The sequence below is a fragment of the Azoarcus olearius genome (genome assembly GCF_001682385.1).
GTDB lineage: Bacteria > Pseudomonadota > Gammaproteobacteria > Burkholderiales > Rhodocyclaceae > Azoarcus > Azoarcus olearius.
Genome location: NZ_CP016210.1, coordinates 3,964,044 through 4,076,466, shown reverse-complemented (window position 1 = coordinate 4,076,466; position 112,423 = coordinate 3,964,044). Strand labels below are relative to the sequence as shown.

107 protein-coding genes and 1 riboswitch (2 of these 108 only partly in view) are annotated in these 112,423 nt (G+C 68.1%); of the genes, 55 read left to right on the top strand and 52 right to left on the bottom strand.

Translation table 11 applies throughout. The features are described 5' to 3' along the window. Positions 1–242, bottom strand: the 5' portion of a protein-coding gene (locus dqs_RS18645; RefSeq protein WP_041644034.1) for a GNAT family N-acetyltransferase. It extends 199 nt beyond the left edge of the window; the window shows 242 of its 441 coding nt (coding positions 1–242); it begins with the start codon at positions 240–242; its stop codon lies beyond the left edge, outside the window. A gap of 451 nt (positions 243–693) precedes the next feature. Between dqs_RS18645 and dqs_RS18640 the strand changes: the two genes are divergently transcribed. Then, positions 694–2,793 carry a D-(-)-3-hydroxybutyrate oligomer hydrolase gene (locus tag dqs_RS18640; protein WP_065341384.1) on the top strand — a complete coding sequence of 700 codons (2,100 nt, stop codon included), beginning with the start codon at positions 694–696 and terminating at the stop codon, positions 2,791–2,793. A gap of 105 nt (positions 2,794–2,898) precedes the next feature. Here dqs_RS18640 and dqs_RS18635 read toward each other — a convergent pair whose 3' ends face one another. The 4 genes from dqs_RS18635 to dqs_RS18620 all read right to left on the bottom strand — a co-directional run bounded on the left by dqs_RS18635 (position 2,899) and on the right by dqs_RS18620 (position 7,956). Further along, positions 2,899–3,747, bottom strand: coding sequence for a flagellar filament capping protein FliD (locus dqs_RS18635; protein ID WP_065341383.1), 849 nt, complete (start codon positions 3,745–3,747; stop codon positions 2,899–2,901). Positions 3,748–4,063: 316 nt separating this feature from the next. After that, on the bottom strand, positions 4,064–5,866 hold the full coding sequence (locus tag dqs_RS18630) for an ABC transporter transmembrane domain-containing protein (RefSeq protein ID WP_065341382.1): 1,803 nt from the start codon (positions 5,864–5,866) through the stop codon (positions 4,064–4,066). Positions 5,867–5,918: 52 nt separating this feature from the next. After that, a complete protein-coding gene (gene dkgB, locus dqs_RS18625; protein WP_065341381.1) occupies positions 5,919–6,725 on the bottom strand; it encodes a 2,5-didehydrogluconate reductase DkgB in 807 nt (268 codons plus the stop codon). Between the two features lie 22 nt (positions 6,726–6,747). Then, positions 6,748–7,956 (bottom strand): MFS transporter, encoded by a 1,209-nt coding sequence (locus dqs_RS18620; protein ID WP_065341380.1) that lies wholly within the window; start codon positions 7,954–7,956, stop codon positions 6,748–6,750. A 100-nt stretch (positions 7,957–8,056) separates the two neighbouring features. On the opposite strand from dqs_RS18620, the gene dqs_RS18615 reads away from it, so the two are divergent. The 4 genes from dqs_RS18615 (at position 8,057) to dqs_RS18605 (ending at position 10,253) form a co-directional block, all read left to right on the top strand. Then, on the top strand, positions 8,057–8,944 hold the full coding sequence (locus dqs_RS18615; protein ID WP_065341379.1) for a LysR substrate-binding domain-containing protein: 888 nt from the start codon (positions 8,057–8,059) through the stop codon (positions 8,942–8,944). Between the two features lie 168 nt (positions 8,945–9,112). Next, a complete protein-coding gene (locus dqs_RS20870; RefSeq protein WP_157108219.1) occupies positions 9,113–9,274 on the top strand; it encodes a hypothetical protein in 162 nt (53 codons plus the stop codon). Between the two features lie 204 nt (positions 9,275–9,478). Continuing rightward, positions 9,479–9,775 carry a hypothetical protein gene (locus tag dqs_RS18610; protein ID WP_065341378.1) on the top strand — a complete coding sequence of 99 codons (297 nt, stop codon included), beginning with the start codon at positions 9,479–9,481 and terminating at the stop codon, positions 9,773–9,775. A gap of 109 nt (positions 9,776–9,884) precedes the next feature. Continuing rightward, the gene (locus dqs_RS18605; RefSeq protein ID WP_157108218.1) at positions 9,885–10,253 is read left to right on the top strand and encodes a hypothetical protein; all 369 of its coding nucleotides are present in this window, start codon (positions 9,885–9,887) and stop codon (positions 10,251–10,253) included. On the opposite strand, the gene dqs_RS18600 is transcribed toward dqs_RS18605, so the two are convergent. Continuing rightward, the gene (locus dqs_RS18600; protein WP_011767350.1) at positions 10,250–10,726 is read right to left on the bottom strand and encodes a hypothetical protein; all 477 of its coding nucleotides are present in this window, start codon (positions 10,724–10,726) and stop codon (positions 10,250–10,252) included. The two genes, dqs_RS18605 and dqs_RS18600, sit on opposite strands and share 4 nt — an antisense overlap. Positions 10,727–11,086: 360 nt before the next feature. Between dqs_RS18600 and dqs_RS18595 the strand changes: the two genes are divergently transcribed. After that, entirely contained in the window at positions 11,087–12,004 is a 918-nt protein-coding gene (locus dqs_RS18595) for a transglycosylase SLT domain-containing protein (RefSeq protein WP_050976157.1), read from the top strand. A 57-nt stretch (positions 12,005–12,061) separates the two neighbouring features. Here the strand turns inward: dqs_RS18595 and dqs_RS18590 are convergent, their stop codons facing one another. Further along, a complete protein-coding gene (locus dqs_RS18590) occupies positions 12,062–13,324 on the bottom strand; it encodes an Hsp70 family protein (RefSeq protein WP_065341376.1) in 1,263 nt (420 codons plus the stop codon). A gap of 189 nt (positions 13,325–13,513) precedes the next feature. Between dqs_RS18590 and dqs_RS18585 the strand changes: the two genes are divergently transcribed. Further along, positions 13,514–14,479: a toll/interleukin-1 receptor domain-containing protein gene (locus tag dqs_RS18585; protein WP_065341375.1), complete on the top strand. Its 966-nt coding sequence runs from the start codon at positions 13,514–13,516 to the stop codon at positions 14,477–14,479. On the opposite strand, the gene fghA is transcribed toward dqs_RS18585, so the two are convergent. Together fghA and dqs_RS18575 are read right to left on the bottom strand one after the other, a co-directional pair. Continuing rightward, complete coding sequence (fghA, locus tag dqs_RS18580) at positions 14,433–15,287, bottom strand: S-formylglutathione hydrolase (protein WP_065341374.1); 855 nt, start codon at positions 15,285–15,287, stop codon at positions 14,433–14,435. The two genes, dqs_RS18585 and fghA, sit on opposite strands and share 47 nt — an antisense overlap. Positions 15,288–15,327: 40 nt before the next feature. Next, positions 15,328–16,440, bottom strand: coding sequence for an S-(hydroxymethyl)glutathione dehydrogenase/class III alcohol dehydrogenase (locus dqs_RS18575; RefSeq protein WP_065341373.1), 1,113 nt, complete (start codon positions 16,438–16,440; stop codon positions 15,328–15,330). Between the two features lie 89 nt (positions 16,441–16,529). On the opposite strand from dqs_RS18575, the gene dqs_RS18570 reads away from it, so the two are divergent. The 3 genes from dqs_RS18570 to dqs_RS18560 all read left to right on the top strand — a co-directional run bounded on the left by dqs_RS18570 (position 16,530) and on the right by dqs_RS18560 (position 19,086). After that, positions 16,530–17,438: a LysR substrate-binding domain-containing protein gene (locus tag dqs_RS18570; RefSeq protein WP_011767344.1), complete on the top strand. Its 909-nt coding sequence runs from the start codon at positions 16,530–16,532 to the stop codon at positions 17,436–17,438. Between the two features lie 25 nt (positions 17,439–17,463). After that, complete coding sequence (locus dqs_RS18565) at positions 17,464–18,036, top strand: DNA-3-methyladenine glycosylase I (RefSeq protein ID WP_011767343.1); 573 nt, start codon at positions 17,464–17,466, stop codon at positions 18,034–18,036. Between the two features lie 141 nt (positions 18,037–18,177). After that, positions 18,178–19,086, top strand: a complete 909-nt coding sequence (locus tag dqs_RS18560; RefSeq protein ID WP_011767342.1) for an adenylate/guanylate cyclase domain-containing protein — start codon at positions 18,178–18,180, stop codon at positions 19,084–19,086. Positions 19,087–19,254: 168 nt separating this feature from the next. Here dqs_RS18560 and dqs_RS20865 read toward each other — a convergent pair whose 3' ends face one another. Further along, the gene (locus tag dqs_RS20865) at positions 19,255–19,428 is read right to left on the bottom strand and encodes a hypothetical protein (protein WP_157108217.1); all 174 of its coding nucleotides are present in this window, start codon (positions 19,426–19,428) and stop codon (positions 19,255–19,257) included. Positions 19,429–19,542: 114 nt separating this feature from the next. Here dqs_RS20865 and gcvA point away from each other — a divergent pair, with 114 nt between their 5' ends. Continuing rightward, entirely contained in the window at positions 19,543–20,511 is a 969-nt protein-coding gene (gcvA, locus tag dqs_RS18555; protein WP_011767340.1) for a transcriptional regulator GcvA, read from the top strand. 31 nt (positions 20,512–20,542) lie between these two features. Here gcvA and dqs_RS18550 read toward each other — a convergent pair whose 3' ends face one another. The 3 genes from dqs_RS18550 to dqs_RS18540 all read right to left on the bottom strand — a co-directional run bounded on the left by dqs_RS18550 (position 20,543) and on the right by dqs_RS18540 (position 23,145). Further along, positions 20,543–21,211 carry an EF-hand domain-containing protein gene (locus dqs_RS18550; RefSeq protein ID WP_084018680.1) on the bottom strand — a complete coding sequence of 223 codons (669 nt, stop codon included), beginning with the start codon at positions 21,209–21,211 and terminating at the stop codon, positions 20,543–20,545. 117 nt (positions 21,212–21,328) lie between these two features. Then, the gene (locus dqs_RS18545) at positions 21,329–22,429 is read right to left on the bottom strand and encodes an ATP-binding protein (protein WP_065341372.1); all 1,101 of its coding nucleotides are present in this window, start codon (positions 22,427–22,429) and stop codon (positions 21,329–21,331) included. Further along, positions 22,429–23,145 (bottom strand): response regulator, encoded by a 717-nt coding sequence (locus tag dqs_RS18540; RefSeq protein ID WP_065341371.1) that lies wholly within the window; start codon positions 23,143–23,145, stop codon positions 22,429–22,431. Before dqs_RS18540 ends, dqs_RS18545 begins: the two co-directional genes overlap by 1 nt. Positions 23,146–23,292: 147 nt before the next feature. Between dqs_RS18540 and dqs_RS18535 the strand changes: the two genes are divergently transcribed. Next, positions 23,293–23,658, top strand: a complete 366-nt coding sequence (locus tag dqs_RS18535) for a hypothetical protein (RefSeq protein WP_011767336.1) — start codon at positions 23,293–23,295, stop codon at positions 23,656–23,658. A 14-nt stretch (positions 23,659–23,672) separates the two neighbouring features. Here dqs_RS18535 and dqs_RS18530 read toward each other — a convergent pair whose 3' ends face one another. From dqs_RS18530 to dqs_RS18470, 13 genes are all read right to left on the bottom strand, one after another. Beyond that, positions 23,673–24,629: a prenyltransferase gene (locus dqs_RS18530; RefSeq protein ID WP_065341370.1), complete on the bottom strand. Its 957-nt coding sequence runs from the start codon at positions 24,627–24,629 to the stop codon at positions 23,673–23,675. A gap of 8 nt (positions 24,630–24,637) precedes the next feature. Beyond that, positions 24,638–26,092 (bottom strand): ribonuclease G, encoded by a 1,455-nt coding sequence (gene rng / locus dqs_RS18525; RefSeq protein WP_041642854.1) that lies wholly within the window; start codon positions 26,090–26,092, stop codon positions 24,638–24,640. A gap of 112 nt (positions 26,093–26,204) precedes the next feature. Next, complete coding sequence (locus dqs_RS18520) at positions 26,205–26,825, bottom strand: Maf family protein (RefSeq protein WP_065341369.1); 621 nt, start codon at positions 26,823–26,825, stop codon at positions 26,205–26,207. A gap of 66 nt (positions 26,826–26,891) precedes the next feature. After that, a complete protein-coding gene (def, locus tag dqs_RS18515) occupies positions 26,892–27,425 on the bottom strand; it encodes a peptide deformylase (RefSeq protein ID WP_065341368.1) in 534 nt (177 codons plus the stop codon). 2 nt (positions 27,426–27,427) lie between these two features. Further along, complete coding sequence (gene rlmH, locus dqs_RS18510) at positions 27,428–27,898, bottom strand: 23S rRNA (pseudouridine(1915)-N(3))-methyltransferase RlmH (RefSeq protein ID WP_065341367.1); 471 nt, start codon at positions 27,896–27,898, stop codon at positions 27,428–27,430. Further along, a complete protein-coding gene (gene rsfS, locus dqs_RS18505) occupies positions 27,895–28,260 on the bottom strand; it encodes a ribosome silencing factor (protein ID WP_011767330.1) in 366 nt (121 codons plus the stop codon). The genes rlmH and rsfS overlap by 4 nt, the downstream gene beginning before the upstream one ends. A 19-nt stretch (positions 28,261–28,279) precedes the next feature. Then, a complete protein-coding gene (gene nadD / locus dqs_RS18500) occupies positions 28,280–28,963 on the bottom strand; it encodes a nicotinate-nucleotide adenylyltransferase (protein ID WP_011767329.1) in 684 nt (227 codons plus the stop codon). Then, positions 28,944–29,714, bottom strand: coding sequence for a BPSS1780 family membrane protein (locus dqs_RS18495; protein WP_065341366.1), 771 nt, complete (start codon positions 29,712–29,714; stop codon positions 28,944–28,946). The genes nadD and dqs_RS18495 overlap by 20 nt, the downstream gene beginning before the upstream one ends. Positions 29,715–29,721: 7 nt before the next feature. Beyond that, positions 29,722–30,492, bottom strand: coding sequence for a BPSS1780 family membrane protein (locus tag dqs_RS18490; RefSeq protein ID WP_011767327.1), 771 nt, complete (start codon positions 30,490–30,492; stop codon positions 29,722–29,724). 94 nt (positions 30,493–30,586) lie between these two features. Further along, a complete protein-coding gene (locus dqs_RS18485) occupies positions 30,587–31,540 on the bottom strand; it encodes a homoserine kinase (protein WP_011767326.1) in 954 nt (317 codons plus the stop codon). Between the two features lie 20 nt (positions 31,541–31,560). After that, complete coding sequence (locus dqs_RS18480) at positions 31,561–32,121, bottom strand: DNA-deoxyinosine glycosylase (RefSeq protein ID WP_084018677.1); 561 nt, start codon at positions 32,119–32,121, stop codon at positions 31,561–31,563. Next, positions 32,100–32,423: a DUF2782 domain-containing protein gene (locus dqs_RS18475; RefSeq protein WP_011767324.1), complete on the bottom strand. Its 324-nt coding sequence runs from the start codon at positions 32,421–32,423 to the stop codon at positions 32,100–32,102. The genes dqs_RS18480 and dqs_RS18475 overlap by 22 nt, the downstream gene beginning before the upstream one ends. Positions 32,424–32,542: 119 nt before the next feature. Then, a complete protein-coding gene (locus dqs_RS18470) occupies positions 32,543–33,265 on the bottom strand; it encodes an LOG family protein (RefSeq protein ID WP_011767323.1) in 723 nt (240 codons plus the stop codon). An 81-nt stretch (positions 33,266–33,346) separates the two neighbouring features. Here dqs_RS18470 and polA point away from each other — a divergent pair, with 81 nt between their 5' ends. From polA to dqs_RS18335, 27 genes are all read left to right on the top strand, one after another. Then, complete coding sequence (gene polA, locus dqs_RS18465; RefSeq protein ID WP_011767322.1) at positions 33,347–36,103, top strand: DNA polymerase I; 2,757 nt, start codon at positions 33,347–33,349, stop codon at positions 36,101–36,103. 285 nt (positions 36,104–36,388) lie between these two features. Further along, entirely contained in the window at positions 36,389–37,384 is a 996-nt protein-coding gene (locus dqs_RS18460) for a GDP-L-fucose synthase family protein (protein ID WP_065341365.1), read from the top strand. Positions 37,385–37,461: 77 nt separating this feature from the next. After that, a complete protein-coding gene (locus tag dqs_RS18455; protein WP_065341364.1) occupies positions 37,462–39,441 on the top strand; it encodes a glycosyltransferase family protein in 1,980 nt (659 codons plus the stop codon). 105 nt (positions 39,442–39,546) lie between these two features. Beyond that, on the top strand, positions 39,547–40,335 hold the full coding sequence (locus tag dqs_RS18450; protein ID WP_065341363.1) for an ABC transporter permease: 789 nt from the start codon (positions 39,547–39,549) through the stop codon (positions 40,333–40,335). A 43-nt stretch (positions 40,336–40,378) separates the two neighbouring features. Beyond that, complete coding sequence (locus dqs_RS18445; protein WP_236778705.1) at positions 40,379–41,728, top strand: ABC transporter ATP-binding protein; 1,350 nt, start codon at positions 40,379–40,381, stop codon at positions 41,726–41,728. Between the two features lie 4 nt (positions 41,729–41,732). Beyond that, a complete protein-coding gene (locus tag dqs_RS18440; protein ID WP_065341362.1) occupies positions 41,733–44,222 on the top strand; it encodes a methyltransferase domain-containing protein in 2,490 nt (829 codons plus the stop codon). Between the two features lie 227 nt (positions 44,223–44,449). Then, on the top strand, positions 44,450–45,475 hold the full coding sequence (locus dqs_RS18435; protein ID WP_011767316.1) for a glycosyltransferase: 1,026 nt from the start codon (positions 44,450–44,452) through the stop codon (positions 45,473–45,475). Between the two features lie 17 nt (positions 45,476–45,492). Further along, the gene (locus dqs_RS18430) at positions 45,493–46,632 is read left to right on the top strand and encodes an FAD-dependent oxidoreductase (protein WP_157108216.1); all 1,140 of its coding nucleotides are present in this window, start codon (positions 45,493–45,495) and stop codon (positions 46,630–46,632) included. Then, positions 46,629–47,414, top strand: coding sequence for an NAD-dependent epimerase/dehydratase family protein (locus dqs_RS18425; protein WP_065341360.1), 786 nt, complete (start codon positions 46,629–46,631; stop codon positions 47,412–47,414). The genes dqs_RS18430 and dqs_RS18425 overlap by 4 nt, the downstream gene beginning before the upstream one ends. After that, the gene (locus dqs_RS18420; RefSeq protein ID WP_011767313.1) at positions 47,411–48,241 is read left to right on the top strand and encodes a sugar phosphate isomerase/epimerase family protein; all 831 of its coding nucleotides are present in this window, start codon (positions 47,411–47,413) and stop codon (positions 48,239–48,241) included. The genes dqs_RS18425 and dqs_RS18420 overlap by 4 nt, the downstream gene beginning before the upstream one ends. Beyond that, entirely contained in the window at positions 48,238–48,594 is a 357-nt protein-coding gene (locus dqs_RS18415; protein WP_011767312.1) for an SMR family transporter, read from the top strand. The genes dqs_RS18420 and dqs_RS18415 overlap by 4 nt, the downstream gene beginning before the upstream one ends. Positions 48,595–48,607: 13 nt before the next feature. Continuing rightward, positions 48,608–49,441, top strand: a complete 834-nt coding sequence (locus tag dqs_RS18410) for a glycosyltransferase family 2 protein (protein ID WP_011767311.1) — start codon at positions 48,608–48,610, stop codon at positions 49,439–49,441. Further along, positions 49,438–51,459, top strand: coding sequence for a hypothetical protein (locus tag dqs_RS18405; protein WP_065341359.1), 2,022 nt, complete (start codon positions 49,438–49,440; stop codon positions 51,457–51,459). The genes dqs_RS18410 and dqs_RS18405 overlap by 4 nt, the downstream gene beginning before the upstream one ends. Before the next feature lie 68 nt (positions 51,460–51,527). Then, positions 51,528–52,613: a GDP-mannose 4,6-dehydratase gene (gene gmd, locus dqs_RS18400; RefSeq protein WP_011767309.1), complete on the top strand. Its 1,086-nt coding sequence runs from the start codon at positions 51,528–51,530 to the stop codon at positions 52,611–52,613. Between the two features lie 7 nt (positions 52,614–52,620). Next, a complete protein-coding gene (locus dqs_RS18395; protein WP_065341358.1) occupies positions 52,621–53,559 on the top strand; it encodes a GDP-L-fucose synthase family protein in 939 nt (312 codons plus the stop codon). Positions 53,560–53,570: 11 nt separating this feature from the next. Beyond that, positions 53,571–54,299: a glycosyltransferase family 2 protein gene (locus dqs_RS18390; protein WP_198407897.1), complete on the top strand. Its 729-nt coding sequence runs from the start codon at positions 53,571–53,573 to the stop codon at positions 54,297–54,299. A 16-nt stretch (positions 54,300–54,315) separates the two neighbouring features. Next, entirely contained in the window at positions 54,316–55,449 is a 1,134-nt protein-coding gene (locus tag dqs_RS18385; protein WP_065341357.1) for a glycosyltransferase, read from the top strand. Beyond that, positions 55,446–56,429, top strand: coding sequence for a UDP-glucose 4-epimerase family protein (locus tag dqs_RS18380; RefSeq protein ID WP_084018671.1), 984 nt, complete (start codon positions 55,446–55,448; stop codon positions 56,427–56,429). The genes dqs_RS18385 and dqs_RS18380 overlap by 4 nt, the downstream gene beginning before the upstream one ends. Next, the gene (locus tag dqs_RS18375; protein WP_084018668.1) at positions 56,426–57,463 is read left to right on the top strand and encodes an MraY family glycosyltransferase; all 1,038 of its coding nucleotides are present in this window, start codon (positions 56,426–56,428) and stop codon (positions 57,461–57,463) included. The genes dqs_RS18380 and dqs_RS18375 overlap by 4 nt, the downstream gene beginning before the upstream one ends. A 335-nt stretch (positions 57,464–57,798) precedes the next feature. Beyond that, entirely contained in the window at positions 57,799–59,742 is a 1,944-nt protein-coding gene (locus dqs_RS18370; RefSeq protein WP_232502199.1) for a polysaccharide biosynthesis protein, read from the top strand. Between the two features lie 167 nt (positions 59,743–59,909). Further along, positions 59,910–61,973: an acyltransferase family protein gene (locus tag dqs_RS18365; protein WP_065341356.1), complete on the top strand. Its 2,064-nt coding sequence runs from the start codon at positions 59,910–59,912 to the stop codon at positions 61,971–61,973. A 63-nt stretch (positions 61,974–62,036) separates the two neighbouring features. Further along, on the top strand, positions 62,037–63,821 hold the full coding sequence (locus dqs_RS18360) for a carbamoyltransferase family protein (protein ID WP_065341355.1): 1,785 nt from the start codon (positions 62,037–62,039) through the stop codon (positions 63,819–63,821). Continuing rightward, positions 63,814–64,944, top strand: a complete 1,131-nt coding sequence (locus dqs_RS18355; RefSeq protein WP_065341354.1) for a glycosyltransferase — start codon at positions 63,814–63,816, stop codon at positions 64,942–64,944. The genes dqs_RS18360 and dqs_RS18355 overlap by 8 nt, the downstream gene beginning before the upstream one ends. Further along, on the top strand, positions 64,941–65,843 hold the full coding sequence (locus dqs_RS18350; RefSeq protein WP_011767299.1) for a DUF6625 family protein: 903 nt from the start codon (positions 64,941–64,943) through the stop codon (positions 65,841–65,843). The genes dqs_RS18355 and dqs_RS18350 overlap by 4 nt, the downstream gene beginning before the upstream one ends. Next, the gene (locus tag dqs_RS18345; protein WP_011767298.1) at positions 65,840–66,796 is read left to right on the top strand and encodes a glycosyltransferase family protein; all 957 of its coding nucleotides are present in this window, start codon (positions 65,840–65,842) and stop codon (positions 66,794–66,796) included. Before dqs_RS18350 ends, dqs_RS18345 begins: the two co-directional genes overlap by 4 nt. Before the next feature lie 52 nt (positions 66,797–66,848). Next, the gene (locus dqs_RS18340) at positions 66,849–67,649 is read left to right on the top strand and encodes a polysaccharide pyruvyl transferase family protein (protein WP_011767297.1); all 801 of its coding nucleotides are present in this window, start codon (positions 66,849–66,851) and stop codon (positions 67,647–67,649) included. 21 nt (positions 67,650–67,670) lie between these two features. After that, positions 67,671–68,810: a hypothetical protein gene (locus dqs_RS18335; RefSeq protein ID WP_065341353.1), complete on the top strand. Its 1,140-nt coding sequence runs from the start codon at positions 67,671–67,673 to the stop codon at positions 68,808–68,810. 7 nt (positions 68,811–68,817) lie between these two features. Here dqs_RS18335 and dqs_RS18330 read toward each other — a convergent pair whose 3' ends face one another. Next, a complete protein-coding gene (locus dqs_RS18330; RefSeq protein WP_157108215.1) occupies positions 68,818–69,459 on the bottom strand; it encodes a phosphotransferase in 642 nt (213 codons plus the stop codon). A gap of 175 nt (positions 69,460–69,634) precedes the next feature. Here dqs_RS18330 and msbA point away from each other — a divergent pair, with 175 nt between their 5' ends. Further along, positions 69,635–71,437, top strand: coding sequence for a lipid A export permease/ATP-binding protein MsbA (msbA, locus tag dqs_RS18325; RefSeq protein WP_011767294.1), 1,803 nt, complete (start codon positions 69,635–69,637; stop codon positions 71,435–71,437). Positions 71,438–71,494: 57 nt separating this feature from the next. On the opposite strand, the gene dqs_RS18320 is transcribed toward msbA, so the two are convergent. From dqs_RS18320 to cobT, 12 genes are all read right to left on the bottom strand, one after another. After that, on the bottom strand, positions 71,495–72,952 hold the full coding sequence (locus dqs_RS18320; RefSeq protein WP_065341352.1) for a lipopolysaccharide kinase InaA family protein: 1,458 nt from the start codon (positions 72,950–72,952) through the stop codon (positions 71,495–71,497). Beyond that, positions 72,949–73,722 (bottom strand): lipopolysaccharide kinase InaA family protein, encoded by a 774-nt coding sequence (locus tag dqs_RS18315; RefSeq protein WP_065341351.1) that lies wholly within the window; start codon positions 73,720–73,722, stop codon positions 72,949–72,951. The genes dqs_RS18320 and dqs_RS18315 overlap by 4 nt, the downstream gene beginning before the upstream one ends. A gap of 13 nt (positions 73,723–73,735) precedes the next feature. After that, entirely contained in the window at positions 73,736–74,485 is a 750-nt protein-coding gene (locus tag dqs_RS18310) for a lipopolysaccharide kinase InaA family protein (protein ID WP_065341350.1), read from the bottom strand. Next, entirely contained in the window at positions 74,482–75,318 is an 837-nt protein-coding gene (rfaP, locus tag dqs_RS18305; RefSeq protein WP_065341349.1) for a lipopolysaccharide core heptose(I) kinase RfaP, read from the bottom strand. Before rfaP ends, dqs_RS18310 begins: the two co-directional genes overlap by 4 nt. Continuing rightward, positions 75,315–76,448: a glycosyltransferase family 4 protein gene (locus dqs_RS18300; RefSeq protein WP_065341348.1), complete on the bottom strand. Its 1,134-nt coding sequence runs from the start codon at positions 76,446–76,448 to the stop codon at positions 75,315–75,317. The genes rfaP and dqs_RS18300 overlap by 4 nt, the downstream gene beginning before the upstream one ends. Beyond that, complete coding sequence (gene waaC, locus dqs_RS18295) at positions 76,448–77,539, bottom strand: lipopolysaccharide heptosyltransferase I (RefSeq protein ID WP_065341347.1); 1,092 nt, start codon at positions 77,537–77,539, stop codon at positions 76,448–76,450. The genes dqs_RS18300 and waaC overlap by 1 nt, the downstream gene beginning before the upstream one ends. Before the next feature lie 7 nt (positions 77,540–77,546). Continuing rightward, entirely contained in the window at positions 77,547–78,602 is a 1,056-nt protein-coding gene (gene waaF / locus dqs_RS18290; RefSeq protein WP_011767287.1) for a lipopolysaccharide heptosyltransferase II, read from the bottom strand. After that, on the bottom strand, positions 78,599–79,576 hold the full coding sequence (gene rfaD, locus dqs_RS18285; protein WP_011767286.1) for an ADP-glyceromanno-heptose 6-epimerase: 978 nt from the start codon (positions 79,574–79,576) through the stop codon (positions 78,599–78,601). Before rfaD ends, waaF begins: the two co-directional genes overlap by 4 nt. A 42-nt stretch (positions 79,577–79,618) precedes the next feature. Next, positions 79,619–80,578: a D-glycero-beta-D-manno-heptose-7-phosphate kinase gene (gene rfaE1, locus dqs_RS18280; protein ID WP_011767285.1), complete on the bottom strand. Its 960-nt coding sequence runs from the start codon at positions 80,576–80,578 to the stop codon at positions 79,619–79,621. 140 nt (positions 80,579–80,718) lie between these two features. Next, the gene (cobC, locus tag dqs_RS18275; protein ID WP_011767284.1) at positions 80,719–81,270 is read right to left on the bottom strand and encodes an alpha-ribazole phosphatase family protein; all 552 of its coding nucleotides are present in this window, start codon (positions 81,268–81,270) and stop codon (positions 80,719–80,721) included. After that, positions 81,255–82,025: an adenosylcobinamide-GDP ribazoletransferase gene (locus dqs_RS18270; protein ID WP_011767283.1), complete on the bottom strand. Its 771-nt coding sequence runs from the start codon at positions 82,023–82,025 to the stop codon at positions 81,255–81,257. Before dqs_RS18270 ends, cobC begins: the two co-directional genes overlap by 16 nt. Positions 82,026–82,036: 11 nt before the next feature. Next, positions 82,037–83,083, bottom strand: coding sequence for a nicotinate-nucleotide--dimethylbenzimidazole phosphoribosyltransferase (cobT, locus tag dqs_RS18265; RefSeq protein ID WP_065341345.1), 1,047 nt, complete (start codon positions 83,081–83,083; stop codon positions 82,037–82,039). A gap of 267 nt (positions 83,084–83,350) precedes the next feature. On the opposite strand from cobT, the gene dqs_RS20575 reads away from it, so the two are divergent. Then, entirely contained in the window at positions 83,351–84,913 is a 1,563-nt protein-coding gene (locus tag dqs_RS20575) for a YjgN family protein (RefSeq protein WP_084018665.1), read from the top strand. Beyond that, positions 84,910–85,971: a M48 family metallopeptidase gene (locus tag dqs_RS18255; RefSeq protein WP_065341344.1), complete on the top strand. Its 1,062-nt coding sequence runs from the start codon at positions 84,910–84,912 to the stop codon at positions 85,969–85,971. Before dqs_RS20575 ends, dqs_RS18255 begins: the two co-directional genes overlap by 4 nt. Here dqs_RS18255 and cobU read toward each other — a convergent pair whose 3' ends face one another. Continuing rightward, positions 85,972–86,517, bottom strand: coding sequence for a bifunctional adenosylcobinamide kinase/adenosylcobinamide-phosphate guanylyltransferase (gene cobU / locus dqs_RS18250; RefSeq protein WP_065341343.1), 546 nt, complete (start codon positions 86,515–86,517; stop codon positions 85,972–85,974). A gap of 79 nt (positions 86,518–86,596) precedes the next feature. Further along, positions 86,597–86,802, top strand: a riboswitch (cobalamin riboswitch). Positions 86,803–86,924: 122 nt separating this feature from the next. Here cobU and dqs_RS18245 point away from each other — a divergent pair. The 8 genes from dqs_RS18245 to asd all read left to right on the top strand — a co-directional run bounded on the left by dqs_RS18245 (position 86,925) and on the right by asd (position 96,465). After that, positions 86,925–88,865, top strand: coding sequence for a TonB-dependent receptor (locus tag dqs_RS18245; protein ID WP_065341342.1), 1,941 nt, complete (start codon positions 86,925–86,927; stop codon positions 88,863–88,865). Between the two features lie 78 nt (positions 88,866–88,943). Further along, positions 88,944–90,815, top strand: coding sequence for a TonB-dependent receptor domain-containing protein (locus tag dqs_RS18240; RefSeq protein ID WP_065341341.1), 1,872 nt, complete (start codon positions 88,944–88,946; stop codon positions 90,813–90,815). 51 nt (positions 90,816–90,866) lie between these two features. Beyond that, positions 90,867–91,847, top strand: coding sequence for a FecCD family ABC transporter permease (locus tag dqs_RS18235; RefSeq protein WP_011767276.1), 981 nt, complete (start codon positions 90,867–90,869; stop codon positions 91,845–91,847). Beyond that, positions 91,847–92,644 (top strand): ABC transporter ATP-binding protein, encoded by a 798-nt coding sequence (locus tag dqs_RS18230; RefSeq protein ID WP_065341340.1) that lies wholly within the window; start codon positions 91,847–91,849, stop codon positions 92,642–92,644. The genes dqs_RS18235 and dqs_RS18230 overlap by 1 nt, the downstream gene beginning before the upstream one ends. Before the next feature lie 43 nt (positions 92,645–92,687). Then, on the top strand, positions 92,688–93,293 hold the full coding sequence (gene cobO, locus dqs_RS18225) for a cob(I)yrinic acid a,c-diamide adenosyltransferase (protein ID WP_065341339.1): 606 nt from the start codon (positions 92,688–92,690) through the stop codon (positions 93,291–93,293). Between the two features lie 4 nt (positions 93,294–93,297). Continuing rightward, positions 93,298–94,191, top strand: coding sequence for a uroporphyrinogen-III C-methyltransferase (gene cobA / locus dqs_RS18220; RefSeq protein WP_065341338.1), 894 nt, complete (start codon positions 93,298–93,300; stop codon positions 94,189–94,191). Next, the gene (locus dqs_RS18215; protein WP_065341337.1) at positions 94,188–95,483 is read left to right on the top strand and encodes a cobyrinate a,c-diamide synthase; all 1,296 of its coding nucleotides are present in this window, start codon (positions 94,188–94,190) and stop codon (positions 95,481–95,483) included. The genes cobA and dqs_RS18215 overlap by 4 nt, the downstream gene beginning before the upstream one ends. A 115-nt stretch (positions 95,484–95,598) precedes the next feature. Then, positions 95,599–96,465 carry an archaetidylserine decarboxylase gene (gene asd / locus dqs_RS18210; RefSeq protein WP_011767271.1) on the top strand — a complete coding sequence of 289 codons (867 nt, stop codon included), beginning with the start codon at positions 95,599–95,601 and terminating at the stop codon, positions 96,463–96,465. On the opposite strand, the gene dqs_RS18205 is transcribed toward asd, so the two are convergent. Next, complete coding sequence (locus tag dqs_RS18205; protein WP_011767270.1) at positions 96,462–97,289, bottom strand: DUF2145 domain-containing protein; 828 nt, start codon at positions 97,287–97,289, stop codon at positions 96,462–96,464. The genes asd and dqs_RS18205 overlap by 4 nt on opposite strands. Then, positions 97,286–97,753, bottom strand: a complete 468-nt coding sequence (locus dqs_RS18200) for a hypothetical protein (RefSeq protein WP_041642834.1) — start codon at positions 97,751–97,753, stop codon at positions 97,286–97,288. Before dqs_RS18200 ends, dqs_RS18205 begins: the two co-directional genes overlap by 4 nt. Before the next feature lie 157 nt (positions 97,754–97,910). On the opposite strand from dqs_RS18200, the gene dqs_RS18195 reads away from it, so the two are divergent. Next, entirely contained in the window at positions 97,911–99,401 is a 1,491-nt protein-coding gene (locus tag dqs_RS18195) for a carboxypeptidase M32 (RefSeq protein ID WP_065341336.1), read from the top strand. Between the two features lie 3 nt (positions 99,402–99,404). Here the strand turns inward: dqs_RS18195 and leuE are convergent, their stop codons facing one another. Then, on the bottom strand, positions 99,405–100,061 hold the full coding sequence (leuE, locus tag dqs_RS18190) for a leucine efflux protein LeuE (protein ID WP_065341335.1): 657 nt from the start codon (positions 100,059–100,061) through the stop codon (positions 99,405–99,407). A 61-nt stretch (positions 100,062–100,122) separates the two neighbouring features. After that, complete coding sequence (locus dqs_RS18185; RefSeq protein WP_065341334.1) at positions 100,123–101,418, bottom strand: acetyl-CoA hydrolase/transferase family protein; 1,296 nt, start codon at positions 101,416–101,418, stop codon at positions 100,123–100,125. Positions 101,419–101,716: 298 nt separating this feature from the next. On the opposite strand from dqs_RS18185, the gene dqs_RS21045 reads away from it, so the two are divergent. From dqs_RS21045 to dqs_RS18170, 3 genes are all read left to right on the top strand, one after another. After that, on the top strand, positions 101,717–102,592 hold the full coding sequence (locus dqs_RS21045; RefSeq protein WP_065341333.1) for a PEP-CTERM sorting domain-containing protein: 876 nt from the start codon (positions 101,717–101,719) through the stop codon (positions 102,590–102,592). Between the two features lie 124 nt (positions 102,593–102,716). Beyond that, entirely contained in the window at positions 102,717–103,592 is an 876-nt protein-coding gene (gene yghU / locus dqs_RS18175) for a glutathione-dependent disulfide-bond oxidoreductase (RefSeq protein WP_065341332.1), read from the top strand. Positions 103,593–103,667: 75 nt separating this feature from the next. After that, positions 103,668–104,477 carry an SAM-dependent methyltransferase gene (locus dqs_RS18170; RefSeq protein ID WP_065341331.1) on the top strand — a complete coding sequence of 270 codons (810 nt, stop codon included), beginning with the start codon at positions 103,668–103,670 and terminating at the stop codon, positions 104,475–104,477. A gap of 106 nt (positions 104,478–104,583) precedes the next feature. Here the strand turns inward: dqs_RS18170 and dqs_RS18165 are convergent, their stop codons facing one another. Continuing rightward, positions 104,584–106,098 carry an aminotransferase-like domain-containing protein gene (locus dqs_RS18165; protein ID WP_065341330.1) on the bottom strand — a complete coding sequence of 505 codons (1,515 nt, stop codon included), beginning with the start codon at positions 106,096–106,098 and terminating at the stop codon, positions 104,584–104,586. Positions 106,099–106,282: 184 nt separating this feature from the next. Between dqs_RS18165 and dqs_RS18160 the strand changes: the two genes are divergently transcribed. Continuing rightward, entirely contained in the window at positions 106,283–106,792 is a 510-nt protein-coding gene (locus tag dqs_RS18160) for a hypothetical protein (RefSeq protein ID WP_065341329.1), read from the top strand. A 340-nt stretch (positions 106,793–107,132) separates the two neighbouring features. Here dqs_RS18160 and dqs_RS18155 read toward each other — a convergent pair whose 3' ends face one another. From dqs_RS18155 to dqs_RS18125, 7 genes are all read right to left on the bottom strand, one after another. Beyond that, positions 107,133–107,525 carry a (2Fe-2S) ferredoxin domain-containing protein gene (locus tag dqs_RS18155; RefSeq protein WP_065341328.1) on the bottom strand — a complete coding sequence of 131 codons (393 nt, stop codon included), beginning with the start codon at positions 107,523–107,525 and terminating at the stop codon, positions 107,133–107,135. Next, positions 107,522–108,490 carry a precorrin-3B C(17)-methyltransferase gene (gene cobJ, locus dqs_RS18150; protein ID WP_084018660.1) on the bottom strand — a complete coding sequence of 323 codons (969 nt, stop codon included), beginning with the start codon at positions 108,488–108,490 and terminating at the stop codon, positions 107,522–107,524. The genes dqs_RS18155 and cobJ overlap by 4 nt, the downstream gene beginning before the upstream one ends. Continuing rightward, positions 108,487–108,888, bottom strand: coding sequence for a cobalamin biosynthesis protein (locus dqs_RS20945; protein ID WP_065341781.1), 402 nt, complete (start codon positions 108,886–108,888; stop codon positions 108,487–108,489). Before dqs_RS20945 ends, cobJ begins: the two co-directional genes overlap by 4 nt. Before the next feature lie 8 nt (positions 108,889–108,896). Further along, the gene (locus dqs_RS18140) at positions 108,897–109,673 is read right to left on the bottom strand and encodes a cobalamin biosynthesis central domain-containing protein (RefSeq protein WP_065341327.1); all 777 of its coding nucleotides are present in this window, start codon (positions 109,671–109,673) and stop codon (positions 108,897–108,899) included. A gap of 289 nt (positions 109,674–109,962) precedes the next feature. Next, complete coding sequence (cobI, locus tag dqs_RS18135) at positions 109,963–110,922, bottom strand: precorrin-2 C(20)-methyltransferase (RefSeq protein ID WP_236778704.1); 960 nt, start codon at positions 110,920–110,922, stop codon at positions 109,963–109,965. Then, positions 110,912–112,222: a bifunctional cobalt-precorrin-7 (C(5))-methyltransferase/cobalt-precorrin-6B (C(15))-methyltransferase gene (locus dqs_RS18130; RefSeq protein WP_065341326.1), complete on the bottom strand. Its 1,311-nt coding sequence runs from the start codon at positions 112,220–112,222 to the stop codon at positions 110,912–110,914. The genes cobI and dqs_RS18130 overlap by 11 nt, the downstream gene beginning before the upstream one ends. Next, positions 112,212–112,423 carry the 3' end of a cobalt-precorrin-5B (C(1))-methyltransferase gene (locus dqs_RS18125; protein WP_065341325.1) on the bottom strand. 997 nt of this gene lie beyond the right edge of the window, so the window shows 212 of its 1,209 coding nt (coding positions 998–1,209); the start codon falls outside the window, past its right edge; its stop codon occupies positions 112,212–112,214. The genes dqs_RS18130 and dqs_RS18125 overlap by 11 nt, the downstream gene beginning before the upstream one ends.

Here is a 112,423-nt window from a genome sequence, read left to right as displayed (position 1 = left end):
GTGGTCAGGTCGTCGATATACAGCACCTTTCCCCACGCCAGGAACTCGCCGGTCCGGAAGCCCGCTGCGCTTTTGATCGTACCGGCCTCGCGGAGCGCGAGGATGCGGTAGGACTGGGCCTGCTGGCGGCGTACCTGGGCCAGAAAGCCCGCCTGTTCGAGGTGTGGGCGAAGCGCGCTGAAGGCCGGAAAGCAGGCTTCGATTTCGCTGTCGGTGTCGGCGATGAAAATTTCAGGAGTCATGGGCGGAGTCGGGAAGTCGGGCGGGTCGAAACCTGTGTCGGGGGCGTGAGGCCACAGCGGGTGAACGATATGCCAGCGAAGGCGCGTGGACCAGAAGTCCGTCCCGCCGGTCGCCTGCTGATTTCCATCTGCGTGGCGAGTTAAAAATATTGCAAAGGAATTTTCTGACGATGCCATCGGCGTTGATGAGACACGGCTGTACCCCGTCCTGTGTTCGACGGAAAGGGTGTCGCAATTAGCGCAAAATCCGCTTCACGACAAGGCTTTGGCTGCGCTTGATGTGTTTGAAAATGTCATTTTTATTACCGTTCTATTACGGCCGGAAATGACAAGGGTAAACCTTCATATCAATCCGCAAGGGCAGGGTCTTTAACGTACGGGAGTACCCGAACGACATCCATTGAAAAAGGTGTCGCGGGTGTGGCCAGCGAATCGACGAGGGAGACTTCCGATGAATCCCAGCTTGTGCATTGCCGTGGCGTTTGCATGTCCTTTATCTGCCCTGGCCGCCTCGGGCGCGCCCGGTGTCGGTTTCAACGAGAAGCCATCCTTCCTGGGCGAGATCGTCCAGCGCAGCGTGGACGGCGTGTCCGACGATCTGCTGACCGCGGGGCTCGGCCGCGACGGCATCCAGTCGGCGACGCCACCGCTGGTATCTGCATCGCCTACCGCCACCGAGCTGCGCCGGCTGGCGATCTACAACAACTACCGGGCGCTCGTGGATACCACCAGTGGCGGCGGCTTCGGTTCGCTTTTCGGCCCGCTGATCGCGGTGGATGCCGGCGGCAGGGTCAGCGCGCCGGGCGACGGCAAGATCGCCGGTACGGAGTATCTGGCCTATGCCATCGACCGCGGCGACGACAGCAAGGTGACGCTGATGGTCCAGGTGCCGGCGCACTTCAACCCGAAAGCACCCTGCATCGTCACCGGCACCTCGAGCGGCTCGCGCGGCATCTATGGCGCGATCGGCACTTCCGGTGAATGGGGGCTGCAGAAGGGGTGTGCGGTGGCCTATGCCGACAAGGGCACGGGCAACGGCATGCACGATCTGGACACCAACACTGTGGGATTGATCGACGGCACTCGGGCCGAAGCCGTCGCGGCCGGTGTGGCCTCGCATTTCACCGCCGACCTGACCGACGCCGAGCGCACGCAGTTTCTCGCCAGCTGGCCGCACCGCGTCGCGGTCAAGCACGCCCATTCGCGCGCCAACCCCGAGGCGCACTGGGGACAGGACACGCTCGACGCGGTGCGCTTCGCGTTCTTCGTGCTCAACGAAACCTATGGCCGCAGGACACCGCGCGGCATCGTCCGCACCATCCTGCCGCCGAACACCGTGGTGATCGCTTCCAGTGTGTCCAACGGCGGCGGCGCGGCGCTGGCAGCGGCCGAGCAGGACGATGAACGCCTGATCGATGGCGTCGCCGTCGGCGAACCGCAGATCCAGCTGCGCGAGAACGACGCGGTCCGCGTGGTGCGCGGCAGCCAGGTACGGACCGGGACCGGGCGTCCGCTCTACGACTACACCACCTTCGCCAACCTGCTGCAGCCCTGCGCGGTGCTGTCGCCGCGCGCGGCCGGCTCGCCCGGCGAGGCCTTCATCCCCGCGGCGCTGGCCGCCAACCGGTGCGAGGCGCTCGCGGCGCACGAGTTCATCACGGGCAACACCCCGGCGGAGCGCGGCGACAGTGCGCTCGACGCGCTGGTTGCCTATGGCTGGGAGCCGGAATCCACCCCGCTGACCGCATCGCATTACGCGTTTGCGGTGCCGCCGATCGCGCTGACCTACGCCAACGCCTACGGCCGCTTCGGCGTCGAGGAGCGGGTCTGCAACTACAGCTTTGCCGCGACCGATGCGGCCGGAACGCCGATCGCGTGGCCGGCGGCGAGCGCGGCCACCAGCTTCGGCACCGGCAACGGCATTCCGCCGGCTGCCGGGCTGCAGATCATCAACGATGCCTCGCTCGGCGGTCCCCGCCGCGACGGGGCGTCGATCTCGCCCTCCACCGGCAAGCTGGATTTCAACGTGGATGGCGCGCTGTGCCTGCGCCAGCTATGGACCGGCGGCGGCGCCAGTGCGCGCGAGGTGCATGAGAGCGTGGACGAGGTGCAGGTGTCGGCGCAGTTGCAGGGCCGGCCGGCGATCATCGTGCATGGGCGTGCCGATGCGCTGGTGCCCGTCGGCTTCACTTCGCGGCCCTATCTGGGCCTGAACAGTCTGGCCGAGCATGGCCGGAGCCGGCTGCGCTATGTGGAGGTGACCAACGCCCAGCACTTCGACGCCTTCATCGGCACTGCCACGCTGCCCGGCTACGACACCCGTTTCGTGCCGCTGCATGTGTATTTCCGTCAGGCGCTCGACCTCATGTACAGCCACCTGACCGCGCGCACGCCGCTGCCGCCCTCGCAACTGGTGCGGACCACTCCGCGGGCGGGAACGCCGGGCGCGGCGGTCGCGATCACTGCGGCCAACGTCCCGCCGATCAGGATGAAGCCGGCCGCGGCCGATCTGATCACGGTGCGGCGCGGGGAAGTGGTGGTGCCGGATTGATCGACGCGGGCTGAGGGCCGGCGTCCGCGGGGCGCCATTCTGCGCCCGACATGAAAACGCCCGACGGCAGGTCGGGCGTTTTCGTCTGCAGGAGCGGCTGCGGGATCAGATCGAACCGCGCACCCGGTTGCTGATCGCGCCCGGACCGAACTCCGCATCGACTTCGTCCTGCTTGTCGGCGGCCCAGGCCACGGCCCGTTCGGCGTTGTCGATGCGGCGGTCGAGCAGGTGGCCGTCGGCGGTGAGCAGCGCGGCGGCGTTGCCGAAAGCGGTGGCGACGTTGTTCAGGGTTTGTACCGCGGCCTTGCGGTCGCTGGTGAGCGCGGCGTTGAAGGCGGCCTCGTCGAGCTTCAATTGGCCGTCGGGGGTGAAACTGACCCCCATGTCGGTCAGGCCGAGTTCGAAGCCGCCGTTGCCGGCGCCATGGAAGATCGAGCCGACCTCGCGCCGCAGCGAGAAACGCGCCACTTCACCCGCCTGGTTGTCGTCCAGCAGCGCGCCCTGTTCGAAATACGGATCGAACTCTGCATCCCACTGGTTGTAGCGGGTGATGAAGTCCTGCAGCGCCGCCTTGATCTCGCCATCGCTGCTGGTGGTGCCGATGCCTTCCAGGCCCTGGCTGGCGGTGCCGAGTTCGGCCATGCGATTGCGCAGCTGCGTCAGCACCTCCGCTTCGTCGCCGATCTCCTCGACGCGGGCGTTGTAGCGGCGCAGGAAGGCGGCGTTGCTGGCTTCCAGTTGCGCGAGCACGTTGGTGACGCGGCTGGATTCGTTGCCGAGCAGCGCGTCGAGGCCGCTGCCGCTGGTGCTCGCCGTGGTGCCGGAGAGTGCGGTTTGCGCGTTGAGGAGCGCGCTGAGGAAGTCGCCGTTGCTGCTGCGGGTGGCGGTGCCGGTGGCGCCGCTGGTAAGGGTGGACAGCGCCTGCAGGCGGAAGGCGGCGAGGTCGATGTTCATGGCGGGCTCCATGAAAGGGCGGGACGTGCTTGAAGTCTAGCAGCGGATGGGGGGCGGGCTTTGCGGAAAAGAACGCGGGCCGGGGTGGAGTAGTGCTGGCTGCGGGGATGGGGTTAATTACTGGCCCCGGACTCAACCCCACCCCCGCCCGGTAGCCGGTGCCCGGAGGCACCGTCGTTCGCCCGGCGGCGAGCAGTGCTCGCCGAAACCCCGGTTTCACCCCCTTGTAGGGGAGGGAGTAAATAGCCGGCCAGCGCCGGCGCCTCCGCTTCCTTGTTTGGCAGGGAGGCTGGCGCTAAACGAAACGTCCCCGCCCTCAAAGATCCAGCTGCAACGCCGCCAGCCGCGCGTACAGCCCGCCCTGGCTGCGCAGGTCGTCCGGGGTGCCGGTTTCGACGATGCGGCCGTGCTCCATCACCACGATGCGGTCGGCCTTCTGCACCGTGGCCAGGCGGTGGGCGATGATCAGCGTGGTGCGGCCGCGCATCGCGGCGGCGAGGCCCTGCTGCACCAGGATTTCCGATTCGGCGTCGAGCGCGCTGGTGGCTTCGTCGAGCAGCAGTACCCGGGCGCCTTTCAGCACCGCGCGGGCGATCGCGATGCGCTGGCGCTGGCCGCCGGACAGCCGCGTGCCGCGCTCGCCGAGAAAGGTGTGGTAGCCCTCGGGCAGGCGGGCGATGAACTCGTCGGCCACCGCGGCGCGGGCGGCGGCGACCACCTCCTCGTCGCTCGCCTCCGGCCGGCCGTAGCGGATGTTCTCCAGCGCGCTTGTCGAGAAGATCACCGGGTCCTGCGGCACGATGGCGATGTCGCCGCGCAGGTCGTGCAGGCGCAACTGGCGGATGTCCTGGCCGTTGATGCGGATGGCCCCGTCGGCAAGCTCGTAGTAGCGCAGCAGCAGCTGGAACAGCGTGGTCTTGCCGGCGCCGGAGGGGCCCACCAGGGCGACGCATTCGCCGGGTGCGATGTCCAGGCTGATGTCGTCCAGCGCCGGTGTCTGCGGCCGTGCCGGGTAGGCGAAGCGCACATGCTCGAAGCGGATCGCCGCCTGCGCGGCCGGCAGCGGCGCCTCGGCCGTGGGCGTGTCGCGGATGGCGGGTTCGGCGTGCAACAGGCCGAGCAGGCGTTCGGCGGCGCCGGCCGCGCGCATCACGTCGCCCCACACCTCGGCCAGCGTGCCGACGCCGCCCGCCACCAGCGTCGCGTACAGCACGAAAGCCGCCAGTTCGCCGGTCGTGAGCACGCCTTCATGCACCTGGCGCGCGCCCACCCACAGCACGAAGATGATGGTGCCCATCACCGCGGTGATGATCAGCGCGGTGAGCGCCGCGCGCACCCGGGTGCGGCGGATGGCGGTGGCGAAGCCCGCCTCGGTGCGCGCGGAGAAGCGGCGGACCTCCTGCGGTTCCTGGGTGTAGGCCTGCACCGTCGGCATCGCGTTGAGGATTTCGCCGGCCAGCGCCGAGGCGTCGGCGATGCGGTCCTGCGATTCGCGCGACAGCCGCTTCACCTTGCGGCCGATGGCGAGGATGGGCAGGGTCAGCAGCGCCATCAGGCCGAGGTTGAGCGAGAACAGGTGCAGGCTGGTCACCGCCAGCATCACCATGCCGCCGGCAAACTGGAACAGGCTGCGCAGCCCCATCGACACCGAGCTGCCGACCACGGTCTGGATCAGCGTGGTGTCGCCGGTCAGCCGCGACAGCACCTCGCCGGTCTGCAGCGTCTCGAAGAACTGCGGCGACTGCGCCAGCACGCGCGCATAGACCGCATTGCGCAGGTCGGCGGTGGCGCGCTCGCCGATCCACGACACGGTGTAGTAGCGCGCCGCGACGGTTACCGCCCACAGGCTGGCCAGCCCGAACAGCGCAATGAAGTGGCCGTCCAGGCTGAGTGTGCCGAGCAGTCCGCCGCTGGCGCCGGGCGCTGTCGCCGTACCAAAGCCGAAATCGACCAGGTCGCGAAAGGCCAGCGGCACCAGCAGGATGGTCGCGGAGCCGAGCGTGAGCAGCGCAAAGGCAAGCGCGATGCGCGCGCGGTAGGGCCGCAGGAAAGGCCACAGCCCGGAGAGCGCGGACAGGCGGCGGGGCGAGGCGGCGAGTGGCGTGAGGTCGGAGGACATGGGGCGGATTGTCCTTCATTTGCCGCCATGTCCGCCGGGGTGTGCGGGCGTGTCAGTCCCAGCGCGGCGCAAAGTCCGGATTGGCCATCCGCTCGCAACGGTCGCATGCGGCGATTTCGGCGCGCTCCGCAGCGCTCAGGTGCAAGCGGGCGGCGGCGAGGTTGCTGGCGAGGTTCTCGCGCCGGGTGGAGGACGGAATCACCGCATGGCCCTGCTGCAGCAACCACGCGAGTGCGACCTGCGCGGGGGTGGCGTCGTGCGCAGCGGCGATACGCTGCACCACCGGCTCCGCCAGCACCTTGCCGTAGGCGAGCGGCATGTAGGCGGTGAGGTGGATGCCGTGTTCGCGGGCGAATCCGGCGAGCTTGCGGTTCTGCAGCAGCGGGTGGAGCTCCACCTGGTTGGTGGCGATCTCGTCGGCGCCGAGCAGCGCGATGGCCTGCTGCAGGTGGGCGATGGTGAAGTTGGAGACGCCGATCTGCCGGGTCAGCCCGCGGCGCTTGGCTTCCTGCAGCGCCATCAGGCTTTCGGCGAGCGGCACCGCTTCGCCCGGCGAAGGCCAGTGGATCAGCGTCAGGTCGACGTGCTCCACGCGCAGCCTGGCGAGGCTGTCTTCCAGGCTGGGGATCAGCTTTTCGGCGGCGAGGTTCTCGGTCCAGATCTTGGTGGTGATGAAGAGCTGGTCGCGGGCGACGCCGCTTTCTGCGATCGCCTGGCCGACGTCGGCCTCGTTGGCGTAGATCTGCGCGGTGTCGATGTGGCGGTAGCCGAGTTCGAGGCCGGTGCGTACCGAGTCGATCACGGTCTGGCCCTGCAGGCGGAAGGTGCCGAGGCCGATGGCGGGCATGGGGATGGACATGGGGTGCTCCTGTTTGTGGTGATCAGTGGGCGGCCGCGGCAGCAGTGGCCGGGGCGAGTTCGTCGAAGTCCGGGTCGCGGCGGTCCAGCCGGCCGCTCCAGGCGGTGAGTGCGTAGGCGATCAGCACCACCAGCGCGCCTATCCAGGCAGTGTGGATGAGGCCGACATGGGCGACGATCAGTCCGCCGCCCCAGGCGCCGCCGGCGATGCCGAGGTTGAAGGCGGCGATGTTGAGGCCCGAGGCCACGTCCACCGCATGCGGGGTGTGGCGTTCGGCCTGCTGCACCACATACACCTGCAGACCGGGCACGTTGCCGAAGGCGACCGCGCCCCACAGCAGCACGGTGGCCACTGCCAGCCAGGGGTTGGCGGCGGTCACGCTCAGCACCAGCAGCACCGCCGCCAGCAGCAGGAAGATCAGCTTGAGCGCGCCGATCGGGCCACGGCGGTCGGCCAGCTTGCCGCCCCAGATGTTGCCCACCGCCACCGACACGCCATACACCAGCAGCACCAGGCTGACGCTGCCGGCCGGGAAGCCGCTGATCTGCTGCAGGATGGGCGCGAGGAAGGTGAAGGCGACGAAGGAGCCGCCATAGCCCACCGCCGTCATCGCATACACCAGCAGCAGGCGCGGCGCCTTCAGCACCGCCAGCTGGCGCAGCAGCGAGGCCGGCGGCGTGTGGCGGATGCCGCGCGGCACGAAGATCAGGCTGCCGATGAAGGCGAGCACGCCGAGCAGCGACACCGCCAGGAAGGTCTCGCGCCAGCCGAAGTGCTGGCCGATGAAGGTGCCCAGCGGCACACCGGTGACCAGTGCCACGGTAAGGCCCGAGAACATCGTCGCGATCGCGCTCGCCGCCTTCTCCTTGGCCACCAGGCCGGTGGCGATGGTCGAGCCGATCGAGAAGAACACCCCGTGCGCCAGCCCGGTGACGATGCGCGCCGCGACCAGCGATTCGTAGCCCGGCGCCTGCCAGGCGAGCAGGTTGCCGACGGTGAACAGCGCCATCAGCCCGAGCAGCAACTGTTTGCGCGGCAAGCGGCCGGTGAGCGCGGTGAGCAGCGGCGCGCCGACGGCGACGCCGAGCGCGTAGAGGCTGACCAGCAGGCCCGCCGACGGCAGGCTGACGCCGAGGTCGGCGGCGATGGTGGGAATGAGGCCGACGATGACGAACTCCGTCGTGCCGATGGCGAAGGCGCTCAAGGTGAGCGCCAGCAAGGCGAGTGGCATGGGAAGACTCCGGTTGGGGTTTGCAGGAGCGCAGTTTCCGCGCCAGACTCATGCAGAAAAACCGGGTCTCAAGCCAAAGATACTTGCCGAAGCGTCAACAATGAAAACCACCCTCGACGAACTGCTCGCGCTGACCCGCGTGGTCGACACCGGCTCCATCACCGCCGCCGCCGAGCAACTCGGCCAGACCACCTCGGGCGTCAGCCGCGCGCTCAGCCGGCTGGAGGAAAAGCTGGAAGTCACCCTGCTGCGGCGGACCACCCGCCGGCTGGAACTCACCGAGGAAGGCGCCACCTTTCTCGCCCAGGCGCGCCGCATCCTCGCCAGCGTCGAGGAAGCCGAAGAACAGATGGCGCTGCGCCGCCAGCAACCCGCCGGCCGGCTGCGGGTGAACGCCGCCTCGCCCTTCATGCTGCACGTCGTGGTGCCGCTGGTTGCCGGCTTCCGCGAGCGCTACCCGCAGATCGAGCTGGAGCTCAACACCAGCGACCAGATCATCGACCTGCTGGAACAGCGCACCGACGTCGCCATCCGCATCGGCGCGCTGCGCGACTCCACCCTGCACGCCCGCCCGCTTGGCGCCAACCGCCTGCGCGTGCTCGCCAGTCCGGCCTACCTCGCCCGCCGCGGCACCCCGCAGAGCGTGGACGACCTTGCCGGCCACGAACTGCTCGGCTTCACCCAGCCGGACAGCCTCAACCAGTGGCCGCTGCGCACCGCCGACGGCGACAGCTGGACCATCACCCCCAGCCTGCGCGCCTCCAGCGGCGAAACCCTGCGCCAGCTCGCGCTGGAAGGCGGCGGCATCGTCTGCCTGGCGGATTTCATGACCGCGCAGGACCGCGCCGAAGGCCGGCTGCTGCCGGTGCTGGAAGCGCACACCGTGGAGGTGAGACAGCCGGTGCATGCGGTGTATTACCGCAACACCGCGCTGGCGTCGCGGATCGGGTGCTTTCTGGATTATGTGGGGGAGCGGATGCGGGTGTAGGGGGCTCTGGTGCCGATCGGCGTGTGACATTTTGATCGGCAGGTCAATGCCATTCGAATTAGGCTGTTCGCCGATCCGGTCGCAATCAGCCACGTGGTGCATCCAGCCCAGTCGTGGAGAGGGAGATGGTTACGCCGCATCCGCAACACAAGCCGCTTGGTGATTCACGTGATTGATGAGCTTGCTGAATTCGCGGCTGCTGTCGCAATCGATGTTGAAGCCGAGAGAGCTGCAAAGAAACATCGCTCGGTGCGCATCTTTCGCGCGTTCTCCGGTGCGCTTTTCCTCGCGGTGATCGCCAGTGCTGTTTGCCTCACGTTCATATATTGACGAGCAGCCGGTGCGTCGCTGGCTGATGGTCTGGTGATTACGTGTCTCGGAAACGGCGTCGCGATTGGGGCCCGAAGGGCGCCAATGAACGGCGTGGCGGTCTGAACGTGTCCATTTTTGGGGACCTGGATCACATGCAGTGCTCTTTCAGTTCGAGCTTGGCGAGCTTGGATTCAGGCTATCTGGCGATATCGGGAGTTGCTGGTGGAAACTCAGAAGCAATCGGCGACGGCTACATGCAGCAAGTGTGGCGGCGCTTTGCGTGAAGGCATCAAGGGCGAGGCGAACACCACCGATGTGCTCGGTGCCGTGATTGTCGGCGTGCTGGTGCTCGGCTTCATCGCCTTGATCTTCTCCGGGGCGGGGCATCGAGGCGCGTATTTTCTTGTCCTGATCGCGGGTGTTATCGCGTACGGACTCCATTCGATGATCGGATACACGAAGAGGCTAATCCTTCGCTGCGCCGATTGCGGCCAGGTTCAGGAGAACAGGACGCTTTAGATGCGGTTCCGGATTGGGTGACGGTCAGTGTTCATTGCCGTGCAGGTCCGAGAGTCATCCTGCTGTCCGCCACTGAGAGGGGTGCCTCTTGCGTTCGGGAGTGCTTACTTTGGTCAATGCCATGCGTCGTGTCCGGGCTGTTCCCGTCATCCTCGCCTTCACTGGCTTTCTCTCGCTCGTGTTGGCGATTGCGGCTTTGCTGCATCAACCATTCATCAAGATCCCCACCGAGGTGCAGCTTCGCGTGCTTGAGCGTGAGTTCGCTGCAAGCGTCCCGCAGGACAAGCGAGAGGCGGTCATGAGTAGCGTGTTGCGGATTGGAGGCGACGTCCGCGCGTTGGACGCCACGCTGACGTCTCTTCGCCGGGTCGCTGTATGCGGATTCAGTGTGCTGGCGCTGCTGTGCTTCTTCTGTTCATTCCTGGCCCGCCATTGCCGCCAATTGCCGCTGAAGCCCCGGGGAGGGCCGGAAGTCTAGCGGGGGGAATCCTGCGCGCTGGCTGCGAGTCCGGTTGCCAGCGCCTTGATCAGTTGCGCGTAGTCATCCGGGCTTTCCTTCTTGAGGACGGCGAGATCGGCTTCGATGCGTGCCATCCGGTTTTCGGCAGTGCTTTTCTTGATCTTGTCGATCTCCTCCGCAAGCTCGAGGAAGTTCTTCAGCGGGCCGTCTTGCCCCGCGTCGGAGCGCTCCTTTACCAGGACGCACAGTGCTTCCATGATCCGCCCGATCTGGCGGCCGTAGCTGTGTTCGGCGAGGATGCGGCGTTCGGTGCCGGGGGCCTTCGAATTGAACTCCGACACGATGTAGGTGTTGCCGAAGTTCCAGCCGGGCAGGATCGGTTGGGAGAGGTTGGTTGGCGAGAACAGGCTTGCGTACTTCGATACCGTGTCGCCCATGCGGATGGGCCAGTCGGCAAGCAGCGAAGTGAAGGAGTCGGACTGGTCGGCCATCGGAGCGCTCCTGAAAAGGCGGTGGGTTAAGGATTGCCGGAATGAATTCAGCATAGTTCCCGTCGTGGCGTATGCCAGGCGAACATGCCACGGCGGCCTGCTGCAGCCGGGGGCCGGCGGTCGGGGCGCGGCGCCGGAAAGGCTTCGCTCTCGCCCTTCACGCCCGCTCTGCAAGGTCGCAGGGCGCGGTAAGGACTGACCCGGCATCACGAGCATCCCGCCCGCTCCGTGCGGATTCGGTCACGCTCGGCTGCAATCGGCGCCGCGGTGCGCGGCCGGGGCGGGCAGCTGTCACGGTCGTCCTGGGCGGGCGCCGGTAAGGTGGCGATCATCCAAGGTATTCAAGGCTTTATCGCTGCCATGCGCCTGTCCTCCTCGATCCGCTTGTGTGTTGCCGCCGCGCTCGGCTGCGGGGCTGTTCTGGCCTACGCAGGGGCGCCGCTCGTGGCGGATGGGGTTCCGGCGTGGTCGGACGAGCCGCCGGTGGTGGCGCGCCTGATCGAAGCCGGCTACCGCGCCGAGCGCAGCGTGCCCGAGCTGGCGGCGGCGCGGTATTGCGCGGCGGCGCGCGCCGGCAGCGTCGAAGGGCAGTACCGGCTCGGGCGGCTGTATCTGGCAGGCCGTGGTGTTGCGCGTCAGACCGCGGTGGCGGCCACGCTGCTGGGTGCTGCCGCGCGCGGCGGGCATGAAGGCGCGCAGGCGCTGCTGGCGGCGAGCCCCCTGGCGCCGGCGGATGCGCTGCCGGATTGCCTCTACGACACCGCCAGCATCAGCACCGACGAGCGCGACGAGGTGGTGCCCTACGAGGTGGTCGACCGCTTCGTGCAGGCGCTGCCGGGCGACAAGCGTCGCCATGCCCTGCTGGTGCAGCGGCTGGCGCCGCGCTTCGCGGTGGATCCGCGCCTTGCGCTCGCGATCGTCCGCACCGAATCCAATTTCGACGCCGCGGCGGTATCGCCGAAGAACGCGCAGGGCTTGATGCAGCTGATCCCGGAAACCGCCGAGCGCTTTGGCGTGCGCAATGCGCTCGATCCCGAGCAGAACCTGCGTGGCGGGCTCGCCTACCTGCGCTGGCTGCTCAAGCAGTTCGAAGGCGACGTCGCGCTGGCGGCCGCGGCCTACAACGCGGGGGAAGGCGCGGTGGCGCGCCACGGCGGCGTGCCGCCGTATGCGGAAACCGAGGAGTATGTACGCCGCGTGCTGGCGTTTTACCGTTCCAGCCGCCACCACGCGCCGGACGGCGGGCTGGCGGCGGTGCCGGCTCCTGCCCGCGGCTGATCCACCGTCGGGCGCGCGGCCGCTGCGCGTCCGGTTGGGGCGCCCGCCTTCGCTGCCTTAGCCGTAGCGGCGCGCCGCTTCCACCGCCAGCCCGGCGCCGATGCTGCCGTAGAGATCGCCCTCCACCGCGCGCGCCTGCGGCAGTTCGGCCGCGATGCGGGCGCGCAGTTGCGGCACGCCGCTGGCGCCGCCGGTGAAATAGATGCTGTCCACCTGGTCGCGCGCGACGCCGGCGTCGCGCAGCAGGCCATCCACCGTGGCGGCCACGCGTTCGACCAGGTTGCGGGTGGCGAGGGTGAAGTCCTCGGCGCCGATGTCGTGGCGCAGGCCTTGCTCCAGGCGGTCGAGCACCATGTGGGCGACCGGCGCGGCGGAGAGGTCGATCTTCGCCTGTTCCACCTGCAGCGCCAGCCAGTGGCCTTCGCGGTTGTTCACCAGCCTCGAGAGGCGGTCGAGTTCGGTGCGCGCGGTGGCGTCGCGGTAGATGTTCTGCAGGTCGCTCCAGGCCTGGCGGGTGTAGGCGCTGTTGATGGTGTGCCAGGTGGCGAGCTGGAAGAACAGGCTGGACGGAATGTCGGCGCCGTTCTTCATCTTGCCGCGGTAGCCGAGCAGCGGCATCACGCATTCCAGGCTCAGTGCGCGGTCGAAGTCGGTACCGCCGATATGCACGCCGGCGTTGCCGAGCAGGTCTTCGTGGCGTTCGGTGTTGCGCGCGCGTTCCGGCGACAGCCGTACCAGCGAGAAGTCGGCGGTGCCGCCGCCGATGTCGGCGATCAGCACCAGTTCTTCGCGGTCCAGCCCCAGTTCGTAGTGCAGCGCGGCGCCGATCGGCTCGAACTGGAAGCTCACTTCCTTGAAGCCGATGCGGCGGGCGATGTCTTCCAGCGTGTCCTGGGCGCGGCGGTCGGCGGCCTCATCGTCGTCGACGAAATGCACCGGGCGGCCGAACACCGCCTGCTCGAAGCTGCGGCCGGCCTGGGCTTCGGCGCGCTTCTTGAGTTCGCCGATGAACTGGGCGAGCAGTTCGCGGAAGGCCAGCGCGCGGCCGTGCACCTCGGTGTGGCCGTCGATCAGGCTGCTGCCGAGCAGGCTCTTGAGCGCGCGCATCAACCGGCCTTCGTAGCCTTCGAGGTATTCGCCGAGCGCGGCGCGGCCGTAGCAGGTGCTGTCTTCGTCGGCGTTGAAGAACACCGCCGAGGGCAGCGTCGGCTTGCCGTCTTCCAGCGTCAGCAGCGCGGGCTGGCCGGGACACAACCAGCCGACGGTGGAGTTCGATGTGCCGAAGTCGATTCCGCAGGCGCGGGCGGGGTGGGCGTTCATGCGGGGCGGGGCGAGGGGGAAGGTGCGGGATGCTACGCGAGAGCCCGTCCACGGGCCAGCGTCTCGATACCCGCTTCCAGCAGCGGTCCCTGTATCCGTCCGGGTGGGGTGTGGCGGGCACGCATTTCGCATGCTTGAATGCGATGGAAGCCGCGCCGGACGGCGGCGTGGCGACGCGGGGTGCAAGGGATGGCACGTCTGTTCGTTTCCTACCGGCGCGAGGACGCCCCCGGACACGCCGGGCGGGTCGCAGACGGCCTCGAGCAGGCATTTGGCGCCGAGAACGTGTTCCGCGATGTGGATGACATCGCGCCGGGCGCGGACTTCGCCGCGGTGATCGATCGTGCGCTGGCCGGCACGGTGGCGGTGGTCGTGGTGATCGGGCCGAACTGGCTGGCGCCGGGGCCGGACGGGGTGCCGCGCCTGGCGGCGCCCGACGACTTCGTGCGGCACGAGATCGAACTGGCGCTGGCGGCCGACAAGCCGCTGTTGCCGGTGCTGGTGAGCGGCGCGCGGATGCCGGCGGCGGCGGCCCTGCCGAGTTCGATCCGCGGGCTCGCCGAGCGCCAGGCGATTGCGCTCGGCGACCTCGACTGGAAACGCGATTTCGACCGCCTGCGCGACGCGCTGGCGCCGCTGCTCGGTGCCGGCGAACCGCCCGAGGCGCGGCGCGTGGTGCTGCTGGCCGGGGTGGCGCTGGGAATGGCGGCACTGGGGCTATGGTGGTGGCGGCGCCGTTCGCGTCCGCCTCCGCCGGAAGCGGTCGCCGCGTTTGCGGGCGAGTGGGAGGCGCGCGTGATCTATCCGTGGGGCGACAGCCACGATGAGCGCTTCGAACTGGTGCTGCGCGGTGCCGAGGTGCACGGACGGGCGAGCTTTCTGGGCTTGCCGCGCAATATCCTGGGCGGCCGGGTGGACGGCCGGCAGATCGAGTTTTTCACCGAAACCCGCGAGGTGCGCGGTGACGAACCCGCCCGCAGGCTACGCCATCGCTACCGCGGCGAACTGCCGTACGCGGGCGGCCTGCGCCTGACGCTGGAAACCCGCGGCGGCTACGACGAAATGCCGCCGGTCAGCTTTACCGCGCGCCGTCGGGCCCTGACTGCGGTCAGCGGCGCAGCGCGGCGGCGTGGTGGCGCAGGTGGTCGTCGATGAAGCTGGCGATGAAGTAATAGCTGTGGTCGTAGCCCGGCTGCAGGCGCAGCGTCAGCGGCTGGCCGGCGAGCGTGCACGCGGTGCGCAGCTGTTCCGGGCGCAGCTGGGTGGCAAGGAAGCTGTCGGCATCGCCCTGGTCGACCATCAGCGGCAGGCGTTCGCCGTCCGGGGGCCTGGCCGCGATCAGTTCGCAGGCGTCCCACGCCTTCCAGGTCTCGCGGTCGTCGCCGAGATAGCGCGAGAAGGCTTTCTCGCCCCACGGGCAGTCGGCCGGGTGGGTGATCGGTGCGAAGGCGGAAACCGAGGCGTAGCGCCCCGGGTTCTTCAGCGCACAGATCAGCGCGCCGTGGCCCCCCATCGAATGGCCGCTGATCGCACGCCGGGTCGTCACCGGAAAGCGTGCTTCGACCAGCGCCGGCAGTTCGTCCACCACGTAGTCGTACATGCGGTAGTGGCGGTCCCACGGCGCCTGGTTGGCATTCACATAGAAGCCGGCGCCGTGGCCGAAGTCCCACCCGCCGTCGGGGTCGCCCGGCACATCGGCGCCGCGCGGGCTGGTGTCCGGCGCGACGATGGCAATGCCGAGTTCGGCGGCTACGCGCTGGGCCCCCGCCTTCTGCATGAAGTTCTCGTCGGTGCAGGTCAGCCCCGACAGCCAGTACAGCACCGGCACCGGGCCGTCTTCCGCCTGCGGCGGCAGGTAGACGGCGAACACCATGTCGCAGCCGAGCACGGCCGAGCGGTGGCGGAAGCGCTTGTGCCAGCCGCCGAAGCTGCGGTTGGCAGCGATCTGTTCGAGTGTGTTCATGAGGATGGCGGTGCCGGGCGCGGACGCCCGTTTACCTGTATCAGTAGATGATGACCGAGCGGATGCTCTTGCCTTCGTGCATCAGGTCGAAGGCCTTGTTGATGTCTTCCAGCCCCATGCGGTGGGTGATGAAGGTGTCGAGCGGAATCTCGCCCGTCTGCGCCTTCGCCACGTAGCTGGGCAACTCGGTGCGGCCGCGCACGCCGCCGAAGGCCGAGCCGCGCCACACCCTGCCGGTGACGAGCTGGAAGGGGCGGGTGGAGATTTCCTGGCCGGCGCCGGCGACGCCGATGATGATGGATTCGCCCCAGCCCTTGTGGCAGCACTCCAGCGCCGAGCGCATCACGTTGGTGTTGCCGATGCACTCGAAGGAGTAATCCACGCCGCCGTCGGTGAGTTCGACGATGACCTCCTGGATCGGCCGGTCGTAGTCCTTGGGGTTGATGAAATCGGTGGCGCCGAGCTGTCTGGCGATCTCGAACTTGTCCGGGTTGATGTCGACCGCGACGATGCGCGAGGCCTTGGCCATCACCGCGCCGATGATCGCCGACAGGCCGATGCCGCCCAGCCCGAACACCGCCACGGTGGCACCGGGTTCGACCTTGGCGGTGTTGAGCACCGCGCCGATGCCGGTGGTGACGCCGCAACCGAGCAGGCAGACCTTGTCGAGCGGCGCTTCCTTCTGGATCTTGGCGACCGAGATTTCCGGCAGCACGGTGTATTCGGAGAAGGTGGAGGTGCCCATGTAGTGGAAGATGGGCTTGCCGTCCTTGGAGAAGCGGCTGGTGCCGTCCGGCATCAGGCCCTTGCCCTGGGTTGCGCGGATCGCCTGGCAGAGGTTGGTCTTGCCCGACAGGCAGAATTTGCACTTGCCGCATTCCGGCGTGTACAGCGGGATCACGTGGTCGCCGACCGCGACCGAGGTCACGCCTTCGCCGATCGCCTCGACGATGCCGCCACCCTCGTGGCCAAGGATGGACGGGAAGATGCCTTCCGGATCGGCGCCGGACAGCGTGAAGGCGTCGGTGTGACAGACGCCGGTAGCGACGATGCGCACCAGCACCTCGCCGGCCTTGGGCGGGGCGACGTCCACCTCGGTGATTTCGAGCGGCTGGTTGGGGCCCCAGGCGACGGCGGCGCGGGATTTGATCATGTCGATGTTCTCGGTTGGATGCGCAGGGCAACTATTCTAGAAAACGGCTGCATGGGGATAATGCGTGCTTTGGCAAAACATTCTTGCTGATGAGCAATATTGATTCCCCGGCCAATCGCTGGGACGGGCTGGAGGCCTTTGTTGCGGTGGCCGACTGCGGCAGCTTTGGCGGCGCGGCCGAGCGACTTGGCGTGTCCACCTCGCACGTCAGCCGTCAGGTGGCGCGGCTGGAGGAACGCCTGCAGGCACGGCTGTTCTACCGCAGCACGCGGCGCGTCAGCCTGACCGAAACCGGGCAGGTCTTCCTGCAGCACTGCCGGCGCCTGCAGGACGGCTTCGACGAGGCGCTGCACGCGGTGCAGGATCTCGGGGGCGCGCCCAAGGGGCTGCTGCGCATGACCTGTGCGGTGACCTACGGCGAACGCTTCATCGTGCCGCTGGTAAACGACTTCATCGAACGCTATCCCGAGCTGCGGGTCGAGATCGAACTCACCAACGCGATGCTGGACATCGTGCGCGAGGGCTACGACCTTGCGATCCGCCTCGGCCGCCTCACCGACTCCAGCCTGGTCGCAACCCGCATTGCGCCGCGCGTGATGTATCTGTGCGCGGCACCGTCCTACCTCGCCCGCCGCGGCACGCCGCAGACGCTGGCCGAGCTTGCCGGGCACGACTGCCTGCTTGGCAGCGCGGATACCTGGGTGTTCCAGGACCAGGGCCGCGAGCACTTTTTGCGTGTGCAGGGCAACTGGCGCTGCAACAGCGGCGAGGCGGTGCTCGATGCCGCGCTGCGCGGATTCGGCCTCGCCCAGCTGCCGGATTATTACGTGCTCGAACATCTGCGCGAGGGTCGCCTGCGCGCGCTCCTCACCGCCTACCAGCCGCCTCATACCGCGGTGTGGGCGCTGTTTCCGCAGCAGCGCTACCTGTCGCCCAAGGTGCGGATGATGGTCGAACACCTGCGCGTGGCGCTGGCCCGGCGCCCGGAGTACGCTTGACGCCCGCATAAACAGGAGTGTGCAGATGGTGGAACGCTGTGGCTGGGTCGGGCAGGAGCCCTTGTATGTCGCCTATCACGACGAGGAGTGGGGCGTGCCTGTGCGCGATCCGCGCGTGCTGTTCGAATTCCTGCTGCTCGAAGGCGCGCAGGCGGGGCTGTCGTGGATCACCGTGCTGAAAAAGCGCGCACGCTACCGCGAGGTGTTCGACGGTTTCGACCCGCGCGCCATCGCGGCCTACGACGACGCGAAGAAGGCGGCGCTGCTGGCCGATCCCGGCATCATCCGCAACCGCGCCAAGGTGGATGCCGCGGTAATCAACGCCCGTGCCTGGCTCGCGCTGCAGGCGGCGGGCCTTGATCCGGTCGACTGGCTGTGGGGTTTCGTCGGCGGTCAGCCGCTGCAGAACCGACGCCAGAGCCTGGCCGAGGTGCCGGCCTCGACCCCGGAGTCGGACGCCATGAGCAAGGCGCTGAAGGCGCGCGGCTTCAAGTTCGTCGGGTCTACGATCTGCTATGCCTTCATGCAGGCGGTGGGGATGGTGAACGACCACGTCGCCGGCTGCCACCGCTATCGCGCGCTCGGCGGACCGGACTGATCCTCACCGCGCCGGCGGCAGCCGCGGCGCCAACGATGACGGCGGCGGACCGGAGTGTTAGCATCCAGTACCCGACTGGCGGCCGGGGTCAAGTGCCGAAGTCGCGGTATCCCATTAATTGTTTCCCGAACGAGGACTTGCGTGGACCAGTCGGTCAGGACCGTCGTCTTTGCCGATCTCACAGGCAGCACCGGTTTGTTCGAATCGGCCGGCAATGTCGCGGCTACGCATGTCGTCACGCGCTGCACGCAGGCGCTGGGTTCCCACCTCGGCCGTTCGGGCGGAAGGGTCGTCAAGTTCCTCGGCGACGGTGTGCTCGCCTTGTTCGACGACGCGATCGGCGCGGTGGAATCCTGTTCGCGCGCGCAGGACATCCTGCATGACCTCAACGTCGGCCAGAACCGGGTGACACCGCTCGGCGTCAAGATCGGGCTGGCAGCGGGGGCCATCGTCGAACACGACGGCGATTGCTATGGCGACGCGGTCAATGTCGCTTCCCGCCTTGCCGACCGCGCGCAGACCAACGAGATCCTCGTCGCCGAAAGCGTCTTCGTCTCGTTGCCGCCGGCGCTGCAGATGGCCTGCAGCAGCCTCGACCGCATCATCATCAAGGGCAAGACCGAGCCGCTGCGGGTGTGGCGCATCGACTGGACGCGCACCGCCGAAAGCACGCTGACCGTGCCGATCGCGATGCTGGAGGCGCAAAGCCGTGGCGTCCGCCGCCTGGACCTCGACCGTCTCGACCAGCATCTGGAGCTGAGCCCCACGGATGGTCCGCTGGTGCTGGGCCGCGGCGAGGGCGCGCGCTTCGTCATCAACGATCCGCGGGTGTCGCGCCGCCACGCGCGCATCGAGTGGGCGAGCGGGCAGTGCCTGCTCACCGACTTCAGCAGCAACGGCACCTGGGTGCGTTTCGCCGGTTCGCCGGCGCCGGTCATGCTCAAGCGCGACAGCTGCATGCTGCACGGCCAGGGCGAGATCGGACTCGGCGCCACGCCGGACGATTTCACCGCGCCTACGCTCACTTTCCAGGTCATCGACGAGGCCTGAACCGGCCTACCTGCCGCGACGCTGTTTCACCGCTACACATGACAAGGCCCGCACGAGGCGGGCCTGCTTGCTGCTTTTCCCGTTTATCGGCCGCGCGGGGAGAGGGGCGCGTGGCCGTATTTGATTCCGGGATGGGGAGGGGTTGGGGTGCGTCCTGTCGCGCTGCGATCAGGCGGCAACGCCATGTCGCGGTTGGGGCGCCGCGGAGCGTTGTTTGCCAGCCTGGGCGAAGAGCGCGGCGATGCGGTGGCAAGCCGCGGCGATCATGTCGCCGACGACCTGGTTGCGCTGCCGATAAGCGCCGCTGATGAGCGCGCTGTAGTCGAGGGAGTCGTTGCGCATTTTTTGATGCTCCTGGTAAGGCGTCCGCCGTGTGGACGGTTTGAACTATAGTGAGGGTGCTGCGCTGCAACAAACGATCTTTCGTCACCCGACAGAAGAGAAAAACTCATCTATATGCCCGCCCGACTTCCGCCCCTGACCGCCCTGCGCGCTTTCGAAGCCGCGGCACGCCATCTCAGTTTCAAGCGCGCGGCCGAGGAACTGGCGGTCACGCCGACGGCGATCAGCCACCAGATCCGCGGGCTGGAAGAAGTGCTCGGCGTCGCCCTGTTCCGCCGCCTGCCGCGCGCGCTCGAACTGACCGCGGCCGGTGAGGCGATGCGCCCCAAGATCGCCGAAGGGCTGGACTGCTTCGTCGCCGCGGTGGAGCGCGTGCGCGAGGTGGGCCGCCATGCGGCGGGACGGGTGGACGTGGTGGCGCCGCCGTCCTTCGCCTCGCGCTGGCTGGTCCCGCGCCTGCATCGCTTTTACGCGGCGTGGCCCGGTGTGGAGTTGCATCTGGCGAGTGCGCTCGGGGCGATCGACGGCGCGAGCGAGCGCGAAGGCGGGGGGCAGGAGATGCGCGGCCGCCGCCAGCAACTGTGGATACGGTTCGGAGCGGGGCGCTATCCCGGTTTTCGCAGCGAACTGCTGCTGCGCCCTGTATACACCCCGGTGTGCAGCCCGCGCCTGCTCCAGGCCAAGCTACCGCTGCGCCAGCCCGCGGACCTGCGCTATCACCATCTGATTCACGACGACACGATCGGCGAAGGCCATCAGCGCGCCACCTGGGCCGACTGGCTGGCCGCGGCGGGCGTGCCCGACGCTGACCGGATTCCGGGCCTGCATTTCGCCGACCCCGGGCTGGCGATCGCCGCCGCCGCGGACGGCCTCGGGGTGGCGCTGGTGCCCAAGCCGATGGTCACGGCGGAGTTGGCCGACGGCCGCCTCGCGGCGCCGTTCGAGCAGGGGCTGGTGGCGCGCCTCGCCTACTATCTGGTCATGCCGCCGGCGTTGGCCGAAACTCCGGCGGTGGCGGCGTTTCGCGACTGGTTGCTGCAGGAAGCGGGCACCGACGCGGGGGCGGTGGCCGAACCCGGTTAGCGCGGGTGGCTGCGCCCCGCCCCGGCAGGGCTCAGGCGGTGACGGACACCTGTGCGCTGAGCGTACCGCTTGCGTTATCGCCATATGCGGCGGCCAACTGCATGATGCGTTTCATCAGGAGGTTCTCGCTGCCGGTGGAGGCGGTGGCGGTGCCAGTGGTGTGAGTGCTCTCCTCGTAGGCGCGGGCCTCGCTCGCGGTGACGCGGCCATCGCCATCGGCATCGGCAGCCTCGAAGTTGCTGGCGATGCTGTTCATCAGGCTGGAGCGTTTGCTGTCGGTCGAGCCGATTTCGCTCGCCATGCTTTCGAGTTCATCCTGGGTGAAGCCCTGGTCTTCGCCAGCGCCCGGTGGCGGGGGCGGCGGCATGCCGCCCGCGCTCATCCGCATCTGGTGAAACTGGCTGTCGAGCTGGTCGGCCAGCTTCTGCATGCTCGACGACAACTCGTCCTGCGTGAGCTTGCCGTCCGCGTCGGCATCCAGCGCGCTGAACAGTTCCTCGGCGCTCGCAGCGTCGCTGTCGTCGATGCCGAGCTGGCTGAACGCGCTTTCGAAGTCGGTCTGCTGCAGGTAGCCCTGGCCCGAGGTGTCGAGCGCCGAGAACAGGTTTTCCGCCATCGCGGCGGGGTCGGGGCGGCGGGGGGCGCTGGTGGTGGCCCACGCGGTGTAGCTCGAGGTGCTGCTGCCAATGGCGCTGGTCATGAGAGGCTCCTGGTCGTTTGCGACGGATTCCCGCCCGGGCGGGGCGGCAGTGGCGTCAATCTAGGCCGTGCATGTCGCCGCGGTTTGTCCGCTTGGTAACGGTTCCGATACAGGGCTTCAGGCCTCGCGCCGCGGCAGCGTCAGGCGGGCCACGAGCCCGCCGCTGGGCGCATTGCGCAGGCTGAGTTCGCCGCCGTTGCGCCGTGCCGTATCGCGCGCGATCGACAGCCCGAGGCCGACGCCGCCCGAATCGCGATTGCGCGAAGGCTCCAGCCGCACGAAGGGCTCCATCACCTGGGCGAGGCGGTTTTCCGGAATGCCGGGTCCGGCGTCGCGGATTTCGATGAGCAGCGCGGTCGGGCTGTCGCACAGCGTGATCGTCGCCCGCTCGCCGTAGCGCACGGCGTTGTCCACCAGATTGTCGAGGCAGCGGCGCAGGGCATGCGGCAGCCCTTCGATCGCTTGCGCGCTGCCGCTCACCGCGACTTCACCGCCCTTTTCGCGTGCATCCTCCGCCACCGAGTCGACCAGCGCCTGGATGTCCAGCCGTTGCCAGGCTTCGCTGTGCGCCTCGCCGCGCAGGTAGTTCAGTGTCGCGTCGAGCATGCTCGCCATCTCGCCGATGTCCTCGCGCAGGCGCCGGTGGGCTTCGCCCTCGCCGCTCGCGGCGAGGGTTTCCACGCGCAGCTTCATGCGTGTCAGCGGGGTGCGCAGGTCGTGCGATACCGCGGCCAGGAAGCGATCGCGTTCTTCCAGCTGGGCGCGGATGCGGTCCTGCATGCGGTTGAACACGCGCGCGGCGAGCCGCGCCTCGCGCGGGCCGCGCTCGTCGATCGGCGGGCTGTTGAGGTTGTCGCCGAGGCGCTCGGCGGCGTCGGCCAGTTGCTGGATGGGGCGCGCGAGCAGGCGGGCGCCATACCACGCGGCGAGCGTCAGCGCCGCGATCTGGGTTGCAAGCCCCAGCCACAGCCCGAACGGCGGCGGCAGCCGCGGCCCATCGTGGCGTGGCCGCGGGAGCGGCAGCGTGCCGTCCGGTGTCGGCGCCAGCGGGGCCATGCGCGGCGGCGGCGGGGGGGCGAAGTGGCGATCGTCGATCACCAGCAGGAACAGCAGCGTGGTGACCAGGTGGCTGGCGAGCACCGCCACCACCACCATGCCGAACAGGCGGCCGAACAGCGAATCCGGCAGCAGCGGGCGCAGCCGGCGGAGTACCCGCATCAGCGCACCACCTCGGTATCGAACAGGTAGCCCTCGCCGCGGATCGTCTTCAGCAGCTTGGGCAGACGGGGGTCTTCCTGCAGCTTTTGCCGCAGCCGGGATACCAGCAGGTCGATGCTGCGGTCGAAGGCTTCGGCGGCGCGACCGCGCGCGGCATCGAGCAGCTGGTCGCGGTTGAGCACGCAGCGCGGCCGCTCGATGAAGACCCACAGCAGGCGGAATTCCGCATTGGAGAGCGGAATGGCGAGGCGTTCGGGCGAGGTCAGCACGCGCGTGAGCGGATTGAGTTGCCAGCCGGCGAAGGCGATTTCGCCCGCGCCGTTCGCCTCGGCAGCCGGTGCCTGCCGCGCCGCGGCGGCGCGGCGCAGGATGGTGTGGATGCGGGCGACCAGTTCGCGCGGGTCGAAGGGCTTGACCACGTAATCGTCGGCGCCGAGTTCGAGGCCCACGATGCGGTCGGCCGCCTCTGCCCGCGCGGTGAGCATGATGATCGGGATGTCGCCATGGGTGCGCAGCGTGCGGCACAGGCTGAGGCCGTCCTCGCCGGGCAGCATCAGGTCGAGGATGACGAGGTCCGCCGGACGGGCCGCCAGCGCGGCGCGCATTGCGGTGGCGTCGCCGACCGCGCGGCAGGCGAAGCCGAAATTGTCGAGGTAGTCGGCCAGCAGGCTGCGGATCTGCGGGTCGTCATCGACAATGAGAATCTGGTGGCTCATGACAGGCGGCAAGCGAAAGACGGTGAATTGTCGGCGATCGTCTTGTATCCTGCTTGTCTGCTTTGTAGTGATCCGGATACATCAGGCCGCGCCTGTCATGGCAAGCGGGAGCGGACGCGCCGGACGACATCCATACGGGAGAAGAACATGAAGAGCCAGCGTTCGAAGCAGCCTCTGCGCAACCGCGCCCTTGCCCTCGCCCTGGCGGCGTCCCTGCTGGCGCCGGCCGCGCCGGCATTTGCGCAGGTCGACGAGACAATTACCGGCGATCGCGGTGGCGACAAGGCGGCCGACCTGTTCATCGTGCGCCCCTTCAGCCTCATCGCATCGGTCCTCGGCGCCGCAGGCTTCGTGATCGCGCTGCCGTTCACGATTCCCACCGGCACCGTGGGCGAAACCGGGCGTGACTGGGTGGTCGATCCGCTGGAGTACACCTTCTATCGTCCGCTCGGCAACTTCCACCAGTGCGGGCGCGACACCAGCCTTCACGCCTGCGGCGGCAGCAGCAACTAGGCGGCAGCTCCAGGTCAGCCGCGGCGGGGCCAGGCCGCAAAGGCCAGCGCCGCGGCAAGCGCCAGACCGTGCAGGTTGGCCGCGAGGATGGTCCGTTTGATCGCCCCTTCCAGTTCGTCCGGCTGCCGGGCATGGGCCAGCAGTTCCCGTGCGGCCGAAAACGAGAACACCAGCGTCAGCGCCGCAGCCCCCGCTTTCTGCGGCAGCCGTTCCACCGCCACCATTGCTACCAGCCAGCCGTAGGCCACGATGGCGATCAGCAGGTAGGCCCATTTGGCGGTGTCGGGCCCCAGCCGGACGACCAGCGTGCGCTTGCCCGCGGCAGCGTCGCCGTCGTGGTCGGGAAACTGGTTGATGAACAGCAGGCTGGCGACCAGCAGCGCGTATGACAGCCCGGCCATTGCGGGCAGCGGGCTGAACGCGCGCCGCTGCACATAATCCGCCCCCACCACCACCAGCAGCCACGCCGCGGCGATCGCGAGTTCGCCCAGCCCCCGACTCATCAGGGCCAGCGGCGGCGCGGAATACGCCCAGCCGAGCAGCAGACCCGCGGCGCCGATCGCCAGCAGACCCGCCCCCGCATGCCACGCCAGCCACAGCCCGGCAGGCACGACGAGCGCGAGCAGGGCGTGGCCGAACCGGCCGGTTTCACGCACGCCGAGCACGCCGTTCTGGATGAAGCGGCTGCCGCCGGTGTACGGAAAAAGCCGGTTCCGGTTGGCCTCGTCGGCACCGCTGCGCGCGTCGTGATAGTCGTTGACGACATTGGCGCCGGCGTGCGCAAGCAGCGCGGCCAGGACCGTCAGCGCCGCGCTCCAGGCGTCGACCGCCACGCCGCTGCCGGCGGCGCTCGCCAGCCCGATCAGGCAGCCGACCAGCGTGATCGACAGAAAGGCCGGGCGGGTAGCGGCGAGGAGGACGAGCGCGCGTGGCTGGCCGCTGTCGGCGCGGGGTTCGGCGGGAGTACGCACAAGACGCCTTACAGCAGCACGATGTCGAACTGTTCCTGGGTGTAGCTCGCCTCGGGGTGCAGCGAGATCTTCTTGTCGATGAAGTCCGACAGCATCGCCAGCGACTGGCTTTCCTCGTCGAGGAACAGGTCGATGACGTTGGGCGCCGCGAGCACGCGGAATTCGCGTGCATTGAACTGGCGGGCTTCGCGCAGCAGTTCGCGCAGGACCTCGTAAGCCACGGTGCGGGCGGTCTTGACCTCGCCCCGCCCGCCACAGGTGGGGCAGGCTTCGCACAGCAGATGGGCCAGCGACTCGCGGGTGCGCTTGCGCGTCATCTCCACCAGCCCGAGCGCGGTGAAGCCGTTGATGCTCATCTTGGTGTGGTCGCGCGCGAGCGCCTTGCGGAATTCCTCCAGCACCATCTCGCGATGCTCGACGTTTTCCATGTCGATGAAGTCGATGATGATGATGCCGCCGAGGTTGCGCAGGCGCAGCTGGCGGGCGATCGCCTGGGTGGCCTCGAGATTGGTCTTGAAGATGGTGTCGTCGAAGTTGCGTGCGCCGACGAAGCCGCCGGTGTTGACGTCGACCGTGGTCATCGCCTCGGTCTGGTCGATGATCAGGTAGCCCCCCGACTTGAGATCCACCCGGCGCGCGAGCGCCTTCTGGATTTCCTCTTCGATGTTGAAGATGTCGAACAGCGGCCGCTCGCCGGTGTAGTGCTCGAGCAAGGGCAGCACCTTGGGGCTGTATTCGGCCGCGAAGGCGGCGAGCTTCTGGAAGTTTTCCCGCGAATCGACGCGGATGCGCGTGGTTTCCTCGTTGACCAGGTCGCGCAGCACGCGCTGGCCCAAGCCAAGGTCTTCATGCAGCAGCTTGGGCGGGAAGGCGCCGGTGCTGTTGTTGCGAATCTCGTTCCAGAGCTTGCGCAGGTAGGCGATGTCGGCGGCGAGTTCGTCGTCCGAGGCGGACTCGGCCATGGTGCGCACGATGAAGCCGCCGGGTTCGTCGGCGGGCACGAGGCGGGTCAGGCGCTCGCGGAGCGCCTCGCGCTCGGTCTCGTTCTCGATCCGCTGCGAGATGCCGATGTGTTTTTCCTGGGGCAGATAGACGAGCAGCCGGCCGGCGATGCTGATCTGGGTGGAGAGCCGGGCGCCCTTGGTGCCGATCGGGTCCTTGAGCACCTGGACGACCAGGCTCTGGCCTTCGGCGAGGATGCGCTCGATCGGCTTTGCCGCTTCGCCGTTCTGGCGGTCGCTCCAGATGTCCGCCACATGCAGGAAGGCGGTGCGCTCGAGGCCGATCTCGATGAAGGCGGACTGCATGCCGGGCAGCACCCGTACGACCTTGCCGAGGTAGATGTTGCCGACGATGCCCCGGCTGGCCGTGCGTTCGACGTGCAGTTCCTGCACGACGCCCTGTTCGACGATGGCGACCCGCGTCTCCTGCGGGGTGAAGTTGATGAGGAACTCGATGCTCATGGTTCGAGGCGGTAATGGGAAATGCGCAATGGCAGCCGTGGTGCTGTCATTGCGCATGGCTCATCGCCACGCCTCGTCGTTACCCGTCCGCCGCCCGCGGGCCGCGGCGCAGCTAGAGAGGATAGCCGAAGGCTTCCAGCAGCTGGGCGGTTTCGAACAGCGGCAAACCCATGATGCCCGAATAGCTGCCGCGGATTTCCTCGACGAACATCGCCGCGCGGCCCTGGATGCCGTACGCGCCGGCCTTGTCCATCGGTTCGCCGGAGGCGATGTAGTGGCGGATGTCGTCGTCGCCGAGGGGGCGAAAGCGCACCTCGCTCACCGAGGTGAGGCTGCGGATGCGCGCCCCGTCGCTGACCGCGATCGCGGTGAGTACACGGTGGCTGCGGCCCGACAGGCGCTGCAGGATGGCGCGCGCGTGGGCGGCGTCGGCGGGCTTGCCGATGATGTCGCCGTCGACCTCCAGCGTGGTGTCCGCCGCCAGCACCGGCTGGCGCGGCAGCTTGCGCCATAGCGTGCGTCGCAGACCGGCTTCGGCCTTGGTGAGGGCCAGCCGTTCCACGTAGTGTTCGACGCTTTCGCCGTCGAACGGGGTTTCGTCCACGTCGGCGTCGTCGCCGCGTTCGCCGGTGCGGAAGGTCAGCACGTCGAAGGACACGCCGATCTGGCGCAGCAGTTCGCGCCGGCGGGGGCTCTTCGAGGCGAGGTAGATGCGGGGAGTACTGGCAGCCATGTGAAAGGCATTCGGGGAATGACGCGCAATTGTAGCCGGCCGGGCGGGCTCGTCGTTACCGTCTGTTCAGACTTCTTCCGCCGCCGAATCGTTCGCCGGCAGCGCGTCGATGAAGCCGAAGCGGCTGAAGTCGCTGATCCGGGCCGGATACAGGATGCCGTCAAGGTGGTCGCACTCGTGTTGCACCACCCGTGCATGAAACCCCTCCACCCGCCGCTCCAGCGGCTTGCCGTCGATGTCCGCGCCGCGGTAAAGCAGGTGGCGGAAGCGCGGCACCCAGCCGCGCAGGCCCGGCACCGACAGGCAGCCTTCCCAGCCTTCTTCCAGTTCGTCGGACAAGGGCGTGAGCACCGGGTTGGCCAGCACGGTGAAGGGCACCGGGGGCGCGTCCGGGTAGCGTTCGCTGCGTTCGAAGCCGAAGATCACCAGCCGCAGGTCGATGCCTACCTGCGGCGCCGCAAGACCGACCCCGCCCGCTGCATGCATGGTTTCGACCATGTCGGCGACGATGCGGCGCAGTTCGTCGGTACCGAACGCGCAGACCGGGCGCGCGGCGCGCATCAGCCGGGGATCGCCCATGCGGAGGATGTCGAGGATCATGGCTATTCGCGGTGGTAGGGGTGATTGCGGGTGACGGTCCAGGCGCGATAGAGCGCTTCTGCCAGCAGGGGGCGGACCAGCGCATGCGGCAGCGTGAGGCTGGACAGGCGCAGGGATTCGGCCGCGCTGGCCTTGAGGGAGGGCGCCAGGCCGTCGGGGCCGCCGACGATGAAGGCGACGTCCTCGCCCTCGCCCTGCCAGGCCTCCAGCCGGCGCGCCAGGGCAACCGTCGTGAGGTCGCCGCCGCGCTCGTCGAGCACCACGCGGCGGCAACGGGGCGGCAGCACGGCCTCGATGCGGGCAGCTTCCGCCGCCATCATCGCCTCCACCGGCTTGCCGCTGGTGCGCGGCTCAGCCTTCACTTCGATCAGTTGCAGCGGCAGTTCGCGCGGCATGCGGCGCGCGAATTCATCGAAACCGGCATCGACCCACGCCGGCATGCGGTGGCCGACCGCCACCACGAGCAGCTTCATTCGCCCTGTCGGGCCTCCGCCGCCTTGTGCCGGCTGGCGGGATGCGCGACCCAGAGTTCCTCGAGGTTGTAATAGCTGCGGACGGCCGGCTGCATGATGTGCACCACGATATCGCCCAGGTCCACCAACACCCACTCGCCGGTGTCCTCGCCTTCCACGCTGACAACCTGGCCGCCTGCTTCCTTGACCTTGTCTTGCACGTTGCGCGACAACGCGCGGGTTTGCCGGCCGGAATCGGCGCTGGCAACGATGATGCGATCGAACAGTGCGGTGCGCTTGGTGGTGTCGATGACTTCGATGTCGCGCGCCTTGATGTCTTCCAGGGCGGCTACGACGGTTTCCTGCAGCGTGGGCGTTTTCATCGGGTGGTTGGTGGCCTTTTCAGCGGTAGAGGTGATGTAAATCAATATAGTCGAGAACGGAATCCGGCAACAGGTAACGCGGGCTGGTGCCGGCGCCGATCAGGTCGCGGATGTGGGACGCCGAGATCGCCAGCGGCGTCATGTCGAAGGCGATCACGCGTCCGGCGGGCGCTGCACGCAGATCGGCCGGGTCGGTGCTGTGGCGGTCGCGGCAGGCGGCGTCGAGTTCGGCCGACAGCACCGCGGGCCAGCGGCGCCCATGAGGCGCGTAGCCCGGCCGGTTGGCCACAGCGATGTGGGCGAGGTCGAACAGCGCCTGCCAGCGGTGCCAGCCCGGCAGGCCCTCGAACGCATCGGCACCGAGGATCAACACCAGCGGGCGGTCGGCGCCGAGTTCGGCGCGCAGACGTTCGAGCGTGAGCACGGTGTAGCTCTTGCGGCTGGCGCGGACCTCGCCGTCGTCCACCTCGAACCGCGGGTTGCCGGCGATCGCCAGGCGCGCCATCGCCAGGCGGTCGGCCGCGGTGGAGCTGGGCGCCGCGCGATGGGGCGGTTCTCCCGCCGGGATCAGGCGCACGCCGTCCAGCGTCAGCGCTTCGCGCGCCTCTTCGGCGAGCCGCAGGTGGCCGAGGTGGATCGGGTCGAAGGTACCACCGAGCAATCCCAGTGGCCCGCAGCCGGCTTCAGCCCTTGGGGACGTCATTGGCCGGAACGTCGAACACGTCGCGCGCGTTGCAGTAGAAGCTGGCGAACACCACGGGGATCAGGATCAGCGGCAGCGGCACCGAAACCAGCGTCGCCAGCGTCGGCGAGATGAGGCCGAGCACGCCGACGATGAGGCCGGGAATCAGCGCGCCGAACAGCATCAGTGCCAGGGCGTAGGCAAGAAAGGGCCGCCAGTTGCGCAGGCAGGCGTGAAAGCTGAAGAACATCGCCTTGGGCGCGGTCAGCCCCCACCAGCCGGCCAGCAGCGGCGCAAACCAGTAGGCCATCATCACCGGGGTGGACAGCGCCAGCGCGACCAGCAGCGAGAACAGGACGTTGGGGCTGGATGCGGTCTGTTCGTCCATCCGCCCGCTGGTCATCGCCTCCAGCAGCGCACCACGATCGACCAGCGAGGTGAGGACCAGCACCAGCAGGCTGGCGACGAGGTAGATGCCGCCCACCGTCACCAGACTCTGGACGTTGCTCTTGAAGCCGGAGAACAGCACGTCCGGACCGACCTTGCGGCCCTGGTCGACGGCCCGGCACCCGTTCAGTACGCCGAGCGACAGCACCGGCATCAGCAGCGAGGCGATCGGCTGGCCGATGAAGGGGAACAGGCTGACGATGATCAGCACCAGCAGGTAGGCGAAGGCGAGGAAGCTGAGCAGCGCCGGATTGCGCCACCACAGCCTGAAGCCTTCCTGCAGCCAGGCCCAGCCGCGCGGGGTGGGAAGTTGTCGTGCTTGCATGGGCGGATTATGCGTGCGGCGGAGGATCGCCGGGGAGGGGCGCGGCGAGCGCCGGCGCCTGTGCGAAGGTGTCGCGCCAGGCCGCGAGCAGGGCGCCGGCGAGAACCGGCACCAGCACCAGCATGCCCAGCCCGGCGGGAATGAGTGCGAGCCATACCAGCACGTAGAGCATCACCGCGAGCAGGCCGAAGGTGAGCAGGTTGCGCAGACAGGCCAGCGCGGACAGCTTCATCGCGTCCAGCGGGGCGACGTTCTGCAGCATGACCAGCGCCGGCGCAAAGCTCAGCGCCATCACCAGCAGCGCGGAAAGCAGCGAGAAGACCAGTACGCCCAGCATCAGTCCGCCCGCGGCAAAGCCGACACCGCCCAGGCCCGCCGCAGCGCCGCCCGCAAAGAGCGCGCTGCCGCCAACCGCCGCCGCGATCAGCGTGCCGAGCAGGTGGAAGCCGCCCACCATCAGCAGGTTCCCCGGGTGACGGCGCAGTCCCTCGAAGAGATGGTCGATGCGCAGGGTCTGGCCCTGTTCGACCGCGTGCGCACCGGCCAGCAGGCCGCCCACCAGCAGCGGGAAAGCCACCGGCGCCGCGGCCCAGCCGAGGAAGGGCAGGAAGCCGAGCGCGGCGAGGATGACGAACAGGATGAGCGCCTGGACGACCCAGACGCCGGGGTTGGCGGTGAAGATGCGCCAGCCGGTGGCCAGCCAGCGCAAGGCCTGCGCGGGGGTGACCGACGCCGGAGTGGGCAGCGGGTGGTGGCGGTGGTGATTGGGTTGGGTCATCGGCGGCAGGGCCTGGAAACGGGGCGGGCGAGCAGTCCGGCCGCGGGGGCGGACGGGTACGGAGGCCGGATGCTAGCCGATGGGCATCGCAAGCTCAAAGCCCCGCGCCGCAATCGAGTGCGGGCACGCCGGCGATGCGCAGGCGCAGGATGTCTCGGTACTCATCCGGGTTCTTGACCAGCACCATCTCGCCGGCGCGCGGCAGATGGAAATCGGCCGCGCGCGACAGCCAGAAACGCAGCGCCGCGGCGCGCAGCACGCCGGGCCAGGCGGCGTGTTCGGCGGGGGTGAACGGGCGTTCGGCGTGGTAGGCCGCGAGCAGCGCCGCGCAGCGCGCCGGGTCGAGTTGGCCGTCAGCCTCGGTGCACCAGTCGTTGACGGTGACCGCGACGTCGAACAGCAGGGCGTCGTAACCCGCGAAGTAGAAGTCGATCACGCCGCCGATGTGTTCGCCATCCCACAGCACGTTGTCGCGGAAGAGGTCGGCATGGATGGCGCCCGCCGGCAGCGCCGCGAGGTCCACGCCGCGCTGGAACGCGAGTTCGTCGTCGAGCAGGCGCTGCTCCGCGGCGGGCAGGAAGCGCTTCACCGCTTCGGCCGTGGCAGTTCGCCAGGCCGGGCCGCGCGGGTTGTCCTGGCGGCGTCCGTAGGACTGGCCGGCAAGATGCAGTCCGGCAAGCATCGCGCCGACCTTGGCGCAGTGCTGCAGCGCGGGCGCCATCACCGAGACGCCCGGCAGGCGCATCACCAGCACCGCGGGGCGCTCGCTGAGGGTGTCGAGGTATTCGTTGTCGCGGTTGGCGATCGGTGCCGGCACCGGCAGACCATGGCGCGCGAGGTGGGCCATCAGGTGAAGGTAGTACGGCAGTTCGGCGCGCGGAATGCTTTCGAACAGCGTCAGCACGTAGCGGCCCAGCGTGGTGGTGACGAAGAAGTTGCTGTTCTGCACGCCGGCCGAGATGCCGCGCAGCTCCACCGGGCGACCGATGGCGTAGTTCTGCAGCCAGCGGGCGAGTTCGGCGTCGGACACGGAGGTGAATACGGACATGGTGTTTTCCGGGCGCGGGTTCAGGCGGATGGGTGGGCCGACGCTGCTGCTCTGACCGCTTCCCAGGCCGACAGTTTTTCGGTGAGCGGGCGGGCGGCGTGAGCGGGGCTGGTGGAGGGCAGGCGCTGCAGTTTCAGTGTAGGTCGCAGCACGCGCAGCCGGTCGCCGCGCGCGAAGTGGCGGCGGAAGGCGGTTTCCGCCGCGGTGCCGTTGAAGAACAGGTGCTCCAGTGCCGGGCAGGCGGTAATCAGTCCCGGCAGGTCGTTGGGGGTGACGCTGTCGGGTGCGATCGCGCTGTCGAGGCTGCCAGGACGTCGGCAGGATGCAATGACATCCCAGAGCGCGACGCCGGCGTCGAGGAGGCGCTGCAGGCGTTCGGCGTAGGGCAGCGCCGGCCCGGCGCCGAACAGCGCGCCCATGATGGTCCAGAACGCATTGCGCGGATGGGCGTAGTACTGCGCCGCCGTCAGCGAGGCCACGCCCGGCATGCTGCCAAGCACGAGCACGCGCGCATCGCTGCGCCACACCGGCGCAAAACTGCGGACCTCGGGTGCGCTGCTTACCAGCTCTTGATCACCCACATCGGCACCGCGAGCGTGGGTGCGGTGTCGTCGCGCACCATCTGGCCGTTGCCTTCCTTGTCGACGAGGTAGTAAGGCACGCCGTGCGGCGGGGTCACCTTCACCATGTAAAGCTTGCCGCGTACGCGGTACTCGGTGACTTCGTCCTCGCCGCGCTTGCGGATGGTGACCTGCGGCTCTTCGGTGTCGGTCATGCCCGGCGGCGGGGGCGGCGGTTCGGGGATCGGTTCGAGCTTGGGCGGCTGCTGGGCGAAGGCGGGCAGGGCTGCGGCGAACAGCGCGGCGGCGAGGATGCGACGCATGGTGGTTCTCCTTGAGTGGGCGCGGATTCTAGCAGTGGGCAAGGGGCGCCGCTTTCCGACGCCGGCCCGGCCGGGCGCCGTGCAACCGCGCGCAGGGGTGTTCCGCGGCCGAAACGGGTTCAAAGGTTGAGCATCAGTTCATGTTCTTCAGGCAGCGGCAGGAAGCCGCGGGTTTCGTAGTGCTTGAAGATGGCTTCGACCACGTCCTCCGGCTTGTCGATCACCTGGACCAGATCGAGATCGTCCGGATGGATCATGCGCTCGGCCACCAGGCGGTCGCGGAACCAGTCGAGCAGGCCCTGCCAGAACGGGCCATGCACCAGGATCACCGGAATCCGCCGGCTCTTGCCGGTCTGGATCAGGGTCATCGCTTCCAGCAACTCGTCCAGCGTGCCGAAACCGCCCGGCATCACCACATAGGCGGCGGCGAACTTCACGAACATGAACTTGCGCGCGAAGAAGTGCTGGAAGGTCTGCGAGATGTCCTGGTAGGGGTTGGCCTGCTGCTCCATCGGCAGCTGGATGTTGAGGCCGACCGAGGGGCTCTTGCCGAAGAAGGCGCCCTTGTTGGCGGCCTCCATGATGCCCGGGCCGCCGCCGGAGATCACCGAGAAGCCCGCATCCGACAGCTGCCGGGCGATCTGCTCGGTGAGCATGTAGTACATGTGGTCGGGCGGAATGCGCGCACTGCCGAAGATGGATACCGCCGGGCGAATGGCATTGAGGCGTTCGGTCGCCTCGACGAACTCTGCCATAATTCCGAAGATTCGCCAGGACTCGCGCGCGTTGAAGCGCGGCGCGGTGCCTTGCAGGCTGTGGGAGAGCTTGTCTTTCGCGGTCATTCGTTTCTCTACTGTCTTTGTTCTCGGCCGGGATGACGCTCGCGTGCGTCCGTCGTCCCGGCCCGCCGCCAGGAATCCACGATGCCCACCCTGCTGCTCGTCGACGGCTCCAGCTATCTTTATCGAGCCTTCCATGCGCTGCCCGACCTGCGTAATTCGCGCGGCGAGCCGACTGGCGCCATCCGCGGGGTGCTGTCGATGCTACGTCGGCTGGAGAGTGACTACAAGGCGGAGTATCGCGCCTGTGTGTTCGATGCCAAGGGCAAGACCTTCCGCGACGACTGGTACCCGGACTACAAGGCCAACCGGCCGTCGATGCCGGACGACCTGCGCGTGCAGGTGGAGCCGCTGCATGCCGCGGTCCAGGCCGAAGGCTGGCCGCTGCTATCGGTGGATGGCGTGGAGGCCGACGATGTCATCGGCACGCTTACCCGGCAGGCCGTCGAGCGCGGCTGGGAGGTCGTGATCTCCACCGGCGACAAAGACCTCACCCAGCTGGTGCGGCCCGGTGTGCGCTGGGTGAACACGATGAGCGAGGAGGTGCTGGACGAAGCCGGGGTGACGGCCAAGTTCGGCGTGCCGCCGGAACGCATCGTGGACTACCTGGCCCTGGTTGGCGACACGGTGGACAACGTGCCGGGTGTGGAGAAGTGCGGCCCCAAGACCGCGGTGAAGTGGCTGACCGAGTACGGCACGCTGGATGCGCTCGTCGCCAGCGCCGACAAGGTCGGCGGCAAGGTGGGCGAGAACCTGCGCAAGCACCTCGAGTTCCTGCCGCTGGGGCGCCGGCTGGTGACGGTGGCGACGGACATTCCGCTGCCGGTGACGCTGGACGAACTGCCGGCGCGCGACGACGACCGCGAGGCCCTGAAGGCGCTCTACGAACGCTTCGAGTTCCGCAGCTGGCTGCAGGACATCGCCGACGGCAACCGGCCGGGGCGGTCTGCGCCGGCGGGCAACGGCCTGCGCCGCAACTTCGCCGCGGTTGAAACCGAGCCGGTGGACCCGCCGCAAACGGAGCCTGGCGCGCATCGCGTGGGGTACCTCACCCTGCTCGACTGGGCGCAGTTCGATACCTGGGTGGCGCGGCTGGAGGCCACCCCGCTGGTGGCATTCGATACCGAGACCACCAGCCTGGACCCGATGAGCGCGCGCCTGGTTGGCATGTCCTTCGCACTGGCGCAGGGCGAAGCCGCCTATCTGCCGCTGGCCCACCGCGGCACCGACGTACCGCAGCAGCTGCCGCTCGACGAGGTGCTGGCGCGGCTGAAGCCGTGGCTGGAATCCGATCGCCACGCAAAGCTTGGGCAGAACCTGAAGTACGACGCCCATGTGCTGCTCAATCACGGCATCCGCCTCGGCGGCATCACCCACGACACCCTGCTCGAATCCTACGTGCTCGAGAGCGACAAGCCGCATGACATGGACTCGCTCGCCAAGCGTCACCTCGGCCTGACCACGATTCCCTACACCGAGGTGTGCGGCAAGGGCGCCAAGCAGATCGGCTTCGATGAAGTGGCGCTGGACTGCGCCGCCGCCTATGCCGCCGAGGACGCCGACGTGACCCTGCGCCTGCACGAGACGCTGTGGCCCCAGGTGGAAGCGCTGCCGCGGCTGGCGGCGCTGTATCGCGACGTGGAACTCCCCACGCTGCAGGTGTTGTTCGAGATGGAGCGCACCGGCGTCCTCATCGACCCCTTCCTGCTCGCCCAGCACGGCGAGGAACTCGGCCGCCGCCTGCTCGGCCTGGAAGCGGAGGCCCACGTGCTTGCCGGGCAGCCGTTCAATCTCGGTTCGCCCAAGCAGCTCGGCGAGATCCTGTTCGGCAAGCTCGCCCTGCCGGTGCTCAAGAAGACCGCCACCGGCCAGCCCTCCACCGACGAGGACGTGCTCACCCAGCTTGCCGAGGACTACCCGCTGCCCAAGCTGCTGCTGGAGCATCGCAGCCTCGCCAAGTTGAAGAGCACCTATGCCGACAAACTGCCGCGCATGGTCAACCCCAAGACCGGCCGGGTGCACACCTGCTTCTCGCAGGCCACCGCGGTCACCGGCCGCCTGGCCAGTACCGACCCCAACCTGCAGAACATCCCGATCCGCACCGCGGAAGGGCGCCGCATTCGCGCCGCCTTCATCGCCCCGCGCGACCATGTCATCGTCTCGGCCGACTACTCGCAGATCGAACTGCGCATCATGGCCCACCTGTCGGGCGACGCCCGCCTGCTCGAGGCCTTCGCGGAGGGCGAAGATGTGCATCGTGCTACCGCCGCCGAAGTGTTCGGCGTCGCCCCGTCGGAGGTCAGCAGCGAGCAGCGCCGTTACGCCAAGGTCATCAACTTCGGCCTGATCTACGGCATGAGTGCGCACGGCCTCGCGAAGAACCTCGGCATCGAACGCGGCGCCGCGCAGGCCTGGATCGACCGCTATTTCGCGCGCTATCCCGGCGTGGCCGACTACATGGAACGGATCAAGGCCGAAGCGAAGGACAAGGGCTATGTCGAAACCGTGTTCGGCCGCCGCCTGCACCTGCCCGACATCCGCGCCCAACAAGCCGGCCGCCGCCAGGCCGCGGAGCGGGCCGCAATCAACGCGCCGATGCAGGGCACCGCGGCGGATCTGATCAAGAAGGCGATGATCGCGGTCAGCGGCTGGCTAAGGGCATCGGGACTGAAGTCGCGGCTGGTGCTGCAGGTGCACGATGAGTTGGTACTGGAGGTGCCGGTAGCGGAAGTCGAGACATTGCGCGCAGCGCTTCCGGGCCTCATGGGCGGCGTCGCCGCACTTTCGGTCCCGCTGCTGGTGGAAGTGGGGGTTGGAAACAACTGGGATGAGGCGCATTGAAGGCTCCGTCTGCAGGCTGTCCGCAGACGGAGCCGATGTTTGTTTCAGCCTTTTGCCGTATTCCGGATGGCAACGCTTAGCTGCTAGGCTTGTGCGGCGCGGTAGCATCTGCGGAGGTTGCAGGTGAGATAATGCGCTTTGTGACGAAAGCCGGCGCGCCTCGTGTGAGGCCAAGTGCGCGGGACCGGGGAGGGCCGGCCCGCCCTTTACCCCTGGTGTCGTCCATGCTGTGGCCGGTATGCGGGCTGCTTCGAACAAAAGAAATTTGACTGACGGAATTCAGCGATGGCTTCAACTCAAAACCAGCAGGATGGAACGATTGCCTCCTTCGAGGGCAAGCGGATCTGGGTGACCGGGCACCGAGGGATGCTCGGTTCCGCAATGGTTCGCAGTCTTGCCGGCGAAGGTGCCGAGCTACTGCTCACCACACGCGCAGAAGTCGATCTCTGCAACCAGGCTGCTGTCTACGCATGGATGGAAGCGAATCGTCCCGAGCTTGTCTTCCATATCGGCGCCAAGGTAGGCGGAATCCATGCCAATGCGACGTTGCCCGCGGACTTTGTTCGCGAGAACCTGCTGATTCAGTGCAACGTCATCGACGGCGCTTATCGAAGCGGCGTACAGAAGCTCGTCTTCGTGGCGTCCAACTGCACCTATCCGTCCCTGGCGCCGCAACCCATCGCCGAAGACGCCCTGCTGACCGGGCCGCTCGATGCCAACATCCGTTCGTACGCCGTTAGCAAGATTGCCGGAATCGAAATGTGTTCGGCCTATCGCCGCCAGTACGGCTGCAATTTCGTTGCGGTCATTCCGCCCAACCTGTACGGGCCGGGGGACAACTACCACCCGCAGCACAGCCATGTAGTGGCGGGCATCCTGCGGCGGGCGCACGAGGCAAAGATGCAAGGGGCTGACGAGTTCGTCGTGTGGGGCGACGGAACCCCGCGTCGCGAACTCCTGCACGTCGATGACCTCGCGGATGCGATGAAGTATGTGATGCGTGCGCCGACCACCCACGATCTCTACAACGTCGGCTGTGGCCACGACCTTGCTATCTCGGAACTGGCGTCCATCATCGCTGACGTCGTTGGCTTCAAGGGGCGCATCGTCTACGACGCAAGCAAACCGAACGGCACCATGCGCAAGTTGCTCGACAGCAGCCGCATCCGCGCGCTTGGCTGGGTCCCGAAGGTAGACGAGCGACTGGGCCTGCGCAGCGCCTACCAGGATTTCATGCAGATTCTTGAAGATCCGGCGCGCCGCGCCCGCATCGGCGACTGAGGCGGCTGCCCTCTTCGTTCGTGCCGCCGCGCGGAGGATACCGCGCGCCTTTTTTCCGACCCCCCGGAACGTCCAAGATGTCCTCTGAGTATGCTATTCCAACTGGCCTTGTCGGCCGTTTTGCCGTTGTCAAACTGTGGCCCGAGATTAAGACAGCCGAAGACGAATGCATCGCACGGCTGAAACTCGCCGCTGCGGCCCTGGGGGTCGAATGCATCGAAGTGCTGGCCGACGGTACTGTGCTGTCGGGCGGAGGCGGGCGGGTGTCCCGCAGCAACGTCGATTTCGTCATTCACCTGCACTACGACACGCCCAAGCTATATGACGCGTTTTCCTTCGTTGCGCTTTGGAACCCACTGAAGTTCTATCACGAGTGGGGTTACCAGCGGTGCTCGCGCAACCTCACCACGCACGACGATTTTCTCAGTTGCAGTTCGCAGGCGGCGGACGATCATGTGTCGCGCATGATCCGTTCGGCCGGCACCCACCTGCCCCCCCATTTCCGTCTCTATCACTCCACCCCCGATATCGTGCATGAACCGTCGCTGGGCGACGGCAAGCTCTTCTACGCAGGCATCAACTGGGAGGCGATCAATGGAGGCAAGTCGCGCCATCAGGAAGTGCTGAAGCGCCTGGATGACTCGGGCCTGCTGCGGATCTATGGGCCGCGTGTGTTCCAGGGCGTAAAGGTCTGGGAGGGCTATCAGAGCTATGTGCGGGAGGTCCCCTTCGACGGGGTGTCGATGCTCGACGAAATCTCCCGTGCCGGCATTGCACTGGTGCTGTCCTCCGCGGCCCATAAGGAGTCGGCCCTGATGTCGAACCGCCTGTTCGAGAGCATCGCGGCGGGGGCTTTGGTGATCTGCGACGAAAACCCCTTCGCGCGGCGGTTCTTCGGAGATTCGCTGCTCTACATCGACAGCCGCGTCTCGGCAGAGCAGATTCTGGCCGATGTCACGCGTCATCTCGAGTGGGCGCGCAGTCACCCCGATGAGGCGGTGGGCATGATCGCGCGTGCGCAAGCTATCTTCCGTGAGAAGTTCACGTTGATCGGCAACCTGCGCGCCTTGTATGAGGGTTTGCTCGAGCGCAAGCAGGCGTTGGCGGAGCGGGCCGGCCTGGATGTCGCGGCACGCGCACGCGTGAAGCTCTTCATGCTCATGCCGGAGTATTCCGAGGCGCAACTGCGCATGCATGTCGACAGCGTGCGCGTACAGGATTACGCGGCGCTGGACCCTGTGCTGGTGGTCGAGCCCCGAGTGGCCGAGTTGTTCGCCGAGGACATCGCTGCGCACGTGGCGCTGTCACCGGTGCCCTTCGCCGTGCGGCGTGTGGCGTTTACCGAGATCGAGCCCGGCTCCGGTGTCGGTCGGCGGCGGCGGTTGGGCGAGGTCATGCTTGAGTTGATCAGCGATCTCGATGCAGAGGCGTTCGTATTCGTGGCCCCGAACGAGCATCTGTTCTCCAACCACGTGAGCACGCTGGCCGCCGCGCTCCGCCGCAACCCGGGGGCCGGGTGTGCGGCAACCGCGGCGATTCTGAAAAACGGCGAGGCGCCCATCCATCAGGTGCACGAACTGGTGGATTTCGGGCACGTGGACCGGTTGTGCCCTTCCGGGTACGGTCGCTTCATGTTCCGCACGGCCGCGATCCGTGAGGATATTGCACTCGCATTGCCTTACCTTGATGGCCGGCCTCTGGCCGTGCTCGTTGCCGATCACGAGATCGAGCAGCAGCTTGCGGCAACGATCGTGATAGACGTGAAGCAGGAGTTCCCGGCCCGCACCTGGGACGAGGCGGCCGAGAACGAGATCATCCGCGACTACTCACCCGAGGTGTTCCGACTGCGTTGCGGCTTCGGGCCGCGTCCGCATCCCGCAGTCGCAACGGTGGCCGGCGAGCCGGCTCCGCAACCTGCCGCATTGCCTGTCAGCAGCCTGTCGCAGTTGGCGCGCCGCGCCCTCAACCCGCGCTGGCTGGCGATGCAATGGCGTCTGATCCGTAGCAGCGGCCTGCGAAGCCGCTTGCAACTGCTCAAAACGCGTCTTGCCAGCTAGGGCTTTCCCGCCTCGGCTAATTTCCCTGAAAGAAGAGAGCCTCCCGATTTGCAAGACTACGAAGTCGTTGATCCCCATCGGCGCCCGCCGGTTGCGCCGCGCTGGATGTTCGAAGGCCTGCGGCGGCACCGCCAACTCACCGCGCAGATGGTCAGGCGCGAGGTTGTCGGCCGTTACCGCGGCTCGATGATGGGCATGGCGTGGTCATTGTTCTATCCCTTGCTGATGCTCTCGGTGTACACCTTCGTGTTTACCGTCGTGTTCAATGCCAAGTGGGGCGGTGGCAGCAGCGTGGGCAAAGGTAGCTTCGCGGCACTCGTCTTCGTGGGCCTGGTGGTCCACGGAGTGTTTGCCGAATGCCTGACCAAGGCGCCAGGGCTGATCGTCGCCAACGCCAACTACGTGAAGAAGGTGGTCTTTCCGCTGGACATCCTCGCTTGGGTGCTGGTCGGATCGGCCTTGTTCCATGGGGCGGTCAGCCTGCTCATCCTGCTGGTGGCGCAAGCGTTGTTCGCGTCGGTGCCGTGGACGGTGGTTCTTTTTCCAGTCGTGCTGTTGCCGCTGGTGTTGGCGTGTATCGGCTTGTCCTGGTTCCTGTCGGCCGCGGGGGTTTACCTGCGCGACATCAGCCATGTCACCGGCGTTGCCTCGAGTCTGCTGCTGTTCATGTCGCCCGTGTTCTATCCGGCCGATGCCCTGCCGGAGCAGTTCCGCTTCTGGCTCGGAGTCAATCCGCTCACCTATTTCATCGAAGAAAGCCGTGCTGTGCTGATCTTCGGCCACCTGCCCCAGGGCGAGGCCTGGCTCGCGGCGATGACGGTCGGACTGCTGATAGCCTGGAGCGGTTTCGTATGGTTTCAGCGCACCCGTCGGGGGTTTGCCGATGTCATGTGAGGCGCCTGCCATCGAGGTGCGTGGGGTGTCGAAGCGGTACGAGATGTACGCCACCCCGCGCGACCGTCTCAAACAGTTCCTGTTGCCCCGACTGCGGCGCAGCTTGGGGCTCGCCCCGCGTAATTACTACGATGAATTCTGGGCGCTACGGGACATCAGCTTTGAAGTCGGCCGTGGCGAATCGATTGGCATTCTTGGCCGTAACGGCAGCGGCAAGAGCACGCTGTTGCAGATCATTACCGGCACGCTTGCGCCGACCACAGGTAGCGTGGTGACCCGAGGGCGCATTGCGGCGCTGCTCGAACTGGGATCAGGTTTCAATCCCGATTTCAGCGGGCGCGAGAATGTCTACCTGAACGGCGCGCTGCTAGGGCTGAGCCGGGAAGAGATCGACGCGCGGTTCGATGCCATCGCGGCTTTTGCCGACATCGGCGAGCATCTTGATCAACCGGTCAAAACGTACTCGAGTGGCATGCTGGTCCGGCTCGCGTTTGCGGTGCAGGTGCAGGTCTCGCCCGATATCCTGATCGTTGACGAAGCGCTCGCGGTCGGTGACGCACTATTCCAGAAGCGTTGCTTCCAGCGCATCGAGAAGCTGGTGTCCGACGGCACGTCATTGCTTTTCGTTTCCCACGATCAGGAGAGCATCCGCACGCTGACCAACCGCTGCCTGCTGCTCAACCACGGCCGCGGTGTCGCGTGGGGAAATTCATCCAGCGTGGTGCTGGAGTACCGGCGGTTGCTGCATGCGGACGAGGCCGCCTACTTCACCGCGGTGACCCAAGCGGCGCGAGCCCGCTCGGCGGGCGCGGAGGACGTCAAGGCCGAGGCCCCGGCGGCACTTGTGCCCCCCCCGTCCGACGAAGGGCCCCGATCGGACCGCCTGTCCTTTGGTGATGGTGGCGTCCACGTGGTGGCGGTTTCCACGCACGACGGCGAAGGCAATCCCTGCACCGTGTTCTACCCCGGTCAGCGGCTCGTCATACGGGTGATGTGCGAATCGGCAATCAGCATTGACCGGCTGTGCGTGGCGGTGAGGCTGCGCAACAAGGAGGGGGTCAAGATCTACTCGTGGGGAACACTCAACCAGGACATCAGCCGGCGTTTTGCCGCCAGCGAGGAGCCGCTGTTCTGGGAGCGAGCCGTCTCGGCGGGGGAGCGTTTCGAAGTCGAACTCGAATGCGATTGTCACCTCGGCGTGAATCTCTACGAGATACAGACCTCCGTGACCTACGAGGAAACGCCGGATTACCTCTCCCAACGCCAGTTGCACTGGGTTGATGAAGCGGCATTCTTCCAGGTCCTGATGCGTAACGACGAGTACTTCTTCGGAGGTGTCGTCGACCTCAGGATGCACGCGCGCTGGCGGCAACTGGAGCAATCAACGGGATGAAGACATGAACTATTCCGCCGAATACGACGACTACTGGTCGCGAGAGGATCGGGTCGGTGAGGTCAGTGCCAGTCCGGAACATATCGCCGGGGTGATTGCCCGCGTTTGCGGGCTGGGGAGCGTACTTGACATCGGGTCCGGGGAGGGCGCCCTCGTCAGGGCGTTGCTCGCGCGCGGAATGGATGCGAGGGGGATCGATGTATCGTCCGTAGTGGTGGACCGAGTTAACCGCCGTATCCCGGGGCGGATTTCGGAGGCGTCCGTCCTTGCCTTGCCCTTTCCCGATGCCTCGGTCGATGCGGTTGTCTCCACGGACTGTCTGGAACACCTCGCGCCGGAGGACGTGCCGGCGGCACTTGGCGAGATCTACCGCGTCGCACGGCGGCATGTCGTGCTTCAGATTGCGACCACGGAAGACCGCGACGGCCACTGGCATCTCACGGTCGAGGGGCGGGCATGGTGGGAGACGCGCTGTTTCGAAGCCGGTTTCCGCAAGCACCCGCTCTACTACCGGGTCAATGACTACGCGGCTCTGAACCAGGACGGCTGGCAGGTCTTCATCCTCCTCGAAAAGGTGCCGGCAGAGGCGCTTGTCGCCTATCCGCTTACGGCGCTGATGGAAGAGCGCAACCTGCACATGGACATGCTGCGCGACAGTGGCGAGCGCTCGGACGCCCATGTGATCCGCTACCAGTGGGCCAGTGCGTACGTGAAGTCTGGAGACCGTGTCCTGGATGCGGCCTGCGGGCTGGGGTACGGCACGCATGTCGTCCGCAACCTTACCGACGCCGCTGAAGTCGTGGGCATCGACGGTAGCGACTACGCCATCGACTACGCGACGCGGAGCTACGCCGCCGACGACGGTCGCGTGCGTTATCGCTGCGGGCTGCTGCCCCAGGCGCTTGCCAGCTATGAGGACGGCGCTTTCGACGTCGTCATCTCCTTCGAAACGCTGGAGCATGTGGACGACCCCGTAGCGCTGCTGGAGGAGTTTCGCCGCGTGCTTGCACCCGGTGGCCGCCTGATTGCCAGCGTCCCGAACGATTGGAGCGATGAAACCGGCAGCGATCCCAATCCGCACCATCTCCACGTCTACACGTGGGAGCGCCTGCAGCGGGAAGTGTCGGCCGGATTCATCGTCGAAGCGACGGCCGCGCAGACGGCGACTCGCTGCAAAATTCCTGGACAACGGTTGGAATGGGAGCGCTGCGGACGCAGCCTGACCCCTGTCTCCCCGGCAGAAGCACCGCGGACCCGCGCCGAATGGTGGTTGATCGTCGGGATGAAGTCGCCGCTTCAGCCTGCGCTCCCCTATCGCGAACGGGCGTTCGCCAATGTCGCTGCCACCGGTCATCCCTCGGTTCGTTATGCAGAGGCGTACGACAACCCGTGGCTGATGCACAGCCTCGTCAACGTGGGTTACCGGCTCAGTGAGCCCGACGCCCTTGATCGCCTCGCTGCTGAAGTTTTGGCGACTGCAAATCCGGACTCGAACGACCGGGCCGCCGCGCTGTGCGTGGCCGCCTATCAGCTGCTGGGCCGTCCGCTTGCCGAGGCTGCGGAGGTTGAAGCAACGCTGACCCTCGTCGCGGAAGTCATCCAGCGCGAACCGCGCGATGCGATGGGGTTTCGCTGGAGAGTCTCGCTGCAGTTCGTGCGGGCCCGACTGCTGCTGATGGTGGGCAGACTGGACGACTCGCTTGACGCCTTCATCGAGTGTGCGCAGAACGACGTGCGGCGCTTTGGGGTCCATCTGGCCACCAAGACGACCGAAGCGTGGTTTCTCGCAGGCAAACTGGCGTATACGCTCGGGCGCCTGGAGCAGGCGGGAACGTGCTGGAGGAGCGGCGTCCGTTGTGGGGAGTTCCTGCAGTCGGCCAGTCTGGACGACATCCTCATGAACCGCGCCTATCCCAATCTCTTCAATCACGGCGATGGCGTGCGCGAGTACGCGCTCGCGTGGGACAACATTGCACGTTGTGCCAACGGTTTGCACCAACTGGCACGCGGTGGCCGTTTCGACATCGAGCAACTGGAAACGAGTTTCCAGGGCGAATACGCCATTGTCAGCCGTGATGCCCAGGGTTCGCGCGAGGCGCTGCTCCGTCTCATGCCCGAACTGTCCGATACACGTGCGCTGCTGGTGGAGCGGACCAATATGCTTGAAGCCCATGCCGAGGCGCTCAAGCGTGAGATCGCCGATCTTGTCGCCACTCGCCAGACGCTCGTGGAGCGTACTGACGAGTTGGTGCGTACGCGGTCGGATCTCGTGGAGCGTACGGAAAGTCTGGTAGGCACTCGGCGGGAACTTGTTGCGCGGACGGACGAGCTTGTGGCTACCCGGCGGGACTTGGTCGAACGCACCGACGATCTGGTTGGAGCGCGTGCCGCGCTCACCGAGCGGACATCGATGCTAGAGGCGGCGTTGGGAGAGATCGCATCCCTGAAGGCAGAACTGGCGGGGCTGCGCCCCAGCCACGGAGCTAGGTCTTGAAACAGGCGTTTTCCGGATAAGTGTAGCGGCCAAGCAGAGCGGGTACGCGCTGTCAGTAATTTTGCGCGCCACACCAGCGGCGATGCATGAGGATGATGAAGTCGGGTTCCGGTCGGGTGGGCGCGTCAGGCTGGACAATCCGAGCCGTGGTGAAAGGTCGCATGTCGCACTGCGGTAGAATATGCGGACAAGAAGCAACGGCCGCGGACGTGCGGAGGGAGGGGGTCATGACGTTTTTTCCGGTGTTCCTGTCGGTCGTGCTTGTTGTGCGTAACGAGTCCGCGCGGCTTGAAGACATCCTGGCGTCTGCGGTAGGCAGCGTTTCGCCGCTCGTGAGCGATTACGAAATCGTCGTGGTCGATAACGCATCCTCTGATGACAGCGTGACGAGGCTGAAGCGCCTGACCGGCGAGGATGGGCTGCCCAACCTGCAGGTTTATGCCCTGACCAAGGAGGTCGATACGGATACGGCCTCATGGGTGGGGCTGGAAAATGCACTCGGTGATTTCGTCGCGGTGATCGACCCTCTTGCCGATGACATCGCCTTTCTGCCGCAGATGCTCGACAAGGCGGTTTCGGGAGCCGATGTCGTCTTCGCGACTAACCAGCAAAGGCCGCCGCAGTCGCTGGCATACAATCTTGCGTACTTGGCGTTCAACCGCCTCTACAAGTTCTTCAACGGCATTCACCTTGCCAAAGAGGCGCCGCAGTACCGATTGCTGAGCAAACGGGTCATCAACTTCATCCTGCAACACCCGCAGCCGTCGATCACCTACCGCCATCTGCCCGCCACAGGTGGGTTTGCCCGCGTTAATCTGGAATACAGCGCACCGCCGCGCGCGCGCGCCACCAAACGTCTTGGCGAAAGCATCGGCCGTGGCACACGGCTGCTCGTGTCGACCACTCGCGCGCCCATGCGTCTGGTCACCGCGTTGTCGCTCTTCGGTGCGGTCGCCAATGTGCTCTATTCCATCTATGTGCTAGCGGTCGCGCTGCTGAGTCCGGACGTCGCCCCGGGCTGGGCGAGCCTGTCGCTGCAGCAATCGGGGATGTTCTTCCTGATCTCGCTGGTCCTGCTGGTGCTGGGCGAGTACATCCTGCACATGGCGAGTCTGTCGACCGAGGGCCCGCCCTACCATGTCGCGCAGGAATTCACCAGCGCGCGGCTAACGCGGCGCGAAAAGCTGAATATCGAGGATGTATCGTCGGTTCGCGCAGTGTCGGTCTTGGCTGGCGTGGAACGCGTCGCGTGACGGCTGCCGGGATGCCCATGTTCGACGCAATTGTCGTCGGGGGCGGATTTTACGGCTCGGCGATTGCCATCTACCTCGCCCAGCAGCGTCGTTTCGGCCGTGTTCTGCTCGTCGAGCGCGAGCGGGAATTGCTGGTGCGCGCGTCGTATCACAACCAGGCCCGAGTCCACAACGGGTATCACTATCCGCGGAGCTTCACGACCGCCTATCGCAGCCGCGTGAATCTACCGCGTTTCGTGCGTGACTGGCCGGCGGCGGTTAAGAAGGACTTCGTCAAGCTGTACGCGATTGCGCGCCGCAATTCCAAGGTGACGAGCCGCCAGTTCGAACGTTTTTGCCGTGACATCGGGGCCTTCATCGAACCAGCCCCTGTCAGCCTGGCACGCTACTTCGACCCCCACTTCATCGAGAACGTCTACGTCGTCGAGGAGCATGCGTTCGACGCTACCGTCTTGCGCACCTGGGCGGAGAGCGAACTGCGGGAGAGCGGTGTCGAGGTCCGGCTCGCAACCCGTGCCATTGCGGTGGTGCCGGCAACGGAAGGCGGGCTCGTCGTGACCCTGGGTGCCGCCGAGCGAGGTGAGTACCCGGTTCGCGCCGCCCATGTCTTCAACTGCACCTACAGCGGACTCAACCAACTCGGTGGCCGTTTCGGTACGACAAGGACCGGGCTCAAGCATGAGTTGACCGAGATGGCGCTGGTGGAGGTGCCCGCCCCTTTCAAGGAACTGGGCGTCACCGTGATGGACGGGCCCTTCTTTTCCCTGATGCCGTTTCCGGCGCGGGCGTTGCACACGCTGTCCCACGTGCGCTACACGCCACACCTCCAGTGGGAGGACGCCGTCGGGGTGGACCCGTATCAGCGTATGCACGACTACGGACGCCCCACCCGGGTGGACAGGATGGTGCGCGACGTGGCGCGATACCTGCCGTTGGTTGAGCAGGCGCGCCACGTCGATTCGCTGTTCGAGGTGAAGACGGTGCTGCAGAAGAACGAGGGCGACGACGGCCGCCCCATTCTGTTCGAGCGCCATGCGGAGCTGCCGGGCTGTTATTCCATCCTCGGCGGGAAGATCGACAACATCTACGACGTTCTCGAGAAGCTCGAGAGCGAAACCCTGCTTCCGTCATCGGGCACGGAGGAGTCTTCGACATGAAAGCATTGATTGGCTACACCGGATTCGTCGGCAGCACGCTGCTCCGCCAGACCGCCTTCGACGCGCTATTTCGCTCCACCGACATTCACGAAATCGAAGGTCGTCGTTTCGATCTGGTGGTGTGCGCCGGCGCGCCGGCACAGAAATGGATCGCGAACCGTGACCCGGAGTCGGACCTGGCGAAGATCAACGGCCTCATCGGTCATCTCGACCGGGTCGAGTGCAAGACCTTCGTGCTGATCAGCACGGTCGACGTGTTCAAGCAGCCGCTCGCGGTCGACGAGTCGTCGCCGGTCGACGAAAGCGGGCTGCACGCCTACGGGCTTCACCGTCGCCTGCTGGAGAAGTTCGTGGAGCGCCGCTTCGACCGCCACCTTGTGGTGCGCCTGCCCGGCCTCGTCGGTCCTGGGTTGCGCAAGAACGTCATCTTCGACCTTCTAAACGACAACAACCTGCACGCGATCGATAGTCGCGGCGTTTTCCAGTTCTACCCGATGGTCAATCTCTGGTACGACGTCGAGCGGGCGCTGCAGGCCGGGTTGTCGCTGGTCCACCTGACCGCGGCACCGGTCAGTGTGGCGGAGGTGGCGGCGAGTGGCTTCGGGCGGCGTTTTGATCAGCCGCTCGCGACACCGGCCGCCACATATGACATGCGCAGCCGCCACGCCGAACTGTTCGGCGGGCAGGGCGCCTATCAGTACAGCGTGCGTGAAACGCTGTCGGCCGTGCGGGCCTATGCTCAGTCCGAGCCGCGCGCGGTGAAGGTGGAGGCCGCAAAGTGAGACTGTCGATCTCGAACATCGCCTGGGATGCGGAGGAGGATGCGGCGGTGGCGGCACTGCTCGCGCGCCATGCAGTGGATGCGGTGGACGTTGCGCCGGGCAAGTATTTCCCGCGCCCGCAGCAGGCGACGGACGCGGAGGTGGCGGAGGTGCGCCGGTGGTGGGCAAGTCGGGGCATCGAAATCACGGGGATGCAGGCCTTGCTGTTCGGTACCACCGGTCTCAACGTCTTCGGTCCCGCCGACGTGCAGCGGGCCATGCTTGCGCACCTCGACGCCGTATGCCGCATCGGCGGCGGCCTGGGGGCGAAGTGCCTGGTGTTTGGTTCGCCGAAGAACCGGGACCGGGCGGCGCTCGACGACAGTCGCGTCCTGGACGTGGCATGCGGGTTTTTCTCCCGTCTGGGTGATGTTGCTGCGCGCCACGGCGTGGTGGTATGCCTTGAGCCGAACCCGGTGGCCTACGGTGCGAATTTCATGACGACCAGCGCGGAGACGGCTGCGGTTGTGCGGGCGGTGGGCCATCCCGCAATAAGGATGCAGCTCGACATCGGCGCCCTCGCTATGAACGGCGAGGACATCGGTGAGGTCGCGGCCGCCCATGGCGACCTGATCGCCCACATCCATGCGAGCGAGCCCGGGCTGAAAACCCTGGGTGACGGCGGGAGCGACCATGCTCGGGCGGCGGCCGTCCTGGCGGACGGGCGCGTGGGCAAGCTGGTATGCATCGAGATGCTGGCCGCGAACGACGAGCCGCACCTCGCTGCGATCGAGCGTGCGCTGCTCGCTGCCGACGCGACCTATCGGGTGGCGGAGCGCGGTGCATGAAGTGGTTGATTCTCGTTCTGGGCATCCTCAGCAACGCTTCCGCCAGCGTGCTGGTGAAGTACGCCATGCTGCCGCCGCGACGGTTTCCCTCGCTCGCTGACCCGATGGCGGCGCTTTCCAACTGGCCGTTCTGGCTTGGTCTTGCGCTGTATGGGGGGGCGTTCCTGCTGTACGCCGCCGCACTGGCGCGGCTGCCGCTCAATGTTGCACATCCGGTGCTCACCTCTGGAGCGGTCGCCACCGTCGCGCTGTTCTCGGTCGTGTTGTTCAGCGAGCCATTCCATTGGACGACGGCCGCTGGCGTGGTGCTGGTGATTGCCGGCGTCTTCCTGATCACTTTTCGCGTCGCCTGAATACTCCAAGACGATGACATCATCCTTCAAGCCGAACTTGCCCGAGGCCGCCCAGTGGGAGGTCCCCGCTTTCGATACGCCCCTGTGGCTCGGCCGTACCCACCGCCATTGCGTGGTTATCCCCGTCATCAACGAAGGCGAGCGCATCCGCAACCTGCTGCGGCGGATGACCGCGCTGTCCATCTCCTCGCAGGCCGACATCATCATCGTGGATGGCGGAAGCAAGGATGGATCGCTGGCGCTGGAGGCGTTGCAGGCGGAGAGCGTTCGGGGGCTGCTCGTGAAGACCGGGCCGGGTAAGCTCGGTGCGCAACTACGTTGTGCATACGCGTTTGCGCTCAATGAGGGCTACGACGGTATCGTGACGATCGATGGCAATGACAAGGATGATCCTGAAGGCATTCCGCGCTTCATCCAGGCGCTGGAGGCAGGCTACGACTTTGTCCAGGGGTCGCGTTTCGTTGCTGGGGGTATCGCCGAGAACACGCCGCGCTCGCGCGACTGGGCCATTCGTTTCATCCACGCGCCCGTGTTGAGCCTCGCCTCCGGCTTCCGCTGGACCGATACGACACAGGGTTTCCGGGCGTACAGCCGTGCCATGCTTCTCGATCCCAGGGTTGCCCCGTTCCGGGACGTGTTCGTTACCTACGAACTGCTGGCCTACATGTCGTATCGCGCACCGCGTCTCGGTTTCCGCTGCGTTGAATTGCCGTCGGCCCGCCGCTATCCCAAGGGCGAAGTCCCGACCAAGATTTCCAGCGTGCGTGGCAACCTTTCGGTGCTCAAAGTACTGGTGGCGTCATGTCTCGGGCAGTTCAATCCGGACGAAAAGGAGTACGCGCGGTGAGGGCGGAGACTGAGGGCCACAAGCGCGGACTGGCCTATGCGCTTGTCGCGGTCGTCGTCGTTGCCCAGATATTCGTCGCCGCCCATGCCCTGGTGGACCTGCCGAAGGTCGACGGCTGGGCCGTATGGAATCGCGTGATGCGTCTGCTGGCAGGCGAGGTGACCTGGGATCAGTATCTGTTTCTGCCGCACGGTGCGCATCTGCATTCGGTTGTTTACCTCGTTGCCTGGGCCGATTACCACTGGGCCAATGGGCGGCAGCTGCTAATGACGGTGGTGTCCTATCTCGCCACTGCCGGTTGTGCTTTGTTCGTCGCAGGACGCGTGCTGGCGTGGATGGAGCGGGAAGGGATTTCACTCATCGTCCGGTTGAGCGGCGCAGTGGCTGTGGCGGCACTGGTGACCAACCTCGCGGACTACGAAACGCTGATGCAACCTTTCCAGGTCGTCATGAGTGTGTCGCGCCTGACCTACCTGTTGTTGTTGTGGTACCTCATCAAGGTGTTGCGGCGCGGTAGCGTGGGGGCTTACCTGGCTGTCGTCGCGGCGAGTTGCCTTGCCGTAACCTTTCACGGTGCAGGCCACCTCTTTGCCGCCGCGTTCGCACTGTTGCACGTTGTCTTTTCGCGCCGCCCGCTCATGACGCTGGGAGCCCCGCTGCCGCTTATCGTCGGAATCGCCGTTCAGAAGCACTACTCGCCAGGCGGCGGCGAACTGGGGGCGCTCGGCATCCTGCTGTCGTCGCCTGACATGGCGGGAGCCTTCCTGAAGGCGGTGTGCGCATACTTTGCTACCCCGATCAACTATCTGTGGCCCGTCGTCGGCGAGCGGACGCTGCTGTCCATGGGATTCATCGTTTTCGCCGTGACCACGGCCTTTGCCGCGTATGGCACTGTCCTGGCGTTCGCGGCGCGCCTGCCACTGGGAAATGGGCGGCAGTGGAACGTAAGCGACGAGGTGGCGATGGCTTGGGTCATCGCTGTGATTCTGGCCTTGTCCGGGGCAGCGGCAGCGGCATTCTGGATCGTGCGTGTCGGCGCGGGGAACGCCGGGGAGGCCTATCGTTCGGTGCTCGCGAGCGCGCGATACGGAGCATACGCAAGCCTGGCCTGGAGCATCTTCATGGGGGTCGCGGTTCTCGGGTTGGCACGTTTTCGCGCTGCGCGTCATGCCCAGCTAGGCGTCACCCTCCTGGTTACGCTGGCCGCAGTGTGGCCGGCCGCCACCCTGGCCCGTTTCTACACCTTCGACGACCACCTCAACATCGCGGCAGCGGCATTGTCGATGGGATTTTCGCCGACACACCCCGAAGGGGAGGCCGTGTGGCCGGGGGTAAAAGACGATTGGTACTGGATAGATGCACTGCCGATGACCGCTGCATTTCTTCGGATTGATCACAAGGGCCCCTGGTCGCATCTCCCGGCACTGCACGCCACGAACGGCGGCACCGTAGAGCGCTTGCCGGTGGCTGCAGCAGCAGTGCGGCCGGTGGAAACTGACAGACGTCGGGCTACATGCCATCTGGAGGGGCGCTTAGAGGGCGTGGATTCCGGAGGGGTGCCGCGAAGCGTTCTGGCTCCCGTCGTAAATTATGGTAACGAGGTCATCGGCTATGCTGTATTGACGCGTGCGAGTGCGGAAGGCGATCATCGCCCGCTCAAGGGCTACGTGCTGTGTGCCGACGCGCAACGTGCCGGGCCCGCGGGGCTTTACCTCACCCAGGCGCAGACGGGATGGGTTGCTGCTGCCGAGGGCGACGAAGGCATCGCTCCTTTCGACCTTACCGATGCAACCTGGATCCAAGGGGTTGCACGCAATTGGCCCGGCTTCTTCGTTGCGGATGTGCCGGAAGCGCGGGCCCTGTTCGTTCCGGGCACGATCTTGCGATTCGCCGACGGGCAGCTACGTGTCGTCCAGCGGCAAGAGGTCGCCAACGGTTATCTCAATGTATTCGTCACGGGCGCGATCCTGGACGGGGGCTCGGTCGGTTTTCCGCATAAGGTTGCGGTATTGAACTGATAGCTGCCCGGCAAGGGCGCGCGGTCGGCGAATGAAGCACAAGATTTCTATCAAGTAAGCAGAGAAACATGAAAAAAGTCGCGTTGATCACGGGTGTAACCGGCCAGGACGGCTCCTATCTCGCCGAGTTGCTGTTGGCCAAGGGCTATGAGGTCCACGGCATCAAGCGCCGCACGTCGCTCTTCAACACCGACCGGATCGACCATCTGTATCAGGACCCGCACGAAGAAGGGCGCCGCTTCATTCTTCACTACGGCGACATGACGGACTCATCCAGCCTGATCCGCATCATCCAGCAGGTGCAGCCGGACGAAATCTACAACCTCGCGGCGCAGTCCCATGTCGCGGTCTCGTTCGAAGAACCTGAGTACACCGCCAACTCGGACGCGCTTGGCGCCTTGCGCATCCTTGAGGCGATCCGCATCCTCGGCCTGGAGAAGAAGTCTCGCTTCTATCAGGCGTCGACCTCCGAGTTGTACGGCTTGGTCCAGGAGATCCCGCAGAAGGAGACGACGCCGTTCTACCCGCGGTCGCCCTATGCCGTTGCCAAGATGTATGCCTACTGGATCACGGTGAATTACCGCGAGGCCTATGGGATCTATGCCTGCAACGGCATCTTGTTCAACCACGAGAGCCCGGTGCGGGGTGAAACCTTTGTTACCCGCAAAATCACCCGCGCGCTCGCGCGCATCAAACTCGGGCTGCAAGACTGCCTTTTCCTCGGCAACCTGAACGCGAAGCGCGATTGGGGCCACGCCAAGGACTACGTGGAGATGCAGTGGATGATGCTGCAGCAGGACAAGCCGGAGGATTTCGTCATCGCCACGGGTGTGCAATACAGCGTGAGGGAGTTCGTCGACGCGGCTGCGCGCGAGATCGGCATCCGCATCACCTGGAAGGGCGAAGGGGTGGACGAGAAGGGGTATGACGAAAGCGGCCGCTGCATCGTCGCAGTCGATGAGCGCTACTTCAGGCCTACCGAGGTCGAGACGCTGCTGGGCGATGCCTCCAAGGCCCGGCGCCTGCTTGGTTGGACACCACGGATTTCGTTTAGCGAACTTGTGTCGGAGATGATGCGCGAAGACATGAAGGCGGCGGAGCGTGATGAACTCGTCAAGACGCATGGCTATTCGGCCTATGACTACCACGAATAATCTGCCCTTGGACAAGGATGCCCGGATCTATGTCGCGGGGCACCGCGGCATGGTCGGCTCCGCCATCGAGCGGCATCTGGTGGCTGCCGGTTATTCCAATGTGCTTGCGCGTAGCCATGACGAGCTCGACCTGACCAACCAGGCCGATGTCTTCGCGTTCCTCCGTGAGGAGCGGCCGGATTTCATTTTCCTCGCCGCGGGCCGAGTGGGAGGTATTCACGCCAACAATACCTATCGCGCGGATTTCATCTATCGCAACCTGATGATCGAGGCCAACGTCATCCACGGTGCCTGGCTCGCCGGGGTCAGACGCTTGCTCTTCATCGGTTCGAGCTGTATCTACCCGCGTCAGTGCCCGCAACCCATCCACGAAGACTATCTCCTGAGCGGGCCGCTCGAGAAGACCAACGAGCCGTACGCGCTGGCGAAGATCGCGGGTGTGAAGCTGTGCGAGAGCTACAACGCGCAGTACGGCACTTCGTACTTCTCGGTGATGGCGACCAATCTCTACGGTCCTAACGACAACTACGACCCCGACAACAGCCACGTGCTACCTTCGCTGATCCGCAAGGCGCACGACGCCAAGGTCACGGGAAGCCATGAACTCGTGGTGTGGGGCTCCGGGGCGCCACGGCGTGAGTTTCTCTACGTAGACGACATGGCGGATGCATGTGTATTCCTGATGGAGCGCGGTCTGGGCGACGGCCTCGTGAATGTCGGCACTGGCGCTGATCTCACCATTCGCGAACTCGCGGAAATGGTGATGGACGTGGTGGGGTTCGAGGGTGCGATCCGCTTCGACAGCGCAAAGCCGGACGGAACGCCGCGCAAGTTGCTCAACGTCGACCGGATGACTGAAATGGGTTGGCAGGCGAAGACAGGCCTGCGCGAGGGAATCGCGAAGGCCTACCAGGACTATCTCCAGCGTTTCGGGTCTCCGCGATGACGGCACCGTTGGTGACCATCGCCGTTCCGTCCTACAACCAAGGGCGCTTTCTCGATGCCGCCCTGGCCTCGATTTTCGCGCAGGACCTCCCACTGGAGGTCTTCGTTATGGACGGTGGTTCGACCGACGGATCCGTGGACGTGATCCGCAAGTGGGAGAGCCGCCTCGCGGGGTGGCGTAGTGGACCCGACGGTGGTCAGGCGGCCGCCATCAACGAAGGCGTCGCGAGCGGCACAGCGCCCTATGTGTGCTGGCTCAATAGTGATGATCTGTTTCTGCCGGGTGGTTTGCGGCACCTGTGCGACCACCTTGATAGGGCGCCGGATGCGCCGGCGGTGTACGGCCGTGCCTGGAACCTCGATGACGCTACGGGACGGCGACGTCCGGTGTGGGTCGAGCGGTTTTCCGAACGACGCCTGGCCGTGCGTTGCATCATTTCGCAGCCGGCAACGCTGATGCGTCGTTCGGCCTGGGAGGCGGTGGGCGGGGTCGATCCCTCGATGCACATGGCGATGGATTATGACCTGTGGTGGCGCTTGTTCCGCCGTTTCGGCCCGCTCCGGTTCGTCGACGAGTTCGTGGCAGTCAATCGTGAGCACGACGAAACCAAGACCAAGACGCAGCGCAGGCGGCATTACCGCGAGGCAATTGCGCTTGTCCGCCGCCACCATGGCCGGGTGCCACTGAAGTGGTGGTTCGCCCAGCCTTATGCCGTTTGGTACAAGTCCATTGTCAGGTAGGCGAAGCCGGGCTTGCATGCGGGTCGTACACGTTTACCGGACTTATTTCCCCGATCCCCCGGGCGGCCTTCAGGAGGCTGTCCGGCAGATTTGTATCGCGGTCGGTAACGCGGGGGCCGAGAACCGCATCTTCACATTGTCGCCGCGCCCCGACCCGGCGCGGCTCGCGCGCCCCGAGGGCGAGGTCGTGCGTGCCCGGTCATGGGCGGCACCCGCTTCCTGCGATCTTGGTGGTCCGTCGGCGCTGGCCGCGTTCCGTGACTGTGTCGAGTGGGCGGACGTCGTCCATGTGCACTTCCCGTGGCCATACGCGGATGTACTCTGCGCCCTGAGCGGCGGGCGGCGTCCACTGGTGGTCACCTACCACTCCGATATCGTTCGGCAGCGCCTGCTGGGGAAACTGTACCGTCCGTTGATGATGAGGACGCTGCGCCGGGCAGCGGCCGTGGTTGCCACGTCTCCCGCCTATGCGCTAACCAGTCCGGTCCTCCAGGTCGCCGGCATTCGGGACAAAGTGGAGGTCATCCCGCTCGGTATCGACGAGAACTCCTATCCCACGAACCGCGACGAAAGCGTGCTGGCGCGGCTGGGGTTGGTGGTGGGGCAACCCTTCTTCCTGTTCATTGGCGTTCTGCGGTACTACAAGGGATTGCACACACTGTTGTCCGCCGCGGCCGAGGTGGATGCGCCGATCGTGATCGCCGGCTGTGGGCCCCAGGACAAATGGTTGCGTGCGCAGATTGCAACGGAAGGCCTGGCCAACGTGCGGCTTGCCGGACTGGTGTCGGAAACCGAGAAGATGGCTTTGCTGGCGCATTGCAGCGCGCTGGTACTGCCATCGCACCTCCGTTCTGAAGCCTTTGGCATGGTGCTGGTTGAGGCGGCGATGCACGGAAAGCCAATGATCAGCTGCGAACTGGGCACCGGAACGTCTTTTGTCAACCTGGAGGGTGACACGGGCTTTGTCGTGCCCCCCGAGCAGCCAGCTGCTCTCGCGGCGGCGATGCGCCGCTTGCTGGCAGACCCGGAGCTGCGAGCAGGGATGGGCGCGGCAGCCCGCGTGCGCTACGAGCAGCGATTCTCCGGCGGCGCACTTGGCCGCTCGTATGCCGCGCTGTTCGAGCGCGTTGCCCGTACGGGTGGCACTTGAACGGACCCACCAACGGCGCGGTGGTGGGTTCCGCGGAGGCGCAGCGCTGTGTTGTGACAGGCGCAAGCGGATTCGTTGGTCAGGCCCTCGTCACCGCACTGCGTGCACGCGGTCGTGATGTCATACCGCTCGCACGCCGAGAAGACGTAGGGCGCGGCTTCCGCGCGGCGCCGGCGTTGGGGGACTCGGCATGCTGGACACCGTTCCTCGAAGGTGCCGGTCAGGTGGTCCATCTCGCCGCCCGCGTGCACGTGATGAAGGACGAGGAGATCGATCCGCTCGCGGCATTTCGGGCTGTCAATGTCACGGGAACCCTTGAACTGGCGCGGCAGGCGGCCGAAGCAAAGGTGAAGCGCTTCGTTTTCGTCAGCACGGTGAAGGTACACGGCGAGAACTCGCCTGCGGGAAGGCCGCTGCGTGAAACCGACGCACTCGCGCCCGTCGATCCCTACGCTCGTTCCAAGGCCGAAGCCGAAGAGGGATTGCGGAACCTGTGCGCGCGTTCCGGGATGGAACTGGTCGTGATCCGGCCGCCGCTTGTTTATGGCCCAGGGGTGAAAGCGAATTTCCGCAGTATCGTGCGCTGGGTGGCTAGCGGGATGCCGTTGCCCCTTGGGGGCTGCAACGCAAACCGCCGTTCGCTCGTCGCGTTGGACAACCTCGTCGATCTGATCATCACCTGTCTTGACCACCCGGGGGCTGCAGGAGGGTGTTTCTTCGCGGCGGATGGGGAGGACCTGTCGACTGCCGCGCTTGTGCGTCGTCTGGCGAGGGCGACGGGGCGTCCGGCACGGTTGTGGCCGGTGCCCTTGTGGATGTTGCGACTCGCCGCGGCCGGCACGGGACACCATGACGTGCTGCAGCGTTTGTGCGGATCGCTGCAAGTGGACATATCTTCCGCGCGCGAAACCTTGGGTTGGATTCCCCCCGTCGGCGTCGACGAGGGATTGCGTCGGGCCGTGGCAGGAGAAGGACGGTGACGGCCGCGCTGCTCGGGCTCGCTCTTGGGGTCTCGCTCGCGGCGTGGCTGGGTACGGGATGGTTGCGGCGCTACGCCCTTGCGCGCAGCTTGGTCGACGTTCCAAATGCCCGTAGCTCTCATTCCACACCTACTCCGCGGGGCGGGGGCCTGGCGGTCGTCCTGCCGTTCCTGGTGGCGATACTGCTGCTGGGGTGGGTGGGGCTGCTGCCAGCGGCTGAAGTGGCCGCCCTGCTGGGGGCTGCCACCTTGGTAGCGGCCGTCGGCTTCCTGGATGATCATGGCCATGTCGCCGCGCGTTGGCGCCTACTGACCCACTTTGTTGCAGCTGCCTGGCTACTGGGGTGCGCCGGTATTCCCGCGTTCTCGTCGTTCGGGCTTTCTGCGGTGCCGATCCAGATGCTCGCCGTCGTCGCAGCGCTTTATGTCGTCTGGGTTCTCAATCTGTACAACTTCATGGACGGTATCGACGGTATTGCTGCCGTCGAAGGAATCGCGGTCGCAACGGGCGGAGCAGTCCTGGCGGTGGCGGCCGGCCATCCGGTCGAGGTGATCGTGCCGCCGCTGATGCTGGCCGCGGCGCTGGGAGGGTTCCTTGCGTGGAATTTCCCTCCAGCGCGGATATTCATGGGCGATGTCGGTAGCGGTTTCGTAGGGGCGATGCTGGCCGCGTTTTCGCTGCAAGCGGGGCGCCACGACGAAGTGCTGTTCTGGTCCTGGCTGATCCTGCTCGGGGTGTTCGTGGTGGACGCCACGTTCACGCTGCTGCGCCGCTTGCTGCGGGGCGAGCGCGTCTATCAGGCGCATCGGAGCCACGGCTACCAGCAGGCGGCTCGGCGTTGGAAGGCCCACCGCCCGGTCACCCTGGCCGTTGTGATGATCGATGTGTTCTGGCTGCTGCCAATTGCAGCCCTGGTGATTCTGGACTGGATGCCGCCGCTTCATGGCCTTGCTGTGGCTTATGCACCGCTGCTCGTTGGTGCGCTTCTGCTGGGTGCGGGGCGGCGGGAGCCGACGGTCGGTCCCTCACTCTGACTCTCCCCCGCGTGTCGACCAGGGTGTCGGCTGCCATCGGGGAATTTGTCGCAATATGTTTGTCTGACGCCATTCTGCCGCTGTGACGGCCCGCCGACGCCGTTGTGAGTTGTAGTACGTCGGCAACTGCCTCTTACGCTGGCTTCCCTTACGGCGCGCGTCATTGGGCGGTAGGCGGCCACATACAAGTGCCGACAGCCGGCTGGGCAATGTGGCCTGTCGGCCTCGCCGCCTATTCAGGCTGCGTTGCTGCGGTACAACATCGGTTGCCGGTGCGACGCTAAAATCCCCTGCAGGGACAGAGCTTCCAGCCAGAGCTTTCCCCCGCGCAAATAATGATTACGACCCCATCGCGCTCCATCCTCGTGCTCCTCTTCGATCTCGCCGCCGTCGTGGTTGCGTGGGGCGTGGGCATGCTGCTGCGTTTCAACTTCGAATGGCCTTCCGAGTACACCGGCAAGGCGCTTGCCTCTGTCGTGTTCCTGCTGTGCGTCCAGGGCGCTGCATGTCGCTGGGCCGGTCTTTACCGCGGCATGTGGGTCTTCGCCAGCCTGCCCGACCTCAAACGCGTATTGAAAGCGATTGCCGTCTCCACGGTGGCCGTCACCGCACTCGTGGCACTCGACAGGGGGGCGCCGAACACGCCGCGCTCGATGCTGCTGCTCTACCCGATGCTCTTGCTGTTGGTGATGGGCGGGGGCCGGGCGGCGTGGCGGATGTGGAAGGAACACCGGCTGTACGGCGGCCTCATCGGTGCGGGCAAGCCGGTCGTGGTGGTTGGCGCGGGAACCGGCGGGGCAATGCTGGTGCGCGAGCTGCAGCGTAGCCCGGACTGGCGGGTGGTCGCGCTGGTGGATGATGATGCGAGCAAGTGGGGGCGCGAACTGTACGGCTATCCGGTCGTTGGCGGCGTGGCCGATCTGCCGCAGGTGCTGGCGGACTACCGGGCCCAGCATGTGATCCTGGCGATGCCGTCCGCGGCCAACAAGGCCATCCAGCGTGCTGCCGATACTGCGGTGCGGGCCGGGGCCCATGTCTTCAAGGTGCCGGGGCTCGACGACCTGATGGGCGGCAAGGTGGCCGTCAGCGCGATGCGCCGGGTGGAAATCGAGGATCTGCTGGGGCGCGAGCCGGTGCAGATCGACGACGCGAACGTGCAGCGCATGATCGCCGGCCGTACCGTGCTGATTACCGGCGCGGGGGGCTCCATCGGCAGCGAACTGTGCCGCCAGGTGGCCCGTTTCCGCCCCAACCGGCTGGTGCTGTTCGATGTCAGCGAGTTCGCGCTGTACTCCATCGAACAGTGGTTCTCGGTTTACCAGCCCGGGGTCAGCATCGTGCCGCTGGTGGGCGACGTGCGCGACGCGGCGCGGCTGGACGAGGTATTCGCTTGTTACCGGCCCCAGCTGGTCTTTCATGCGGCGGCCTACAAGCATGTGCCGCTGATGGAAATCGACAACGCCTGGCAGGCGGTGCGCAACAACGTGCTGGGAACCCTGCTGGTGGCGGAGCACGCCTGCCGCTACGGGGCCGAACGCTTCGTGCTGATCTCCACCGACAAGGCGGTCAATCCCACCAATGTGATGGGCGCCAGCAAGCGGCTTGCCGAAATGGTGTGCCAGGCCCTGCAGGCCGAAAACGCCGCCAGCGGTGCTGCAACCCGGCTGGGGATGGTGCGCTTCGGCAACGTGCTGGGCAGCACCGGCAGCGTGATTCCGAAGTTTGCGGAGCAGATCGCGCGCGGGGGGCCGGTAACCGTCACCCACCCCGAGATCAACCGCTACTTCATGTCGATTCCCGAGGCCGCCGAACTGGTGTTGCAGGCGGCGGCGATGGGGCAGGGCGGGGAGGTTTTCGTGCTCGACATGGGCGAGCCGGTCAAGATTGTCGATCTCGCGCGCAACATGATCCGGTTGTCGGGTTACGACGAGGATGAGATCCGCATCGAGTTCACCGGGTTGCGGCCCGGCGAAAAACTCTACGAGGAATTGCTCGCGGACTCGGAGAGTACCTGTCAGACGCCGCACCCCAAGCTGCGTATCGCGCGCTCGCCCGCGGTGGCGCCCGGCACGATCGCGGGTCTGCACGACTGGTTGTCGCAGCCCGGCCCTGTCGCCGATGACGAGGTGAGGACGGCGCTGCACCACTGGGTGCCGGAATATGTGCCGGCACGTCTGGCTGGAGAAGCCTCTGCCGCGCTGCAACTCGGTAGCCGCGGCGCACTGCTGGACGGCACGCTTTCACCGGCCATCGCCGCGCGCGGCTCCATCCTGCATTAGGCGGGCAGGGGCGCCGCCGGACGCCCAAGCCGCGGGAGAAACGCCCGGCTTTCTGGCCGGCAGCGTGACGGCGTCGGTGTCGCGTTGCAGCATATTGTTTCTGGACTGTTACAGAGTCGATAGAATCGCCCACCTTTTCAGCGTCCGCTGGGCCGGCCGGTTCCTTGATGACTCACGCAAATCCCCATCTCGCCTACCGGGCGGACATCGACGGCCTGCGCGCCATCGCCGTGCTGGCGGTCGTGCTGTTCCATGCCTTTCCCGCGTGGCTGCCGGGGGGCTTTGTCGGTGTGGATGTCTTCTTTGTCATCTCCGGCTACCTGATCTCGTCGATCATCTTCAAAGCCCTCGCCGGGGGTGATTTCAGCTTTGCCGATTTTTATCTGCGCCGGGTACGGCGCATCTTCCCGGCGCTGCTGCTGGTGATCCTCGCCTCGCTGGCCCTGGGGTGGAACGTCCTGTTGCCGTTTGAATACCGCGAGCTGGGCAAGCATGCCGCGGCGGGGCTCGGATTCGTCGCCAACCTCGTGTATTGGCGCGAAGCGGGGTACTTCGATACCGCGGCAGAGCTGAAGCCGCTGCTCCACCTGTGGTCGCTCGGTGTCGAGGAGCAGTTCTACATCCTGTGGCCCGCGGTGGCGGTGGTGGCGTGGCGCCTGAAGCAGCGCTTCTGGATGGCGGTCGCGCTGCTTGCCGGGGTGTCGTTTGCCGTCGGCCTCGTGCTGACCGTGCAGGCCCCGGTCGCGGGGTATTTCCTGCTGCCGGCACGGGCCTGGGAACTGCTTGCCGGGGCCTTGCTCGCATTGCGAGTGCAGCGCCGAGGGCCGCTGTTCCCGCGCGGCGGGCGGCTGGCCGATGTCGCTGCCGGCCTCGGCTTCACGCTCTGTCTCGCGGCCATCGTGGTGATCGACAAGACACGCGCCTTCCCGGGCTGGTGGGCCTTGCTTCCCGTGTCGGGTGCCGTGCTGATGATTGCCGCGGGCGAGCGCGCGTGGCTGAACCGCGTGCTGCTCGCCAACCGCGTCATGGTGGCGATCGGCCTGATCAGCTTTCCCCTCTACCTGTGGCATTGGCCGCTGCTTGCGTTCGTCCGCATCGTGCTGGGCGAAGGGGCGGGCGCATTCGCGCTGGCGGGCGCTGTTGTCGCCGCGCTGATTGCCGCGACCCTGACCTATCGTCTGCTCGAAATCCCCTTGCGGCGCCGTGGCGGGTGGCAGCCGGTCGCGGGGCTTGTCCTGACCTCGCTGCTCGTTGTCGGTGTGGCGACCAACATCGTGGTCCGGGGCGGGCTGGATTTCCGCCTGAAGGACGCGCAGGCCGAACGGGATGCCCGGGCGCTGGACTGGACGGATGCCTTGCGTGGGGAAACCGACTGCGAGCCCGCGCTGCCGGCGGGCACGACGGGCAAATGCCTGCAGGCGGACCCCGCGCGTCAGGCCACCGCGCTCATCATCGGCGACAGCCATGCCAACCACTACTACTGGGGGCTGAGCGAGAGCCTGCGCAAGCAGGGCGTAATCCTGATGCAGCTGCAGGGGGCCGGTTGTCCGCCGTTGAAGGGGGCGTCCATCCTGAAGGACGGCAGCCTCAACGGCTGCCGGCAGGTGATCGATGCGGCGATCGACTACGCGCTGCGCACGCCCGGGATCGAAACCGTATTCCTGGGCGGACGCTGGGTGTACCACGCGTCCGGGCGCGAACTGAAGGACGCGGCAGATCAGGTCTCAAGTGAAATGCTGGTGCTGCCGGAACGCCCGGAGTCCAAGGACTGGGGCCGCGCGGAAGTTTTCGAGCATGCGCTGGATGACACCTTGCGCACGCTCACTGCCGCGGGCAAGCGCGTGGTCTTCTTGCACGGCGTGCCCGAACTCGACTTTCACGCGCGCGAATGCATTGCCTGGCACCCCAATCGCTTCATCAGCCGCACGCCGCGCCCCTCGTGCGCAACGGCGCGCGCACTGGCCGAAGCCCGCATGGCGGAGGTGCGCCCGCTGCTCGGCCATGTGCTGGCCCGGTTCCCGCAAGTCGCGCAGTTCGACCCGGTGCCGCTGATGTGCGACGCCGCGGCATGCTACGGCAAGCGCGACGGCCTGCTGCTGTACCGCGACGACGACCACCTGTCGCTGGAGGGCTCTTACTGGCTGGCGCGACGGATGGAGGCGCAGTTGCCGGCGCTTCTCGGGCGTGCGGGCAGGGGCGGCGACGTGGGCGAGGTGGCCCGCGGGTTATAATCGCGCGCTTGTGCCGCCCGCGCCGCCATCGCGCCGGGCGCCTCCCGACCCTGAGGTTTTCCTGTGGCATTGACCATACTCGGCCTTTCCGGCGCGCTCACCCACGACCCCTCCGCCGCGCTCTACATCGACGGCAAGCTCGTCGCCGCGGCGGAAGAAGAACGCTTCGTGCGCGACAAGCACGCCAAGAACCGCATGCCCTACGAGGCGGCCCGCTTCTGTCTCGATTTCGCCGGCATCAAGCCCAAGGACGTGGACGTGGTCGCGATCCCGTTCGCGCCCATCAGCATCGCCGAGAAGGCGCGCTGGCACTACGCCAAGCGCTATTGGTACGCGCCCGACCGCGGGCTGGACGCCATTTTCGCCGGCAACCGCCGCTACTACCGCTACAAGCGCCGCATCGAATGGTGCCTGCAGCAGCTCGGCTTCGACCTGAAGAAGGTCGAGATCGTCCCGGTCGAGCACCACCTCGCCCACGCCTCCAGCGCCTATCACTGCTCCGGCTTCACCGAGAAGACCGCGATCATGGGCATCGACGGCAAGGGCGAATACGCCACCACCTTTTTCGGTTGGGGCGAGAACGGCAAGATCCACAAGATCAAGGAGTTCTACGACCCGGATTCGCTCGGCGGCCTCTACGGCGCGCTCACCGAATACCTCGGCTTCGAGATGCTCGACGGCGAGTACAAGGTGATGGGCATGGCGCCCTACGGTGATGCCGAGAAATACGATTTCTCACGTTTGGCGAAGTTCGAGAACGGCGAGCTGGTGATCAACACCGACTACGCCAATGTGATCGGCTTCCGCCGCTACAAGGAAAAGGGCAAGGGCTACTACTTCTCGCCCAAGCTGATCGACTGGCTCGGCCCCAAGCGCGAGGGCGACATCGCTGACGACCCCTACATCCATTACGCCGCGAGCATGCAGAAGCTGTTCGAGGATCTCGCGCTGCAGATGATGGACTACTACCTCGGCGACATCCTGCGCGAAACCGGCAAGCTCGCCTTCGCCGGCGGCGGTGCGCTCAACGTCAAGCTCAACCAGAAGATCATCGCCCGGCCAGAGGTGAAGGAACTGTTCGTGCAGCCGGCTTCCGGCGACTCCGGCACTGCGGTCGGCGCTGCTTCCTACGTGTCCGAAGCGCGCGGCGTGCCGGTCGAGAAGATGGAGCACGTCTACCTCGGCCCCAGCTATACCAACGAGGACGTCATCGCCGCCTGCGCCCGGCACCCGGCGCAGCCGCAGTGGCGCAAGCTCGAGAATGGCGTCACCGCAGTGCCGCAGCGCATCGCGAAGATTCTCGCCGACGGCAACCCGGTGGCCTGGTTCCAGGGCCGCATGGAGTTCGGCCCGCGCGCGCTTGGCGGGCGCTCCATCCTCGGCTGCCCGAGCGCCCCCGGCGTGGCCGACCGCATCAACGAGCAGATCAAGTTCCGCGAGCGCTGGCGGCCCTTCTGCCCGAGCATGCTCGACCGCGTCGGCCCGCAGATGCTGCAGACCGACCACCCCGCGCCCTTCATGACCTTCACCTTCGAGGTTGCCGAGGAATGGAAGACGCGTGTGCCCGAAGTGGTGCATGAAGACGGCACCGCCCGCGCCCAGGTGTTGAAGCGCGAATACAACCCGCGCTACTACGACCTCATGGTCGAACTCGAAAAGCTCACCGGCAACGGCGTGGCGCTCAACACCTCGCTCAACCGCCGCGGCGAACCGATGATCTGCTCGCCCACCGACGCGCTCAACATGTTCTACGGCTCGGACCTCGAGTACCTGATCATGGAAGACATCCTGGTGGTCAAGCCGGGCGTGCAGCTGGAGGCCGGCGCCGCGGAGGCCAGCCTTGGCTGAGCCCCGCATCCTGCAGTTCTGCCACTGCCACTACGGCCCCTTCGCCGATGTGGCGCGGCAGTACGCGGTGCTGTTCCGCGACACGCCCTACAAGGTCACCACGGTCTACCTGACCGACCCGCCCAGCGACGAGGTGACCGCGCTGTCCGCCTCCGACGAGGTGATCTACCTCGACTACGACGGCAAGGACGTGCGCGGCCTCAAGCTCGACGCGATGCGCCGGCTGCGCGAGATCGTCGCCGCGCGCGACGTGCGCATGATCCTGGCGCACCGCTTCAAGCCGATCTTCATCTCGTGCTGGGCGACGAAATTGCCGGTGATCGGCGTGCATCACGCCTTCGGCGACTACGAGCGGCGGTCGCACCAGCTCTTCGCGCGCTGGTTCGGCAAGCGTCTCGGCCTGCTCGGCGTGTCGGACGCGATTCGCGACGACATCCGCCGCGGCGTGCCGTCGTGGCCGGCCGACCGCATCGAAACCCTGCACAACCGTATTGACGTCGACGCGGTGCGCGCCGACGTGCTGCCGCGCGCTGCCGCGCGTGAGCGCCTCGGCCTGCCGCAGGATGCCTACGTGATCGGCAACGTCGGCCGCCTGCATCCGGACAAGGATCAGGCCACGCTGCTGCGTGCCTTCGCCCGTGCGCGCGCTGCGCTGCCGACCGGCGCGCTGGTGGCCATCCTCGGCAAGGGACGGCTGGAAGCCAAGCTGAAGGCGCAGGCCGCCGAACTCGGTATTGCCGACGCGGTGCGCTTCCTCGGCCAGGTGCCCAACGCCAGGACGGCGTTCTCCGCCTTCGACCTCTTCGCGCTCAGCTCGGACCATGAGCCCTTCGGCATGGTGCTGCTGGAGGCGATGGCCGCCGGCGTGCCGGTGGTCGCCACCGACTGCGGCGGCGCGCCGGAGGTGGTGGGCGATGCGGGGGCGCTGTTCCCGCTCGGCGACGATGCGGCGCTCGCGCGGCTGATCGTGGCGCATGCCGGCTGGTCCGACGCGCAGCGCACTGCGGGCGCCGAGGCGGCGCTGGCGCGGCTGCGCGCGTATTTCTCCGACGAGGCGGCGCGCCAGCGCTTCTTCGCCCTGCCCATGGTGCAGGACGCGCTCGGGCGGGAGAGCATCCGATGAGCGTCGCAGGCCGTACGCCCAGCCTGTGCTTCGTCATCCCGTATTTCGGCCAGTGGCCGTTCTGGATGCCGTTCTTCCTCGCCAGCTGCCGCGCCAACCCGAGCGTCGACTGGCTGCTGTTTTCCGATTGCGGCGAACTGCCGGACTGCCCGCCCAACGTGCGGGTGATCGCCACGTCCTACGCCGATTACTGCAATCGCGTGTCGGCGCGCCTCGGCATCGATTTCCACCCCGCCAACCCCTACAAGCTGTGCGACCTCAAGCCGGCGCTCGGTTACATCCACGAGGCTGAACTCGCGGGCTACGACTTCTGGGGCTTTGGCGACATCGACCTCGTCTGGGGCGATCTGCGCGCCTACTTCACCGCCGAGCGGCTGGCCGGCAAGGACCTCTACGCCACTCACGCGCGGCGGGTGTCCGGCCATTGCTGCCTGCTGCGCAATACCGCCGACATGCGCGAACTGTTCCGCCGCATGCCCAACTGGCAGCAGCGCCTGGTGGACAACGTCCATCACGCGCTCGACGAAGGTGCCTTCAGCCGCATCTTCATCCGCCGCAAGAACTGGCCGCAGCCGCTCGCCGAGTTCGCCGGCCGCTTCAATCGCTGGCGCCGGCGCGCGGAGTTCATCGAGGCCTTCTCCACGCCGGACGCCAAGGTGCCCTGGGTGGATGGCGGCTTCGAATTCCCGTCGCGCTGGTCCTGGGATCATGGCCGCCTGACCAACGACCGCGACGGCGAGCGCCGTTTCCCCTATTTCCACTTTGTCGTGTGGAAGAAGCACGCCTGGCGCGGCCTGGTGCCGCCGCCCGCGGATGCGGTACGCGCGCTCGCGGCCACCGGGCGTTGGGTGATCGACGCGCAGGGATTCCATGCAGCGGACGCAGGGGCTGGCGCATGAAGATCCTGCTGCTGGTGCAGAAGGAGCAGCGCGTCATCCTCGACCGCCTCTACGAGGGCATCGCCGCGCACACCGATTGTGATCTGCGCTGGGTCGGCAAGGCGGACCAGGCCAACCTGCGGCGCTATTTCCGCCGCGAGGTGGACGTCAACGCCTACGAGCGCATCGTGTTCTTCCTGCGCTTCAAGCAGGAGATCCGCCAGGTGCCCTTCATCCGCACCGTGCCCAACCTGGTCATCCTCGAACACGACGCCTGCCAGAACTACTTCCCGGGCAAGTACCAGGGCAAGTTCAGCCGCCATTACGCAAAACTGCCGTGGGCGCGGGTCATCAGCTCCGGCTACACGGTCAGCGAACGCCTGCGTGCCGAGGGCTACGACGCGGTGTTCGTGCCCAAGGGCTACGACCCGGCCGTGCTGCGCAACCTCGGCCTCGCGCGCGACATCGAACTCGCTTTCGTCGGCAGCACCAAGAGCGCCGTCTATACCGGGCGGCGCGCGATGCTGGACGAGATTGCCGCGCGCGAGCAGTTGCTGGTCACGCGTACCGCATCGGGCGAGGACTACCTGCGCACGCTCAACCGCATCCGCTTCTTCGTCAGCCCGGATGTCGGAATCGGCGAGTACATGATCAAGAACTTCGAGGCCATGGCCTGCGGCTGCGTGCTGTGCGCCTACGACCAGGGCGAGGCGGAGAACGCCGCGCTGGGTTTCCGTGACATGGAAACCGTGGTGCTCTACCGCAGCGCCGAGGAACTGAGCACCAAGCTCGCCGTGCTGCGCGCCGACGCGGCGCTGACCGAGCGAATCGCCGCGGCCGGCCAGGCCCTGGTCGAGCGCGACTTCCGTTTCGACGTGCTCGGCCGCCGCATCGCCGAGGCGCTGGCGCCGCCCTTGCGCGCGCACCCGCCGCTGGGCTGGCTCGACCGCCTGCGACTGCGGGTGGGCCTCTGAATACAGCCGGGCGCACGCCATCGCTGGCGCCCGAACCACGAGCTTCGCGAACATGACGATCAAACTCTATTGGTGCCGCGGCAAGGGCCGCGACGATCCCGCCCAGCGCAACTTCGGCGACTACCTGTCGCCGCTGATCGTCGAGATGGCCTCGCGCCGCCCGGTCGAGTACGCGCCGATCCACAAGGCCGACATGATGGCGATCGGCTCGATCATGAATCGCGAATCCAAGGCCAAGCGCTTCCTGCTGCCGCGCCGGCTGCACGTCTGGGGCAGCGGCACCGATGCGCCGGGGCGGGTGTTCTCGGGCCGTCACCACTACCACGCGGTGCGCGGCGCGCAAACCCGGGCGCAGATCGAGGGCGACCCGGGCAACGTCGCGCTCGGCGATCCGGGCCTGCTCGCGCGCGAATGGTGGGAGGGCCGGCCGCGCCCGGACAAGCGCTACACGCTGGGCGTGATCCCCCATTACGTCGATCGGGATGCGGACGCGGTCCGGCAGGTCGCCAGCCAGCCCGGCGTCTGCATCATCGACGTCTACTGGCCGGTGGAAGAAGTGTTGCGTGCGATCCAGTCCTGCCATTTCATCCTGTCCTCCAGCATGCACGGCCTGATCGTCGCCGACGCGTTCGGCGTGCCCAACCGGCGCGTCACCCTGTCGCAGGGCAAGATCTCCGACTTCAAGTTCGTTGATTACTACTCGGCATTCGGCCTGGACGAACCGGCCAGCCTGGGCGCGGCCGATCTCGCCGCCGCCACCGCGGCCGATGCGGAGCGACTGGTGGGCAACTACTGCCGGCCCCGGCTGGAGACCGTCAAGGCCGGCCTGCTGGCGGCGTTCCCGTCGCTCTGAGGCATGACGTCGGCGATCGGCATGACGTCATCCAGCCGCTGGCCCGCGGTCGCGGCGGCGGTCCTGTTTCTTTTCCTGGTGTCGTTCTTCGCGCCTTTGTCCGCCAAGGGCACCAACAACATCTTCTACGCGGGTGTCGGCCTGCCGGCGCTGCTGTGGTGGCTGTGCCGGCCGCGCGTGGCAACGCGTGTATTCGCGGTCGCACCGGCGGTGTTCGCGCTCGCCGCCGGGCTGGTGCTGTGGCTCGCTGCACGCGACCTGTCCTTCCTGCGCGAGGGGCTGTACCTGCTGGCGCTGTACCTCGCCTGCGTGATGCTGGAGCGGACGCGTCCCGGCGTGGAGCAGGCTTTCGCCGGGTTTGCCCTTGTCGCCGTCGCCATGCTGGCCTGCGCCACGGTGCTGTGGTTGCAGGCCTACCACGCCGATGGCATCTGGGTGCGGGTGGAGCTGTGGGGGCAGAGCGCCAACCCGGTCTATGCCGCTTTGCTGATTACCAGTGCGCTCGTGTTCGGCTGGATGTTCGTCCTGGAGGCGCGGCTTGCGGCTGCCTCGCGCTGGGCGCACGCAGTGGGCCTGCTGGTGCTGACGGCCGCGTGCGTACTGTGCGCGATGATCTTCCAGGCACGTTCGGCCCTGCTCGGGTTCGGGCTGTTCATCGCGGCTTACATCGTGCAGCGGCGCCTGGTGGGCGCCGGCGTGGTGGCGGCCGGGACGGTGGTGCTGGTGCTGGCGTGGTCAGGCCTGGGCCAGACGTTGAGCGAACGCGGCCTGAGCTACCGGCTCGACATCTGGGCGGACGCGTTGCGCCGGGTGCTGGCGGACTGTAATGCCGTGCTGGGCTGCGGGCGCGACGACTACCGCTTTGCCGGGGAGTTCTTCCATCCGCACAGCGCCTACGTGTCGATGTTCTATCACGGCGGGGCCGTGGCGGCCGGCTTGCTGCTGGCGCTGCTGGGGCTGCTGTTCGTGCAGGGGTGGCGGGTGCGCTCGCGCTGGTTGCTGGTTGCGCTGGTGGGGTGGGGCGGCGTGGCGACGGCCACCAGCGGCCTGGTGTCGTCCCCGCGTCCCTTGTGGGTGTTCTTCTGGGTGCCGACGTTGATGGCCTTGATCGATGTCGGCCGTCCCGCGCTCGCCGCCTACCTGCGTGCCCGCGACGGATGATCCATCTTCAGGTCGGGCCGAGCCGGCGCCCCGAGGCCTGGTTGTAGGCGGAAAAAAAGCCGTCGTCCTCGCCCAGCCACGCCGCTTCGGCGCGGTAGCGCAGCAGGTGCTTCATGTTGCGGGCGCGCCGCAGCCCGCCGAGCGGCGCGCGAAACACGCTCATGTCGGACACGTCGATCAGGCCGAAGCGGCGCTCCGGCGTGAGCACCACATTGCCGAGGTGGAGGGAGCGGAAATACACCCCGAGCCCGTGCAGATGGGCCACGAACTCGCCCAGGGCCTTTCGCAGCGCCGGCGCTTCCGCGGCCGGAATCCCGTTCTTGAGCAGGTGCCGTACGGTGGTGCCCGCCAGCGGACGGTAGTGCACCGCGTCGCGTTCGATTGCCGCCACGCGGTACAGCGCGATCAGTTCCGGGCAGGGAATCCCGCGGCTGCGCAAGGCATCCAGGTTGTCGGCGAAACGGAGTGCATACGGATAGAGCGAGGACGAGCTTAGCAGCCGTTTGCGGCGGAAGAGCTTGATGTAGTTGCCGTCCGGCAGCAGCAGCACCTTGTCGCCGTGGCCATCGGCCTCGATGATGCGGGCGCCTTCGCGCAGCTTCAGGTAGTCCTCGTGTCCGAGTGCGCGCAGCGCCGCCTTGGTTCTCATGGGGCGCGATTCTAGCGTGTGCGAGCATGGCGGCGCACGCCGCGGCGTCCAGCGCCCCCGCTTGACGACCTATTCCTGCATCGACCCCGGTTCCCGCGCGGCGCGGGCGGCGGCGCCACAGTGAGCACCGGGGGTGCGTGGTAGCATCGCGCATCTTGCTGTCCGGGTAGTCCTCATGTCTCGCGCCGATGCGCCGGCTCCATCCAGTCTCAGAATCTACTTTCGCCTGCTCGGTTACGTCCGCCCCTATGTCGGACAATTCGTCCTGAGCATTGTCGGCTTTCTGATCTTCGCTTCATCCCAGCCGATGCTCGCCGGGGTGATCAAGTATTTCGTCGACGGGCTCAACGACCCGGGCGCGACGCCGTTCACCGGCGTGCCGCTGCTCGCCAGCCTGCCGCTGATGTCGGCGGTGCCGGTGCTGATCATCCTGATCGTGGTGTGGCAGGGCATCGGCTCCTACCTGGGCAACTACTTTCTCGCCAAGGTTTCGCTGGGGCTGGTGCACGACTTGCGGATGGCGCTGTTCGACAGCCTGCTGCGGCTGCCCAACCGCTATTTCGACAACCACAACTCCGGCCATCTGGTATCGCGCATCACCTTCAACGTCACGATGGTCACCGGCGCCGCCACCGATGCGATCAAGGTGGTGATCCGCGAAGGGCTGACCGTGGTGTTCCTGTTCGGCTACCTGTTGTGGATGAACTGGAAGCTGACCCTGGTGATGGTGGCCATCCTGCCGGTGATCGGGCTGATGGTGACCAGCGCGAGCCGCAAGTTCCGCAAGCAGAGCAAGAAGATCCAGGTGGCGATGGGCGATGTCACGCACATCGCCTCGGAGACCATCCAGGGCTACCGCGTCGTGCGCAGCTTCGGCGGCGAGGCTTACGAGTCGCGCCGTTTCCAGGCCGCCAGCGAAGACAACACCGCCAAGCAGTTGCGCATGGTGAAGACCGGCGCCACCTACACGCCGATGCTGCAACTGGTTACCTATGTGGCGATGGCGGCGTTGCTGTTCCTGGTGCTGTTGCTGCGTGGCGACGCTTCGCCCGGCGACCTCGTCGCCTACATCACCGCCGCCGGCCTGTTGCCCAAGCCGATCCGCCAGTTGTCCGAAGTCAGTTCCACGGTACAGAAGGGCGTCGCCGGTGCGGAGAGCATCTTCGAGCAGCTCGACGAGCCGGCCGAGCTGGACCGCGGCACGGTGGAGCGCGAGCGCATCGCCGGCAGGCTGGAAGTGCGCGGCCTGAGCTTCCGCTATCCGGGCACCGAGCGGGTGGTGCTGGACGACATCAGCTTCGTCGTCGAACCGGGCCAGATGGTGGCGCTGGTGGGGCGTTCCGGCAGCGGCAAATCGACGCTGGCGAGCCTGGTGCCGCGCTTCTACCACCATGAGCAGGGCCAGATCCTGCTCGATGGCGTCGAGGTCGAGGATTACACGTTGCGCAACCTGCGCCGCCACATCGCGTTGGTGACCCAGCAGGTGACGCTGTTCAACGATACCGTCGCCAACAACATCGCCTACGGTGATCTCGCCGAAGCGCCGCGCGCGCAGGTCGAGGCCGCCGCGGAAGCCGCCTACGCGCGCGAGTTCATCGACCGCCTGCCGCAGGGCTTCGACACCCTGGTGGGCGAGAACGGCGTGATGCTGTCAGGGGGGCAGCGCCAGCGCCTCGCGATCGCGCGCGCGCTGCTGAAGGACGCGCCCATTCTGATTCTCGACGAAGCCACCTCGGCACTCGACACCGAGTCCGAACGCCATATCCAGGCCGCGCTCGACAGCGCGATGCGCGGCCGTACCACGCTGGTGATCGCGCACCGGCTGTCGACCATCGAGAAGGCCGACGTGATCATGGTGATGGAGCAGGGCCGCATCGTGGAGCGCGGCAGCCATGCTGAACTGCTGGCGGCCGGCGGCGCGTATGCGCGGCTTCATGCGATGCAGTTCCGCGACGAGGCGGAGGCCGCCGAAAGCTAAGCTCCGCGCGCGGCGCGCGCCCGCCGGAAGACGGTGGCGCGCTGCCCCTGCGGCCGTTCAGCGCGGAAGCTCGGCGTCCAGCCAGCGGTACAGCGCGCTGTCTGCCGGCCAGTTGCGCAGCAGGCGACGGCGGTCGCGCTGCCATGCCCGCGCGTGGCTGGCGGCGCTGCGATGCTGCTGCATCGCATCGAGGTCGATCACCTGTAGCGACGCGCCGTCCCACAGCAGGTTGGTGGCCTTCAGGTCGCCATGGCTGATGCGCTCGCGGTGCAGGGTGTCGAACACCGTGCGCAGTGAGGCGGCGATGGGCGGCGGCGGTTCGCTCGCGGGGTCAAGCAGGGCCAGCAGGTCGGTGCCGGCGCAGAACTCATTCACCAGCCAGGCGCGGCCGCGCAATGGGCCCCAGCGCTCTTCCACCAGCGCCAGCGGCGCCGGCGTGGGGATGCCGAACAGGCGCAGGCGGTGGCCCTCGCGCCACGAATGCCAGCCGCGGCTCGGCCGCCACAGGCGCGACAGCGCATGGCGCAGGCTCTTGCGGTTGTAGCGCTTGACCACCAGCGGACGGCCGTCGATCTCCACTTTCGCCACCGTGCAGGTGTTGCCGCGCTTCAGCGCGATGCCGGTGTCGATATGGCGGTCGGGCGCGGCGAGCAGCGGCGCGAGCGCTGCCGCCTCGCTGCGCAGCACCGCGCTGAAGCGGTCGAAACGCTTCGCCACCTTGAACAAGGTGCAGTCGCGGCCGCATTTGGAGAGGTAGTCGCGCAGGCGCCAGGCGCGTTCGCGCTCCAGCGCTTCGGCCAGTGCGGAAGGCCCCGGCGGTTGCGGCTGGGTTTCCGCATAAGCCGCCAGCAGCGGGGCGACGTGGCCGTCCCAGGTGCGGGGCAGTTGCGCCAGCAGCATCGCAAGGTCGCGTGCCGCGCGTGGTTCCGCCAGCGGGCCGTGGCCGTGGGCGCTGACCGCGTCGCCGTCGATCAGCAGCAGGCGGTCCGCGTGGCACAGGAAGTTGCCGAAGTGCAGGTCGTCGTGGCTGAGGCCGGCGGCATGGAGGCGGCCCAGCAGCGCGAACAGCGGGCGCAGCAGCGCCACCGCCTCCGCGTCGCCCGGCGGACGCGCCGCGAGCGGGCGCCAGTGGTCCAGCACGGTGTCGGCCCCGCTCAGGAACTCGGTCAGCAGCACCTGTCCGCCGTGTTCGAGCGTGGTGGCGGCGGCCAACGCCGGGGTCGGGATGCCCGCGGCGGCCAACGCGGCGATGCCATCGCGTTCGCGCTGCCAGTTGCGCGCGGCGCGGTGATCGATGAAAAGCTTGGCGAGGCGGTGCTCGCCGGCCGCGGTCAAGGCTTCGCCCACCACGCGCCGCCCGGGCAGCACGCGCAGCAGCCGCAGCACCCGCAGTTCGCTGCCGTCGGCGAGGCGGATGCGGAATGGCGTCGCCGGCGTGCGCCCGGCATGCGCCAGCGCCGCGGCGTCCAGCAGCGGCGCGTCGTGCGCAGTCGCGGCAATCGTCGAAGGATTCATGCGTGGGTCTTGTGCCGGCGGCGTCCGAGCAACTGGCGCACGAGCGCGCGGCTCGGCCCGTCCAGCGCGGGCAGGTCGAGATAACGCAGCAGGAAGCGCAGGCGGTCGGCCGCGCTGGGGCCCTTGCCGTGGCGGTTCAGGGTGTCGAGGTCGCGCAGCAGCGGTGCGCGGCGCAGCGGCCGGCGCGTCTTTTCCAGGTCGATCAGGCACGCGGCCGGGGCTGCACCGGGGGCGGACGCGCTGCGTACGAAGATGTGTTTGGGGTAGAGGCAGTTGTGCAGGTGGCCGGCGGCGTGCAATTGCTTGACCAGCGCCGCGGTGGCGCCGAGCAGATGGCGGCGTTCGCCGCGCGCCAGCGTTGGCCAGTCGCGCAGCCAGGCGTCGAGCGGGCGGTAGTCGTCCAGCGCGCGGGTGACGAGGATCGCGCAGGCCTTGCCGCCGATGCGGCGTTGGCCGAAGAAGGCCGCTTGCAGCGCGGGCACGCCGTCCTCGGCGTAGCGCAGGATGTTGCGGAACTCGCGCGCGAAGGTCGCTTCGCCGAAGGGCCGCCGCAGGCTGCGGCTGAGATGGTCGATCTGGCGCTTGAGGTAGAACGCGTGGATGTGGCCATGTTCGTCGGCCAGCTCCAGCCGGCTCACGCTGCTCCAGCCGCCGCGGCCGGTGTTGGGCGCGTCAACGCCGGGCAGGTCGAGCGCCCACAGCGCCAGGAAGTCGGTGAGGTGGTGGCGCGCGAACAGCGCGCGCAGGTCGGGGGCGAGGAAGTCCTTCATCCGCGGCCCCGCATCATTCGCGCCCCTCGAAGAAGTCCAGCACGCGGCGCAGGCGGCGCTTGTCGGCGGCGGTCAGGCGGGGCCGCCCGACGTAGTCGAGGTAGAAGCGCAGGCGCTGGGGCCGGCTCAGGTGGTACTTGGCGACCTTGTCGAGGCAGGCGAGGTCCTTGACGATGCGGTACTGCAGGAAGGGGCCCCACCAGAACTCGCCGGCCGGGCAGTCGATCAGGTAGAGGCGCGGTTCAGCGCTGTCATCGACCAGCAGGTTGCGCCACTTGAGGTCGTTGTGGGTGAAGCGGCGCGCGTGCATGCGGCGCGTGATGTCGGCGAGCTGGCGCGACACCGCGGCAACCCAGCGACGGTCGGCGAGGCGCGGATCGCCGAAGCGGGCCATGTGGTTGAGATCGGTGGTGCGCTCGAGTTCGGCGGTGATCAGCGCGCCGCGCGCGAACGCGCCGCTGTGTCGTTCCAGCCCCCAGCCCACCAGCCGGGCGGTGGGGATGCCCCAGGCCGCGAAGTGTTGCAGGTTCTCCCACTCGGCCTGCACGCGCGGACGGCCCAGCCAGCGCCGCAGCGGGTTTTTGCCCGCACCGTGGTAGCGCTTGACGTAGTAGCGGCGCGCGCCGACCGTGACCCGCAGCACCTGGCTCAGCGGGTCGCGCGCAACCGCTTCGCCGGCGAGCGCGAACACTGCGTCGAGCGACGCAAAAGCCTCGGCGGCAGCGGGCGCCAGTCCAGTGCGGTCCAGTGTCCAGCCGGTCATCGCTGCAAGGCCGGGCGGTTGGCGAACTTGCGTTCGAAACGGCGCTTGAGGCGCGCGGCTTCGTGTTCCAGATGGCGCAGCAGGGCGGCCTCGCGCTGCAGCGTCGCGCGCAGCGGGCCTGGAAAGTAGGCGCGCAGGAAGCGCAGCTTGTCGCGCCGGGTGAGGCCGATGTCGAGCGCCGAAAAGTACAGCGCCGACAGGTCCTTGTCGCGCCAGCGCCGTGGCGTGGCGGGGCGCATCTGCGCGCGGTGCAGGTCGATCAGCGCCAGGCGCGGCGCCTCGTCGGCGGATGCCCCGGTGCGCAGCAGGAAGTGGCAGAGGTAGAAGTCGCGGTGGTTCATGCCGCCTTCGTGCATGCGGCGCGCGATCTCGGCCACCGCCGTGATGAGGGCGCGCTTGTGCGCCACCGGCGGCGGCGTGCTGCGCCAGTCGCGGGTATGCACGTCGAGGTCCACCGCCGGCTCGATCGCCTCGGTGACGAGGAAGGACTCGCGCCGCGCCGGTCCGCGCCCGCGCTCGCCATAAGCCACCGCGGTCATGGTCGGCACGCCCAGCGCGTGGCAGGTCTGGATCGCCAGCCACTCGTTGCCCGCGCCCAGCACCGGGCGGCGCAGATGCACGAGTTCCTCGGCGATGCGGCCCCAGCCGATACCGTTCTGGTGTTTCAGGTAGTAGCCGCGGCCGTCGATCTCGAAGCGCAGCGTGCGGCGGCCTTCGAGGTCGCGCACCACGGTGCCCGGGGCCGCAGCGGCCGCCAGCTCCGCTGCCGCGGCAAAGGCGTCGCGTTCTGCCCACAACGTGGACAGCGGCGGGGTGAGCACCAGCCGGTTCATCCGCGCCGGCCCAGGATGATGTCGGCCGCCCGCTCGGGCAGGCTGTAGAGGTCGGCGCGGTCGGCAAAGGCGAGCGCGTTGCGCTGGCAGCGCGCGCGGCCTTCGTCGTCGCCCAGCAGTGTGGCGAGCGCGCGGTCGAGCGCGGTCTGCGCGAAGGGCTCGGGGACCACCAGGCCGGCGTCGGCGTCTTCGATGTAGTGCGCGTAGCCGCAGGCCGCGCTGGCGATGACCGGCAGCCCGGCAACCAGGGCTTCGAGCAGCACGGTGCCGGTGTTCTCGTGGCGCGCCGGGTGCAGCAGCGCGTCGGCCGCGAGCAGGAAATCCGGCACGTCGTCGCGTCCGCCGGGAATGTGGACGCGGTCGCCGATGCCGAGCCGGTGGGCCTGTTCGAGGAAGGGCCGGGCGTCGTCGGCGCCGAGCGCTACCAGCCGCGCGCGGCGCTTCAGCGGTTCGGGCAGCGCCGCCAGCGCGGCGATGCTGCGGTCCAGCCCCTTGCGCGGGAAGTCGGAACCGATCTGCACCAGCAGGAGATCGTCCGCATGCAGGCCGAACTCGCTGCCAAAACGCGCGCGCGCGGCGGTGCGGCGTTCGGCGGCGTCGGGCGGCGCGCGGCGGTCCGGCGCGATGCCCGGCGGCAGCAGGTGGAAGCGGCGCGCCGGCGTGCCGTAATACTGGGCGAACAGCGGCTGCTGGGTGGTCGAGATCATCAGGATCTCGGTCTTGCCCTCGGGCGCGAACACCGCGCGCTCGTAGGCGGCGAAGTGGCGGTAGCGCGGGCCATAGCGGTACAGGGGTTTGCGCAGCGTGCGCGCCTTGTGCTCGAAGCAGGGGTCAGCGGCGTAATAGACGTCGAGTCCCGGCATCTTGTTGAAGCCGACCAGGCGATCCACCGGTCGGCGCGCGATGTCGGCCTCCACCCAGCGGGTGAACTTGGCGTAGCGGCGGTGGTTGGCGAAGGCGCTGACCGGCACCTTGACCAGCTCGAAGCCGGGCGGCACTTCACCGTGCCACTCCAGCGCATAGACGCGGATCGCGTGGCCGCGCTGCTGGCAGGTGAGGGCGATGCGCAGGAAGTCGCGCTGCAGGCCGCCGTAGGGGAAGTACTTGTAGAGGCAGAAGGCGAGCTGCATCAGGCGGTTCCGGCTTGGACGAGCAGGGTTTCGAGCACCGACCACACCCGCTCCGGCGGCAGGCGGGTGAAGCAGGGCGGCTGTTCGGGATGGAGGTCGAGCTGGAAGCGGCGGATGTCGTCCGCGGTCGGCTTGAACTCGCAGTGTTTTTTCAGGCAGGGCGAGCACGGGAAATCCGCCGCGAGGTGCAGCTGGCGGCGGCCCCAGGCGCCTGTGTAGCCGTTGTTGGTCGGCCCGAACAGCGACACCGTCGGCACCTCCAGCGCCGCGGCGAGGTGGCCGAGCCCGGTATCGACCGCCACCGCGGCGGCGGCCCCGGCGATCTCCGCGGCGATGTCGGTCAGCGTCAGCCGCGGCAGCACGGTCACGCCCTGCAGACCGGCGGCGAGCCGCTGCGCACGTTCGCCCTCAGCCGCGTTGCCCCAGGGCAGATGCACGTACCAGCCGTGGCCGCTGGCGAGTTCCGCGAGCGTGCGCCAGTAGCTTTCGGGCCAGTGCTTGGTGGGCCAGGTGGTGGCGTGCAGGAAGACGAGGTAGGGATGGCTGCGGTCGGGCTGGTAGGGCGTGCTGGCCAGCAGGCGCGCGCGGTCGATGCCGTAGCTGCCGGTGGCGTCGGCATCCTCGCCCAGGGTGTAGCCGAGCGCGTGCGCGAACAGTTCGCGCACCCGGCGCACCGCGTGGCGCCCCCAGGGCACCGGATGGCGGTGACGATAGAACAGCGTGGCAACCGGCTCGCGCGCGGAATGGCGGTCCAGCCCGTGCACCGGCGAGCGGGCGTAGCGGCTGAGCCAGGCGCTCTTCAGCAGGCCCTGCGCGTCGATCACGGCGTCGTAGTCGGTGTCGCCCATCGCGTGGCGGAACGCGCGCCATTCGCCGCTGCGCCGGGCCTGCAGCGGATGCTTGCGCCAGCGCCGCACCGCGACCGGAATCACCCGCTCGACATTGGGGTGCCAGGCGGGGATCTCGGCGAAGGGTTCTTCCACCACCCAGTCGAAGCGGATGTCCGGATAGACGCGCGCGGCGTCGGTCAGCGCCGGCAGGGTGTGGATGACATCGCCGAGCGACGAGGTCTTGATGACGAGGACGCGCATCCGGCGCTCAGGCTTCCGGCACCGCGATGCGGCGCGCGCCGGCGCCCAGCCCTTCGAGCGCGGCGAGCACGCTTTGGGGCGTGATGTCGGTGAGGCAGCGGGTGTGGCCGAGCGGACAGGTGCGCTGGAAGCAGGGCGAGCAGTCCAGCCGCAGGCTGCGGATCGCCACCTTCTGCGCCAGCGGCGGGGTGTGCTCCGGGCTGGACGAGCCGTAGATGGCCACCAGCGGCACGTCGAGCGCCGCAGCCACGTGCATCAGGCCGGAGTCGTTGGTGACTGCGGCTTCGGCCAGCGCCAGCAGGTCGACCGCGTCGCCCAGCTCGGTACGACCGGCGAGGTCGATCACGCCCGGGTTATCGGCGCAGATGGCGGCCGCGGCGGGTTTGTCCTTGGCCGAGCCCGACACCCACACCTGGTAGCCGCGCGCCACCAGCTCGCGCCCGAGCGCGGCGAAGTGGGGCAGCGGCCACTGCTTGGCGGGGCCGTACTCGGCGCCCGGCATGAAGACCACCGCCGGGCGGTCGGTGGCGAGTCCGAGGCGCTCGCGCAGCCCCGCCTGGTTGGCGGCATCCGCGGTGAGCCGGGGCAGCGGAAAGGGTTCCGGCAGCGGCGAGCCGGCCGGGCGGCCGAGCGCGACGAAGCGCTGCACCGTCATCGGCAGCGCGGCCTCGTCGAGCCGGCGGGCGTCGTTGAGCAGACCGTAGCGCAGCTCGCCGACGAAGCCGGTGCGCAGCGGAATGCCGGCGAAGAAAGGCACCAGCGCCGACTTCAGCGAATTGGGCAGCACGATCGCCTGGTCGTAGCCTTCGGCGGCGAGTTCGCGGCCGAGCTTCCAGCGCACTTTCAGGCCGAATTCGCCGTGGCCGATCGGCATCACGATGCCGCGCCGCACTTCCGGCATGCGCGCGAGGATGGGCAGCGACCACGCCGGCGCGAGCACGTCGATCGTCGTGGCGGGCGCGTTCGGCCCGCCGCGCTGCAGCAGCGCGAACAGGCTCTGCGCCATCACCATGTCGCCCACCCACGAGGGGCCGACGACGAGAATCTTGCGGGAGCGGCTCAACGCTTGTCCTGGCTCGCCAGCCAGCTCAGGTAGGCCGGCACGCCGGTTTCGACGTCCATGAAGGGACGGTCGTAGCCGGCGGCGCGCAGCGCGCCCATGTCGGCTTCGGTGAAGCTCTGGTAGCGGCCCTTGAGGTGGTCGGGGAAGGGGATGTAGTCGATGCCGCCGCGCTCGCGGCCGCCGTCCTCGCCCTGCGCGCGGAACCACTTGATCGCCGCGCGCGCGACGTCGTTGAAGCTTTGCGCGCGCCCGGTGCCGAGGTTGTAGATGCCGGACACCTGCGGGTTGTCGAACAGCCACAGGTTGACCGCGACCACGTCGTCCACATGGATGAAGTCGCGCCGCTGCTCGCCCGGGCCATAGCCGTCGGAGCCTTCGAACAGGCGCACCCGGCCGGATTCGTTCAACTGGTTGTTGAAGTGGTAGGCGACGCTCGCCATCGAGCCCTTGTGCTGTTCGCGCGGGCCATAGACGTTGAAATAGCGCAGCCCGACGACCTGGCTTTCGATGCCTTGCTGCGCGCGCAGATGGCAGTCGAACAGGAACTTGGAGTAGGCGTACATGTTGAGCGGCTGCTCGAACTCGCGCGCCTCGCGGAAGGTGGGGCCCATGCCGTAGACCGAGGCCGACGAGGCGTAGATCAGCGGGATCTTGCGCTGGGTGCACCAGGCCAGCAGGGCCTTGGTGTACTCGTAGTTCACCCGCATCACGAAGCGGCCGTCCCATTCGGTGGTGGACGAGCACGCGCCCTCGTGGAACACCGCCTCGACGCGGCCGAGGTCCTCCCCGGTCTGGATGCGGGCGAGGAAGTCGTCCATGTCCATGTAGTCGCGGATGTCGGCATCGGCCAGGTTGAGGCACTTGCGCCCGTCGCGCAGGTCGTCCACCACCAGGATGTCGGTGATGCCACGGTCGTTGAGGCCCTGCACGATGTTGCTGCCGATGAAGCCGGCGCCGCCGGTAACGATGATCATCTCGGTTTTCCTCTTTCAGTACGTCTGGGGGCCGCGGGCGCCTCAGGCGGCGCGCAGGGCATCGGCGAGTTCGACGGCGCTGACCGTGGCGGTGCCCAGCTTGCCGACCACGACGCCGGCCGCGAGGTTGGCGAGCGCGGTGGCTTCGGCCAGCGTCAGCCCGCAGGCGAGGCCGGCGCCGAGCACTGCGACCACGGTGTCGCCCGCGCCGGTCACGTCGAACACGTCGCGCGCGCGCGTCGGCAGGTTGAGCGGGGCGTGGCCGCGTTCGAGCAGCGTCATGCCGCGCTCGGAGCGGGTGACCAGCAGCGCGTCGAGGTCCAGCGTGTCGCGCAGCGCCTCGCCGCGCGAGACCAGCGTGGCTTCGTCGGCGCAGTGGCCCACCACCGCCTCGAACTCGGCGAGATTGGGGGTGATCACGGTGGCGCCTCGGTAGCGCGCGAAATCGGTGCCCTTGGGGTCGACCACCACCGGCAGCCCGCGTTCGCGTGCGACCCGGACCAGCGTGCCGACGCCGGCCAGCGTGCCCTTGCCGTAGTCGGAGAGCACGACCGCGCCGCTGCCCGGCAGCGCCGCCTCGAACGCGGCTTCGATGCCGGCCGATTCCAGCACCGCGAAGTTGTCCTCGAAGTCGAGCCGGATCAGCTGCTGGTGGCGGCTGATGATGCGCAGCTTGGTGATCGTGGGGTGTTGCGGCGCTTCTTCCAGGCGACACACCACGCCGCCGGCTTGCAGCCGTTCGCGCAGCAGGCGGGCGGCTTCGTCACGCCCGACCAGCCCGACCAGCTCGGCGCCGGCGCCCAGCGAGGCCGCGTTGAGCGCGACGTTGCCGGCGCCGCCGGCGCGGAATTCGTCGCCTTCCACCTTCACCACCGGCACCGGGGCCTCGGGCGAGATGCGCGTGGTGGAGCCATGCCAGTAGCGGTCGAGCATCACGTCGCCGACGACGAGAACGCGGCCGCGGGTGAAGTCGGGCAGGGAGGAAGGCAGCGGTTGGGACATCGGCAAGGCGCGCTAGCGTGTTGAAAAGTCCGCAATTATCCCACGAAGGCCGCTCCGGCGGCGCGGCGAACGCGGTCGCCCGGGGCCTGCGGTGCCGGCGGCGGCGGTGCCGGCGCGGGGAAGGCGCATGGCGGCGGGCGTCAGCGGTTGAACCACTTCAGCACCACGCCCCAGTTCTCGACGTCGAGCCGGGTGACGTGGCCGCACTCGAAATCCAGCCCCAGCCAGCGCTCGGCGGGCAGCCCGAGCAGGTGGCCGGCGATCGCACGCAGCGGCCCGCCGTGCGCCACCACCACCACCGGCCGCGGCGGGGCGCTGGCGAGCAGCGCATCCAGCCAGTGCAGCACGCGGATGGACATCTCGCGCGCCGATTCGCCGCCCGGCGCGCGAAAGCCGAGCGGGTCGGTGGCCCATTCGTCGAGCGCACCGCCGAGTTCGGCGAACAGCTGGCCTTCCCACTCGCCGAAGTGGATTTCCTTCAGCCGCGCATCCAGCCGCGGTTCGCCCAGCGCCTCGGCGAGCAGGCGGGCGCGTGCAAGCGGGCTGGCATGCAGCTCGAACTGCGGCGGCAGCAGCGGCCGCAGGCGCGCGGCCACGGTCGCGGCAGGTTCGGCGAGGCCTACGTCGCGCTGGCCGTAGCACACGCCGGCCGGCACGTCGGGGCGCGGGTGGCGGATCAGGTGAAGTTCCATGTCGCGAGAAAGGCGAGGTAGCAACCGAGTTCGGTGAGCTGCTGGGTGGCGCCGAGCAGATCGCCGGTGTAGCCGCCGAGGCGGCGGAGGAAGTAGCGCGCCGCGGCAAAGGTCAGCAGCGCGGTCGTCGCCAGCGCCGCGAGGGCGGCGGCGCCGGGCACCAGCAACAGCGGCAACACGCCGCACGCGCTGGCGATTGCGACGCCGCCGTGGTCGAGCGGCTGCGCGAGCGGCCGGCTCTTGCTGCTGTCGTCGCTGCGCGCATAGGGCAGGCGCTGCATCAGCGCGGTGGCGGCAAGGCGCGACAGCGCGTGCGCGGCGAGCAGCGCGCTGGCGAAGGCGGCGCTGCCGGCGGCGGCGAGTTCGACCAGCGTGGCGGCTTTGGCGAGCAGCATCAGCATCAGGCCGAGCGCACCGTAGCTGCCGATGCGCGAGTCCTTCATGATCGCCAGCACCTGTTCGCGCGCCCAGCCGCCGCCCAGACCGTCGCAGGCGTCCGCCCAGCCGTCCTCGTGCAGCGCGCCGGTCAGCAGCACCGCGGCTGCGAGCGCGATCACCACCGCGGGCGCGGGCGGCAGTACCAGCGCGGCCAGGGCGTAGGCTGCGGCCGCGGCGGCGCCGACGATCCAGCCCACCAGCGGGAAATAGCGCGCGGCCGCGGCGGCGCGCTGCGGCGACCACGCCACCCAGGCCGGCACCGGCAGACGGCTGAAGTAACCGAGTGCGGTGAAGAAGAGTTCGAGCTGGGACCGCATCGGCGCCGCGGTCAGGTCTTGTCGCTGACGCCGGCCGATTCGAAGCTCGCCATCTCGGCGAGGAAGTTCACCGCGGCCTGCACCAGCGGCCACGCCAGCGCGGCGCCGGTGCCTTCGCCCAGGCGCAGGTCGAGATCCATCAGCGGCTCGGCGCCGAGGGCGTCCAGCTGCACGCGGTGGCCCGGCTCGCGCGAGCGGTGGGCGAACACGCAGTAGGGCAGGATCTGCGGCGCGAGCGCGTGCGCGACGAGCAGCGCCGAGGTGACGATGAAGCCATCCACCAGCACCAGCATGCCCTTCTCGGCCGCGCCCAGCATGGCGCCCGCCATCATCGCGATCTCGAAGCCGCCGTACTCGGCCAGCACCGCCAGCGGGTCCGCGGGGCGGCCGCCGCGGGCCAGCGCGCGCGCCAGCAGCGCGCGTTTGCGTTCCAGCCCGGCGTCGTCGAGCCCGGTGCCGCGGCCGGTGATGGTGGCAAGGTCGGCGCCACGCGCCTCGCCGACAAGGCAATGGGTGATCAGCGACGCCGAGGCGGTGTTGCCGATGCCCATTTCGCCGAAGCCGACCGCGTTGCAGCCGTTGGCCGCAAGGGCGTGGGCGAGGCCGCGCCCGCGTTCCAGCGCGGCGTCGCGTTGGGCGGCCGTCATCGCCGGCGCTTCCAGGTAGTTGGCGGTGCCGGGGCCGATCTTTGCATCCACCAGCCCGGGCCGTTTGCCGAAGTCGTGGTTGACGCCGGCATCGACCACGCTGAGGCCGAGGTCCATCTGGCGGCAGAAGACGTTGATCGCGGCGCCGCCGGCGAGGAAGTTCTCCACCATCTGCCAGGTCACGTCCTGCGGGTAAGCGGAAACGCCTGCGCGGGCGGCGCCGTGGTCGCCGGCAAAGACCAGGATGTGCGGCTGGCGCAGTTGCGGCGTTTCGGTCTGCTGCACCAGGCCCACCTGCAGCGCCAGCGCCTCCAGCCGGCCGAGCGCGCCGAGCGGCTTGGTCTTGCGGTCGATGCAGTGTTGCAGGGCGGCGCGCAGGCGCTCGTCGGGGGCGGCGAGGGTGGTCTTCATCGGCGGGTCGGGCTGGAAAGGAGGGCGCGCGCGGCGCGCCGGCAGGGGGCGAACGGTAGCAGATCGAATCCGCGCCTGCATCCGCCGCCGCGGCGGGCGCCGCTCCGTGACCCGCGTCACGGAGTCCGCGAGGCGGCGGCGCGCTTGCGTTGGTCGGCGCCGACCTTGCATCTATCATGCCCGCGGACGTCGCGCGCCTGTCCTTTCCGGGCAGCATGCTGGCGCGCGCCGCACTCAAACCATAAACGGGGCCGAAGGGAGGCGTCGATGTCGGAAGCGGTATATGCGGTGGTGTTCAGGGGCGAGATCCTCGACGGATTCAGCCGGGAACAGGTGCAGGAAGGCTTCGGCCGCCTGTTCGGGCTCGGGGCGGACAAGCTCGAGCAGCTGTTCTCGCATCCCAAGGTGGTGCTGAAGAAGGGCCTGAGCCGCGACGAGGCCGACCGCTATCGCATCACGCTCGGCAGCATCGGCGCGGTGGTCAGCGTCGAGGCGCCCGCGGCCCAGCAGTTCGTCACCAGCGCGCCGTCTCCCGCCGCGCAGCCGGACCCCGCGGTCGCGGCATCCACCGCGGTCACCCAAGTGGTGGCGCACGCCCCCGCGCCTGCGGCTGCGCAGGTCGATCCGATGGCGCCGACGATGGTCGTGACCCCGGCTTCGCGCCCGCAGGCCGCCGACGAGACCGTGATGGTCCAGCGCCCGGCGGCGCTTGCGGCCAGCGCGGCGCCGGCCTTCGACCACGGCGCGCAGACCATGATCATTCCGCCGTCGCGGCCGACGCTGGAGCCGGCCGCCGGCGCGGGTGCTCCGCCGGCTGGCGGGGTGGCGCGCGCGGCGGCCACGCCGCACGCGGAGCCGCGCGTGCTGCCGTTCCAGTTCTTCGGCGAGGGCGGCGAGTTCTTCCGCATCTGGATCGTCAACGTGCTGCTGACGATCGTCACGCTCGGTATCTATTCCGCGTGGGCCAAGGTGCGCACCCAGCGCTATTTCTACGGCAACACCCAGCTCGACGGCAGCAGCTTCGACTACCTCGGCGACCCGATCAAGATCCTCAAGGGCCGCGCGATCGCCTTCGTGCTGTTCGTGCTGTATTCGATGGCGGGGGAAATCTCGCCCATCCTCGGCCTGCTGGCGCTGCTGCTGTTCCTTGCCGCGATGCCGTGGATGATCGTGCGCGGGCTCGCCTTCCGTAACCACAACAGCGCGTGGCGCGGCGTGCGTTTCGGCTTCGACGGCAAGCTCGCCGAGGCGGGGAAGGCCTTCGTGTTGTGGCCCCTGCTGGCGGCGATCACGTTCGGCATCCTGGCACCGATGGCCCTGCACAAGCAGCAGCATTTCATGGTCGGCAACAGCCGCTACGGCACCTGCCGCTTCGGCCTCGAACTGGGCGTGCGCAGCTTCTACATGATGGTGCTGGTGCTGATCGGCATCTTCATCGGCGGCATGGCGGCGGCGATGCTGGTGGGCTGGCTGATCCCCTTCCTGTCGCCGCTGGTCATGATCGCCACCTATGTCGCGGCCTTCGCCTACTTCAAGGTGCGCTTCACCAACCTCGTCTATGGCAACACCGCGCTCGCCGGCAACCGCTTCGAGGCGACTTACGAGCTGCCCGGCTACGCCCGCCTGATGGCGGTGAACACGCTGCTGACGGTGCTGACGCTGGGGCTGTTCTACCCCTGGGCCAAGGTGCGCAACGCGCGCTATGCGGCGGAGCACATCGCGCTGGTCGCGGAGGACGATCTGGATAGCTTCGTCGCCGCGCGCCAGGAAGAGGTGGCGGCCGCCGGTGGCGAGGTGGCGGACCTGTTCGACGTGGATCTGGGCCTGTGAGCGAGGCGGGCGGGCACGCGGTCGCCGGCGTCTTCTTCAGCGGCGCCGGCTCGCGCCGCCTGCCCGCCACGCTGACCCTGGCTGAGGGCGCGTTCACCGTGCAGGGCGACGCGGGCGTACTCGCCGGCCCGCTGCCGCAGGCGCAGGTGACGGTCAGCTCGCGCCTCGGCCGCACCCCGCGCTTCCTGCGCTTTCCGGATGGCGGCTGCTTCGAGACCGCCGACAACGACACCATCGACCGCCTGCTGACGCCGCTGCGGCCGGCGCACGACCTGGCGCACCGGCTGGAGTCCAGACTGCGCTACGTCGCCCTCGGCCTGCTGGTGACGGTGGCCGTGGTGTGGGGCGGGGTCCGCTACGGCATTCCCGCGCTCGCGCAGACCGTGGCCTACGCGCTGCCACCGGCGGTGGATCGCCAGATCGGCGATGGCGCGCTGGAACTGCTCGATGCGCAACTGCTTGGCCCTTCCACGCTGGATGCGGCGGAGCAGGCGCGCCTGCAGGCGGTGTTCGCCCCGCTGCTGGCGCCGGTGTCGACGCCGGCGCGGCCGGTCACCGTGGTGTTCCGCGCGGGCCGCCACGGGCTGGGCGCGAATGCGCTCGCGCTCCCTTCGGGCACCATCGTGTTCACCGACCAGCTGGTGCGCCTGGCGGCGCGCGACGAGGAATTGCTGGCGGTGCTGGCGCACGAGATCGGCCATGTGGAGGGCCGCCACGCGCTGCGCCAGGTGCTGCAGGCCTCGGCGCTCGGCCTGGTGGTGACCGCGGTGACCGGCGACGTGTCGTCGGTGTCCTCGCTGGTCACCGCGATTCCGGTGCTGCTGACCCAGCTCGGCTATTCGCGCAGCTTCGAGTTCGAGGCCGACCGCTACGCGGTGCGCACGCTCGCCACGCAGGGCATAGCGGCCGCCCACTTCGGCGCGATGCTGTCCCGCCTCGACCGCGATCCGGACTGCAAGCCCGAGGCCGACTGCGCCGCGTCGGAATCCGGCTGGCAGGACTACCTCTCCACCCACCCCGCCACCGAAGAGCGGCTGCGCGCGCTCGGGCTGCGCTGATCAGCCTTTCAGCCGCAGCGGCAGGCCCGCGGCGACGAAACTGACCCGCGGCACGCCCGCCGCGATCGCCTGATTGAGCCGCCCTGCCTCGTCGCGGAACAGGCGGCCGAGCGGCGTTTCCGGCACCAGGCCCAGCCCCACCTCGTTGGCCACCAGCAGGATCTCGCCCGGCAGCGCGGGCAGCACGTCGAGCAGGGCGTCGCGCTCGGCGCGAAAGTGCGGCAGGGCGTCCGCGCCCGCTTCGGGCGGCAGGGTTTCGGCGCCCGCCAGCAGGTTGGTCAGCCACAGCGTCAGGCAATCGACGATCACGCAGCGCCCCGCGTCGGCCTCGCGCCGCAGCGCCGCGGCGAGCGCCAGCGGTTCTTCCACGGTGCGCCAGTGCGCGGGGCGGTCCGCCTGGTGGCGGCGGATGCGCGCGCTCATCTCGGCGTCGCCGCCCTCGGCGGTGGCGATCACGGTGACGGCGAGGCCGCTGGCGCCGGCGAGCGCTTCGGCGTGGCGGCTCTTGCCCGAGCGGGCGCCGCCCAGGATCAGTTCGCAACTCATGGCGGGGTCGATGTTTCTCGTTACGGAAAGAGCCGGACACGGTATCATCCGGGCCCTCCGCGCCGAAAGGTGCGGCGCGTTTCAGGTGCCCGAAGGCGGTCCTCGCCCCAGGGTTAAACGGGAAACAGGTGCGCGCCTCCGGCGCAATGCCTGTGCTGCCCCCGCAACGGTAAGCGAGTGCAAGGCGCATCAACAGCCACTGGGTCGTCCCCGGGAAGGCGATGCGTCGGAGCCGGCCACAGCCGCTCCAGCCCGCGAGCCCGGATACCGGCCCGAGCGCGAACTGGCGGATGTGCCGCGGGGTGGCGGCGATGGGTGCAGTGCTTCGTGCGGCTTCTCCCGGCATGTCCTTGTGCGTATCGACCACGGATTGCGGGGACGCATGCCGTGGCCGCCGGGAGTCCCCGATGAAGTTCCGTCTTGTCGCCGTCGCGCCGCTGTGCGCGCTCGTCTGTCCGCATCCCGCGCTTGCCCAGCAGGCCGCTGAAACCGGCATTGCCGCCCCGGTCATCGTGACCGCCACCCGTGTCGAACTGAAGGATACCGAGGCGCCCTACGCCTCCGAGGTCCACCGCCGCGAGGACATCGAACGCTCCGGCGCGAGCAATCTGGTGGATTACCTTGCCCGCCATTCCTCGGTGCAGGTCCTGCCCAACTTCGGCAACCGGTTTGCGCCGTCGCTCAACATGCGCGGCTATGGCCTCGCCGACGGCTACCAGAACGTGGTGGTCACCGTGGACGGCCGCCGCCTCAACAATGTCGACATGGTGCCGCAGCTGCTCGGCGCGGTTTCGCTCGCGGACGTCGACCGCATCGAGATCACCAAGGGCAGCGGCTCGGTGATGTACGGCGATGGCGCCACCGCCGGCACCATCCAGATCCACACCCGTCCGCGCGACGGCGGCAGCGTGGAGCTGTACGGCGGCAGCCACGGCGGTCGCGGCGGCGTGCTCAGCGCCGGGCTGGTGCGCGAGCGTTTCAGCATTTCGGCCAGCGCCGAGCGCAGCGCCGACGACGGCGCCGCCGACAAGGACGCCTCCGGCCATCGTGACGCCTCGCAGGCCGACCTCTGGCGCGTCAGCGGCAGCGCCAAGCCGGTGGACGAACTCCGCCTGCGGCTGGACGCCGGCGAGGCGCGCATCGACTCGCGCTACATGGGGCCGCTGACGCTGGCGCAGTTCAAGGACGATCCGGCGCAGAACAACGGCAGCCTCTATACCTACCAGAAGTTCAACACCCGTGACTGGGGTGTGGGAGCGGACTACGACCTCGACGCGCGCTGGCGGATCTCGGTGGACCATCGCGACGAAGCGCGCATGTCGGAATTCGTGCAGTCGAGCTGGGTGTCCGACTACCGTTATCTGACCGACGAGTTCTCGCTGCAGTACCGCGGCGACCAGTTCTCGGTCACCGGCGGCGCGCAGCGTTTCGACGGCGTGCGCAAGGGCATGAGCGACGACACGTCCAAGCGCAACACCGCGCTCTTCGTGCAGACCCAGTACGTGTTCGAACAGCTGACGCTGTCGGCCGGCGCGCGCGGCGAGCGCGTGCGCTACCAGTACCGGCCCGACAGCGGCGCCCGCCTGGATGCAACCGAGCGCCTGGCGTCGTGGGACCTCGGCCTCAACTACCGCGTCGACGACGCGCTGTCGGTGTTCGGCAACTACAACAGCGGCTACCAGGCCCCCGACATCGACCGCTTCTTCAGCTTCGACTGGTGGACCGGCACCACCAGCTTCAATGGCTTCATCGAGCCGGCGTGCGCCCGGACGCTGACCGTCGGCCTCAACCATGTCACCGCGGCCAACCGGCTCAAGCTGTCGCTGTTCCATGTCCGGCTCAAGAACGAAATCTTCCTTGAGCCGTTTTCCTACGCCAACACCAACATCGACCGCTCCCACAAGTACGGGCTCGAACTGCAGGACAGCTGGCAGATCACGCCTGCTGTCAGCGGCCATGTGAACTACAGCTGGACGCGTTCGATCGTCGACCGCGACGATGCCGGCGGCGGCGCTTATGACGGCAAGGAACTGCCCGGCGTGCCGCGCCACAGCCTGGTGCTGGGGCTGGCGGTGGACGTGGTCGAGGGCGGGAGCCTGTACCTCTCGCACACCTGGCGCAGCAAGGCGTGGGCGGCCGACGACTTCGACAACGACAACGCGCAGAAGCAGCGCGCATACCAGTCCACCGACCTCACCTACCGCCATCGCATCGGCAAGGGCGTGGAACTGTACGGTGCGGTGAGCAACCTCTTCGAGCACGAGAACGGCGTGTGGGTGGGCGACGACCGCATCTATCCGGTCAGTTTCGAACGCACCTGGAAGCTGGGCGCCCGCTTCTCGTTCTGAGCGCGCGCCGTCGCCGCATTCGTTTTTACGCCCGGCGTGCTTCGCCGCCGGGCGCCCACGACCTGTTCCCTACCGATCATGACGCTTCGCCTGACCACCCTTGCGCTCGCCCTTGCCGCGACCGCGCCGCTGTTTCCCCTGCCCACTTTTGCCGCTGACAATGCCGCGCTCGACGAGGTCGTCGTGACCGCCACCCGCCAGCAGCGCCGCGCCGAGGACAGCCTCGCCAGCGTCGAGGTGCTCGAACGCGCCGACATCGAGCGCGCCGGCCATTCCTCGCTGATCGAGGTGTTGCGGGCCATGCCCGGCGTGCAGGTCACCGCCAACGGCGGCGCCGGCGCCAACGCCAACGTCTATATCCGCGGCGCCGAGGCGCGCCACACGCTGCTGTTGATCGACGGCGTGCGCGTCGGCTCGGCGACCTCCGGCGCCGCTACCTTCGAAACCATCCCGCTGGCGATGATCGAGCGCATCGAAGTGCTGCGCGGGCCGGCGAGCGCGCTCTACGGCTCGGAGGCGATCGGCGGTGTGATCCAGGTGTTCACCCGCCGCGGCGAGGCCGGCTTCCATCCCGAGGTCTACGTGGGCTACGGCACCGACGACACCTTCAAGGGTTCGGTGACCCTCGCCGGTGGCGTCGACCGCCTGCGCTACAGCCTCACCGCCGGTAAGGAGCGCACCGACGGCTTCAATTCCAAGCGCGATCCGGCCTACTGGCGCAGCGGCGCCCGCACCTCGTACTGGGCGGACGACGACGGCTATCGCAACGACATGTTGAGCGGCGCGCTGTCGCTGGGTTTCCGCGAGCGCGACGAGGTCGGGCTGAGCTTCACCCAGTCGGATGCACGCAACCGCTACGACGCCTCGGCGCTGCGCTACTTCGATTCCTACCTCGACAAGAAGGCTCGCAGCGTCGGCGTGTACATGCGCAACCAGCTCGCCAGTGGCTGGACCAGCACGCTGCGCCTCGGCCAGAGCCAGGACAAGTCGCTGAACAAGGCGAGCAGCGCCGCGCCCAGCTTCTTCAACACCCTGCAGGACCAGCTGATGTGGCAGCACGACGTCGACCTGCCGCTCGGCCGCCTGCTGCTCGCCTATGAATACGTCGAAACCAGGCTCGACAGCTCGACCGCCTACCGCGAGGACAGCCGGCGGGTGAATTCCGCGCTGCTCGGCTGGACCGCCGATCTCGACGCCCACCATTTGCAGCTCAACGCCCGTCACGATGACAATTCGCAATTCGGCGGCAAGACCACCGGGATGCTGGCCTACGGCTACGACCTCGCCGCCGGGCTGCGCCTGCGCGGCAGTATCGCCACCGCGTTCAACGCGCCGACCTTCAACCAGCTCTACTGGCCGATGACCTCGCTCACCAGCTACCACGGCAACCCCGACCTCAAGCCGGAGGAAGCGCTCAACCGCGAGCTGGGCTTGCGTTGGAGCCAGGGCAGCCATATGGTCGAGCTGACCTATTTCGACAACAAGGTGAAGAACCTGATCGCCAGCAATCCAACGCCCGCGCTGCGCGGCCAGCAGATCAATATCGGCGAGGCCCGGCTGAAGGGGGTCGAACTCGGCTACCTGCTCGCGCTCGGCGACTTCAAGCTCGGCGCCGGGGTCGATTTCCTCAGCGCCAAGGACGAAGACACCGGCCTGCGGCTGCCCCGGCGCGCGCAGCGCACCGGCTACCTGCGCCTGTCGCAGACGCTGGAGCGCTTCGAATGGGGCGTCGACATCGACGGCGCCGGCCGCCGCTACGACGACGCGGCCAACACCACGGTGCTGCACGGCTACGGCACGGTCAATGCCTATGCCCATTACCGCGTCGCGCCGGACTGGAAGGTGGAGCTGCGCGCCAACAACCTCCTCGACAAGGACTACGAGCTTGCACGGGGATATCGCACGCCGGGTGCCAGTGCCTTCATTGCCGTCCGCTACGCGCCGCGCTGAGCCTGCATGGCCGTCGGATTGCCCCTTGCCGCGACTGGTGCGGGCCCGCGCATGAGCAGCGTGCGGCGGCGCGCATGGATCTGCGCCGGCGGACTGCTCGCGGCGACGCTGGCGGCGTTCTGCTGGGCGCTCATCGCCGGCGACCTGCCGGTGACCGCGGCCGAGGTCTGGGCCGCGCTCGGCGGTGCCGAGGGCATGCCGGCGCAGGTGGTGCGCGAACTGCGGCTGCCGCGTGCCGTGGCCACCTTCGCCTGTGGCGGGCTGCTGGCCCTGGCCGGGGCGCTGATGCAGGTGCTGCTGCGCAACCCGCTCGCCGATCCCTACATCCTCGGCATCTCGGGCGGCGCCGCGGTGGGCGCGCTGGCTGCGATCAGCTTCGGCGCGGCCGCGCTGTGGATAGACGGCGCCGCCTTCGTCGGCGCCTTCGCGGCGATGCTGCTGGTGTTCGGCCTGGCCCACGGTGACGGCAGCTGGACCCAGACGCGGCTGCTGCTCACCGGCGTGATCGTTGCCGCCGGCTGCGGCGCCGCGGTGACGCTGATGCTGGCCCTGGCGCCGGACACCCGTGTGCAGTCCATGCTGTTCTGGCTGATGGGTGACGCCAGCGGCGCAGCGCGGCCGTGGCCGGCACTGGTGGTGCTGGTGGTCGGGCTGCTGCTGGTGCTGCCGCAGGCGCGCGACCTCAATGTGCTGACGCGCGGCGAACTCAATGCGCGCGCGCTCGGCGTGCGCGTCGATCGCCTGCGCCGGCTGCTCTATCTGTTCGCGTCCAGCTTCACCGCGGTGGCGGTCACGCTGGTGGGTTCGGTCGCTTTCGTCGGTCTGATCGTGCCCCACCTGGTGCGCCTCGCACTGGGTAACGACCAGCGCCTGCTGCTGCCGGCCGCGGTGTTCGCCGGCGGCGTCCTGCTGACCGTGGCCGATACCGCGGCGCGCACGGTGATGGCGCCGCAGCAGCTGCCGGTGGGCGTGCTCACCGCGCTGATCGGGGTGCCGGTGTTCCTGTTCCTGCTGGCGAGGCATCCGCGTTGATGGCCGCGACGACACCCGCGCCCGCCGCCGCACCGCTGCTGGAGGCCGACGGGCTGGCGCTGCGGATCGGCGAGCGCTGGCTGTGCTGCGAGTTCAGCCTGAGCCTGCAGGCCGGCGAATGCCTTGCGCTGCTCGGCCCCAACGGCGCCGGCAAGACCACGCTGCTGCATACGCTCGCGGGGCTGCGCCCCCCCACGGTGGGCGCGGTGATGCTGGGCGGCCTGCCCTACGCCGCCTGGTCGCCCGCGGAGGCGGCGCGCTTTCGCGGCCTGCTGGTGCAGCAGCAGCCGGACCACTTCGCCGCCAGCGTGCTGGAAACGGTGCTGATCGGCCGTCACCCGCATCTGGGCCGCTGGGGCTGGGAGAGCGCCGAGGACGAGGCGATCGCACGCGCCGCGCTGACGGAGTTCGGCATGGCGGACATGGCCGCGCGCGACATCCTGACGCTGTCCGGCGGCGAGCGGCAGCGGGTGGCGCTGGCCACCCTGCTGGCGCAGGCGCCGCAGCTTTTCCTGCTCGACGAGCCGCTCAACCATCTCGACCTGCGCTACCAGATCGCCGTGCTCGAACGTTTTCGCGCGCTGGCCGACAGCGGGCGCGGGGTGGTGATGGTGCTGCATGACATCAACCTCGCCGCGCGCTTCGCCGACCACGTGATCCTGCTCGACGGCCGCGGCGGCGTGCATGCCGGCGACCGCGACAGCGTGCTGCGCGCGGATCTGCTCAGCCACGCCTTCGGCCATCCGCTGCGCTGCATCGACGCCGGCGGCGGCCGCCCCCATTTCATCCCCGAGTAAGCCGCGGCAGCAGCGCCGGCCCCATTTCTTGTCCGCCCAGACCATGACGACATCCGATCGCGATACGCGCCACAACGAACGCATGCAACGCAAGAAAACCGTGGTGGACGAGAAGATCGCCGCCGCCCAGGCCGAGCGCGGCGTGCTGCTGGTCAATACCGGCAACGGCAAGGGCAAGAGCTCGGCCGCGTTCGGCCTGGTGGTGCGCGCGCTGGGTCATGGCATGAAGGTGGGCGTGGTGCAGTTCATCAAGAGCCGCGGCGACACCGGCGAGGAAAAGGTGCTCGGCGGCCTGCCGGGCGTGAGCTGGCACGTGATGGGCGAGGGTTTCACCTGGGAAACGCAGGACCGCGCGCGCGATGTCGCCGCCGCCGCCGCCGCGTGGGAGCGGGCGCGCGGCTTCCTGCGCGACCCCGAAATCGCGTTGGTCGTGCTGGACGAGCTGAACATCGCGCTGAAGTACCGCTATCTTGAAATCGACACCGTGCTCGCCGACCTGCTGGCGCGGCCGACGATGCAGCACGTGGTCGTTACCGGTCGCGCCGCGCCGCCCGAACTGGTGGCCGCGGCCGACACCGTGACCGACATGACGCCGGTCAAGCATGCCTTTGCCGCCGGGGTGAAGGCGATGCCCGGCATGGAGTGGTGACGCGATGACGCATTCCCGCCTGCGCAATCCGCGCCCCGGCCCGTTGCCGGGTCATGTCTACCTGGTCGGCGCCGGCCCCGGCGATCCGGAACTGCTGACGCTGCGCGGTGCGCGCCTGGTCGAGGGCGCCGACGTCGTGGTTTATGACAACCTCGTCAGCCCGGCGATCATCGACCTCGCGCCGGCCCGCGCGGAACGCATCTACGTGGGCAAGAAGGCGGCCGACCACACCCTGCCGCAGGACGAGATCAACCAGCTGCTGGTGAAGCTTGCCGGCGAGGGCAAGCGGGTGGTGCGGCTGAAGGGCGGCGACCCCTTCATCTTCGGCCGTGGCGGCGAGGAGATGGAGGTGCTGGTGGCCGCTGGCGTGACCGTGGAGGTGGTGCCGGGCGTCACCGCGGCGGCCGGCATCGCCGCCTACGCCGGCATACCGCTGACGCACCGCGAACATGCGCAGTCCGTCGTGTTCACCACCGGCTTCCTGAAGGACGGTGCGCTCGATCTCGACTGGCCGATGCTGGCGCGGCGCGGGCAGACGCTGGTGATCTACATGGGCATTTCGCGGCTGGCCGAGATCTGCGCGCAACTCGTCGCCCATGGCCTGCCGGCCACCACGCCGGCCGGCGTCATCGAGCGCGGTACCACCGCGGCGCAGCGCGTGGTGACCGCGGACCTGATGACCCTGCCCGCGCGCGTGACCGAGGCCGGCATCCGTCCGCCCGCGCTGACCATCGTCGGTGACGTTGTCGGGCTGTACCCGCGCCTCGCGTGGTTTTCCGCCGCGCCGCCCGAAGGCGAACCGCATCTGGCGCATGCCGGCTGCAGCGCGGTGCATGCCGGGCAGGTCGCGGAGGGCCTCGACGGCGACGCCGCGGCCGGGCGCGGGGACGCGTGTTGAGCGCCGCACGCCGCTGCCCCGCGCTGTTGGTCGCCGCGCCGGCCTCGGGCCAGGGCAAGACCACGGTCACCGCGGCGCTTGCCCGGCTGCACACCCGGCTCGGGCGCCGCGTGCGGGTGTTCAAGTGCGGGCCGGACTTCCTCGACCCGCAGATCCACGCGGTGGCGAGCGGGGCGCCGGTGTACAACGTCGATCTCGGCATGTGCGGCGAGGCCGACATCGCGGCGCGGCTCTACGCCGCGGCGGGCGAGGCCGACCTGATCCTGGTCGAAGGTGTCATGGGCCTCTACGACGGCGCACCCTCTGGCGCGGACATCGCCTGCCGCTTCGGCATTCCGGTGATGGCGGTGATCGACGCGCGCGCGATGGCGCAGACCTTCGGCGCGATCGCACACGGGCTGGCCACCTTCCGCGCCGGCCTGCCGTTTGCCGGCGTGCTTGCCAATCACGTAGGCAGCGAGCGCCACGCCGACATCCTGCGCGCGGCCTTGCCGGACGGCATGCGCTGGTTCGGCGCGGTGCTGCGCGATGCGGAGGCGGCGCTGCCCGAACGCCATCTCGGCCTGATGCAGGCAGCCGAGATCGACGACCTCGGAACCCGGCTCGATCGCATGGCCGACAGCCTGGCGCGCACCGGCGCCGCCGAGCTGCCGGCCGCGGTCGAGTTTCCGTCCGTCCCGGCGGAAGCGCTTCCGCCGCTGCTCGCGGGGCGCCGCATCGCCATTGCGCGCGACGCCGCCTACGGCTTCATCTACCCGGCCAATGTCGACACGCTGCGCGGGCTGGGCGCCGAGCTGGCCTTCTTCTCGCCGCTTGCCGGCGATCCGCTGCCGGCCTGCGACGCGGTCTGGCTGCCGGGCGGCTATCCCGAACTGCATGGCGCGGCGCTCGCCGCCAACACCGGCTTCTGGTCCGTCCTGCGCGCGCACGCCGACGCTGGCCGGCCGCTGCTGGCCGAATGCGGCGGCATGATGAGCCTGTTCGAGGCGGTGGTGGACAAGGCCGGCGCCGAGCACCGCTTCGGCGGACTGCTGCCGGGACGCGCGGTGATGCAGAAGCGGCTCGCCGCGCTCGGCATGCAGGAAGCCGAGCTGCCGGAAGGGCGGCTCAGCGGCCACACCTTCCATTATTCGAAGAGCGAGACGCCGCTTGCGCCGCTGCTGCGAGCGCGGCGCCCCGATGGCGGCGAGGGTGAAGCGATCTACCGCCGCGCTGCGGTCACCGCCTCGTACGTGCATTTCTACTTCCCGTCCAATCCGGTCGCGGTGGCGCGCCTGTTCGGCGCCGGCTGAGGCGGGGGGCGGGGAACCGCGCGGGGTGCGGCGCGCTCCCACCTGCGGATGCGCCCGGATGCGGGCCGCATCGCCGCTATAATCCGCCGCTTCGTCCAGCCCGAGAGCCCGCAAGGTGTCCGACCGACTCGCCGTCCTGCCGCAGTACCTGCTGCCCAAGCAGCGCCTGACCCTGTTCATGGGCAGACTTGCCGGCGCCCGCGCCGGCTCGCTCACCACCGCGGTGATCCGCTGGTTCATCGCCCGTTACGGGGTGGACATGAGCGAGGCCGAGAATCCGGACCCGGCCGCTTACGCGAGCTTCAACGAGTTCTTCACCCGCCCGCTGCGCGCCGGTGCGCGTCCGCTGGCGCAGGCGGATTTCATCTGCCCGGTGGACGGCGCGATCAGCCAGTTCGGTGCGATCGAGCGCGACCAGATCTTCCAGGCCAAGGGCCACCGCTACACCACCACGGCGCTGCTGGGCGGCGACCGCGAGCTGGCGACGCATTTCGACCATGGCCACTTCGCCACCCTCTACCTCAGCCCGCGCGACTACCACCGTATCCACATGCCTTGCGCGGGGCGGCTGACGCGGATGATCCATGTGCCGGGCGAGCTGTTCTCGGTTAATCCCACCACCGCGCGCGGCGTGCCCGGCCTCTTCGCCCGCAACGAGCGGGTGGTGTGCGTGTTCGACGGCGAACACGGTCCCTTCGTGATGGTGCTGGTCGGCGCCACCATCGTCGGCAGCATGGCCACGGTGTGGCACGGCGTGGTCAATTCCCCCCGCCCGGGCATGATCCGCGACTGGCGCTACCCGGAAGGCCAGGTGGTGCTGGGGCAGGGCGAGGAGATGGGCCGTTTCCTGCTCGGCTCCACCGTGGTGATGCTGTTCCCGCAGGATTGCCTCCGCTTCAATGCGGAGTGGGCGCCGGAAAAGGCGATCCGGTTGGGCGAGAAGATGGGCGATCTTTTCTCCTGCACCCCGCAGGCCGTCTAAGGCGCAGCTGTCGCTTCGGCGTCCGGCAGGCCGAAGTGCAGCAGCGGGTCCGGCCCGCTGCGCGCCGGGTCCAGCCGCGCCTGCAGGAAGCCGAAGATCGAATCCACCGTCGCCACCTCGATCTGCCCGCGCCAGCGCTGCGCGGGTGGATGGTCGTCGAACGAGACGATGTCCTTCAGCACCCGGCCGCCCAGTCGCTTCAGCCAGCCGATATCGAGCGTGGTCGGCCTGTAGCCGGCGCTGCGCAGCCAGCTTTGCGCGGTGTCGCGCGACACCACCGCGCCCTCCGGCGCCATCGCCACCGCCAGGGTTTCGATGATCCAGCCGTTGCTGTTCTGGTATTTCGACGAGAACGGATATGCCGTCAGCCGGTATTCCGCGCCATGGGTCATCAGCGCCGCTTCGGTGGTCAGCACCGGCAGCAGCCGCGTTTCCAGTTCTGCCGGCAGCCGGTAGGCCACGCTGCGATAGGCAAACAGGTCGTCGCCGTAGAAGTTCGCCAGCCCCTGCACATGGACGGCCGAGGTCGCGGTGCCGCACAGGTTGAGTTCATGCACCACCGACCAGCGCCCGCGCGGATGGTCGCGCACCGCGAAGCCGGCGTGCGACCAGGTGAGGCCGTAATCGGACAGATCCTGGCCGATGCGGGCAAGCAGCACCACGCGGGCGTCGGTCTTGTCGAGTTCGGTGCGGGCAAGCTGGGCGAGGGTGAAGGCTTTCGATAGCACCTCCACGTTGGTCAGGGGGACGCAGCGTTGGCCCGCGTCAGCGGCGGCACTCAGCGCGACCGCGGCGATCAGCAGCGCGGATCGAAGGCCCTTCATTGGACAACGCCAATACGTTGGCTGTGGAGGAGGTCGGAGGAGTCGGGGAGCGCGACGAAAAACGCCAACTTCGCCTCTGTCATTTTGACGATCAGTCCGGCTGGCTGTGGCACCACCTCGGCGGCGTCGCCGACCCGGATTTCCTTGCCCTCCAGCGCCTCGTTGGGGATCTCCAGCGCGAGCATCGCATCGTTGGCCTTGTTTCTTAAATGGACCGTGGTTCTGCTCTGCTCCGTCCTGACCAAGTCGACCAGTGCGTCCGAGAGTCCGCACCAGCCTTGGTCGGAGAGTTCGGCCGAAAGAAGGATCGTGAAAAGCAGCGACACCCCGGAATAGTAGGAGGGCGCTTCGGAAGGCGAGTCGGGCCCCCTGAGCCCCGTCATGAAGAAGGCGGCGGCAGGTAGTGCCTGCAAGGCAATCGCCGCCGCAAGGATGCGCGCTACGGTGGCCATGTGAGTATTCATCCAATGCTCCTTGGTGTATGTCAAATGAATAACTCGGCATTGTACTCTCGGATGAAAAACGGGGCGACAGGTTTGCCAGCCCGGCCAGGAGTCGTATTCCGTGGCTGCATCGGCCTACCATTACTCAGACAACTTCAATCGAGCCCGGACTTCAGACATGCACACCGCTTACGCCGAACTCACGCGCCACTACCTCCGCCTCTACCGCTACGACCACCTCGCTTCCATCGTGGGCTGGGACCGCAACGCGATGATGCCGCCCAAGGGCAATGAAGCCCGCGCCGCGGCCGAGGCCGAGCTGCAGGCGCTGATCCACCGCGGCCGCACCGATCCGCGCCTGGCCGAGCTGATCGCCGCCGCGGAAGCGGAGCCATTGGACGACGTCGAGCGCGCCAACCTGCGCGAGATTCGGCGCAACTGGCAGGACGCCAACGCGTTGCCGGAAGCGCTGGTGGAAGCCAGGTCGCTGGCCGGCGCGCGCTGCGAGCACGCCTGGCGCAGCCAGCGCCCGGCCAACGACTGGACGGGCTTTCTGGTGAACTTCCGCGAGGTGGTGCGCCTGTCGCGCGAGGAGGCGCGGCTGCTGTCCGGGCACACCGGCTTGTCGCCCTATGACGCGCTGATGGACCGCTTCGAACCCGGCATGCGTGCGGCGGAGATCGAGCGCATTTTCGGTGAGGTGCGCAGCTGGCTGCCCGGGCTGATCGCGCGGGTGGGCGAGAAGCAGCGCGCCGAGCCGGTGATCGCCCCGGTCGGGCCTTTTCCGGTGGCGGCACAGCGCGCGCTGAGCGTCGCGGTGATGCGGATGCTGGGTTTCGACTTCGACGGCGGCCGGCTGGACGAGAGTGCCCATCCCTTTTCTGGCGGCGTACCCGAGGACGTGCGCCTCACCACCCGTTATCACGAGGACGATTTCACCCGCGCGCTGCTCGGCACCATCCACGAAACCGGCCACGCCCGCTACGAGCAGAACCTGCCGCGCGCCTGGTGCGGGCAGCCGCTCGGGCTGGCGCGCTCCTACGGCATCCACGAGAGCCAGAGCCTGTCGTTCGAGATGCAGCTGGCGCGCAGCCGTGGCTTCGTCGGCCTGCTGGCGCCCTTGCTGCGCGAGCATTTCGGCGACCAGCCCGCCTTCGACGCGGACAACCTGTACCGGCTGTTCACCCGTGTGAAGCCGGGCTACATCCGCATCGCGGCGGACGAGGTGACCTATCCGGCGCATGTCATCCTGCGCTTCGAGATCGAGCGCGCGCTGATCGAAGGCGAGATCGAGGCGGAGGACATTCCGGCGCTGTGGGACGAGAAGATGCAGGCCCTGCTCGGCCTCGACACCCGCGGCAACTACGCCGACGGCTGCCTGCAGGACGTGCACTGGACCGACGGTGCCTTCGGCTACTTCCCGAGCTACACCTTGGGTGCGATGTACGCCGCGCAGTGGTTTGCCACGCTGCGCCGGGTTCAGCCGGATGTCGATGGACGGATCGCGCAGGGCGATTTCGCCCCGGTGTTCGGCTGGCTGAACGACAACATCTGGTCGCAGGCGAGCCGCTGGGAAACCCCGGAACTGGTACGGCGCGCGAGCGGCGAAGCGCTCAATCCGGCGCATTTCCGCGCCCACCTCGAGGCGCGCTATCTCGGCGGGGACTGAATCTCAGCCCAGCGTTGCGTTGGCGAGCTTGGCGCTGAAGCCGATGAAGAGGCCGCCCACGCTGCCGGTTGCCGCGGCCGCCAGCCGTTGGCGACGGCGGAACAACTCGGCCAGGCGGGCGCCGCCGAAAATCAGCGCAGACAGGTAGGCGATGCTGCAGACCTGCACGATCACGCCGAGGATCAGGAAGGTGAGCGCGGGCCAAGCGTAGCCCGGATCGACGAACTGCACGAAGAAGGACACGAAGAACAGGATCGCCTTCGGATTCAACAGGCTGATCAGCAGCGCGGTGCGGAAGGGGCGGGCGGCGTCGGGCACCGGCGTGGCCGCCGTGCTGCCGGACTGCGCCGCCCGTTGCCGCCAGCCGGCAATGGCGGCGCGCAGCAGGCCGATGCCGAGCCAGGCGAGATAGCCCGCGCCGGCGTACTTCACCACCATGAACAGCGCCGGCGTGGTGTGCAGCAGCGAGGCCATGCCGGTGGCCGACAGCAGCATCAGCACCGTATCGCCGACGAAGATGCCGAACGCGCCGCGGTAGCCGGCGGCAATGCCGTGGCGCGAGGCGACCGACATCACGTAGAGCGAGTTCGGCCCCGGCAGCAGCACGATGAAGATGGTGCCGAGCAGGAAGGTGAGCGGATCGGTGATGCCGTAGGACATGGAGACGCCCGCAGTAGGGTGGCCAGCGAAGGCGACAGTCTACTGCGGGTGTCGGTGCCGCTTACAGCAGCTTGATGCGGCGCGCCTGCTCGCGCAGCTCGGCGCGGAAGTCGGGGTGGGCGATCGCGATCAACGCCTCGGCGCGCTGCTTGGCGCTCTTGCCGCGCAGCTGCGCCACGCCGTACTCGGTGACGACGTAGTTGATGTCGTTCTTGCCGGTGGTGACGTGGGTGCCGGCGGTGAGCGTCGGCACGATGCGCGAGATGGTGTCGTCTTTGGCGGTGGACGGCAGCACGATGAAGGCCTTGCCGCCCTTGGAGCGGTTGGCCGCGCGCACGAAATCCACCTGGCCGCCGGTGCCGGAGTAGGGCGTGGAGCCGAGGCTTTCCGAACCGCACTGGCCCAGCAGGTCGATCTGCAGCGTGGCGTTGATCGCGCACAGGTTGTCGTTGCGCGCGGCGATGTAGGGATCGTTGGTGAAATCGACCGGGTGCATCTCCAGCGCCGGATTGCGGTGCAGGTGGCGGTAGAGCTTGCGCGAGCCGAGCGCGAAGGTCGCCACCATCTTGCCGGGCATGAAGTTCTTGCGGCTGTTGTTCACCGCGCCGGATTCGATCAGCGACAGGATGCCGTCGCCGATCATCTCGGTGTGGATGCCGAGGTCGTGCTTGTGCTGCAACTGCATCACCACCGCGTCGGGAATGCCGCCGTAGCCGATCTGCAGCGTGGCGCCGTCGTCGATGAGGTCGGCGACGTACTTGCCGATCGCTTCCTGCACCGGACCGATCTTGGGCAGGCCGACTTCGAACAGCGCTTCATCGCTCTCCACCAGGCCGGAGACCTGCGAGATGTGCACATGGCAGTCGCCGAAGGCGAAGGGCACGTTGGGATTCACTTCCAGCAGGATCACCCGCGCCTTCTTCACCGCCGCCATGGTGTAGTCCGGCGCCAGCGACAGCGAGAAATAACCGTGATCGTCCATCGGCGAGGCCATCGACACGACGACGTCGGCCGGGGTCAGGCCGCGGTCGATCAGCAGCGGCAGTTCGGAGAAGTAGTTGGGGACGAAATCCACCCAGCCTTCCTGGCCGCCCGGGCGCGAGGCGCCGCCGTAGAAGTAGGCGCTGTGGCGGACGTTGGCCACCGTGCCGGCGTCGTAGTACGCGTACTTGCGCAGCGGCAGGATCTGGCTGACCACCACACCGTTGAGCGACTGACGGCGTTCCGACAGCGCATGCAGCAGCGCGGGCGGCTCGCCGACGCCAGTGGGCACCACCACCGTGTCGCCGTCGCGGATCAGGCCGGCTGCGTCGGCCGCGGTCATGCGTTTGCTGGCGTAAAGATCTTGCGGGCTCATCCTCTTCCTCTCCTTGCTTATAGATGTTGTGTATCTCCGGATAAGGATTATACGTAGCTTCCATACGAACGCGTATGGACTGCGCAGCGCGGCCGTCCTGTGTCGGCATTTTTTACAGTTGAGAGCCTCAACTTGTAAGCAAAATTTGCAAGCGTCTGCTTACAAAGCAGAAAAAAATTCAGGCACGGTTGATGCTTTATGTGACCCCGGATTTAGCTTCGACATATATCTTTCGGCATAACCACAAAGTCCAGTCTGCAAACGAAGAACTACGTCACGGACCACAGGAAATAGTCAGATGAAAAACAAGCTCCTCGCGATGGCCTCCACCGTCGCCCTGCTCGGTGCCCTCCCGTATTCCGCGGCGCATGCGGGCTTCACCACGTGTAGCACCAGCGACGTGAAGGTGACCACGGTGCTGCTGTCGACCGACACCACCTCGGACATCACCAAGCCCAACCTGCCTTCGCCGATCAACTCGTTCGATTGCGCGGGCGGTTTTGCGGGCAACGACATGCCGAAGCCGTCCCAGGAGGCCGACGGAAATCTCGGCTACGCGGGCGACGGCCTGCTCAACGGCGCACCTCAGCAGGGCGGCCAGGGTGGCGGCGTCCTGTTCCCGGGCGGCGCCTTCATCAGCGACACCTACCCGCTGTCGGATCTCGACAAGGACGGCGAGGTGGACGACCCGGGCTGGATCATGCTCGGCCGCATCGACTTCGCGAAGGATGGCTCCGGCACCTTCAAGCCGATGCTGATCGGCGGTGACGACAGCATCGTCTGGGCCAGCTTCTTCACCGTGAAGAGCAATGGCGACGGCACCGGCACCTGGGCGTTCACCCCGGATCCGGACGTCGCGAAGCGTGCTTTCGACATCCTGGGCAAGAACTACTTCGACCAGTTCGCCCTGATCTTCAAGCAATCCACCGCGTTCGCCGCCTACGACTTCACCGCGGCCCAGTTCGGCATCGAGCACCCGACCGCCGACATGACCCCGCTGCACTTCGGCGGCACCTTCGACATCTCGAAGACGCTGGGCAAGGGGCTGTCGCACGTCAGCCTGTGGGCGCGCGACCCGTCCTTCGGCATCACCACGGTGCCGGAACCCGGTGCGCTCGGCCTGCTCGGCCTTGCCACGCTCGGCCTCGCTTTCGCCCGTCGCAAGCGCGCCTGATCGCGTTTCCGGCATCGCTGCAAAACGGCCTCCCTGCGGAGGCCGTTTTTCTTTTGGCTGGGCGATACTTGCGGGACGAAGCGGCGGCAGACGACCGCTGCCGACCCCTGACGAGGAGCCAACGATGAGCAATCCAAGCTATACGCCCCCCAAGGTGTGGACCTGGGAGGCGCCCAGCGGCGGCAGCTTTGCGTCGATCAACCGTCCGGTGGCCGGCTCCACCCACGAGCGCGCCTTGCCGGTGGGGCAGCATCCGCTGCAGCTCTACTCGCTCGCCACCCCCAACGGCGCCAAGGTCACCATCCTGCTGGAGGAGCTGCTGGCCGCCGGCTATGCGGGCGCCGAGTACGACGCCTGGCCGATCCGGATCAACGACGGCGACCAGTTCGGCAGCGGCTTCGTCGCGGTCAATCCCAATTCCAAGATTCCGGCGCTGGTCGATCGCAGCCTCGATCCGCCGCTGCGCGTGTTCGAATCCGGCGCCATCCTGCTCCACCTCGCGGAAAAGTTCGGCGCCTTCCTGCCGCGCGACCTCGCCCAGCGCACCGAGTGCCTGTCGTGGCTGTTCTGGCAGATGGGCAGCGCGCCCTTCGTCGGCGGCGGTTTCGGCCACTTCTACGTGTATGCGCCGGAGAAGTACGAATACCCGATCAACCGCTACGCGATGGAGACCAAGCGCCAGCTCGACGTGCTCGACCGCCAGCTTGCGCGACACCGCTACGTCGCGGGCGACGCCTACACCATTGCCGACATCGCCATCTGGCCCTGGTATGGCGCGCTGGTGCGCAACGAGGTGTACGGTGCCGCCGAGTTCCTGGATGCACAGCACTACCGCAACCTGCTGCGCTGGGCGGACGAAGTGGCGCTGCGGCCTGCGGTGGCGCGCGGCCGCATGGTGAACCGCACCTGGGGCGATCCCGCGGGGCAGTTGCACGAACGCCACGCCGCCAGCGATTTCGACCTGCGCACGCAGGACAAGCTGGACGCCTCCCGGGGCTGAATGCCGGCGGAGGCCGTTTACAATGCGGCCGCCCGCGACGGGCACCGGGCTGCGCCCGCGTCACCTCTCCTCGCCATGACCGACACCTCCGCCCTGCCCACGCTTTCCGATCATCTGGCCGTTTTCGGCATCCGTCCGGCACCGATGGCGGCGCTCGCGCCACGGGATGCCAAACGTCTCGCGCAACTCGGCAAGGCGGTCGACCGCGCGCGGCCCCGGCCTGCGGACGTGCTCGCCTTCTACGAGTTCATCGCGCGGCCGGACCTCGCCCCCTTGATCCATGCCGGCAAGGCGGACGCGATCCGCGTCACCGGCGAGTTCGTCGCCGCCCGGCTGGGCGGGGAGCGCATCCTCGACCTGGGCTGCAACATCGGCTACCTCACCAGCTGGTATGCGCGCTGCCGGCCCGGGGCCGAGGTATGGGGTATCGACGTCTCGCCGTCCAGCATCGAACAGGCACGGCGTTTTGCCACCCGGCTGGGGCTGGGCAATCTGCGCTACGCCGCCACCGATGCCCGGCGCTACGTCGCCGATCCGCCTTTCGACACCATCGTGGATACGCAGGGGCTGATCGAGCCGGATGTCGATCCGGCGCTGCTGCGCCAGCTCTTCGGCTGGCTGCGGCCGGACGGGCAGTTGCTGTGCGTGCCGGCGATCGGCAGCCTGGCGCGTTTCGAAAGCCTGCTCGACAAGCTGGATTTCGATGCGGTCGCGGTGCGCTCGCTGGATTGGCTGCCCTTTGTCGCGCAGGGGGAGCGCAGCGTGTATCCCGCGCTCGTCATGGCGCATGCAAGCGCGGGCGGGGGCGTGCCGCGCGCTGCGTTGGTAGCGGCGTTCCAGCAGGGCGTGGCGGATTTCGTTCGCCAGCGCGGCGCAGGCCGCTGACCCGCAGGGGTGAAGCCACGCAAGGCTTGCGGAGCAGCGCTCCGCGGCGCGTGCGTGAGTCTCGCGATATCGCCGAACGAAGCCGGCGTTCCGACCGTGGGCCGGCTCAGCCCGCCGCCGCAGCCCGGGCTGCGTTGTCGCCCGCTTCGGCCGCCAGCGCATGCGCAAGGCCGCCTAGGCGCTGCAGTGCCGCCGCCAGCGCGGGGGTGAAGGGCAGACCGCAACCCAGGCGGATGAAGTGATCGAAACGCGCCGAGTTGGAGAACATCGTGCCCGGCGCGATGCGGATGCCGGCCGCCAGGGCGTGTTCGAACAGGCGCCGCGACGATAGCTGGCCCGGCAGCTCGATCCACAGCATCGCCCCGCCGTCCGGCACACTCAGCCGGGTGGTGGCGGGAAAGCTCGCGGCGACCGCGTCGGCCATGCGTTCGCGCTGCTCGCGCAGGTGTTCGCGCAGGCGCTGCAGATGACGGTCGTAGGCGCTGGTGGCCATGAACTCGGCAGCGGCGAGCTGCGACCATTCCTCGTTGTGGCGGCTTTGCGCAAACTTCAGCATCGCCACCCGCGCCTGCCAGCGCCCCGCCGCCATCCAGCCCAGCCGCATGCCGGGGGCGAGCACCTTGTTGAGCGAGGCGCAGTGGATCACGTTGCCGCTGCGGTCCCAGGCCTTCAGCGCCTTCGGCGGCGTCGCCCGGCTGTGCATCTCGCGGTAGGGGTCGTCCTCGATCAGCGCAATGCCGTTGCGCTCGCACAGCGCCACCAGCGCGGCCTTGCGGCTGTCCGGCATGATCGCGCCGAGCGGGTTCTGGAGGTTGGGCACGACCACCACCGCCTTGATGTCGCCGTAGCTCTCGATCGCCAGCTCCAGCGCTTCCACCGAGATGCCGCTGCTCGGGCTGGTGGGGATTTCCAGCGCGCGCATGCCCAGGCTTTCCAGCACCTGCAGCAGGCCGAAGAAGGTGGGCGATTCCACCGCCACCGTGTCGCCGGGATTGGCGACCGCGCGCAGCGCCAGGTTCACCGCCTCGATGCCGCCGTGGGTGACGGTGACCTCGTCCGCGGTGACGCGGATGCCGGCTTCCAGCGCGCGGCGCGCGAGCACCGCGCGGAAGGCCGGGTTGCCGTTGGGCGAGCCGGGCGTGGTGAGCAGTTCCGGGTTGCGCCGCAGTGCGCGCAATGCGGCGTTCTTCAGCGCCTCGGTGGGGTAGTGCTCGGGCGCGGCGCTGGCGCCGCCGAGGTTGAGCGCATCCGGGCAGCGCAGGCCTTCGGCGACGATCGCCGACACCGTGGCGTGGATGCCGACAAAGGCGGCGGGGTCGGGCCTGCCGGCGGCGTCCGGTTCGGCGACGGGCGCTATCGCGCGCAGGCGGCGGCGCACGAAGTAGCCGGAGCGCGGCCGCGCCTCCAGCCAGCCCTCGTCCTCCAGGTGGCGGCAGAGCTGCAGCGCGGTGGACAGGCTGACCGCGTGGCGCTGCATCAGCGCCCGCACCGAGGGCATGCGGTCGCCGGGGCGCAGCGTGCCGTCCTCGATCGCGGTGCGATAACCGGCGGCCAGCTGTCTGTACAGCGGCTGGGCGGAGGCGGGCGGCGCGGGCGGGGGCGACAAGTCCATGAACACCATGATGGCGCCGCGGCGCGTGCGGCGACAGATACAGAGCGGGGCGAAACGGGCCGCAACAGCGGCGGTGATTCCGTGTCTGTTGCGCTTCACATTGTAGTGGGCTGTGCCTGTTGCGCCCGGCGGGCGAAACCTAGTCTGGCGGCACGTCGATCACACCGGGCCGCGCCCGGAACAGGAGCCCGCCATGTCTGCCTTCGAACGCCGCTTCGCACGTCGTCCCGCCGCTTCCAACGCCGCGCTGGTGGCGCTGTCGCGGGATAGTGCGACAGAGCTGGAATGCCGCGCCGGCACCCGCATCGTCGCAGTCGGCGGTGGCGTGACGGTGGCCTACCGGGATGCGGATGGCGTGTGGCTGGACGGCGGCTGGCCGCTGCGCCGGGTGGTGCTGGCCGAAGGCGACAGCCATGTGTTGTCGGGAGCAGCCACGGTGGCGCTGTGGGCGATGGACCGGGCCGGGCAGTGTCTGGTGGAGGTGCCGCGGCCGTGGTGGGTGAGGGTGGGTGATTGGGTGATGGGTATGCCGGCGGTGAGTGTTGGCGGGGGCCGCCCGGTGGATGGCGTAAGCGCGTCCCGGCCGGTGGAGCCTGCGCGGGCGGCGTATCTGGTGAAGGGGCGGCTGGCGGTGCGCTATGTGCAGGCAGGGTTTGCGAGCGGTGACCGGGTCGGTACGCGGGGTCGGGAGGCGAGGGGCTAGTCCTCCCCCCTCAACGAGAGATGGCTTTGTCCCTCCCCCTTCAAGGGGGGCGTAGCAGGGGTTTCGGCGAGCACTGCTCGCCGCCTGCGGAGCGGTGAGGCGGAGCCGAGACTACTTAGGAGGGGGATGGGGTTTGGCTTCCGGCGCTTACTAAACCCATCCCCACCCCAATGGAGTCTCCGCGTCGCTCCGCCGCTCCGGCGGCGAAGAGCGGTGCTCCGCGAAACCCCGTCTACGCCCCCTTGAAGGGGAGGGGGAAAAACTGCGCTGCGGTATGACTGACGGAAACCAGCGTTGGCTGAAACACCAGTCGCCGACCGCAGGTAAACAAGCCGACCGCTCAACCCTCGCCGCCATCCCCCAGCCCCGGCCCCCGGTGAAATACCAGTTCCTCCACCACCTCACCCCCCACCAGATGCCGATCCACGATGCGCTGCATGTTCTCGGGCGTGACGTTGTAGTACCACACGCCGTCCGGTTGCACGCACAGGATGGGCCCGCCCTTGCAGGCGGCGAAGCAGGATACCCGGGTGCGCTTCACGCGCAGTTCGCCCTGGTCCAGCCCGGCAGCCTTGAAGGTAGGGCCGAGGCTGTCGAACAGCGCCTGCGCCTCGCCGTCCGCGCTGCAGCGCGGGCCGGTGCACACCAGCAGGTGGCGGCGGTAGTGGCCAAGTTTGGGTTTGACGATCTCGGTGGCCGGCACGCCGCTGTCGGCCGCGGGGGAGGTGCTCATGCCGCCGGCTCCTCGACGCTGTCTTCAGCCTCGGCTTCCGGCCCTTCGGCCAGGGTGGCGACGATGTAGTCCAGCGGCAGGCGGTAGCGCGCGGCCAGTTGGGCCGGGGTTTCGCCGCTGCTGCGGAGGGTTTCCAGCCAGCCATTGAGGCCGGTGGAGAGCGAACGTCCGGCCTGTTCGCCGCTGCGCGCGGCGCCGTCGCCGGCGACGTCGTACTTGTTGGCGTAGCCGCGTGGGGTGACCATCAGGCCGTCGCGCACGAAGGTGCTGCTGTTGCCGATCAGCACCGTGGTGAGCATGCCGATGTCGCACTCGGTCATTTTCGCCAGCGTGCTGAACTCGATGCGCTGCTTGGGCCGGTAGGCGGACTTGACGATGGCGACCGGCGTATCTGCGTCGCGGTGGCGCAGGAAGAGGCGCTGCGCTTCGACGATCTGGCGCGTGCGGCGGCCGCTCTTGGGGTTGTAGAGCGCGGTGACGAAGTCCGACGCGGCGGCGGCGTCGAGCCGGCGCGCGATCACCGGCCAGGGCGTGAGCAGGTCGGACAGCGAGATCGCGCAGAAGTCGTGGGTGAGCGGCGCGCCGACCAAGGCGGCGCAGGTGTTCAAGGCCGAAGCGCCGGGAACGATCTCCACCTCGATCTCCGAGTCGGGCGTCCAGCCGGCCTGGAACAGCACCTCGAAGGTCGGCCCGGCCATGCCGTACACCCCGGCGTCGCCCGAGGACACCAGTGCCACCTTCCTGCCCTGGCGGGCGCGGTCCAGCGCCTCGATGGCGCGGTCGAGTTCTTCGGTCATCGACTTCTTGATGACTTCCTTGCCTTCCAGCAGGTCGGCCACCAGGCGGATGTAGGTGACGTAGCCGATCACCGTGTCGGCTTCGGCGATGGCGGCGCGGGCGCGCGCGGTGAGGTGGTCGTGGCTGCCGGGGCCGAGGCCCACCAGCATGATCTTGCCCTTGTTCATTGCGGGATCCTCGCGAGGGAAAGGGTGGCGTTCTTGCCGTCGGCGCCGCGCAGCTTGTGCTTTTCGACGACGAGGGCGGCGGGGTTGGCGGCCTGGCCGGCGGCGAGCAGCGCGGCGGCTTCCGACACCGATGGCGTGCCGGTGTACTTGCGCACCGTCTCCGACGGGTTGGGCACCGCGACCCGCGCCAGCTCGACGGCCGGGTAGAACTGGATGGACCAGCCGTGGCGGCGCGCGAGTTCGGCGAAGCCGGCTTCATCGGCCTTGAGGTCTATGCTCGCCACCGCGGCGATGTCGGCGAGGCTGGCGCCGAGCTGCGCCAGCGCTTCGTCCAGCGCCTGCTGCACGGTGGCGGTCGGCGTGCCACGGTCGCAGCCGAGGCCGAGGGCGAGCTTCATCGCCTTGCTCACTGCGCAGCCTGCGGCGGCCGGTAGATCACCGTCTTGCCGGCAAGCTGCGGCGCCAGCGCCGCCGGCAGCGGGCGGTGGCTGATCCACAGCACCGCGCCCCAGGCGGCGGGGTCGATGTCCTCGATGCGCGTGACATCCAGCCGGATGTTGGCCGGGAGCGGGCCGCTGCGGCCGTTGGCGTGGCGCGGCCACCAGTCGCAGCTGCCGGCCTCCTGCACTAGCGCCACAGGCTCGTCGTTCACCACGGCGGCGCTGGCGCGCACGATCTCGTCGTGCGTGGCTTCGAAGGTCCAGCCCAGTTCGCGCCCGAGCAGGTCCACCGCCAGGGTTTCGCGCGCGTCCGACGCGGTGGTCAGCACCGGCTGCGCGCCCAGGGTTTCGGCGAGCACGCCGGCCAGCGCGTTGGCGCCGCCGAGGTGGCCGGACAGCACCGGGATGGCATAGCGCGCCGCTTCGTCCAGCACCACCACGCCGGGGTCGGCGTCCTTGTTCTTGAGGTGCGGCGCGATCAGCCGCACCACCGCGCCGAGCGAGACGATGGCAACGATGCCGTCGAAGGCGGCGAACAGCGCCGGAATCTGGTCGCCGGTTTTGCCGGCGTAGCAGGCGGCGGCGCCGGGCGCGGCCGCAGCGGCTTCGGCGCGGAACTTGTTGGGCGCGAACAGGGCGGCACCGGGCAACGCGGCGACCACCTTGCCGGCCAGCGCGATGCCGTGGCGGGTGATGGAAACCACCGCGATGCGGTCGTTGGGGAAGGGCAGGTGTTGGGGCATGGTTTTCCGTGTTGTGGGCGCGGCGGTTAACAATCTGTGATGCGGGGGGAGTTGTTTTGCTCCCTCCCCTTCAAGGGGAGGGCTGGGGTGGGGATGGGGTTAGTGCGGCCCCAGTTCCAACCCCATCCCCCTCCTAACCTCCCCCTTGAAGGGGGAGGGACTACAAGCGCCCTCCCAGCCACTAGTCTCGGGTCCGACTCACCGCTCCGCAGGCTGCGAGCAGTGTTCGCCGAAACCCCTGTTTCGCTCCCCTTGAAGGGGGAGGAACCGGGGACGTCACCCCCGTCAATCAGCCGGGCGCCTCCTCTGCAACCACAACCGTCGGCTTCTTCCGACACCCCCGCTGCAACTCCCCCCGAATCCGCCCCGGATTGCGCACCAGCAGCAGCGACAGGTAATTCACCTTTTCGCCACGCAGGCCGGCGACGTCGTGCACCACCCGCTCTTCCGGCGACCCCACCTTCTCGACAAAGCAGGCCTGCCCAAGCAAACCGCGCGCGGCGAGCAGGTCGATCAGGTCGTCGAGCAACGGCTTCACCTTGAGCAGGATCAGCGTGTCGAAGTCGGGCAGCAGGCGGGCGATGACGTCGATGCCGTAGGCGGCGGGGACGACAGCGAAGGTGTCGTCTTCTTCCGCGAGCGGGCGCTGCACCCGCGCGGAAGCGGCGGCGAAGGAGCTGATGCCGGGGATGGTTTCCACGTCCACCGTCGGCGCCAGCTCGCGCACCGTGCGGGCGAGGTGGCCGAAGGTGGAGAAGGTGGAGGCGTCGCCCTCGACCAGGAACACCACGTCGCGGCCTTCGGCGAGCAGCGCCACGGTGCGGGCGGCGGCGCGCGCCCAGGCGCGGGCGAGCGCGAGCGCATCGCGCGTCATCGGAAACACCAGCGCTTCGGCGTCGCCCGGCACGGCAAGGCCGCCGCGGCGCACGATGTCGAGCGCGTAGGAGCCGCTTTCCGCCTTCTTCACCGGATAGGTCCAGCGCGCGCCCGACTGCAGCGCGGTCCAGCCGCGACGGGTGATGAGGTCGGGGTCGCCGGGGCCGAGCGAGACGCCGATCAGGCGGCCGAAGGTCGAGCCGGGGCGATGGGGGCTGTGCGGAATGTCGCGGGCGGCGTTGCCCACCGCGGTTGGGGCGGAGTGTGTCGAACGCCTGTCCTTCGCGCTGCCTGTTGGGTGGGCTGCGTCGGCCGAGGTCGCCGGGCCGGGCGGCACGTCCGGGGCCTGCCCGGTTGCGGGGTCAATTTTCATCGCGAGGGATTTCCGCTTGGAGTGCAGCCTTGCGCGCGCAGACGATCCACACCGGGTTCTGCGCGGCGAGGCGGTGCATGTCGAGGATGGGCTGGCTGCGCGCGGCCGACAGCATGGTCACGTCCCAGGCGGCGCCCGCCACTGCCAGCACCGTGGTTGCGGTGGTCAGGTTTTCGAGGGTGACGAAGTTCATCACCAGCCGCCCGCCCGGGCGCAGCCGCGCCAGCGCCAGCAGGATGAGTTCGGCCAGCTCGCCGCCGGAGCCGCCGATGAAGATGGCATCCGGGTCGGGCCAGGCGTCTAGCCCGTCCGGTGCCTTGGCCTGAATTAGGGTGTAGTTGCTGGCGCGCAGGCGGCGGGCGTTTTCGAGCGCGTTGGCGGCATCGGCGGCGTTCTTCTCGATCGCCCACACGTGGCCGTGGCGGGCGATGCGGCTGGCTTCCAGCCCGACCGAGCCGGAGCCGGCGCCGATGTCCCAGACGATGCTGTCGGCGGCAAGCCCGAGCTTGGCGAGCGACACCGCGCGCGCTTCCAGCTTGGTGATCAGGCCCTTCTCCGGCTGACGCTGGACGTAGTCCCTGTCGTCGAAACCGAACAGCGCGCGGCGCTCGGCCGGCGTGCGTTCAATGACGAGGATATTGGGATCGGGAAAGCGCATCGCCGCCGCGTCCGCGAGCGGGAGATCGCCGAACACCGCCTCGTCGGCCAGGCACAGGCGGGCGGCGACCGAGAGGCGCACGTCCTCGCCGTAACCGGCGGCGAGCAGCGCGCGGGCGATGCGGTCGGGGCTGTTGTCGGGGCCGGTGAAGGCGGCGACGCGGGGGTGTTCCGCCACCGCGCGCACCAGCTTGTAGAGGCCGTGATCGGGCGGGGCGCCGGGCGTCCACTCGCCGGCGTCGGCGCTGTGGCAGGAGGCAATCGCGATGTCCTGCCACGGCTTTTTCAGCCGCGCGCAGGCGAGCTGCATCGTCGATGGCGCCGGATGTACTGCGACGTTCGCCGCGCCAAGCTTGCCGATCAGGAAGCCGGCGATGCCGTGGCAGAGCGGGTCGCCGGTGGCGAGCACCGCGACGGCGAGGCCGTCCGCCTGGGCGTCGCGCACCCAGCCGGGCACCTTCGATAGCGCGCCGTCCATGTCGCGCAGCACGGTGGTTTCGGGCAGGAAGGGCGCGACCCGCGCCAGCGTGCGCGCGGCGCCGATCACCAGGCCGCAGCCGGCAAGGCGTTGGCGGGCGGCGTCGGTGAGGCCGGTCCAGCCGTCGTCGAGGATGCCGACGATGTGGAGAATTTCAGTCTGCATCGGGGTCTGTATCGGGGAGCGGGGCGTAGTCCGTGCCGGCCGGTGCGTCGTCATGCACCGTGACGACGGGCTTGCCTTCGAAATTGCAGGCCATCACCGACAGCCGGTGGGGGCCCGGGTAGCGCTGGCGCAGGCTGGTGATGGCGCGCTCGGCCAGGGCGCGGTGGAAGGCGACCGCGAGCCCGAGTTCGTCGAGTCTTT

What these genes read in the sequence shown, in the direction of transcription:
- dqs_RS18640 (WP_065341384.1), top strand. Translation starts at nt 694, where the DNA reads ATGAATCCCAGCTTGTGCATTGCCGTGGCGTTTGCATGTCCTTTATCT.
- dqs_RS18635 (WP_065341383.1), bottom strand. Translation starts at nt 3,747, where the DNA reads ATGAACATCGACCTCGCCGCCTTCCGCCTGCAGGCGCTGTCCACCCTT.
- dqs_RS18630 (WP_065341382.1), bottom strand. Translation starts at nt 5,866, where the DNA reads ATGTCCTCCGACCTCACGCCACTCGCCGCCTCGCCCCGCCGCCTGTCC.
- dkgB (WP_065341381.1), bottom strand. Translation starts at nt 6,725, where the DNA reads ATGTCCATCCCCATGCCCGCCATCGGCCTCGGCACCTTCCGCCTGCAG.
- dqs_RS18620 (WP_065341380.1), bottom strand. Translation starts at nt 7,956, where the DNA reads ATGCCACTCGCCTTGCTGGCGCTCACCTTGAGCGCCTTCGCCATCGGC.
- dqs_RS18615 (WP_065341379.1), top strand. Translation starts at nt 8,057, where the DNA reads ATGAAAACCACCCTCGACGAACTGCTCGCGCTGACCCGCGTGGTCGAC.
- dqs_RS18600 (WP_011767350.1), bottom strand. Translation starts at nt 10,726, where the DNA reads ATGGCCGACCAGTCCGACTCCTTCACTTCGCTGCTTGCCGACTGGCCC.
- dqs_RS18595 (WP_050976157.1), top strand. Translation starts at nt 11,087, where the DNA reads ATGCGCCTGTCCTCCTCGATCCGCTTGTGTGTTGCCGCCGCGCTCGGC.
- dqs_RS18590 (WP_065341376.1), bottom strand. Translation starts at nt 13,324, where the DNA reads ATGAACGCCCACCCCGCCCGCGCCTGCGGAATCGACTTCGGCACATCG.
- dqs_RS18585 (WP_065341375.1), top strand. Translation starts at nt 13,514, where the DNA reads ATGGCACGTCTGTTCGTTTCCTACCGGCGCGAGGACGCCCCCGGACAC.
- fghA (WP_065341374.1), bottom strand. Translation starts at nt 15,287, where the DNA reads ATGAACACACTCGAACAGATCGCTGCCAACCGCAGCTTCGGCGGCTGG.
- dqs_RS18575 (WP_065341373.1), bottom strand. Translation starts at nt 16,440, where the DNA reads ATGATCAAATCCCGCGCCGCCGTCGCCTGGGGCCCCAACCAGCCGCTC.
- dqs_RS18570 (WP_011767344.1), top strand. Translation starts at nt 16,530, where the DNA reads ATGAGCAATATTGATTCCCCGGCCAATCGCTGGGACGGGCTGGAGGCC.
- dqs_RS18565 (WP_011767343.1), top strand. Translation starts at nt 17,464, where the DNA reads ATGGTGGAACGCTGTGGCTGGGTCGGGCAGGAGCCCTTGTATGTCGCC.
- dqs_RS20865 (WP_157108217.1), bottom strand. Translation starts at nt 19,428, where the DNA reads ATGCGCAACGACTCCCTCGACTACAGCGCGCTCATCAGCGGCGCTTAT.
- gcvA (WP_011767340.1), top strand. Translation starts at nt 19,543, where the DNA reads ATGCCCGCCCGACTTCCGCCCCTGACCGCCCTGCGCGCTTTCGAAGCC.
- dqs_RS18550 (WP_084018680.1), bottom strand. Translation starts at nt 21,211, where the DNA reads ATGACCAGCGCCATTGGCAGCAGCACCTCGAGCTACACCGCGTGGGCC.
- dqs_RS18545 (WP_065341372.1), bottom strand. Translation starts at nt 22,429, where the DNA reads ATGCGGGTACTCCGCCGGCTGCGCCCGCTGCTGCCGGATTCGCTGTTC.
- dqs_RS18540 (WP_065341371.1), bottom strand. Translation starts at nt 23,145, where the DNA reads ATGAGCCACCAGATTCTCATTGTCGATGACGACCCGCAGATCCGCAGC.
- dqs_RS18535 (WP_011767336.1), top strand. Translation starts at nt 23,293, where the DNA reads ATGAAGAGCCAGCGTTCGAAGCAGCCTCTGCGCAACCGCGCCCTTGCC.
- rng (WP_041642854.1), bottom strand. Translation starts at nt 26,092, where the DNA reads ATGAGCATCGAGTTCCTCATCAACTTCACCCCGCAGGAGACGCGGGTC.
- dqs_RS18520 (WP_065341369.1), bottom strand. Translation starts at nt 26,825, where the DNA reads ATGGCTGCCAGTACTCCCCGCATCTACCTCGCCTCGAAGAGCCCCCGC.
- def (WP_065341368.1), bottom strand. Translation starts at nt 27,425, where the DNA reads ATGATCCTCGACATCCTCCGCATGGGCGATCCCCGGCTGATGCGCGCC.
- rlmH (WP_065341367.1), bottom strand. Translation starts at nt 27,898, where the DNA reads ATGAAGCTGCTCGTGGTGGCGGTCGGCCACCGCATGCCGGCGTGGGTC.
- rsfS (WP_011767330.1), bottom strand. Translation starts at nt 28,260, where the DNA reads ATGAAAACGCCCACGCTGCAGGAAACCGTCGTAGCCGCCCTGGAAGAC.
- nadD (WP_011767329.1), bottom strand. Translation starts at nt 28,963, where the DNA reads ATGACGTCCCCAAGGGCTGAAGCCGGCTGCGGGCCACTGGGATTGCTC.
- dqs_RS18495 (WP_065341366.1), bottom strand. Translation starts at nt 29,714, where the DNA reads ATGCAAGCACGACAACTTCCCACCCCGCGCGGCTGGGCCTGGCTGCAG.
- dqs_RS18490 (WP_011767327.1), bottom strand. Translation starts at nt 30,492, where the DNA reads ATGACCCAACCCAATCACCACCGCCACCACCCGCTGCCCACTCCGGCG.
- dqs_RS18485 (WP_011767326.1), bottom strand. Translation starts at nt 31,540, where the DNA reads ATGTCCGTATTCACCTCCGTGTCCGACGCCGAACTCGCCCGCTGGCTG.
- dqs_RS18475 (WP_011767324.1), bottom strand. Translation starts at nt 32,423, where the DNA reads ATGCGTCGCATCCTCGCCGCCGCGCTGTTCGCCGCAGCCCTGCCCGCC.
- dqs_RS18470 (WP_011767323.1), bottom strand. Translation starts at nt 33,265, where the DNA reads ATGACCGCGAAAGACAAGCTCTCCCACAGCCTGCAAGGCACCGCGCCG.
- polA (WP_011767322.1), top strand. Translation starts at nt 33,347, where the DNA reads ATGCCCACCCTGCTGCTCGTCGACGGCTCCAGCTATCTTTATCGAGCC.
- dqs_RS18460 (WP_065341365.1), top strand. Translation starts at nt 36,389, where the DNA reads ATGGCTTCAACTCAAAACCAGCAGGATGGAACGATTGCCTCCTTCGAG.
- dqs_RS18455 (WP_065341364.1), top strand. Translation starts at nt 37,462, where the DNA reads ATGTCCTCTGAGTATGCTATTCCAACTGGCCTTGTCGGCCGTTTTGCC.
- dqs_RS18450 (WP_065341363.1), top strand. Translation starts at nt 39,547, where the DNA reads ATGTTCGAAGGCCTGCGGCGGCACCGCCAACTCACCGCGCAGATGGTC.
- dqs_RS18445 (WP_236778705.1), top strand. Translation starts at nt 40,379, where the DNA reads ATGTACGCCACCCCGCGCGACCGTCTCAAACAGTTCCTGTTGCCCCGA.
- dqs_RS18440 (WP_065341362.1), top strand. Translation starts at nt 41,733, where the DNA reads ATGAACTATTCCGCCGAATACGACGACTACTGGTCGCGAGAGGATCGG.
- dqs_RS18435 (WP_011767316.1), top strand. Translation starts at nt 44,450, where the DNA reads ATGACGTTTTTTCCGGTGTTCCTGTCGGTCGTGCTTGTTGTGCGTAAC.
- dqs_RS18430 (WP_157108216.1), top strand. Translation starts at nt 45,493, where the DNA reads ATGTTCGACGCAATTGTCGTCGGGGGCGGATTTTACGGCTCGGCGATT.
- dqs_RS18425 (WP_065341360.1), top strand. Translation starts at nt 46,629, where the DNA reads ATGAAAGCATTGATTGGCTACACCGGATTCGTCGGCAGCACGCTGCTC.
- dqs_RS18415 (WP_011767312.1), top strand. Translation starts at nt 48,238, where the DNA reads ATGAAGTGGTTGATTCTCGTTCTGGGCATCCTCAGCAACGCTTCCGCC.
- dqs_RS18410 (WP_011767311.1), top strand. Translation starts at nt 48,608, where the DNA reads ATGACATCATCCTTCAAGCCGAACTTGCCCGAGGCCGCCCAGTGGGAG.
- gmd (WP_011767309.1), top strand. Translation starts at nt 51,528, where the DNA reads ATGAAAAAAGTCGCGTTGATCACGGGTGTAACCGGCCAGGACGGCTCC.
- dqs_RS18385 (WP_065341357.1), top strand. Translation starts at nt 54,316, where the DNA reads ATGCGGGTCGTACACGTTTACCGGACTTATTTCCCCGATCCCCCGGGC.
- dqs_RS18370 (WP_232502199.1), top strand. Translation starts at nt 57,799, where the DNA reads ATGATTACGACCCCATCGCGCTCCATCCTCGTGCTCCTCTTCGATCTC.
- dqs_RS18365 (WP_065341356.1), top strand. Translation starts at nt 59,910, where the DNA reads ATGACTCACGCAAATCCCCATCTCGCCTACCGGGCGGACATCGACGGC.
- dqs_RS18350 (WP_011767299.1), top strand. Translation starts at nt 64,941, where the DNA reads ATGAGCGTCGCAGGCCGTACGCCCAGCCTGTGCTTCGTCATCCCGTAT.
- dqs_RS18345 (WP_011767298.1), top strand. Translation starts at nt 65,840, where the DNA reads ATGAAGATCCTGCTGCTGGTGCAGAAGGAGCAGCGCGTCATCCTCGAC.
- dqs_RS18340 (WP_011767297.1), top strand. Translation starts at nt 66,849, where the DNA reads ATGACGATCAAACTCTATTGGTGCCGCGGCAAGGGCCGCGACGATCCC.
- dqs_RS18335 (WP_065341353.1), top strand. Translation starts at nt 67,671, where the DNA reads ATGACGTCATCCAGCCGCTGGCCCGCGGTCGCGGCGGCGGTCCTGTTT.
- dqs_RS18330 (WP_157108215.1), bottom strand. Translation starts at nt 69,459, where the DNA reads ATGAGAACCAAGGCGGCGCTGCGCGCACTCGGACACGAGGACTACCTG.
- msbA (WP_011767294.1), top strand. Translation starts at nt 69,635, where the DNA reads ATGTCTCGCGCCGATGCGCCGGCTCCATCCAGTCTCAGAATCTACTTT.
- dqs_RS18320 (WP_065341352.1), bottom strand. Translation starts at nt 72,952, where the DNA reads ATGAATCCTTCGACGATTGCCGCGACTGCGCACGACGCGCCGCTGCTG.
- dqs_RS18315 (WP_065341351.1), bottom strand. Translation starts at nt 73,722, where the DNA reads ATGAAGGACTTCCTCGCCCCCGACCTGCGCGCGCTGTTCGCGCGCCAC.
- dqs_RS18310 (WP_065341350.1), bottom strand. Translation starts at nt 74,485, where the DNA reads ATGACCGGCTGGACACTGGACCGCACTGGACTGGCGCCCGCTGCCGCC.
- rfaP (WP_065341349.1), bottom strand. Translation starts at nt 75,318, where the DNA reads ATGAACCGGCTGGTGCTCACCCCGCCGCTGTCCACGTTGTGGGCAGAA.
- dqs_RS18300 (WP_065341348.1), bottom strand. Translation starts at nt 76,448, where the DNA reads ATGCAGCTCGCCTTCTGCCTCTACAAGTACTTCCCCTACGGCGGCCTG.
- waaC (WP_065341347.1), bottom strand. Translation starts at nt 77,539, where the DNA reads ATGCGCGTCCTCGTCATCAAGACCTCGTCGCTCGGCGATGTCATCCAC.
- rfaD (WP_011767286.1), bottom strand. Translation starts at nt 79,576, where the DNA reads ATGATCATCGTTACCGGCGGCGCCGGCTTCATCGGCAGCAACATCGTG.
- rfaE1 (WP_011767285.1), bottom strand. Translation starts at nt 80,578, where the DNA reads ATGTCCCAACCGCTGCCTTCCTCCCTGCCCGACTTCACCCGCGGCCGC.
- cobC (WP_011767284.1), bottom strand. Translation starts at nt 81,270, where the DNA reads ATGGAACTTCACCTGATCCGCCACCCGCGCCCCGACGTGCCGGCCGGC.
- dqs_RS18270 (WP_011767283.1), bottom strand. Translation starts at nt 82,025, where the DNA reads ATGCGGTCCCAGCTCGAACTCTTCTTCACCGCACTCGGTTACTTCAGC.
- cobT (WP_065341345.1), bottom strand. Translation starts at nt 83,083, where the DNA reads ATGAAGACCACCCTCGCCGCCCCCGACGAGCGCCTGCGCGCCGCCCTG.
- dqs_RS20575 (WP_084018665.1), top strand. Translation starts at nt 83,351, where the DNA reads ATGTCGGAAGCGGTATATGCGGTGGTGTTCAGGGGCGAGATCCTCGAC.
- cobU (WP_065341343.1), bottom strand. Translation starts at nt 86,517, where the DNA reads ATGAGTTGCGAACTGATCCTGGGCGGCGCCCGCTCGGGCAAGAGCCGC.
- dqs_RS18245 (WP_065341342.1), top strand. Translation starts at nt 86,925, where the DNA reads ATGAAGTTCCGTCTTGTCGCCGTCGCGCCGCTGTGCGCGCTCGTCTGT.
- dqs_RS18240 (WP_065341341.1), top strand. Translation starts at nt 88,944, where the DNA reads ATGACGCTTCGCCTGACCACCCTTGCGCTCGCCCTTGCCGCGACCGCG.
- dqs_RS18235 (WP_011767276.1), top strand. Translation starts at nt 90,867, where the DNA reads ATGAGCAGCGTGCGGCGGCGCGCATGGATCTGCGCCGGCGGACTGCTC.
- dqs_RS18230 (WP_065341340.1), top strand. Translation starts at nt 91,847, where the DNA reads ATGGCCGCGACGACACCCGCGCCCGCCGCCGCACCGCTGCTGGAGGCC.
- cobO (WP_065341339.1), top strand. Translation starts at nt 92,688, where the DNA reads ATGACGACATCCGATCGCGATACGCGCCACAACGAACGCATGCAACGC.
- cobA (WP_065341338.1), top strand. Translation starts at nt 93,298, where the DNA reads ATGACGCATTCCCGCCTGCGCAATCCGCGCCCCGGCCCGTTGCCGGGT.
- dqs_RS18205 (WP_011767270.1), bottom strand. Translation starts at nt 97,289, where the DNA reads ATGAAGGGCCTTCGATCCGCGCTGCTGATCGCCGCGGTCGCGCTGAGT.
- dqs_RS18200 (WP_041642834.1), bottom strand. Translation starts at nt 97,753, where the DNA reads ATGAATACTCACATGGCCACCGTAGCGCGCATCCTTGCGGCGGCGATT.
- dqs_RS18195 (WP_065341336.1), top strand. Translation starts at nt 97,911, where the DNA reads ATGCACACCGCTTACGCCGAACTCACGCGCCACTACCTCCGCCTCTAC.
- leuE (WP_065341335.1), bottom strand. Translation starts at nt 100,061, where the DNA reads ATGTCCTACGGCATCACCGATCCGCTCACCTTCCTGCTCGGCACCATC.
- dqs_RS18185 (WP_065341334.1), bottom strand. Translation starts at nt 101,418, where the DNA reads ATGAGCCCGCAAGATCTTTACGCCAGCAAACGCATGACCGCGGCCGAC.
- dqs_RS21045 (WP_065341333.1), top strand. Translation starts at nt 101,717, where the DNA reads ATGAAAAACAAGCTCCTCGCGATGGCCTCCACCGTCGCCCTGCTCGGT.
- yghU (WP_065341332.1), top strand. Translation starts at nt 102,717, where the DNA reads ATGAGCAATCCAAGCTATACGCCCCCCAAGGTGTGGACCTGGGAGGCG.
- dqs_RS18170 (WP_065341331.1), top strand. Translation starts at nt 103,668, where the DNA reads ATGACCGACACCTCCGCCCTGCCCACGCTTTCCGATCATCTGGCCGTT.
- dqs_RS18165 (WP_065341330.1), bottom strand. Translation starts at nt 106,098, where the DNA reads ATGGTGTTCATGGACTTGTCGCCCCCGCCCGCGCCGCCCGCCTCCGCC.
- dqs_RS18160 (WP_065341329.1), top strand. Translation starts at nt 106,283, where the DNA reads ATGTCTGCCTTCGAACGCCGCTTCGCACGTCGTCCCGCCGCTTCCAAC.
- dqs_RS18155 (WP_065341328.1), bottom strand. Translation starts at nt 107,525, where the DNA reads ATGAGCACCTCCCCCGCGGCCGACAGCGGCGTGCCGGCCACCGAGATC.
- cobJ (WP_084018660.1), bottom strand. Translation starts at nt 108,490, where the DNA reads ATGAACAAGGGCAAGATCATGCTGGTGGGCCTCGGCCCCGGCAGCCAC.
- dqs_RS20945 (WP_065341781.1), bottom strand. Translation starts at nt 108,888, where the DNA reads ATGAAGCTCGCCCTCGGCCTCGGCTGCGACCGTGGCACGCCGACCGCC.
- dqs_RS18140 (WP_065341327.1), bottom strand. Translation starts at nt 109,673, where the DNA reads ATGCCCCAACACCTGCCCTTCCCCAACGACCGCATCGCGGTGGTTTCC.
- cobI (WP_236778704.1), bottom strand. Translation starts at nt 110,922, where the DNA reads ATGAAAATTGACCCCGCAACCGGGCAGGCCCCGGACGTGCCGCCCGGC.
- dqs_RS18130 (WP_065341326.1), bottom strand. Translation starts at nt 112,222, where the DNA reads ATGCAGACTGAAATTCTCCACATCGTCGGCATCCTCGACGACGGCTGG.